Source organism: Paenibacillus aceris (genome assembly GCF_017874035.1).
Lineage (GTDB): Bacteria > Bacillota > Bacilli > Paenibacillales > NBRC-103111 > Paenibacillus_E > Paenibacillus_E aceris.
In genome coordinates this window covers 113,913-229,255 of the sequence record NZ_JAGGKV010000006.1, presented here as the reverse complement: position 1 = coordinate 229,255, position 115,343 = coordinate 113,913, and the positions used below count along the sequence as shown (strand labels likewise).

Annotated in this window: 113 protein-coding genes, 1 tRNA gene, 2 pseudogenes and 1 riboswitch (2 of these 117 cut by a window edge); of the genes and pseudogenes, 63 read left to right on the top strand and 53 right to left on the bottom strand. The window is 46.7% G+C overall.

From position 1 onward, the window contains the following. On the bottom strand, positions 1–785 hold the 5' portion of the coding sequence (locus tag J2Z65_RS13875; protein ID WP_167061017.1) for an HAD family hydrolase. It extends 7 nt beyond the left edge of the window; the window shows 785 of its 792 coding nt (coding positions 1–785); the start codon lies at positions 783–785; its stop codon lies off the left edge, out of view. Positions 786–1,042: 257 nt separating this feature from the next. Here J2Z65_RS13875 and phnX point away from each other — a divergent pair, with 257 nt between their 5' ends. The 8 genes from phnX (at position 1,043) to J2Z65_RS13835 (ending at position 9,812) form a co-directional block, all read left to right on the top strand. After that, the gene (gene phnX / locus J2Z65_RS13870) at positions 1,043–1,840 is read left to right on the top strand and encodes a phosphonoacetaldehyde hydrolase (protein WP_167061015.1); all 798 of its coding nucleotides are present in this window, start codon (positions 1,043–1,045) and stop codon (positions 1,838–1,840) included. A gap of 8 nt (positions 1,841–1,848) precedes the next feature. Next, positions 1,849–2,964 (top strand): 2-aminoethylphosphonate--pyruvate transaminase, encoded by a 1,116-nt coding sequence (gene phnW / locus J2Z65_RS13865; RefSeq protein WP_167062674.1) that lies wholly within the window; start codon positions 1,849–1,851, stop codon positions 2,962–2,964. A 144-nt stretch (positions 2,965–3,108) separates the two neighbouring features. Further along, entirely contained in the window at positions 3,109–4,212 is a 1,104-nt protein-coding gene (locus J2Z65_RS13860; protein WP_167061012.1) for a putative 2-aminoethylphosphonate ABC transporter substrate-binding protein, read from the top strand. A gap of 124 nt (positions 4,213–4,336) precedes the next feature. Further along, a complete protein-coding gene (locus J2Z65_RS13855; RefSeq protein WP_167061009.1) occupies positions 4,337–5,374 on the top strand; it encodes a putative 2-aminoethylphosphonate ABC transporter ATP-binding protein in 1,038 nt (345 codons plus the stop codon). Then, positions 5,374–7,095, top strand: a complete 1,722-nt coding sequence (locus tag J2Z65_RS13850; RefSeq protein WP_167061006.1) for a putative 2-aminoethylphosphonate ABC transporter permease subunit — start codon at positions 5,374–5,376, stop codon at positions 7,093–7,095. Before J2Z65_RS13855 ends, J2Z65_RS13850 begins: the two co-directional genes overlap by 1 nt. Before the next feature lie 46 nt (positions 7,096–7,141). After that, positions 7,142–7,930, top strand: a complete 789-nt coding sequence (locus J2Z65_RS13845; protein ID WP_167061003.1) for a DeoR/GlpR family DNA-binding transcription regulator — start codon at positions 7,142–7,144, stop codon at positions 7,928–7,930. A gap of 50 nt (positions 7,931–7,980) precedes the next feature. After that, the gene (locus J2Z65_RS13840) at positions 7,981–9,000 is read left to right on the top strand and encodes a hypothetical protein (protein ID WP_167061000.1); all 1,020 of its coding nucleotides are present in this window, start codon (positions 7,981–7,983) and stop codon (positions 8,998–9,000) included. Further along, the gene (locus J2Z65_RS13835; protein WP_167060997.1) at positions 8,997–9,812 is read left to right on the top strand and encodes a hypothetical protein; all 816 of its coding nucleotides are present in this window, start codon (positions 8,997–8,999) and stop codon (positions 9,810–9,812) included. The genes J2Z65_RS13840 and J2Z65_RS13835 overlap by 4 nt, the downstream gene beginning before the upstream one ends. 614 nt (positions 9,813–10,426) lie before the next feature. On the opposite strand, the gene J2Z65_RS13830 is transcribed toward J2Z65_RS13835, so the two are convergent. Together J2Z65_RS13830 and J2Z65_RS13825 are read right to left on the bottom strand one after the other, a co-directional pair. Then, positions 10,427–10,978, bottom strand: coding sequence for a hypothetical protein (locus J2Z65_RS13830; protein WP_167060995.1), 552 nt, complete (start codon positions 10,976–10,978; stop codon positions 10,427–10,429). Positions 10,979–11,186: 208 nt separating this feature from the next. Continuing rightward, positions 11,187–12,875, bottom strand: coding sequence for a DUF2339 domain-containing protein (locus tag J2Z65_RS13825; protein WP_167060993.1), 1,689 nt, complete (start codon positions 12,873–12,875; stop codon positions 11,187–11,189). A 159-nt stretch (positions 12,876–13,034) separates the two neighbouring features. On the opposite strand from J2Z65_RS13825, the gene J2Z65_RS13820 reads away from it, so the two are divergent. Together J2Z65_RS13820 and J2Z65_RS13815 are read left to right on the top strand one after the other, a co-directional pair. Further along, entirely contained in the window at positions 13,035–13,313 is a 279-nt protein-coding gene (locus J2Z65_RS13820) for a hypothetical protein (protein ID WP_167060991.1), read from the top strand. A gap of 176 nt (positions 13,314–13,489) precedes the next feature. Further along, positions 13,490–15,247, top strand: coding sequence for a glycoside hydrolase family 2 protein (locus tag J2Z65_RS13815; protein WP_167060989.1), 1,758 nt, complete (start codon positions 13,490–13,492; stop codon positions 15,245–15,247). A gap of 37 nt (positions 15,248–15,284) precedes the next feature. On the opposite strand, the gene J2Z65_RS35880 is transcribed toward J2Z65_RS13815, so the two are convergent. After that, the gene (locus J2Z65_RS35880) at positions 15,285–15,983 is read right to left on the bottom strand and encodes a hypothetical protein (RefSeq protein WP_338111716.1); all 699 of its coding nucleotides are present in this window, start codon (positions 15,981–15,983) and stop codon (positions 15,285–15,287) included. Here J2Z65_RS35880 and J2Z65_RS36120 point away from each other — a divergent pair. After that, positions 15,949–16,029 carry a hypothetical protein gene (locus J2Z65_RS36120; RefSeq protein ID WP_420850843.1) on the top strand — a complete coding sequence of 27 codons (81 nt, stop codon included), beginning with the start codon at positions 15,949–15,951 and terminating at the stop codon, positions 16,027–16,029. The genes J2Z65_RS35880 and J2Z65_RS36120 overlap by 35 nt on opposite strands. Here the strand turns inward: J2Z65_RS36120 and J2Z65_RS13800 are convergent. From J2Z65_RS13800 to J2Z65_RS13775, 6 genes are all read right to left on the bottom strand, one after another. Next, positions 16,016–16,210: a class I SAM-dependent methyltransferase gene (locus tag J2Z65_RS13800; protein ID WP_167060983.1), complete on the bottom strand. Its 195-nt coding sequence runs from the start codon at positions 16,208–16,210 to the stop codon at positions 16,016–16,018. The genes J2Z65_RS36120 and J2Z65_RS13800 overlap by 14 nt on opposite strands. Before the next feature lie 170 nt (positions 16,211–16,380). Then, entirely contained in the window at positions 16,381–17,256 is an 876-nt protein-coding gene (locus tag J2Z65_RS13795) for an ABC transporter permease subunit (RefSeq protein ID WP_167060981.1), read from the bottom strand. Between the two features lie 16 nt (positions 17,257–17,272). Further along, positions 17,273–18,202: an ABC transporter permease gene (locus tag J2Z65_RS13790; protein ID WP_167060979.1), complete on the bottom strand. Its 930-nt coding sequence runs from the start codon at positions 18,200–18,202 to the stop codon at positions 17,273–17,275. A 69-nt stretch (positions 18,203–18,271) separates the two neighbouring features. Next, on the bottom strand, positions 18,272–19,927 hold the full coding sequence (locus tag J2Z65_RS13785; RefSeq protein ID WP_167060968.1) for a type 2 periplasmic-binding domain-containing protein: 1,656 nt from the start codon (positions 19,925–19,927) through the stop codon (positions 18,272–18,274). 238 nt (positions 19,928–20,165) lie between these two features. Next, a complete protein-coding gene (locus tag J2Z65_RS13780) occupies positions 20,166–22,535 on the bottom strand; it encodes an AraC family transcriptional regulator (protein ID WP_167060964.1) in 2,370 nt (789 codons plus the stop codon). Positions 22,536–22,658: 123 nt separating this feature from the next. Continuing rightward, positions 22,659–23,924 carry an MFS transporter gene (locus J2Z65_RS13775; RefSeq protein WP_167060960.1) on the bottom strand — a complete coding sequence of 422 codons (1,266 nt, stop codon included), beginning with the start codon at positions 23,922–23,924 and terminating at the stop codon, positions 22,659–22,661. Between the two features lie 156 nt (positions 23,925–24,080). Between J2Z65_RS13775 and J2Z65_RS13770 the strand changes: the two genes are divergently transcribed. From J2Z65_RS13770 to J2Z65_RS13760, 3 genes are all read left to right on the top strand, one after another. Then, entirely contained in the window at positions 24,081–24,314 is a 234-nt protein-coding gene (locus J2Z65_RS13770) for a cold-inducible protein YdjO-related protein (RefSeq protein WP_167060956.1), read from the top strand. A gap of 119 nt (positions 24,315–24,433) precedes the next feature. After that, positions 24,434–24,877: a DUF2663 family protein gene (locus J2Z65_RS13765; RefSeq protein WP_167060953.1), complete on the top strand. Its 444-nt coding sequence runs from the start codon at positions 24,434–24,436 to the stop codon at positions 24,875–24,877. 26 nt (positions 24,878–24,903) lie between these two features. After that, positions 24,904–25,524, top strand: a complete 621-nt coding sequence (locus J2Z65_RS13760; RefSeq protein ID WP_167060949.1) for a carbohydrate-binding family 9-like protein — start codon at positions 24,904–24,906, stop codon at positions 25,522–25,524. A 469-nt stretch (positions 25,525–25,993) separates the two neighbouring features. Here J2Z65_RS13760 and J2Z65_RS13755 read toward each other — a convergent pair whose 3' ends face one another. Continuing rightward, the gene (locus J2Z65_RS13755; RefSeq protein WP_167060946.1) at positions 25,994–27,193 is read right to left on the bottom strand and encodes an ornithine--oxo-acid transaminase; all 1,200 of its coding nucleotides are present in this window, start codon (positions 27,191–27,193) and stop codon (positions 25,994–25,996) included. 508 nt (positions 27,194–27,701) lie between these two features. Between J2Z65_RS13755 and aspA the strand changes: the two genes are divergently transcribed. Further along, a complete protein-coding gene (gene aspA / locus J2Z65_RS13750) occupies positions 27,702–29,120 on the top strand; it encodes an aspartate ammonia-lyase (RefSeq protein ID WP_193580982.1) in 1,419 nt (472 codons plus the stop codon). 81 nt (positions 29,121–29,201) lie between these two features. Here aspA and J2Z65_RS13745 read toward each other — a convergent pair whose 3' ends face one another. The 4 genes from J2Z65_RS13745 to J2Z65_RS13730 form a co-directional block, all read right to left on the bottom strand. Then, entirely contained in the window at positions 29,202–29,912 is a 711-nt protein-coding gene (locus tag J2Z65_RS13745) for a DUF1361 domain-containing protein (protein ID WP_167060940.1), read from the bottom strand. 136 nt (positions 29,913–30,048) lie between these two features. Continuing rightward, on the bottom strand, positions 30,049–30,966 hold the full coding sequence (gene rocF, locus J2Z65_RS13740; RefSeq protein ID WP_167060937.1) for an arginase: 918 nt from the start codon (positions 30,964–30,966) through the stop codon (positions 30,049–30,051). 202 nt (positions 30,967–31,168) lie between these two features. After that, positions 31,169–32,401, bottom strand: coding sequence for an aminopeptidase (locus J2Z65_RS13735; protein WP_167060934.1), 1,233 nt, complete (start codon positions 32,399–32,401; stop codon positions 31,169–31,171). Between the two features lie 68 nt (positions 32,402–32,469). Continuing rightward, positions 32,470–33,243 carry a helix-turn-helix domain-containing protein gene (locus tag J2Z65_RS13730; protein WP_167060930.1) on the bottom strand — a complete coding sequence of 258 codons (774 nt, stop codon included), beginning with the start codon at positions 33,241–33,243 and terminating at the stop codon, positions 32,470–32,472. 161 nt (positions 33,244–33,404) lie between these two features. Between J2Z65_RS13730 and J2Z65_RS13725 the strand changes: the two genes are divergently transcribed. The 3 genes from J2Z65_RS13725 to uxaC all read left to right on the top strand — a co-directional run bounded on the left by J2Z65_RS13725 (position 33,405) and on the right by uxaC (position 36,844). Further along, positions 33,405–34,214 carry a phytanoyl-CoA dioxygenase family protein gene (locus J2Z65_RS13725; protein WP_167060925.1) on the top strand — a complete coding sequence of 270 codons (810 nt, stop codon included), beginning with the start codon at positions 33,405–33,407 and terminating at the stop codon, positions 34,212–34,214. Positions 34,215–34,384: 170 nt separating this feature from the next. After that, entirely contained in the window at positions 34,385–35,317 is a 933-nt protein-coding gene (locus J2Z65_RS13720) for a VanW family protein (RefSeq protein ID WP_167060922.1), read from the top strand. 126 nt (positions 35,318–35,443) lie between these two features. Then, on the top strand, positions 35,444–36,844 hold the full coding sequence (gene uxaC, locus J2Z65_RS13715) for a glucuronate isomerase (protein WP_167060919.1): 1,401 nt from the start codon (positions 35,444–35,446) through the stop codon (positions 36,842–36,844). A 741-nt stretch (positions 36,845–37,585) separates the two neighbouring features. Here the strand turns inward: uxaC and J2Z65_RS13710 are convergent. Further along, positions 37,586–38,407, bottom strand: coding sequence for a helix-turn-helix domain-containing protein (locus J2Z65_RS13710; RefSeq protein ID WP_167060916.1), 822 nt, complete (start codon positions 38,405–38,407; stop codon positions 37,586–37,588). A 157-nt stretch (positions 38,408–38,564) separates the two neighbouring features. Between J2Z65_RS13710 and J2Z65_RS13705 the strand changes: the two genes are divergently transcribed. The 3 genes from J2Z65_RS13705 (at position 38,565) to J2Z65_RS13695 (ending at position 41,599) form a co-directional block, all read left to right on the top strand. After that, positions 38,565–39,848, top strand: coding sequence for a Gfo/Idh/MocA family protein (locus J2Z65_RS13705; RefSeq protein WP_167060913.1), 1,284 nt, complete (start codon positions 38,565–38,567; stop codon positions 39,846–39,848). Between the two features lie 21 nt (positions 39,849–39,869). After that, positions 39,870–40,910 (top strand): dienelactone hydrolase family protein, encoded by a 1,041-nt coding sequence (locus J2Z65_RS13700; protein ID WP_167060910.1) that lies wholly within the window; start codon positions 39,870–39,872, stop codon positions 40,908–40,910. 77 nt (positions 40,911–40,987) lie between these two features. Next, positions 40,988–41,599, top strand: a complete 612-nt coding sequence (locus tag J2Z65_RS13695) for an SLOG family protein (protein WP_167060907.1) — start codon at positions 40,988–40,990, stop codon at positions 41,597–41,599. A gap of 15 nt (positions 41,600–41,614) precedes the next feature. Here J2Z65_RS13695 and J2Z65_RS13690 read toward each other — a convergent pair whose 3' ends face one another. Further along, positions 41,615–42,478: a LysR family transcriptional regulator gene (locus J2Z65_RS13690; RefSeq protein ID WP_167060903.1), complete on the bottom strand. Its 864-nt coding sequence runs from the start codon at positions 42,476–42,478 to the stop codon at positions 41,615–41,617. Between the two features lie 133 nt (positions 42,479–42,611). Here J2Z65_RS13690 and J2Z65_RS13685 point away from each other — a divergent pair, with 133 nt between their 5' ends. The 8 genes from J2Z65_RS13685 (at position 42,612) to J2Z65_RS13650 (ending at position 52,524) form a co-directional block, all read left to right on the top strand. After that, positions 42,612–43,490, top strand: coding sequence for a DMT family transporter (locus tag J2Z65_RS13685; RefSeq protein ID WP_167060898.1), 879 nt, complete (start codon positions 42,612–42,614; stop codon positions 43,488–43,490). Positions 43,491–43,830: 340 nt separating this feature from the next. Beyond that, positions 43,831–45,900: a bifunctional aldolase/short-chain dehydrogenase gene (locus J2Z65_RS13680; protein WP_167060894.1), complete on the top strand. Its 2,070-nt coding sequence runs from the start codon at positions 43,831–43,833 to the stop codon at positions 45,898–45,900. Between the two features lie 33 nt (positions 45,901–45,933). Further along, positions 45,934–47,154: an L-rhamnose isomerase gene (gene rhaI / locus J2Z65_RS13675; RefSeq protein WP_167060890.1), complete on the top strand. Its 1,221-nt coding sequence runs from the start codon at positions 45,934–45,936 to the stop codon at positions 47,152–47,154. Further along, positions 47,148–48,650 carry a rhamnulokinase gene (gene rhaB, locus J2Z65_RS13670; RefSeq protein WP_167062671.1) on the top strand — a complete coding sequence of 501 codons (1,503 nt, stop codon included), beginning with the start codon at positions 47,148–47,150 and terminating at the stop codon, positions 48,648–48,650. Before rhaI ends, rhaB begins: the two co-directional genes overlap by 7 nt. A 9-nt stretch (positions 48,651–48,659) precedes the next feature. Then, positions 48,660–49,427, top strand: coding sequence for a DeoR/GlpR family DNA-binding transcription regulator (locus tag J2Z65_RS13665; RefSeq protein ID WP_167060885.1), 768 nt, complete (start codon positions 48,660–48,662; stop codon positions 49,425–49,427). 110 nt (positions 49,428–49,537) lie between these two features. After that, on the top strand, positions 49,538–50,281 hold the full coding sequence (locus tag J2Z65_RS13660) for a (Fe-S)-binding protein (RefSeq protein ID WP_167060881.1): 744 nt from the start codon (positions 49,538–49,540) through the stop codon (positions 50,279–50,281). Then, positions 50,268–51,785 carry a LutB/LldF family L-lactate oxidation iron-sulfur protein gene (locus J2Z65_RS13655; protein ID WP_167060878.1) on the top strand — a complete coding sequence of 506 codons (1,518 nt, stop codon included), beginning with the start codon at positions 50,268–50,270 and terminating at the stop codon, positions 51,783–51,785. The genes J2Z65_RS13660 and J2Z65_RS13655 overlap by 14 nt, the downstream gene beginning before the upstream one ends. Beyond that, on the top strand, positions 51,778–52,524 hold the full coding sequence (locus J2Z65_RS13650) for a LutC/YkgG family protein (RefSeq protein WP_167060875.1): 747 nt from the start codon (positions 51,778–51,780) through the stop codon (positions 52,522–52,524). The genes J2Z65_RS13655 and J2Z65_RS13650 overlap by 8 nt, the downstream gene beginning before the upstream one ends. A 210-nt stretch (positions 52,525–52,734) precedes the next feature. Here J2Z65_RS13650 and J2Z65_RS13645 read toward each other — a convergent pair whose 3' ends face one another. After that, positions 52,735–53,598 (bottom strand): aldo/keto reductase, encoded by an 864-nt coding sequence (locus tag J2Z65_RS13645; RefSeq protein ID WP_167060871.1) that lies wholly within the window; start codon positions 53,596–53,598, stop codon positions 52,735–52,737. A 337-nt stretch (positions 53,599–53,935) separates the two neighbouring features. Here J2Z65_RS13645 and motA point away from each other — a divergent pair, with 337 nt between their 5' ends. The 3 genes from motA (at position 53,936) to J2Z65_RS13630 (ending at position 56,563) form a co-directional block, all read left to right on the top strand. Further along, the gene (motA, locus tag J2Z65_RS13640; RefSeq protein WP_167060868.1) at positions 53,936–54,730 is read left to right on the top strand and encodes a flagellar motor stator protein MotA; all 795 of its coding nucleotides are present in this window, start codon (positions 53,936–53,938) and stop codon (positions 54,728–54,730) included. Continuing rightward, entirely contained in the window at positions 54,727–55,533 is an 807-nt protein-coding gene (motB, locus tag J2Z65_RS13635; protein ID WP_167060864.1) for a flagellar motor protein MotB, read from the top strand. The genes motA and motB overlap by 4 nt, the downstream gene beginning before the upstream one ends. Positions 55,534–55,723: 190 nt before the next feature. Further along, a complete protein-coding gene (locus J2Z65_RS13630; RefSeq protein WP_167060859.1) occupies positions 55,724–56,563 on the top strand; it encodes an MBL fold metallo-hydrolase in 840 nt (279 codons plus the stop codon). A 308-nt stretch (positions 56,564–56,871) separates the two neighbouring features. Here the strand turns inward: J2Z65_RS13630 and J2Z65_RS13625 are convergent, their stop codons facing one another. Then, the gene (locus tag J2Z65_RS13625; protein WP_167060855.1) at positions 56,872–58,893 is read right to left on the bottom strand and encodes a methyl-accepting chemotaxis protein; all 2,022 of its coding nucleotides are present in this window, start codon (positions 58,891–58,893) and stop codon (positions 56,872–56,874) included. 289 nt (positions 58,894–59,182) lie between these two features. Here J2Z65_RS13625 and J2Z65_RS13620 point away from each other — a divergent pair, with 289 nt between their 5' ends. From J2Z65_RS13620 to phoU, 5 genes are all read left to right on the top strand, one after another. After that, entirely contained in the window at positions 59,183–60,103 is a 921-nt protein-coding gene (locus tag J2Z65_RS13620; protein WP_167060852.1) for a phosphate ABC transporter substrate-binding protein, read from the top strand. Between the two features lie 179 nt (positions 60,104–60,282). After that, positions 60,283–61,227: a phosphate ABC transporter permease subunit PstC gene (gene pstC / locus J2Z65_RS13615; RefSeq protein ID WP_167060849.1), complete on the top strand. Its 945-nt coding sequence runs from the start codon at positions 60,283–60,285 to the stop codon at positions 61,225–61,227. Continuing rightward, complete coding sequence (gene pstA / locus J2Z65_RS13610; protein WP_167060844.1) at positions 61,224–62,081, top strand: phosphate ABC transporter permease PstA; 858 nt, start codon at positions 61,224–61,226, stop codon at positions 62,079–62,081. Before pstC ends, pstA begins: the two co-directional genes overlap by 4 nt. A gap of 2 nt (positions 62,082–62,083) precedes the next feature. Continuing rightward, positions 62,084–62,851, top strand: coding sequence for a phosphate ABC transporter ATP-binding protein PstB (pstB, locus tag J2Z65_RS13605; RefSeq protein ID WP_167060841.1), 768 nt, complete (start codon positions 62,084–62,086; stop codon positions 62,849–62,851). A 24-nt stretch (positions 62,852–62,875) separates the two neighbouring features. Next, positions 62,876–63,535, top strand: a complete 660-nt coding sequence (gene phoU / locus J2Z65_RS13600) for a phosphate signaling complex protein PhoU (protein WP_167060836.1) — start codon at positions 62,876–62,878, stop codon at positions 63,533–63,535. Positions 63,536–63,589: 54 nt separating this feature from the next. Here phoU and J2Z65_RS13595 read toward each other — a convergent pair whose 3' ends face one another. Together J2Z65_RS13595 and J2Z65_RS13590 are read right to left on the bottom strand one after the other, a co-directional pair. After that, a complete protein-coding gene (locus tag J2Z65_RS13595; protein WP_209855882.1) occupies positions 63,590–64,090 on the bottom strand; it encodes a hypothetical protein in 501 nt (166 codons plus the stop codon). Positions 64,091–64,199: 109 nt separating this feature from the next. Then, positions 64,200–65,786 carry an ATP-binding response regulator gene (locus J2Z65_RS13590; RefSeq protein ID WP_167060832.1) on the bottom strand — a complete coding sequence of 529 codons (1,587 nt, stop codon included), beginning with the start codon at positions 65,784–65,786 and terminating at the stop codon, positions 64,200–64,202. A gap of 193 nt (positions 65,787–65,979) precedes the next feature. Here J2Z65_RS13590 and J2Z65_RS13585 point away from each other — a divergent pair, with 193 nt between their 5' ends. Continuing rightward, positions 65,980–67,722: a GGDEF domain-containing protein gene (locus tag J2Z65_RS13585; RefSeq protein ID WP_167060827.1), complete on the top strand. Its 1,743-nt coding sequence runs from the start codon at positions 65,980–65,982 to the stop codon at positions 67,720–67,722. Between the two features lie 10 nt (positions 67,723–67,732). Here the strand turns inward: J2Z65_RS13585 and J2Z65_RS13580 are convergent, their stop codons facing one another. Further along, entirely contained in the window at positions 67,733–68,482 is a 750-nt protein-coding gene (locus J2Z65_RS13580; protein ID WP_167060823.1) for an HAD family hydrolase, read from the bottom strand. 133 nt (positions 68,483–68,615) lie between these two features. Here J2Z65_RS13580 and polA point away from each other — a divergent pair, with 133 nt between their 5' ends. The 5 genes from polA to J2Z65_RS13555 all read left to right on the top strand — a co-directional run bounded on the left by polA (position 68,616) and on the right by J2Z65_RS13555 (position 74,194). Then, on the top strand, positions 68,616–71,279 hold the full coding sequence (polA, locus tag J2Z65_RS13575; RefSeq protein ID WP_167060818.1) for a DNA polymerase I: 2,664 nt from the start codon (positions 68,616–68,618) through the stop codon (positions 71,277–71,279). A 31-nt stretch (positions 71,280–71,310) separates the two neighbouring features. Then, on the top strand, positions 71,311–72,171 hold the full coding sequence (gene mutM / locus J2Z65_RS13570; RefSeq protein WP_167060814.1) for a DNA-formamidopyrimidine glycosylase: 861 nt from the start codon (positions 71,311–71,313) through the stop codon (positions 72,169–72,171). 101 nt (positions 72,172–72,272) lie between these two features. After that, on the top strand, positions 72,273–72,992 hold the full coding sequence (locus J2Z65_RS13565; protein WP_167060810.1) for an MntP/YtaF family protein: 720 nt from the start codon (positions 72,273–72,275) through the stop codon (positions 72,990–72,992). Between the two features lie 33 nt (positions 72,993–73,025). After that, the gene (coaE, locus tag J2Z65_RS13560; RefSeq protein WP_167060807.1) at positions 73,026–73,622 is read left to right on the top strand and encodes a dephospho-CoA kinase; all 597 of its coding nucleotides are present in this window, start codon (positions 73,026–73,028) and stop codon (positions 73,620–73,622) included. After that, positions 73,619–74,194 (top strand): lytic transglycosylase domain-containing protein, encoded by a 576-nt coding sequence (locus tag J2Z65_RS13555; protein WP_167060803.1) that lies wholly within the window; start codon positions 73,619–73,621, stop codon positions 74,192–74,194. The genes coaE and J2Z65_RS13555 overlap by 4 nt, the downstream gene beginning before the upstream one ends. Positions 74,195–74,291: 97 nt before the next feature. On the opposite strand, the gene J2Z65_RS13550 is transcribed toward J2Z65_RS13555, so the two are convergent. Continuing rightward, positions 74,292–74,507, bottom strand: coding sequence for an alpha/beta-type small acid-soluble spore protein (locus tag J2Z65_RS13550; RefSeq protein WP_127458075.1), 216 nt, complete (start codon positions 74,505–74,507; stop codon positions 74,292–74,294). Between the two features lie 110 nt (positions 74,508–74,617). Here J2Z65_RS13550 and nrdR point away from each other — a divergent pair, with 110 nt between their 5' ends. Next, positions 74,618–75,097 (top strand): transcriptional regulator NrdR, encoded by a 480-nt coding sequence (gene nrdR, locus J2Z65_RS13545; protein WP_127458074.1) that lies wholly within the window; start codon positions 74,618–74,620, stop codon positions 75,095–75,097. Positions 75,098–75,333: 236 nt separating this feature from the next. Here the strand turns inward: nrdR and J2Z65_RS13540 are convergent, their stop codons facing one another. Further along, on the bottom strand, positions 75,334–75,525 hold the full coding sequence (locus J2Z65_RS13540; protein WP_167060798.1) for a hypothetical protein: 192 nt from the start codon (positions 75,523–75,525) through the stop codon (positions 75,334–75,336). Between the two features lie 45 nt (positions 75,526–75,570). Then, positions 75,571–75,668, bottom strand: a riboswitch (cyclic di-GMP riboswitch). An 85-nt stretch (positions 75,669–75,753) separates the two neighbouring features. Here J2Z65_RS13540 and J2Z65_RS13535 point away from each other — a divergent pair. Continuing rightward, positions 75,754–75,936 (top strand): hypothetical protein, encoded by a 183-nt coding sequence (locus tag J2Z65_RS13535; RefSeq protein WP_167060794.1) that lies wholly within the window; start codon positions 75,754–75,756, stop codon positions 75,934–75,936. Between the two features lie 72 nt (positions 75,937–76,008). Here the strand turns inward: J2Z65_RS13535 and htpG are convergent, their stop codons facing one another. The 15 genes and pseudogenes from htpG to J2Z65_RS13465 all read right to left on the bottom strand — a co-directional run bounded on the left by htpG (position 76,009) and on the right by J2Z65_RS13465 (position 90,393). Continuing rightward, positions 76,009–77,886, bottom strand: a complete 1,878-nt coding sequence (gene htpG / locus J2Z65_RS13530; RefSeq protein ID WP_167060791.1) for a molecular chaperone HtpG — start codon at positions 77,884–77,886, stop codon at positions 76,009–76,011. A 191-nt stretch (positions 77,887–78,077) separates the two neighbouring features. Continuing rightward, positions 78,078–79,274, bottom strand: coding sequence for an MFS transporter (locus tag J2Z65_RS13525; protein ID WP_167062668.1), 1,197 nt, complete (start codon positions 79,272–79,274; stop codon positions 78,078–78,080). Beyond that, positions 79,274–79,723, bottom strand: coding sequence for a MarR family winged helix-turn-helix transcriptional regulator (locus J2Z65_RS13520; protein ID WP_167060788.1), 450 nt, complete (start codon positions 79,721–79,723; stop codon positions 79,274–79,276). Before J2Z65_RS13520 ends, J2Z65_RS13525 begins: the two co-directional genes overlap by 1 nt. 687 nt (positions 79,724–80,410) lie before the next feature. After that, the gene (locus J2Z65_RS13515; RefSeq protein WP_167060785.1) at positions 80,411–81,070 is read right to left on the bottom strand and encodes an NAD-dependent epimerase/dehydratase family protein; all 660 of its coding nucleotides are present in this window, start codon (positions 81,068–81,070) and stop codon (positions 80,411–80,413) included. A 26-nt stretch (positions 81,071–81,096) separates the two neighbouring features. Continuing rightward, on the bottom strand, positions 81,097–81,804 hold the full coding sequence (locus tag J2Z65_RS35280) for a vWA domain-containing protein (RefSeq protein ID WP_338111739.1): 708 nt from the start codon (positions 81,802–81,804) through the stop codon (positions 81,097–81,099). Between the two features lie 45 nt (positions 81,805–81,849). Then, positions 81,850–82,365: pseudogene (locus J2Z65_RS35275) on the bottom strand (TerD family protein); the annotation flags it as partial. Between the two features lie 126 nt (positions 82,366–82,491). Further along, entirely contained in the window at positions 82,492–82,905 is a 414-nt protein-coding gene (locus J2Z65_RS13505) for a VOC family protein (protein WP_167060778.1), read from the bottom strand. A gap of 34 nt (positions 82,906–82,939) precedes the next feature. Next, positions 82,940–83,161 carry a hypothetical protein gene (locus J2Z65_RS13500; protein ID WP_167060775.1) on the bottom strand — a complete coding sequence of 74 codons (222 nt, stop codon included), beginning with the start codon at positions 83,159–83,161 and terminating at the stop codon, positions 82,940–82,942. A gap of 108 nt (positions 83,162–83,269) precedes the next feature. After that, positions 83,270–83,824 (bottom strand): TetR/AcrR family transcriptional regulator, encoded by a 555-nt coding sequence (locus J2Z65_RS13495; RefSeq protein WP_167060772.1) that lies wholly within the window; start codon positions 83,822–83,824, stop codon positions 83,270–83,272. Between the two features lie 151 nt (positions 83,825–83,975). Next, on the bottom strand, positions 83,976–84,713 hold the full coding sequence (locus tag J2Z65_RS13490) for an MBL fold metallo-hydrolase (protein ID WP_167060768.1): 738 nt from the start codon (positions 84,711–84,713) through the stop codon (positions 83,976–83,978). Positions 84,714–84,905: 192 nt separating this feature from the next. Further along, positions 84,906–86,129, bottom strand: a complete 1,224-nt coding sequence (locus tag J2Z65_RS13485) for an amidohydrolase (protein WP_167060764.1) — start codon at positions 86,127–86,129, stop codon at positions 84,906–84,908. Positions 86,130–86,171: 42 nt separating this feature from the next. Then, positions 86,172–86,780, bottom strand: a pseudogene (locus J2Z65_RS13480) (ankyrin repeat domain-containing protein); the annotation flags it as partial. Positions 86,781–87,075: 295 nt separating this feature from the next. Beyond that, on the bottom strand, positions 87,076–88,911 hold the full coding sequence (locus J2Z65_RS13475) for a UbiD family decarboxylase (protein ID WP_167060758.1): 1,836 nt from the start codon (positions 88,909–88,911) through the stop codon (positions 87,076–87,078). A gap of 117 nt (positions 88,912–89,028) precedes the next feature. After that, a complete protein-coding gene (locus tag J2Z65_RS13470; RefSeq protein ID WP_167060755.1) occupies positions 89,029–89,550 on the bottom strand; it encodes a cupin domain-containing protein in 522 nt (173 codons plus the stop codon). Between the two features lie 180 nt (positions 89,551–89,730). After that, complete coding sequence (locus J2Z65_RS13465) at positions 89,731–90,393, bottom strand: FusB/FusC family EF-G-binding protein (RefSeq protein WP_167060752.1); 663 nt, start codon at positions 90,391–90,393, stop codon at positions 89,731–89,733. Positions 90,394–90,745: 352 nt separating this feature from the next. Here J2Z65_RS13465 and J2Z65_RS13460 point away from each other — a divergent pair, with 352 nt between their 5' ends. After that, positions 90,746–90,916, top strand: coding sequence for a hypothetical protein (locus J2Z65_RS13460; protein WP_167060749.1), 171 nt, complete (start codon positions 90,746–90,748; stop codon positions 90,914–90,916). A gap of 156 nt (positions 90,917–91,072) precedes the next feature. On the opposite strand, the gene J2Z65_RS35700 is transcribed toward J2Z65_RS13460, so the two are convergent. Then, positions 91,073–91,258: a DUF1796 family putative cysteine peptidase gene (locus J2Z65_RS35700; RefSeq protein ID WP_167060747.1), complete on the bottom strand. Its 186-nt coding sequence runs from the start codon at positions 91,256–91,258 to the stop codon at positions 91,073–91,075. A 53-nt stretch (positions 91,259–91,311) separates the two neighbouring features. On the opposite strand from J2Z65_RS35700, the gene J2Z65_RS13450 reads away from it, so the two are divergent. Further along, entirely contained in the window at positions 91,312–94,023 is a 2,712-nt protein-coding gene (locus tag J2Z65_RS13450) for an S-layer homology domain-containing protein (RefSeq protein ID WP_167060744.1), read from the top strand. 316 nt (positions 94,024–94,339) lie between these two features. Here J2Z65_RS13450 and J2Z65_RS13445 read toward each other — a convergent pair whose 3' ends face one another. The 4 genes from J2Z65_RS13445 to J2Z65_RS13435 form a co-directional block, all read right to left on the bottom strand. Beyond that, the gene (locus J2Z65_RS13445) at positions 94,340–94,549 is read right to left on the bottom strand and encodes a hypothetical protein (RefSeq protein WP_167060741.1); all 210 of its coding nucleotides are present in this window, start codon (positions 94,547–94,549) and stop codon (positions 94,340–94,342) included. A 254-nt stretch (positions 94,550–94,803) separates the two neighbouring features. Then, entirely contained in the window at positions 94,804–95,367 is a 564-nt protein-coding gene (locus J2Z65_RS13440) for a DUF3231 family protein (protein ID WP_240159811.1), read from the bottom strand. An 89-nt stretch (positions 95,368–95,456) separates the two neighbouring features. After that, positions 95,457–95,636, bottom strand: coding sequence for a CBO0543 family protein (locus J2Z65_RS36115; RefSeq protein WP_420850842.1), 180 nt, complete (start codon positions 95,634–95,636; stop codon positions 95,457–95,459). A 295-nt stretch (positions 95,637–95,931) separates the two neighbouring features. Beyond that, positions 95,932–96,004 (bottom strand) — tRNA-Ala (locus J2Z65_RS13435). 201 nt (positions 96,005–96,205) lie between these two features. Between J2Z65_RS13435 and J2Z65_RS13430 the strand changes: the two genes are divergently transcribed. Together J2Z65_RS13430 and J2Z65_RS13425 are read left to right on the top strand one after the other, a co-directional pair. Then, positions 96,206–96,493, top strand: a complete 288-nt coding sequence (locus J2Z65_RS13430; RefSeq protein ID WP_167060738.1) for a hypothetical protein — start codon at positions 96,206–96,208, stop codon at positions 96,491–96,493. 15 nt (positions 96,494–96,508) lie between these two features. Beyond that, positions 96,509–97,024, top strand: a complete 516-nt coding sequence (locus tag J2Z65_RS13425) for a VanZ family protein (RefSeq protein ID WP_167060735.1) — start codon at positions 96,509–96,511, stop codon at positions 97,022–97,024. Here the strand turns inward: J2Z65_RS13425 and J2Z65_RS13420 are convergent. Continuing rightward, a complete protein-coding gene (locus tag J2Z65_RS13420) occupies positions 97,002–97,151 on the bottom strand; it encodes a hypothetical protein (protein WP_167060732.1) in 150 nt (49 codons plus the stop codon). The genes J2Z65_RS13425 and J2Z65_RS13420 overlap by 23 nt on opposite strands. A gap of 114 nt (positions 97,152–97,265) precedes the next feature. On the opposite strand from J2Z65_RS13420, the gene J2Z65_RS13415 reads away from it, so the two are divergent. Both J2Z65_RS13415 and J2Z65_RS13410 read left to right on the top strand, forming a co-directional pair. After that, the gene (locus J2Z65_RS13415) at positions 97,266–99,092 is read left to right on the top strand and encodes an SgrR family transcriptional regulator (RefSeq protein ID WP_167060729.1); all 1,827 of its coding nucleotides are present in this window, start codon (positions 97,266–97,268) and stop codon (positions 99,090–99,092) included. Between the two features lie 63 nt (positions 99,093–99,155). Further along, positions 99,156–99,557 carry a hypothetical protein gene (locus J2Z65_RS13410; RefSeq protein WP_167060727.1) on the top strand — a complete coding sequence of 134 codons (402 nt, stop codon included), beginning with the start codon at positions 99,156–99,158 and terminating at the stop codon, positions 99,555–99,557. A gap of 28 nt (positions 99,558–99,585) precedes the next feature. On the opposite strand, the gene J2Z65_RS13405 is transcribed toward J2Z65_RS13410, so the two are convergent. After that, the gene (locus tag J2Z65_RS13405) at positions 99,586–99,849 is read right to left on the bottom strand and encodes a hypothetical protein (protein ID WP_167060724.1); all 264 of its coding nucleotides are present in this window, start codon (positions 99,847–99,849) and stop codon (positions 99,586–99,588) included. A 174-nt stretch (positions 99,850–100,023) separates the two neighbouring features. Here J2Z65_RS13405 and J2Z65_RS13400 point away from each other — a divergent pair, with 174 nt between their 5' ends. Next, on the top strand, positions 100,024–100,689 hold the full coding sequence (locus J2Z65_RS13400; RefSeq protein WP_240159810.1) for a tetratricopeptide repeat protein: 666 nt from the start codon (positions 100,024–100,026) through the stop codon (positions 100,687–100,689). A 16-nt stretch (positions 100,690–100,705) separates the two neighbouring features. On the opposite strand, the gene J2Z65_RS13395 is transcribed toward J2Z65_RS13400, so the two are convergent. Beyond that, positions 100,706–101,752 (bottom strand): acyltransferase, encoded by a 1,047-nt coding sequence (locus J2Z65_RS13395; protein ID WP_167060718.1) that lies wholly within the window; start codon positions 101,750–101,752, stop codon positions 100,706–100,708. Between the two features lie 393 nt (positions 101,753–102,145). Here J2Z65_RS13395 and J2Z65_RS13390 point away from each other — a divergent pair, with 393 nt between their 5' ends. Then, positions 102,146–102,577: a DUF86 domain-containing protein gene (locus J2Z65_RS13390; protein ID WP_167060715.1), complete on the top strand. Its 432-nt coding sequence runs from the start codon at positions 102,146–102,148 to the stop codon at positions 102,575–102,577. Positions 102,578–102,661: 84 nt separating this feature from the next. Further along, entirely contained in the window at positions 102,662–103,291 is a 630-nt protein-coding gene (locus tag J2Z65_RS13385; RefSeq protein WP_167060712.1) for a helix-turn-helix transcriptional regulator, read from the top strand. Between the two features lie 225 nt (positions 103,292–103,516). Here J2Z65_RS13385 and J2Z65_RS13380 read toward each other — a convergent pair whose 3' ends face one another. Next, a complete protein-coding gene (locus J2Z65_RS13380) occupies positions 103,517–104,149 on the bottom strand; it encodes a bifunctional 4-hydroxy-2-oxoglutarate aldolase/2-dehydro-3-deoxy-phosphogluconate aldolase (RefSeq protein ID WP_167060709.1) in 633 nt (210 codons plus the stop codon). Between the two features lie 178 nt (positions 104,150–104,327). On the opposite strand from J2Z65_RS13380, the gene J2Z65_RS13375 reads away from it, so the two are divergent. Further along, positions 104,328–104,774, top strand: a complete 447-nt coding sequence (locus J2Z65_RS13375; RefSeq protein ID WP_167060706.1) for a DUF948 domain-containing protein — start codon at positions 104,328–104,330, stop codon at positions 104,772–104,774. A gap of 14 nt (positions 104,775–104,788) precedes the next feature. After that, positions 104,789–105,157, top strand: coding sequence for a YtxH domain-containing protein (locus tag J2Z65_RS13370; RefSeq protein ID WP_167060703.1), 369 nt, complete (start codon positions 104,789–104,791; stop codon positions 105,155–105,157). Between the two features lie 50 nt (positions 105,158–105,207). On the opposite strand, the gene J2Z65_RS13365 is transcribed toward J2Z65_RS13370, so the two are convergent. Further along, on the bottom strand, positions 105,208–106,323 hold the full coding sequence (locus J2Z65_RS13365) for a phosphodiester glycosidase family protein (RefSeq protein WP_167060700.1): 1,116 nt from the start codon (positions 106,321–106,323) through the stop codon (positions 105,208–105,210). Positions 106,324–106,444: 121 nt separating this feature from the next. Then, positions 106,445–107,116 carry a helix-turn-helix domain-containing protein gene (locus J2Z65_RS13360; protein ID WP_167060697.1) on the bottom strand — a complete coding sequence of 224 codons (672 nt, stop codon included), beginning with the start codon at positions 107,114–107,116 and terminating at the stop codon, positions 106,445–106,447. A 171-nt stretch (positions 107,117–107,287) separates the two neighbouring features. Here J2Z65_RS13360 and J2Z65_RS13355 point away from each other — a divergent pair, with 171 nt between their 5' ends. The 7 genes from J2Z65_RS13355 to J2Z65_RS13325 all read left to right on the top strand — a co-directional run bounded on the left by J2Z65_RS13355 (position 107,288) and on the right by J2Z65_RS13325 (position 114,396). Continuing rightward, positions 107,288–109,324: a glycoside hydrolase family 15 protein gene (locus J2Z65_RS13355; RefSeq protein WP_167060695.1), complete on the top strand. Its 2,037-nt coding sequence runs from the start codon at positions 107,288–107,290 to the stop codon at positions 109,322–109,324. 18 nt (positions 109,325–109,342) lie between these two features. Continuing rightward, on the top strand, positions 109,343–110,497 hold the full coding sequence (locus tag J2Z65_RS13350) for a glucose 1-dehydrogenase (protein WP_167060693.1): 1,155 nt from the start codon (positions 109,343–109,345) through the stop codon (positions 110,495–110,497). A gap of 138 nt (positions 110,498–110,635) precedes the next feature. Continuing rightward, positions 110,636–111,055 carry a disulfide oxidoreductase gene (locus J2Z65_RS13345; protein WP_167060690.1) on the top strand — a complete coding sequence of 140 codons (420 nt, stop codon included), beginning with the start codon at positions 110,636–110,638 and terminating at the stop codon, positions 111,053–111,055. Positions 111,056–111,140: 85 nt separating this feature from the next. After that, positions 111,141–112,157, top strand: coding sequence for a polysaccharide deacetylase family protein (locus tag J2Z65_RS13340; protein ID WP_167060687.1), 1,017 nt, complete (start codon positions 111,141–111,143; stop codon positions 112,155–112,157). A 111-nt stretch (positions 112,158–112,268) separates the two neighbouring features. After that, the gene (racE, locus tag J2Z65_RS13335) at positions 112,269–113,078 is read left to right on the top strand and encodes a glutamate racemase (RefSeq protein WP_167060684.1); all 810 of its coding nucleotides are present in this window, start codon (positions 112,269–112,271) and stop codon (positions 113,076–113,078) included. A gap of 124 nt (positions 113,079–113,202) precedes the next feature. Continuing rightward, positions 113,203–114,093, top strand: a complete 891-nt coding sequence (locus tag J2Z65_RS13330; protein ID WP_167060681.1) for a M14 family metallopeptidase — start codon at positions 113,203–113,205, stop codon at positions 114,091–114,093. 90 nt (positions 114,094–114,183) lie between these two features. Then, the gene (locus J2Z65_RS13325; protein WP_167060390.1) at positions 114,184–114,396 is read left to right on the top strand and encodes a hypothetical protein; all 213 of its coding nucleotides are present in this window, start codon (positions 114,184–114,186) and stop codon (positions 114,394–114,396) included. Positions 114,397–114,446: 50 nt separating this feature from the next. On the opposite strand, the gene J2Z65_RS13320 is transcribed toward J2Z65_RS13325, so the two are convergent. From J2Z65_RS13320 to J2Z65_RS13310, 3 genes are all read right to left on the bottom strand, one after another. After that, the gene (locus J2Z65_RS13320; RefSeq protein WP_167060678.1) at positions 114,447–114,626 is read right to left on the bottom strand and encodes a DUF2524 domain-containing protein; all 180 of its coding nucleotides are present in this window, start codon (positions 114,624–114,626) and stop codon (positions 114,447–114,449) included. Positions 114,627–114,892: 266 nt separating this feature from the next. Next, complete coding sequence (locus tag J2Z65_RS13315) at positions 114,893–115,072, bottom strand: hypothetical protein (protein WP_167060675.1); 180 nt, start codon at positions 115,070–115,072, stop codon at positions 114,893–114,895. A 197-nt stretch (positions 115,073–115,269) separates the two neighbouring features. After that, positions 115,270–115,343: the 3' portion of an FAD-dependent oxidoreductase gene (locus J2Z65_RS13310; protein WP_167060672.1), read on the bottom strand. Its footprint extends 2,173 nt past the window's final position; the window shows 74 of its 2,247 coding nt (coding positions 2,174–2,247); the start codon falls outside the window, past its right edge — the gene reads right to left on this strand; its stop codon occupies positions 115,270–115,272.

The window sequence follows — 115,343 nt, the reverse complement described above, 5'->3', positions numbered from 1 at the left end:
TGCAAAATCGCAATCAATTCGTTCAGCGCTGCGATTTCATGACTAGGTAAGTTGTTGAGCGGCGCAGTCTGTTGATGATGATTGATCCAAACATTCCGCATGCCAACCGCTAACGCTCCTTTAATATCGGTATCCAAATTATCTCCAACCATGACAGCTTCTTCCGCCGTAATACCGAGCAGCTCCAGAGCATGCTCAAAAATAGCAGGATCGGGCTTCCCGCGCCCGAAGGAGCCGGAGATTAGAATATGATCAAAGTACTCGGCAAGCCCCGGGATACTATCTACTTTTTCCTGCTGCAGGTCTGGGGCGCCGTTCGTTAACAAAAGCAGTTGATATTTGGGACGCAAAGCCTTTAATACCTCGAAAGTTGTCTCATAAACCAGGGGGCGTTCCCGCCTTTCCTTTGCAAACCGCAGCGCAAGCGTTTCACCTAATCCTGGATCATCGATGCCTAGTTTGTGCAGGCCCTGCGTCCATGCGCTTTTTTGATAAATCGGCGCAAGCTGACCCAGCTCCAGAAAGGTTGGATGTTCCTTCGCATCAAACCGACCCCATAGTGCCTCCAAATGGGTGATTTCAATCATTTTCGCATAATCATAACAGGCCATTTCCTTAAATAAACGCTCAGATGACTCACGTACTTCCCGTTCAAGAGCGGATGGATCTACGTCTACCGTTTCTGCTGCTCCTTGACAGGCTGCCTTAAATGCTTCGCTAATACTCCGTTCATCCCACAATAACGTATTGTCCAAGTCGAAAATAATTGCTTTGATTGGCTTCATCTCCAATAATCCCTCCCTGTGTTTAATACCTAATTTCCAACATAATGCCAAGGAAGTCAACTGAAATATCGTGAGGATTAATTTGTATCATGTAAATTGAACAACCAAAACAAATTAAAACAAATTAAATACACAAATTTTACATGGATTTAACGCTGCGATTACAATTCTGGTTTAAGATACATCTATAGACGCAACCAAATCCAACTAGAGGTGCTATGAATAACAATCAAATCAGTCAAATAGGAGGCTTTTCAATGATACAAGCAGTTGTTTTTGATTGGGCAGGGACGATGGTAGATTACGGGTGCTTTGCTCCCCTGAACGTTTTCATGGAGGTTTTCCGTAAAAGAGAGATTGCCATCACGTTGTCCGAAGCCAGGGCACCGATGGGACTTCTCAAACGCGATCATATTAGCGAAATTTTAAAAATGGAGCGGGTTGCTGCTTTATGGCATGAGCGCTACGGCCAGCTGCCGCAGGAATCGGACGTCGATGCGCTTTATGCGGATTTTGAACCCATGATGCTAGCTGTCGTTCATCAATACGCAGAGCCGGTGCCTGGGGCCCTTGCACTCGTAGAACGTTTGCGTCAGAACGGCATCCGCATCGGTTCCACTACGGGCTACACAGCAGAGATGATGGCGATTGTCACGGTTGAAGCGAAGAAACGCGGATATGCTCCTGACCATTTGGTAACGCCAAATGATGTGCCTGCCGGGCGTCCTTATCCTTGGATGATCTACGAGAACGCGGCGGCACTGAATGTCTATCCCATGTACAACGTGATGAAGGTGGGAGACACAGTGAGCGATATCAGGGAAGGCGTCAACGCGGGTACTTGGACAATAGGCGTTATCCAGGGCAGCAGCGAGCTGGGCATGAGTGAAGCGGAAGTCGAAGCTTGTGATCCAGAGGTCCTGCAAACGCGTATGAATGCAGTCGCATCGATATTTCGTGAAGAGGGCGCTCATTACGTGATACAAACAATCGGTGAACTCGACGAACTCATTCCTGTCATCAATCAAAAACTTCAAAGAGGTGAACGTCCATGACAACAACAATGAATCAACTACCGGATAACCCGTATTTATTGCTAACACCAGGCCCATTATCGACAAGTAAAAAAGTGAAGGCAGCCATGCTGCGAGACTGGTGTACATGGGATCAGGATTACAATCAACTTGTGCAGTCCATTCGCAGCCGGCTTGTCACGATGGCATCCAGTAAACCGGATGATTATACCACAGTGCTCATGCAAGGAAGCGGAACCTTTTGTGTGGAGTCGGTTATTGGATCCGTCATTCCCAAAGAAGGCAAGCTGCTCGTTCTAACTAACGGTGCTTATGGGAAAAGAATTGCTCAAATGGCGGAAGTTCTCGGTATTTATTCGATCGTTCTGGATGCTGGCGAAACAAAGCCTGTTAATGTCAAGCAGCTTGAGGAAGTACTGAAGGTAGATGCGTCGATCACGCACGTTGCGGTTGTTCATGTTGAAACTACTACGGGCATGATCAATCCTGTCGCGGAAGTAGCCCGTGTAGCCAAACAGTACGGCAAAACGTTGATTGTGGATGCCATGAGTTCTTTTGGCGGCATTCCGATTGATGTAGCGGCGCTTAACATCGATTATTTAATCAGCAGTGCGAATAAATGCATACAAGGTGTACCTGGTTTTGGATTTATCATTGCGCATAGAGAGTCTTTGCTCAAGTGCAAAGGCTTAGGTCGCTCCTTATCCTTAGATCTCTACGACCAATGGGAGACCATGGAACAAGGCAATGGCAAATGGCGCTATACATCGCCAACGCATACGGTACGAGCTTTTGATCAAGCTCTTCAGGAGTTGGAGGAAGAAGGCGGCGTTGCGCGCAGATTTGAAAGGTTCACTCGTAACCAACAAACGTTGGTTGCCGGTATGCAGCGGATGGGCCTGCAAACTTTACTTGCGACTGAGCTGCAATCGCCGATTATTACATCATTCCTTTACCCGGAGTCACCTGTGTTTTCCTTTGATGAGTTCTATTCACGTATTAAGCAGGAAGGCTTTGTTATCTACCCAGGCAAAATAACAGCCGCGGCAACGTTCCGAATCGGAAATATCGGCGATATTCATCTCCCTGATATTGAACGATTGCTTGCAGGCATCGAAAGACAGTTATTTTGGAAAACCGTCTAAAACAAACTTAAAAACAACTAATAAAATATAAAAACAAACATTTTACGTGTATTTAATACTGAATTTACAAATCTATTTTATACTTTATTTATCAGGTTAAAGAAAACAAAGCCGATAAATTCGAATGAAGGTGGGAGTAGGAAGATGAAAAGATCAGTAGGAAGCGCAGTAGCATTGTTGACAGTTGCCATTATGTTAGGGGCTTGCGGCGGTAAAGCGGTAAGTACAGACGGAGCGAAAACAGGGACACCCGCACCGGCAGCAAGCGCGGATGTGAGTGTGGATACGAAAAGCAAGGATCTAACTGTGTACACGGCGTTGGAAGATGATCAAATCAAAACGTACTTAACAACTTTTAAAGCTAAATATCCGGATGTCAAAGTAAATATCGTTCGCGATTCTACAGGAATCGTAACAGCCAAATTGCTTGCTGAGAAAGATAACACGCAAGCGGACGTAGTATGGGGCTTAGCTGCAACAAGCTTGCTGGTGCTTGATCAGAACAGCATGCTAGAGCCATATGCACCAAAAGGCGTAGAACGTATTCTGCCCGATTTTAAAGATAAAAATCCAGTAACGCACTGGGTTGGTATCGATGCATGGGAAACAGCGTTCATCGTCAACAAAGTGGAAATGGAGAAGCGTAAGCTTGCCATTCCGCAATCTTATGAGGATCTGGTGAAGCCGGAATACAAAGGGCTGATTACAATGCCGAATCCTTCGTCTTCAGGTACTGGTTTCTTGACGGTTTCCGGATTGGTTCAATTGAAAGGCAACGATGCTGCATGGGATTATATGAACAAATTGCATGATAACATTGCGATGTATGTTCATTCCGGTTCCAAACCGGCCAAATTAGCTGGTACTGGCGAATATCCGATTGGTATTTCCTTCGGTTACCGCGGTATTCAAGAGAAGAAAAGCGGTTCTCCGGTTGAAGTTGTATTCCCGAAAGAAGGCTCCGGCTGGGATGTTGAAGCAAATGCTCTCATGAAAAAGAAAGTTGTTAAGCAAGTGGCTAAAGACTTCCTCGATTGGGCAATTACGGACGACGTAATGAAAGAATACAATAAGAACTACGCGATTCTAGCTATTAAGACCGATGCTGCAAAAATCCCTGACGGCTATACGGTTGATCCGGTCAAACAATTGATTAAGAACGATTTGAACGATGCAGCCAAAAAACGCGACAGTGTTCTGGCTGAGTGGGACAAGCGTTTCAACGCTAAAAGCGAACCGAAAAAATAAAATGAAAACCAAGAAAAGGCTGACTGCGAACCATGCTTTGCAGCAGTCTTTTTTCTATCATTAACAAACCGATAACAAATCGAGATTATACTAGAGCTAACAAGGCTTAGGAGGCTGCTTGATCATGACACAAGCTTACTTGTCCATTCAAGGGGTAAACAAAACATTTGGATCTTTCAGCGCTTTGAAAAATATTCATATTGATATTCAGAAAAATGAATTCATTTGCTTGCTAGGCCCCAGCGGGTGCGGCAAAACGACGCTGTTGCGCATTATTGCCGGATTGGAGAAGCCGACCCAAGGCCGCATTCTTGTTGGCGGTAAAGATATCACTGCACTGCCGCCGGCCAAAAGAAACTTTGGCATGGTGTTCCAGTCCTATGCGCTTTTTCCGAATCTGACGGCTTATCAGAACGTGGCTTATGGCCTGCAGGGCAAGAAATTTTCGAAGAAAGAGATCGATGAGAAAGTGCGTGAAGTCCTAACATTGGTTGATCTGCTGCATCTCCATGACCGTTACCCCGCACAAATGTCCGGCGGGCAGCAGCAACGTGTCGCATTGGCTCGCGCAATCGTGCTGTCACCCGATTTCCTGCTTCTGGATGAACCGCTTTCTGCACTGGATGCCAAGGTTCGCATAAAGCTTCGTGAACAGATTTGCGAACTGCAGGACAAGCTCGGCATTACAACTGTGATGGTCACACATGATCAAGAGGAAGCGCTCACGATGGCAGATCGCATTGTCGTGATGAAAAACTCCGAGGTCGTCCAATTGGGAACTCCGGAAGAAGTATATGAGCAGCCGAATTCGGCCTTTGTTGCCGATTTTATCGGGTCGATTAATTTCTTGGAGAACGAGCACCGGGATGGGGGGGCGCCGAGACGAAGTCTAGCAATTCGACCTGAGCATATTCGCCTTTTTGCACCGGGATCGAGCAAAGGTATGAAAGCGGTAGTGAAGCATGTCGAGTTCCGTGGTGCCTTCTACAGAGTGCTGCTTCAACCGGCAGCAAGCAGCGGCTACCAGAATGTGCTTCTGACGGTGGATGTTTCTGCACAAGCGTCGCACCAGCTCGGGCTTGCCAAACATGCCGAGGTATCCGTTGAATTTCCGCAGGAGAAGATGATTACCTTTCCGGCAGATAGCATGGTAGGTGCCTAATGAACAAGGGAATAGTCAGCATGAATCCGCCGATCCGACGTCACTTGGGAACCTTCTTTTCATTGCAAAATGTGTTGATTGTTCTGCTAGTACTTACATTAACAACAAGCACGTTAATTCCGTTAATTCTCTTATTCAGCAAAGCATTGTTAAATAAAAATGAGGAATTCATTGGACTTTCCAATTTTATTCAGTATTTCTCAACGCCTTCCTTACTGCAATCGCTAACGAATACGATTTGGATTTCAGTGCTTTCAACAGCACTTGCCGTTGTTCTTGCATTCGCCTATGCCTACGGCATAAGCCGCACCGCTATCCGGGGGAAAAGCTATTTCCGTTATGTTGCTTTGCTGCCGCTCTTTCAGCCGACGATGATGCATGGAATAGCACTTACCTACTTGTTTGGGAATCAAGGCATGATCACGAACGGTTTTTTCGGACTCACGCCTGGTCTCCGCATTCCCATATACGGCCCAATTGGGATCGTTATCTCTGAAGTGATTTATTTATTTCCTCAGGCATTTCTGATCTTTATTACAGCTTTGTCAATGACCGACCAGCGGCTCTATGAAGCAGCGGAATCGCTGGGCGCGAATAAATTCAAAACCTTTTTCAGCGTAACGTTACCGTCCGTCAAATACGGCCTCATAAGTGCCATTTTCGTTTGTTTTACAGCTAGTTTTACGGATTTCGGGGCGCCTCAAGCCATTGGAGGAAAGTTTAACGTACTAGCAACGGATATTTACAAGCAAGTGATCGGGCAGCAGAACTTATCTATGGGGGCAACGGTCGGTATCCTGCTCACGATTCCTGCCATTATTGCTTTTGCTGTAGACCGTTTCGTAGAACGCAAACAGCGCTCGATGCTTTCATCGAAATCAACGCCGTATCGTGTGCCGGATGGACATGCCCGGGACAGGTTTTACCGCGTATTTTGCCTCTTAATCTCAATTGCGATCTTGGTTCCATTGATCACGATATTATTCGCTTCGTTCGTGAAAGTGTGGCCGTACAATTTGAGCTTTAGCTTCAAACACTATGACTTCTCGAGTGTGGCGGGGTCAGGTTTGGAGCCGTTCTGGAATTCGCTTAAAGTCTCTCTCCTAACAGCGGTCGCGGGCACGATGATAACCTTTATTTTCGCGTATTTAATTGAAAAGACCAGATCCATGAAGGGAATGCGGCAGGTAGGTTATTTCTTGTCTATTTTACCGCTTGCGCTTCCGGGGATGGTCATTGGTCTGGCATATATTTTCTTCTTTAATGATCCGAGCAATCCATTGAATTGGATTTATGGCACTATGGCGATCATTGTGCTTGCGAACATTACGCATTTCTATGCGGTGCCCTTCATTACGGCTACGACAGCGCTGAAGAAGCTGGACAAGGAGTTCGAGCTCGTCTCGGAGTCAATGCGTGTACCTTTTTACAAAACCTTTCTCAGAGTAACAGTCCCTATGTCATTGCCGGCTATTATCGAAATCGCCATGTACTTTTTTGTTAACTCCATGGTTACAGTATCTGCCGTTGTGTTTCTCCGATCTGCGGATATGAATCTGGCGGCTGTCGCCTTGGTCAATATGGAAGATGCTGGTGATGTAGCAGCCGCTGCCGCGATGTCTACGCTTATTGTCGGGACGAATATCACTGTCCGTTTGGTGTACGAGTTTATTTTAAAAAAGGTAAAAAAGAGAACGGCTGCTTGGCAAATGCCAAAGTAAGACCGTCCTACCGTACAAAAGATGCATAAATTGGAGGATTCAACCTATGTCTTTGATTGGTGAAGAACGTAAGAACTATATTCTCAATCAGTTGAATTTGGAAGGCAAAGTCAAGACGAATGATATGGTCGAACGTTTGGAAGTTTCTTCAGAGACGATACGCCGGTATTTGGAGGAGCTGGAGGAAGAAAATAAATTGAAACGGGTATACGGCGGCGCGGTCAAAATTAATTTGTCCCGGGATGAGCCTTCACACCTGAAAAGGGAAGTGCTGTACGCGGACGAGAAGCGGAGAATTGGCAGAGCGGCAGCGACGATTGTTGAGGATAATGACGTCATCTTCATTGATGACGGAACGACAACTCTGCACATCATCGATTATTTACTCAACAAGAAAAACCTGACGGTTCTAACGATATCCATTCCTGCCCTGTACTTGCTAATTGACTATAAAAATAAAGGACTGTTCTCAGGGGACATCTTTATGATTGGCGGCAAGGTTAACGCTATGCATTCCAGGGTAACAGGGCTATTGGCTGAGAAGATGGTGGAAAACTTCAATGCAGATAAGGCGTTCTTATCCGTGGACGGCATGATGCTGGACAAAGGGATCACGGGTTTTGAAGAAAGCAAAGGTCAATTGACGCAGCAAATGATGAAATTTGCCAAACAAAACATCGTACTCTGCGATCACTCGAAGTTCGGGCTTGTGCAATTTTACAAAATTGCGGATTTAAAAGAGATCGACATCATTGTAAGCGATGTTCCTGCTCCCAAGGAGTGGCTGAATGAACTGCAGAAAAAAGGTGTCATATGGATCTCATCGATCGACTAGCTATGTTATGATAGTACCGTAATCATGACAAATGTTGGGGGATGATCGATTTGTCAGTACAACTGAATGAGGCGCGATCCGTGGGAAACATCAGCATTGCAAAGCATGCCGTTACGATGCTGATGGGAAAGTGGTTGATTGTAGGATTATTTATCGATGGCTTCGCTCATAACCACGGTGCGGTCGAAACTTTTTTTACGCCATGGCATGCCATTTTGTACTCGGGGTACTTGGCTTGTGCGATCTGGATTTATTTGATTACTTATCAGAATAAAGCAAGAACCCGCCAAGCCACATGGGCTGCGGCGGTTCCGACAGGCTATGGACTAGGCGCAGCGGGAGTTATCATCTTCTTCATCGGCGGGCTTGGCGATATGCTGTGGCATACAATTTTTGGTATCGAAAAAAATATTGAGGCACTCCTAAGTCCAACGCATCTAATTCTATTGACCGGAGCGCTGATGATTCTGACCAGCCCGTATCGTGCGATGAGTTACACGGAGAAGGAGGCGTCGCCAAGCTTTCGCCGGTTGCTGCCAGCTTTGACTTCGGTGGCGTTAACCTTTGCCGTGATGGCTTTTTTTCTCATGTATGCCTGGTCGTTTCGCCAAAATTTATGGATGGCTAGGGAGCAAGACGCAGTGGCTAAAGCTGTTGTGGATTTTCTGGTAACAACGATGGTACTCGTTTTACCCGTCATGCTTGTTTTAAGGCGATGGAAGCTGCCATTTGGCACGGTGACTTATTTCTTTGTTTTTGAGGCTGTATTGATGGCTGTTCTTGATGGCTTTACGCATTACGGCTCTATTGTGATTCTGCTCATTAGCGGGATTGTCGGGGATGTGCTATTTTCATGGATGAAAGAGAGAGATCCAGGCTCGTGGCAATTTCGAGGGGTGTTCTTTTTGCTTCCTGTTCTCATATGGGGCTTATATTTTGCGGATTTACGCATGTTCCACACGTTAGATTGGACCCCTGAGCTGTGGGGAGGCACGATGTTTATTTGCGGCCTGTCCTCAATGGGATTAAGTATACTGACGACTCCGCTGCGAACTGGGAAAAATCAATGAAACAGCTTGTATGGATTCTCATGAGCGTGGCTGTTCTATTAGCCGCTTGCGGGAAGCAAACGGTCACACCTGACATGACAGGAATGGAGATGCCCGGAGCTGCGCAGGCGCATGTTCACAGCAGTGAAGCGATTGCGCATTTTTCAGTTGCCGCGGATCGTTATATGCCGAATGAAGAAGCAACGATCACCATTCTCATTCAAGATAAATGGAATAGACCGATTGATGCTTTTGACCTTATGCATGAGAAACTGATGCACCTGATCGTGGTGAGCAAGGACCTTTCCTATTTTGACCATCTGCATCCCGAATACGTTGGAAAAGGACAGTTCGAGGTCAAGACGAAGTTCCCGGCAGCAGGCTATTATCAGCTTATTGCCGATTTCACACCGCAGGGGATGGGCGAGACGGTGCAAACGCACTGGGTTACGATTAACGGTAAGGAACCGAAGCAAACCGTGCTTCAGCCGGATACGACTCTCTCCAAAAAAATAGGAGACAAAGAAGTGACACTGTCGTTCGACCATCTGATGGCGGGCATGAGTCTAGATATGATCTTCACAATTAAGAATGCGGTAACGAAACAGCCTATTACGGATCTGCAGCCTTTTCTCGGCAGTTTGGGGCATGTGGTTGCGATCAGCGCCGATGCGAAGGAGTATGTCCACGTCCATCCCAATGACCAGAAGGGCTCGGGTCCTGAGGCACGCTTCGCCATCCTCTTCCCCAAGAGCGGTATCTACAAAATATGGGGTCAATTTCAGCATCAGAATGAAGTATTCATCGTGCCTTTTATCGTCAAGGTGCCATAATACCGTTTTATTACAATGTCTACAGTAATTTGTAATCAAAAAGAAATGTGTTTTTCATCTGCTTTTAATGAAACAGGCTTATACTAGAACTCGACCCCCTTTAAAATATATATACCTTAAGACCCGCAGCCCGTTGCTGTGGGTCTCTTTTTTGATAGGGGAACTGACAGGCCGCTATTTTGCCAAAAAGATCCCTTTGCGTGAAGGAAAGGGAACTAGGGTCCGCTACTTCGCCATTTTGACACATAGTTGGAGGATGGAGGTTGAATAAGAGCCTGTAGTTCCCCCAAACCCGCGAAATTCGGCTATTTGCACATAAATAAGGGAACGGAGTTCCCCTATTTATGGCGGGGCATCCATGTTTGGGATAAGCGTATGTAGCATGACGATGTATCCAGCCTTATGCAGAGGTAGCAAAAAGCAGAACAAAAAGGGAATGGATATGGGGTGGCAAAGCGAAAGCGTCCGGTTGGATCCCAATAACCACTTCCCTCCCCATGCTCGAACAAGACAAGGACCTAGCCGCAGGCTAGGTTTTTCGTGCGTCTTCCCGGACATGCAAAAGAAAAAAGAACAGGTCGAATATCGCATTCGCCTGTTCATTTAGGTTGAACTTATTTTTTCGCTGCGTCAGTGACAACGAATTTGTCGTTTACTTTTTTGGTCGTGTAGGTCGCGCCGTCTTTGGTCGTGAATTTGACTTGATCCGCTGTATTCGCCGCATCGAACGTGATATCCGCTTTGGATGTATTCAACAGGTTAGTCGGGAAGAACTCGGCTGGGCTCGTTACAATGGCTCCGTCTGCCTTCTGCTCAGTCAAGTAGTGAGCTGCTAATTTATCGGCCATCGCCGCATCGAAATAGCTGGAAAGGAATTTGACAGCTTTCTCTTTGCTATCAGCTGCGATAGGGTTAAGAATAAGCTTACCATCTTTGGATTTCGCTTCTCCGAAGAGGAAGCCCACTTTCTCTTGTGCAATTCTGGCACTGATATAGCCTTTCATATTGACAGCGTCCTGAGTTTCGGCGGTTGCTTGCGGTGAAGCAGCAGCGCTAGTCGTTGGAGCAGGGCTTGTTGTTGTATTTTTCGGTGCTGAGGAGCAGGCTGCTCCGGTAACCATCATCGTAAGCAGGATCACGCCTGCAGCTGTTTTTTTCAAAATCATGACTGATACACCTCTTCATCATATGAATGTATGTATTTGTAAAAAAATACATAATATATTTAAAATTTTATATGCAAGACTAGAATATACGCTATTTTTAGGGGTAATGCAATGATTTCAAGGAAAGTTCACATTCTATTATGTCCCCCCAAAAATGAAAAAAACCTTCACATCCACGAGGTAGTGGAGTGAAGGTTTGTAGGTTAAGTCAACAATCTTTAGTTTCCTTACGTTTATAAAACAACCTGGAAATCCCAACTCCTATAGCCCCAAGTCCGATAAAAAGGATGGCACGGATGGCGGTCGATACGTCAGGTAAATCAATGAAAATGATTTTGAGCAAAGTAACGAATAAGAAAAGGATGCCGATCAGACGCGCCTTCGCCCGCCGCACAAACAGTCCTGCAATAATGAGAAGCACGGCGTATACCGCCCAGACCCCTGAGAGGATAAGATGTTGGTAGCCGACTCCCAGCCCGTTAGTTAGGACATTCGTTAACTGGGAGACGTAGATAAGCAGCAGAATGAATGCCATCCATAGCAATAACAGAGGGAATTGCACCGATACAATGCCTTTCCGGGCAGAAGAACGAAAGACGGCATAGAGGCCGCAAATGGTGGCCACGAGCACCAGCCAACCGAATGACTCATTGGATCCTATGTGATGGATGGGATGGGCGAATACAAACAGCATCCCGATGAAATAGGTGAGAGCACCGCTGATTTGCTGCATTCTGCTGTGGAAACGGATGCCCAGATAGAGAGCTATCCCGCCTTCGACTAGCAGCGCTGATCCGGCTTGGTCGGCATGAAGGATGTAAATAAGCCATAGGAAAATACTGAAGGTTGCGATCGAAAGTTGTACATAGAAAGCACGTTTTTGCCGGTAAAGCAAGAAGGATGTGCCGAGATACAAAATCGACCATAGGGCGAGCATCCACTCATAGAGGTGCCTATCTCCGGATGAAGTACCGTACAATCCGTATGTCCACGCCGCAAGCAGACCAAAGCTTAAGAACAAAGTGATACGCTGTCCGATTCGGCTGTCCTCCGATCGCAGAAGCCCAATTCCGAAAAGGAGCAGATGCTGCAAGACGACAATGGTGAGCAGAGCGGGACGGTCATTCGCATCATGAGTGAATAGGGTCGAAATGAGCAGCGGCAGATGGAGTACGCCAAAGGCGGTATAATAAGCACCGCGGAAGGAATACCGCAAGGAGAGCAGCATCATGGCCATGGAAAAAAGACCCTCATAACCAGCAAATATCCATATATTTGGATGTGCGGAGTCGACCATGAACGGAACAAGATAACCGGCGAGCAGGGTGATGATCATGAGTGCCTGAGATCGGTGGCGAATAGCTGTAAACACGCTCACTGCAATAGAAAGTATGTATAGAACAAACGCAAGTAAAGAGGGGAGGAGCTCAAAGAGCATATGCGCCGCGAAAAGCGACAGCATCAGAACCCCGCTCGCTCCGCCGAGCAGCACTTGCCCCAGCGCTGTACGCGTGCGGCGCATTTGCGCTTCCCCTTGCCAATACATAAGACCTGCGGCTGCGATTCCCAGAATACAACGCACCGGTTCAGTGATAATCCCGGCACTCACGGCAGCTGTAAAGCCCCAGAGAACGCCTAGCAGGAAGACGATGATAAATATGCGCGGCAGCCAGATGCGGGCGATTAAATGCTCCCAATCTCTCGGGGGAGCGGGAGTGGGCAGCTTGGGCTTGGTATCTCGATGCGGAGGAGACGGCTGTGATCGTTCCGCTTCAGGAGGCGGCCAATCTGACAACTGAGATTCCGAGGCCTTTTTTCGATCCAGCGCATGGTCTAGGAGTTGCTCAAGTTCTTTAACCTTTTTTTCCAAAGCGGCTACGCGTAGTTCTAGATCCATATTAGCCCCCTTATTGTTTGTGTTTTAGGTATGTTTTTCCATCTCTTTCTATGTTAACATGAGGCGGGCAACACGTGTATGCGGTGCGACAAATAAAAAGTGGGACAACTATGTTACAATAGTTATAAACACGAATAGGACAATAGGAGATGACCCATCATGAGCAAGGAATTAAATGAACAAGAGCTTATCCGTTTTATCGCTGAAAAATCAAAGGCAGATACGAAGCAAATAGAGCTCGTGCTAAAGTACGAGAAAGCGTACATACTCAAAGCCGAAGAAAATGCTAAAGGGGAAGTAGACATCGACAGCGACGAGTTGATCGATCATATTCTGAGCAGGCCGGATGTGAAATTAACGGAGCTGGCGGTGGACACCATTTTGGAAGCGGAAATGGCGTACTTGATGCAGCATGGATTCGCCGGATACATGGATTAAGGAAAGGGACGATGCAGGAATTACTCCTGTTTCGTTCTTTTTTTGTTTTGTGTAACCCAAGAGTTAATTGAATAACATGTATTGACAGTTATTCGGCTTCGGATGATAATAGTCTTAGTTGTATTCGACTTATTTAATTAACTTATTAATTAACATTATGGAGGTAGCTGTTACCCATGACTAATCAACCCCGAGCAGAATACCCAAGACCTCAATTTGTACGAGACAGTTGGATGAACCTGAATGGCGATTGGGAGTTTGAATTTGATGATGAACGCATTGGCAGCAAAGAGAAGTGGCATTTAGGGAATAAAGCACTATCCAAAACGATTCAAGTCCCATTCGCTTTTCAAAGTAAGCTAAGCGGTATCGGCAGCAATGAATTTCATGATGTTGTGTGGTACCGCAGAGAGTTGGTCATTCCGGATGCATTTGCAAATAAGCGGATTTTGCTCCACTTTGGGGCGGTTGATTACGATGCTTCCGTTTGGGTAAACGGCAACTTGGTAGCTGTGCATGAAGGCGGACATACACCGTTTCATGCGGATATTACCGATGCCCTGGAGGATGGGAAGAATACATTGGTTGTCAAAGCCGTCGATTACAGCCGGGATGTGACGCTTCCCAGAGGGAAGCAGTACTGGCTTTCGGATTCGGCAAGCATTTTCTATACACGCACGACAGGCATTTGGCAAACGGTATGGATGGAAGCGGTATCTGCCGACGCCTATTTGGATAAAGTGAAAATCACCCCGGATATCGATGAAAAGCAGGTGGAATTCCAATTTTTCATTGAAGTCTCTAAACCGCAGGTTAAGCAGCAGGTGAAGGTTGAAATTACCTATAAAGGCGAGCTGGTTTCGGAGGACACTTATTTGCTGAAAGACAGCACAGGCGCTAGAAAGGTTCGTTTGAACGATTTTAACGATCATGGACTTGGCGGTTGGTGGACGCCGGAACATCCGAATTTATATGATGTTACATTCACCCTGTTGATCGATGAACAAGCGGTTGATGTCGTGACCAGCTATTTCGGGATGCGCAAGGTTTCAATCGAGAATGGCAAGCTTTGTCTCAACAATCGTCCTTACTTTCTGAAAATGGTGCTGGATCAAGGCTATTTCCCGGACGGAAATTTGACGCCGCCTAGTGATGAGGCGATTAAGCAGGATGTTGAGCTGACGAAAGCGATGGGCTTTAACGGCGCCCGCAAGCATCAGAAACTGGAAGATCCCAGATATTTGTACTGGTGCGATCAGCTCGGTCTTGTCGTTTGGAGCGAGGCGGCGAATGCTTATGAATATACGGAAAAGTATGTAGGACGGTTTACAAAAGAGTGGCAAGCGTCTGTCGAACGCGATTATAACCATCCTTCGATCATTGCTTGGGTCCCTCTGAATGAAAGTTGGGGAGTTCCCAATATTCAAATCGATAAAAGACAGCAGCAGCACGCGCTGACCATGTATCATTTGACCAAATCTCTCGATCCCATGCGTCCCGTCATCTCCAATGACGGTTGGGAGCTGGTGAAAACGGACTTGTTCGCCATCCATGATTATGAGTGGCGGGAAGAGGTGCTGCAAGAGCGTTACAGCTCAAAGGAGAAAGCTGTTCATGCAATGCCGGCTAACCGCCGCCTCTTTGTGGAGGGCTTCCCATACGAAGATCAACCGATCCTTGTTACCGAGTTTGGCGGCATAGCCTACAAAAAGAGCGACTGGGAAGGCTGGGGGTACTCGGGCGCGGATAACGATGAAGACTATGAGCAAAAGCTGCGAGCCGTCATACGTCCGTTGCTGAATTCTGGTGTTGTACAAGGTTATTGTTATACGCAATTAACAGATGTGGAGCAGGAAATAAACGGCTTGCTCACTTATGACCGGAAGCCGAAAATTCCGGTTGAATGGGTTAAAGCGATCAATGATCGTAAATAAGAGAAAGCCGGGGTGGCTGGATGCCCCCGGCTTTTTTTCATTCTTCGGCTTCCTCAATGCGAATGACAGCTTCATTGGAAAGCGCAGTGCCTGTGTGAACGGGACCATTGACCTGGTACACATAATTGGCAGACGCTCTAAGCGGAATGCGCTTTGTATTCGGTCGAAGAAGGATCACAGATGTATATGTGATTTCCGTTGTGGTTTGAGGAGGAATTACACCGAGTGACAAAGGTTGAGACGAACTTAGCGATTGGTTCATCTGAGCATCGTTGATTCGCAGAGTATCTGGGATCAGCGTCGTCAGTGGGGAAATCCAATCGTGAAGGAACATGATGCTTGCCGCAAGGTTGCCTGTGTTGGAAACACGAATCCGGTAATAGACGGCTTCTCCAGGCTCGGCAATAGCGGGACTTGCAAGAATCACGATGGCTACCATCGGCCGTAATAACTCGACGCTTACAGTATTGGACAGCACAGTATCGGAGACAACGCGGTCATCCGGCAGCCGGAACTGATATAACACCTCAGCATGGCTCGTAAGCAACGACTGTTCTGCAGAGATGGCAACGGCGTTTACGGTTACTAGGAACGTTACAATCATTTGGCTTTTTACTGGCATAATCCCGACATACAGAGAGCTCGCTACCGGTGAATTGTCATCCTCGCCGGATGTTAGAGTCGTGAAGAGCACCGATGTTATCGACGCGATCATTGGCGATACGATTACGTACACGGTTGTTGTCACCAATAGCGGCATTGAAGCGGTCAACAGTACATGACGGCAAGGAGATCGTTGACATAAGGCAGACTACGGCTTGCCATAACAAATTCAACGGAATTCTCAGGCAGTGGAATGCCGTCATTGATATTGCAAACCATGTCCACTTCCGGGCCGTCAATACGATCTATTCCAAAAAAATGCCTATGCTTATGCTTGCCGCATCCTAGATCAACTTTCATGATGGCCCCTCCTCTCAAATGAGTAACACTGTGGTCCTATAGTGTATGGCCAAGTTTGTTACGAGAAACTGCTATTGCCTAAAACTTCCAAAAGTAAGCGGGGAATGAAAAAACGCCGCCTCCTCAAGGAAGAGGCGGGCGGCGAATTCGTTTTCAGCGATATTACGATATTACCCTTTGACAGCGCCGATCATGACGCCTTTGACGAAATACTTTTGCACGAAAGGGTACAAAATGAGAATCGGTACGGAAGCTACCATGATTGTCGCATATTTAATCGTTTCCCCGATTTGGAATTGATCGGCCGCATTGGCACCGGTCGACATGGAGTCGGTGTTATTCGAGATCAGAATTTCCCTTAAGGTGAGCTGAAGCGGGTAGAGTTCACGATCTTTCAGGAAGATGGAAGCGTAGAACCAACCATTCCACTTTTCGACAGCATAATAGAGAATCATCACGGCAATAACAGGCATGGAGAGCGGGATGATGATGCGGAACAGGATGACAAAATGATTGGCCCCGTCCATTTTTGCAGATTCCTCAAGGCTTTCAGGCACGGCCATAAAGGCAGTACGCATTATTATCAAATTAAAGGTGTTTACGGCAAAAGGCAGAATCGTAGCCCACAGCGAGTCGATTAAGCCTACGCCTTTGACCACAAGATAGAGCGGTATGAGTCCGCCGCTGAAAAACATCGTGATGACGACGATGAAGATAAACACATTGTTCCACATCACATTTTTCCGTGAAAGGACATAAGCGCCTAATGAGGTGACGATAAGGTTGGTTGTGACACCGAATACCAGGATGAACAGCGTATTCCGGTAACCTTTGAGAATAGCAGGGTTGTTAAAAACGCTCTTGTAAGCTTCAATGCTGAAGCCCAATGGCTTAAACAGAAAGCCTTTATGGGTAATCAATTGCCCCGCGTCGCTGATGGAAGCGAGGGTGACGTAGAGAAGCGGATACAACGTAACGATAACAAGCGCGAGCAATACAATATGGATGATGGTAGTGAACGCTTTGTCCGAGTAGCTGGTTTTCACTTCAGTCCCTCCTTTCTCACCATAAGCTGCTTTGGCTAACTTTTTTACTGATTTTATTCGCGGCAATAAGCAATGCCAGATTGATGACGGAATTGAACAAGCCAACGGCGGAGCTGTAGCTCCAACCGAATTCAATCAATCCTTTTCGATAAACGAAGGAAGAAATAACGTCAGCCGTATCGTACGTGCTCGGATTGTAAAGCAAAATAATTTTCTCGAAGCCAACATTCAATAAATTCCCCATACGCAGAATGAACATGATGGCGATCGTCGGAAGAATACCCGGCAGGGTAATATGCCAGACCTGCTTTAGTCTGCTGGCTCCGTCTATTTTCGCCGCTTCATACTGCTCTTGATCGATCCCCATGAGAGCCGCTAAATAAATGATGGACTCCCACCCAATTTTCTGCCAAATTTCCGATAAAATATAGATGGTCCGGAACATCTCAGGCTTCTGCAGCATCGCCGTATCGCTGGCGCCAAAATGAGTCAGTAAGTTATTGATTAGTCCGCCATTATTCGTAAAATCTTTGATCATCCCGGCAATAACGATCAATGAAATAAAATACGGCATGTAGGTGACCGTTTGCACGAAACGCTGAAATCTTTTATTCGTCAACTCATTGATCAGAATCGCCAAAATAATAGGAGCAGGGAACTCAAAGCATAGGGAGTATAGCGAGATGATCACGGTGTTTTTGAGAATCCGCCAGAAATAATAGGAACTGAAGAAATCATTAAAGTGCTGGAAGCCGACCCATGCGCTGCCCAAAATACCTTTATTCGGGGTATACTCCTTGAATGCAATCAGAGCTCCATACATCGGCGCATAGTGGAAGATAATATAGTAGACCAGTACGGGCACCATCATCAGGTATAGATATTTATTGAGCACAAAATCGCGCTTGAAGCGAACTTGGAACGTAGCTTGCCCATCTTTACGCATGAGATCTCTCCTTTCGCCGCGGTTTTCTAGAAAAGAAGGGAGAGCGGATGCCCTCCCCTGGCGTGTTATCTATCTTTTGTTGTAACGGTCTAAGGAAGCTTTTTTGATTTCAAGCGCACGGCTCAGCTTAACGGACTTGAATTTTTCTTGATATTTATCGAAGGAGTCGACAGGCTCTGTGCCCAAAATAATTTTGAGCGTCATTTCATCGACCAACGTGTTGAGGTCTGTCATAATTTTGGCCAGCTCTGTACTTTCTTCCGGCGTAGCCGTGATTGGCGGCAGTTTATGTTTGTCTACGTCTGTTTTTTGCCAAGTTGTAACGGCATCACGTTGGGTTTGCAAAGCCAAATATTGCTCGATGTAACGCTTATCTTGAACGAATGGACCGTTGTAGTTACCACGGACGTATAGGGAAAGTGCTTGTGCCGGAGCCAATTTATCCGGATTTTTCATGACAAGGTCTGTGTATTTCGGATATCCGTTTTCCATTTTGTAGGAAACGCCTTCACTACCGAAGTTGAAGTAATTATGACCTTCTTCGGAGTAGCCGTAGTCAAGAAGCTTCGCTGCAGTCTCAATGTTCTTGGAAGAAGCTGTGATCGCAACCATACCGCCAGGTGAGAAGGATGGGTCTTTCTGGCCGTACATGGCAATGTCGCCTTTTTTGAGCACCGGATATGGCGCAGCAACGAGCACGCCTTTTGGATCTTTCGCAGTAATGAGCGGCTGCCATTTGCCGATACCGCCGCCTGCATTATTGACGGTAACACCTGTTGCGCCGGAGGCCATGTTGGCATCCAAAGCTTTGCCGTCTGCTGTTGCGAAGTTTTTATCAATCAGACCTTCTTCATACCATTTGTGAAGGGTTGCAAGGAAGTCTTTGTAGCCTTTTTCAGCCGGACCAAATTTAATGGTGCCATTGTCAATATAGAAATCACGCGTCACGCCATAAGCACCTGCGAAAGCGCCGTTTCCTAATTCGTTGAAAGGTCTTGGAACGCTAACGACCGAGAAAGCAGCGGTAGCGCCTTTTTTCTCTTTAAAGGCTTTGAGTGTCGTGTACCAATCGTCAATCGTTTCAGGAATCGGCAGACCTAGTTCATCCAGCCAGTCTTTCCGGATAATTGGACCTTGATATACACGCAAGTAATCATCGCCGCGAATGAATGGGAAGGAATAGTAGCTGCCGTTATCGGTTTTCACTTGTTTGTCGATTTCAGGATGTTCTTTGAGATATTTCTTCAAGTTAGGTGCAAATTTATCAATCGTATCATTGAGTTTCAAAATATAGCCGTCTTTGATCGCTTTTTCTGGACCGCCGGGAAATGCCCCTTGCCAGTCAAATTCGATCATATCCGGGAGATCGCCCGATGCTAACAAAACGTTCAATGCTTGCTGCCCTTGATTCGTAGGAGGCGCTAGGAATTTCAAAGGAACGCCGGTCTTTTTCTGCCAATCCTGGAAGAAAGGAATGTCTGCGTGAGCAGCTTTAACCCCCGTTACGTTGCCAGGCAGTTCGCCCCAGTACGTTAGGGTCTTGTCTGTTTTCAGCGGATACGAAGCAGGGGCAGCCGCCGGAGCTGTCGTTCCCGCGGCAGTCGCTTTCGGATTGGCGCTAGTTTCGGCTGTCGGCGTGTTGGATGATGAACAAGCGACAGTCAAGCTTCCCATTAACGTTGTTGCGACAAGCACAGTAAACATCTTTTTTCTGTTTTTTTGCATAGGTTGACCTCCTGAGAGTTTTTTTTACGCCTAACAAGTGCATATGAATCTGCTGGATGAGGTGCCGTATGTCACAATTCAAATATATGATAACGCTTACAATTGAGCTATCTGCAAAATGTCCAATTGCTTCTCGAATTATTGAATTATGCTCTACAAAATATCCAATTCGGTCTTCAAAATAGCCAAAATGGACCCCGAAAAATGAAAAGGACAGCCAATCGGCTGCCCAAAGCAGTTACTTTTCAATTAATTCCTTGTATTTCCCAGGTGTAATTCCCTCGACTTTTTTGAAGACGCGAATGAAGGCATTAATATCGTTGAACCCAACCCCGTTTGCGGCGTCTCCGACGGATTGTTCCTGCTTTCTCAGCAGCTGCTTGGACTTGTCGATCCTGACTTTATTAATGCGATCCAGCAGGCCTTCTCCTGCATAATCCTTGAACAGCTTCGACAAATAGGTGGCTTTGCGGTCAAAATGGCTGCCAATCATGGTTACATTCAGATTCGCATCCGTATAATTGTCCTCAATAAAATCAGATATTTCATCCACAAGCTGCTGATGCGCTTTTTGCCGCGTTTGGGAGATGGCAACCTGCCGTTTGGCTGCCGTGTAAGTACATACTTGCAATAGCATTTCGTTCAAATACTGATTCATTTCTTCAACGTTTTTACTGCTTAATAACCGGTCGATAAGTTTGGGGTTGCGGATGAAGAAGCTTTCCTGAATATCTCCGGTTTCACTAATGCTTTTCATCATCGTTGTGATCAAACATAGCATCAGGCATTTGGTTAAGGAAACGGAGATCCCCCGGATTTCAAAATTTCTGTTCATAATCTCAGCAAGGATTCCCTGGGCTTGCTCCAGTTCACCGGATTTAACGGCATACATGAACTGTTGTTCAACCTGCATCGGATAATAATAGCCTGAAGCTGGCTCGCACGCCTGATTAGCTTGCAAGTCGTCGTATGCGAGAATCTCCCGCCCTCCCATAACAAGCTTAAAGGCCATGGAATCTAACGCTTCTAAGAAAGCTTGAGGCACATTAGAAATTTGCTGATGTATACTGCTGATCGAGATCGTAAGTTGAATGTCATAAGTAGCGGAGAGGAATGCTTGTGTCTCTTGGGCGATGCGCAGCAGTTCTTCTTTGCCGTTTTCGCCCTCGTCCAGCGTTAAGTTGACTAAGCAGGCAAGAGAGTCGTCAATCTCCGTCGCGTAGCCGCGATGCCGCTTTGACAGAAGCTCTTCTACGACATTCATGATAATGAATTGAAGCAGCTTCCATTTATCCTCGTCCGACGTATGGGTAATCCGTTCAAAGAACGGCGCGCTTTTATCGACGACCAGCAGCATAACGGCAAAATCTTTCTTATCCAGCTTCATATCAAAGCTTGTTAAGGCTTCAGCAATGGGGATATGCCGGTCGTGCTTCCCTTTTAAGAGTTTTTCAATGAAATGAGCGCGGACCATATGCCGCTGCTGCTCCATTTTGCTCTTGAAATCAGCCATTTCAAGCAAAGTGCTGTCCACGGCTTCTTGAATGAAATGGAACTCATTGTAGCGCTGGCCCGAGGCAAAGGTTTGCTTTTTGGAAAAAGCATGTACCAAACGCCGAACAGGGTTATAGTTCCTTCTTAAAAAGACGAAAGTTAGAATACCGCCGCCAAGCAGCGAAATGCCCATGCTCATATACGTTAGGTTACGGATGTGAGCGGCCTTTTGCCAATAAATCGTACTCGGCATGATGGACACGTATTTTAATTTGGAACGGGGGGACTGAATGTTAAAAACTTCGTATTTCTCGCCGTTGTTGCCGGAAAAATAGAAGTTCGGCGTATTTGCTAATTTATCGTAAGGGAAATCGCCCGGAAGCGCATCGGCGGAATTGGAAGCCAGAATTTGATTCTCATTATTTAAAATTAAAACGTGGCCCTTATTGAAAATTTCCATATTTTGAATGGCTCCAAGAATGCGTGATTGATCCACCATAATCACATTCGTGGCGAGCGGTTGGTTATGCTCGACAGGGTACGTGCTAATATAGGCAACTGTTTTGCGAAGCTTATTATCATCGCCGATCCGTGTCATCGGGATAAAACCTTTGAAATTGGGACGAGTCATGATGTCCTGCCAGGCTGAGAAAGAGAAGTCATCGCTCATATGCAAGGTTTGATAGGCAAAAGCGCTTGGTCTGACAGTGGTAGGAAGAATAACAGACTGATCTTTATACAAATAGATATAGAAAGAATCTATCAGCGGATAGGAGGTTTTGTACATGGAAAGCATACGTGCGATTTGGGAAATATCATAGCGATACTCCTTGGGGAAAGCTTCGTATTTATTTGAATAGAGCAGCTCCTGCATATTCACATTCCAGGTAATTTCGAAGTTCAGCTGCTCCATCGCTTTGAATTGGTTATCCATGACCTCGCGAACTTGTTTCAATAAAGAATCGTTGGCTTGCTGGATCTCCTCTTTCAGCGTTTTGTTGGATTCCATGTACAGTAATAAGCCGATAACGACAGGTAAAAGGAGAATAACGATATAGGAGATCATCCAGGTCAAGACAATACTTTGTCCATTAAAGATGACTTTATTCTTCATATTTGCAGTCCCCTCACAATCAAAAATCGACTTAATGAGCTCATAGCAGATGCTATGAATGCGCTCTCATTTTATTGTATTTCCTTTCCATCGCTTAAGTCAACGATAGAAAAGAATCATTTTTTATTGAGAATCTTCAACTGGTTTGAATCGGTTTTTTCCGAAAAAGAAATAGAATAAATAAGAGATTACGGTATAGACTACAGCTGTGATGCAGAAGGCATACGCATATCCGTAATAGGGGCCGTGACGAAATACCAGGCCTGTACTAACGGGAGCTGCCAAAAACCATCCGAGGTTAAAGACGGCTTCTCCTGAAGAGGAGGCTAGTCCGCGCAGCGAGCGGTGAACATAGCTCATTTTGACCGAGTTGTAAAATGGATTCGCCGCGTTCATCAGTGCCTGCCGGAACAAATACCCGCCCGAGGACAAATAGAAATTAGCAGAGAAAGCAGTCAAGAGGAGGAACGGGATGGAACACAATTGTAAATATACAACGGATTTGACTTCCCCAAATCTCTTCACAATCATAGGTCCGATAAGGAAGGCAATTGCGGTAGCGCCTTGGCCTAGGGCGACAACAATGCCGATCGCGGACTTCGATGCTTCAAATCGATCCTCGAAATACACATTTAAATAAGGGACAATCATGCCACCGCCGATGGCTGAGAGCAATCCCAACAGACAGAAAATAGCGATGACTTGAAGGGATGTTTTATGTACGCGCCATGAATGCACGATACCAAGGGATTCCTTCGGCTGTTGTATCTCAACTTCGGTCTTTTCAAATAAAGCTATAGGAATGATGCCAAGTGCGGCGATGGCTACCCCAATTAATAAAGTAAATCGCAAACTCAAGATTTCCTCAAGCCCAATGATGAATTGAAAAAAGTCGCACAGAACGCCACCAAGTGCAATGCCAACGACATTTGCAATCATGACGAGCGCCATATTAAAGCTGAATAAGTGCACACGCTGCTGCGGGGCAGAATTATTCGCCATAAAAGGCAGAATAGTTGCCGAAACAACCGCAAGCGCCATACCTCCGAAGAAAGAGGAAATCAGCATGCCTCCTTCGGCTTCAAATAAAGAGCGCACAGTCAAAGCGACAATGGTAAAAACGAGACCAAATGTAATGACGCGTTTGGGTCCCAACCGATCGTTCATCATACCTGCCGGAATAAGAATAATGGCTGCAGCCAGTGACGTCATGCCAACGATGCTGCCGACAGTCGTTTGCTCATAGCCAAGGCTTTTCACATACAGATTATAAACGAGTCCGAACATGCCCAATCCTAAGTTCCAAACAAAGTTAAACCAAAAGAAAAGCAAAATATTTCGACTGTATCCTTGAAACTGTGACTTCCATTCTCGAAGTAAATTAGTCATGCAAGATTCCTACCTTTGTATTGTGTGTCTAATTTGTAGCCGCTTTACCCATTCTACCATTGGTAAATAATTTTGAACACGGGAAAGACTTGATATTAAATGGGATCTGTATAATAATAAGTAGTCTAATCTACGAAACAGGGAGAACATGCTGAAATGTCTACATCAACGAGTACCGTTACGGAAGAACAGAAACCAGAAGTCGAACAGATTGAAATTTGGAAGTGTAAAGAGGCAGATTGTAAAGCATGGGTTCGCAAAGAATTCGTTACGGAAGCTTTACCAACTTGCCCACTCTGCAAAAACCCGATGATCCGCAGTTATAAGCATGTGCCTGTGACCGCGAAAAAAGGAAACAAAAAGTTTCTTGTAGGGAAAAAGCGTTTCTAAGATGAATATTTAAAGACCAAAGCATCTTCGACCACGCGTTATGAGTGGTGCTTTCGGTCTTTTTTTCTGTCAAGATTAGCTGTGAACAAGCATACGATGGTTAGTGAGGGGGAGTGCCGATGAAATGGCCTGAACTGAATCTAAGCGACGATGCGATTAGGTTATTAGAAAAGTTAAGAGATAGGAAGCAGGAGTGGGACAAGCTTAAGAAAACTCAATGGTTTTTTGCGATCCTGACCGGGGTGCTGGTTCTATATGTTACCTTCTCTTTCTATCATAAAGTGCTGCTAGTTTCAGGCGGCAATGCGCTAGTCATACTTGACCTGCTTACTTCGAATAAGCTATTGTCGGGCTCGCTTCTGGCCTGTATATCCCTTTTCATATTTACACGAAACCGGGTGGCCCGAATTGAGAAAGCAAAATCCAAGTATGAAAATATTAGAATGGAAACGATCGACAAGCTGGATGCATCCTGGTTAAAAGACGTCAAGTCCGAGGTACGCGATCAAATTTCTAGCTTTCTGGACAAAGAGTATGATATTAATATTGTGTATAAAAGTTAATAGCAAAGCGAGGAACAGGAGCTAGAATGAGATACGAATGCCGATACATAACAGCTGTAAATGGACTCATTCCTTGGGATGAAATTGCTGCGGGCACGCTGGTTGAAGTTGTAACGGGTGGCAAGCCCCGTTTGGAAACTCGCTTCCGTGCGTGCTGGACCGCTGACGCCTTGCACGTACGGTTCGATTGCGAGGACGATCATGTTGTGGCGACGATGGAGCAGCGTGACGATCCTATCTATGAAGAGGATGTCGTGGAAGTGTTTCTCGATATCATTGGCACAGGTAAAGTCTATTATGAATTCGAGCTCAGCCCGCGGGGCGTAGAATTCGATGCTTTGATCCACAACAGACTCAATGGACACAAAGAGGTGGATGTGGCCTGGGATGCGAAGGGCTTGCATACGGCCGTATCCGACGGGGTGGACGGATGGAAGCATTACGAGCTGCGCATTCCTTTTGCGGATTTGCTGGTCGGGCGCGAGGAGGAACGAGTTCCTAGACATGGCGTCAGGTGGGGGTGGAATCTTTACCGGATTGATGACGATATCGAAGGTAATCGGCATTACTGGGCGTGGTCACCCACCGGTAAAGTGAATTTCCATATTCCGCAGCGTTTTGGGACACTTGTGTTTGTGAGTGAATAGAACCAAGCGGCTGTCTTGGTCAAGAAAGACATAATAACCAGCCTCCTTATTATGTTAAGGGAACACTAAGCCGCTATTTGGCTAAAAAGCAGCTATTAGGCATTCGAGAGGGAACTGTGGTCCGCTATTTCACTATTATCTATTGGGCGGATTTAGGGAATTTTTGAAAAATAAGGCCCTGTAGTTCCCACTTTTATCCGGAATTTGCGGATTTTGCACAAATAGCGCCCTGTAGTTCTGCTGTACAAAAATAGGGTCAACAAAGAAAAGGTGCTAACCTCAAGTAGAATAATCTACTTGGAGGTTAGCACCTTTTTGACGGCTAGCGTTTAGCAGCGAACCGTAAGCCGTAACCGGCAAACCACCACCAACAAAATTGGCTCTGAAACGTCGGAATATCACCTTAAAGTATCCAAAACTTCCTCAGCTCCAGAAACCGAAGCACAGGATTTATCAGCGCTTCCGCGCGCTAAGCCCCGCTCAGCACATCATGCACGTGCTGCCATGCCCAATCCAGCTCCTCCTTCGTAATCGTCAACGGAGGAGCGAAGCGAATAATGTGCTCGTGTGTCTCCTTGCACAACAAGCCCTTCTCCTTCAGCTGTTCGCAGAACGGGCGAGCCGAAACCGTAAGGTCAATACCAATGAACAGTCCGCGTCCGCGAATTTCCGCTATCAGCGGGGACTGAATTTCCTGAAGCCGCTTCAGGAAATACGCCCCAAGCTCATCCGAGCGCTCTGCGAGCCGCTCGTTCTCGATAACCTCTAGCGCCGCGATTGCGACAGCGCAGCCAAGCGGGTTCCCGCCGAAGGTGGAGCCGTGGGAACCAGGCTCGAAAACCTCAAGCACCTCCCGATCTCCGGCCACAGCCGAGATCGGAAAAACACCGCCGCCGAGCGCTTTGCCCATAATGTACAGGTTCGGCGTGACGCCTTCCCAGTCCGTGGCGAAGCGGCGGCCCGTACGGCCGAATCCCGTCTGGATTTCGTCCGCGACGAAAAGCACCCGATTCGCTTGGCATAGCTCATAGCATTCCCGCAGGTAACCGTCCTGCGGAATGACAATGCCGGCTTCGCCCTGAATCGGCTCGAACAAGAACCCGGCTGTATGCGGTCCGATAGCCGCGCGAAGCGCCTCCACATCCCCGTAAGGGATGATGCGGAAGCCCGGCGTGAAAGGCCCGAAGCCGCGCTTATACTCCGGCGACGAAGAGAACGAAGTGACCGTCACCGTACGTCCGTGGAAATTGCCCTCGCAAACGATAATTTCCGCTTGATCGGCTGGAATTCCTTTCACGTCGTAGCCCCATCGGCGAATTGCTTTTACCGCTGTTTCGACCGCTTCCGCCCCGGTATTCATCGGCAAAATCATCGGCTTATTTGTGTATATCGCTAATTTTTCATAAAACGCCCCAAGTTTTTCGCTATGAAAGGCTCTTGAAGTCAAGGTGACCTTCTCGGCTTGTTCATGGAGCGCTTTCAAAATATGGGGGTGACGATGCCCTTGATTCAAAGCCGAGTAAGCGCTAAGCATATCCATATAGCGATTGCCAGCCGGATCCTCGACCCAAACGCCTTCCGCTTTTGAAATGACGATAGGCAGCGGGTGGTAATTATGTGCTCCGTATTTTTCCGTTTTATGAATGATCGAAGAGCTTTTTGTGTCCATGAGTATTCCTCCTTGGAGTGCAACCTGGCCAAACCTGCCTTGATACATGTATTGTCGCATATCGCGAGCTACTAATCCATTGTATTCTTCTACCGCAAACGGTGCGATTCCGCTCAAATTCCATCCATTGGTTTCATAAAAGGGCCGCGCATGTACGCGAAATGGCCTTGCTTTTGACGTCCTGCGAGCATATATAAGTAAAGAGTGTTGGACGTTGATACAAGTTTTCTCATAATGTACAAAATTCAATCATGGTAATGACTATTATGGGAAATATTATTTGGAGAATCCTAAAACACTTTGTTTTATGAAAATGCTTTCATTTTCACATAAATTTATTACAGGGCGTGTCAGATATTGCAGGATTCTTGGTAGGAAGGCGCGAATAGTTCTGATAGACGCCGAACATTACGGTGGTCAATAATTATTTATCCATAAAGGATGCTACCAGAACACCTACTTCGCAACATCGAGCAGTTACTTTAATCAAAAAGGAACGGTGTGTACGATGAGTATTCGCATTGAAAAAGATTTTCTAGGTGAAAAGCAAGTTCCAGCCCATGCCTATTACGGCATTCAAACGATGCGTGCGCTTGAGAATTTTCCGATTACAGGCGTTAAAATCCACGCAGAGCTTATAACAGCTTTAGCTGAAGTAAAGAGAGCTGCAGCGCTGGCTAATATGGAAACCCATATGCTGCCAAAGAAAATCGCTGAGCATTTGGTAAAAGCAGCCGAAGAAGTAAGAGAAGGCAAGCTGCTTGAAGAATTCATCGTAGATTCCATCCAAGGCGGAGCAGGAACCTCGATTAATATGAACATGAACGAAGTGCTGGCCAATCGTGCGCTGGAGTTGATGGGCGAGGAGAAGGGCAGTTACTTCCATTGTAATCCAAACAATCATGTCAATATGTCCCAATCGACGAATGACGTTATTCCAACGGCGATCAAAATTGCCGCTTATCGATTATCCCAGCAATTAATTGAGACGATGATCTCATTGCAGAGCGCTTTTGCCCGGAAGGAAAAGGAATTCGATGATGTGATCAAAATGGGAAGAACGCATCTTCAAGATGCAGTTCCGATTCGTCTTGGGCAAGAATTCGGTGCCTATGCACGTGTTTTGCAGCGCGACATCAATCGGATTCGCCAAGCTTCTGTGGGTCTTTTGACTGTAAACATGGGGGCAACTGCCGTAGGTACAGGATTGAATGCGAAGCCTGAGTATGTAGATCGCGTGATGTTCCATTTGAAAGATCAGTGCGGAATCCCGGTTGTGAATGCCGAGCATTTGGTTGATGGCACTCAGAACATGGATGCTTACACAGAGCTTTCTGCATCTTTGAAAGTTTGTGCCGTGAATCTTTCGAAAATATGCAACGACATCCGCCTTATGGCTTCCGGCCCCCGGGCAGGTTTAGGGGAGTTGAAGCTGCCGCCGAGGCAGCCGGGTTCGTCCATCATGCCGGGAAAAGTGAACCCTGTAATGCCGGAGGTTGTGAACCAAGTTGCGTTCCAAGTAATAGGCAACGATCATACGATATGCTTGGCGTGTGAAGCAGGCCAGTTCGAGCTTAACGTTATGGGTCCCGTGCTTGCGTTCAACCTGCTGCAATCGCTGAAAATTTTGCGTAACGCGGCGGACGTATTCGAGCGCTTTGCGATTGAGGGCTTGGAAGCGGACCGCGAGCGGTGCCGTAACTTCGTCGACCAAAGCTTCGGCATCGTTACAGCTTTGAACCCGCATCTAGGCTACGAGGTAGCCGCGCAGTTGGTGAAGGAGGCCGTGCGCACTGGCATGACGCTGAAGGAGCTAATTCTGGAGCGCGGACTGCTGACCACGGAGGAGATAGAAGAAATCCTCAACCCGATTCAAATGACGACGCCGGGAATCGCCGGCGAAAGATTGCTGCAGCCTGCCGACTAAGCCAGAGCTGATATACGAACGCCCCTGACTCATCGTGAAGATGGGCTGGGGGCGTTTATTTTTATGGCCTCATGAAATCATTTACCTCGAACTTGGCTCCATTCTTGCTTCATCCGTTGCAAGCTTCGAGCTGCCTGCTCCGTTAATCAGGAGATAGAAAGTTGCGTAAACCGTAAGAATCACAAAGCCCACTAATAGACAGAAAATAAAAGCATCTTTGTGCAAGCTTTGTTGCAGGATCCTTACGATTTTCAAGTTCACCAGCGCATCCCAGCTGTTCAAACGGTATTCTCTTCCCAAAAGAATGCCATACCCGCTCAGCAGCGAAGTGGCGATGATGAGCAGCCACGAGATGAACCGGCCCCACCTTTTCATCACGATACCGTGGATCATATACATGGAGCTGCATCCTAGCAATAACCCGTTCCATGCGAATAGAAAAATAGTGAATAAATCATTCCAATAAGCTAAAGTCCACGTTCTGTTTCGTATATATGAATCCTTCAAAAGCGTTAAATGAATGAAATCGGTGGTGATATACGGAGCATTCGGAAGAAACAGCAGCCAAGCTAGCCCAAAAACGAGCATGAGAACGTTACCTGAAGCAGACGGTTTTCGTGCATGTAACAAATAAGCTGCTAAAGCAAAGACATTGGGAATCCAAGCAAGGAACAAATTCCAAAGCAGAAATTCATAATACGTTTGGTTTTTGAGCAGCAAATAAATTGCGATCGAGAAAAAGGATAACATGGCGAGAAAAATTTGCAGATACCATTGGTTTAAAGTTTTCATTCTTAGCTCCAGTCACATCTGTCTCGTATATTAGCTATATTTTACCAATTATGACCACATGTAACAAGCAGAAAAACCCGCATCCATTAGGAGGAATACGGGTCTCGGAAAGGGCTGTAAGCCGCCCACTATGATGTTATAAAATTTGCTTGCCGAGCAACGAGCTAATCAGGCCGACAGCTAATTGCGAGGTTTTGTTGTTATCGTCGAGCAGAGGGTTGACCTCAACGAATTCGGCGGATGTGATGAATCCGGCTTCATGCAGCATTTCTACAGCGAGATGCGCTTCGCGGAATTGAAGCCCGCCTTTTACCGCCGTACCGGTGCCCGGAGCTTCAAGCGGATCTAAGGAATCGACATCAAAGCTAAGATGAACACCGTCTGTTTTACCGCTTAAATAAGCTATGGCATCCTGCATGACTGCAGCCATTCCTTTGCGATCGATATCATGCATCGTGTAGCATTTAATGCCCAGTGAACGAATTAGCTTTTTCTCGCCTTCATCCAACGACCGTGCGCCGATTAAAACGATATTTTCCGGTTTCACCTTGGCTTGGTCTCCCTTAATGCCAGTTAACAAAGGATGCCCCATCCCAAGGCTAATCGCGAGCGACATGCCGTGAATATTGCCGGAAGGACTGGTGTCCGCTGTATTTAAATCAGAATGCGCATCAATCCAAATCACGCCTAAGTTGTTATAATGCCCGGATAAACCAGCCAATGTTCCAATGGCAATGCTGTGATCGCCGCCAATGACGAGTGGGAATTGCCCTTGCTCCGCAGCTTTGGAAACTTGCTCGGCTAGGCGCGTATTCACTTCGATGACTTCAGCTAAATATTTTAAATTGGTTTTATCCACTTCGGGTGCCAAAGGAGCTGCTTTATCGTCAGCAAGGCGAATCTCCGCGACATGCTGAATGGTGATACCCATCTGCTGCAAGCCTCGCAGTAAGCCTGCTTGCATAATGGCTTTAGGTCCTTTACTAGCCCCGCGCCGCCCTGCTCCAAGGTCAAATGGCACGCTAATCGCAGCAATCGTCGGTTTGGTACTCATACGATCAACTCCTCTTGTTTGGATAAGGTTGCAAGAATTTCCGTTTGCCTTCTGACTAACATTCCCAATTTCGCTAGAACCAATGCCAAGTATCCTGCAAAAAAGTCCGAGCATGCATGAAATAGGTTGTTTCTTTACTATATGAAAAAAGAACCTTCCGTTCCACTCTTATTGTGGGTTTAGAAGGTTTCTTTTGTTTCTGTTAAAATGCCCAGTTACCCTTGCGGAAAATAGGTTCGATGCGGCCGTCCGCATGCTCTCCGTCAATGTCCATGTCGGCAGAACCGACCATAAAGTCAACATGAATCAGGCTGTCGTTAAGGCCGGCTTGCAGCTGCTCATCCTTGGACATTGCAGGTCCGCCTTCCACACACGTTGGAAAAGCTCTTCCCAGAGCCAAATGATTGGAAGCATTTTCATCAAAAAGTGTATTGAAAAAGATCAGATTCGAGTTTGAAATCGGTGAATCATGCGGTACTAGGGCAATTTCCCCCAAATAATGAGCGCCTTCATCCATTTCAATCATCGCTTTCAAAGCCTCAAAGCCTGTCTCGGCCTTGTAGTCGACGACACGTCCATTATCGAAGGTGATCGTAAAGTTGTCGATCAAATTACCTTGATAACTTAACGGCTTTGTACTGCGAACTGTTCCCTGTGTCCCTTTACGATTCGGCGAGATGAACACCTCTTCCGTCGGAATATTCGGGTTGAATTCAAAACCGCCTGTTCCGTTGGTAGCAGATCCTCCACGCCAAATATGGTTTTGTGGAAGCTCAGCAGTTAGCTCCGTGCCTGGGGCGCGGTAATGGATCTTATGAAATTGTTTTTCGTTAAGCTGCTCTCTTTTGCTGCGCAGGGTCGCATTGTGCTCGTGCCAAGTCTGCACAGGATTGTCTTGATCCGCACGGGTAGCTTTGAAGATCGCATCCCATAAGGCATCCATGGCAGCTTGTTCATCCATTTGCGGGAACACTTTGCGGGCCCAGGCCGGAGTTGGCGCAGCAGCAATCGACCAGGTCATGAAATAGGAGGACATGCTTTCTCTCCATTTTACCAATTTAGGACCTGCGGCTTTGGAGTTTGCAGAGATACGTGCAGGATCGACGTCTTTCAAAAGTTCAGGATCAACCGCATCAATTAACAGATAAGCCCCGTTATTGTCCGCTAATTCGTTAAGCGCATCAGCTCGCCAGGAGGGGTACTCGTGAAAAGCTTCTTCTGGCGCATTCAAATATTTGATTTGTGTACTGATTTCATCTTGCCATTCGATATGTACGTGTTTGGCGCCTGCTTCATATGCTTTACGGGATATGAGTCGCACGAGAGCAGGTTGGAGTATGGGGGCGTTTATCCAAAGCGTTTGCCCAGACTGGATATTCACACCGACGCGGACGATAAGCTCCGCATATTTTTCGAGATTGCGTTCAAAGGTCATAGAAATCCTCCTTTTTTCTATAGCTTGCTTGCAGTTTATCGCGCGGGGTGCGAACTGTCAAATAAATTTTACCGTCGTTCTTTCATGAAGGTGCTGGGGTTTGTACCGTGCCATTTGCGGAATTGATTCGTGAAGTGATTATAGTTTTGAAAGCCTACGTCATAGCAAACTTCTGAAGCGCTGCGCTGCGTATGCTCTAGAAGGAGAGCAGCCTGCCTAATCCGCATCCGGTTGAGAGAATCGATTATGGAATACCCGGTGCTGGCTTTGAAAAGGTGAGCAAGTCTTGAAGGAGAGAGCCCGACATGCTCAGCCAGCTCCTCGATGCGGACAGGCTCGCGCATCTGTTGTGACAGCAGGTAGAGGACTTCCTCAATGCGAGGGTCCATTTTACGGCTTGTTTTCTGAGCCATGATGAGCAAAATTTCCCGCAAGGAGGAGAGAATCAGCTCAAACCAATATTCTCCGCGTTCCCTGGAATCCTGCAGGATGCGGGAGAAGGCTTGATAGATGCGTTCCCGAAGCGATTCGCTCTCAATGGTAACGAATAGCTGCTCTTCCTTAGGCAGCAAATTCGTTTCTGTGAGAATAGACGGAAAATGTGCCCAAACAAAATGCCAACGGTGGTTTTTCCGCGTACCGTAATGCTGCGGTGTCCCTGGAGCAAGAAGTGTGAGATCCCCGGCTCCGCAGCGTCTCTCGGAACCAGCGTGTTTGAAATAGCCTTCCCCTTCCAAGGTGAAGCAAAGAAGCCAATCGTTTCGTCCCTGAGGACGAACGGTGACATACGAATCTGTTTCTTGAAAATGCCCTGCCAAGAATGTGTTTTCTTCGATATTCATTAGGAACGCTTCCTTCCCAGCCGCGTTTGTCGATAAGTTGAGTATAACAGAAATAGCAGAATTGTAGGAGTAATTAGCAGCATTCTTACTTCTACGGCAGAGCAAAATTCGATATGCTGAGAACATGAAAGTACACGAGTGAAACTTGGAGGAAAGAGAAGATGACAAAAACATTGCTAAAACTGACTGAGGAGCAAAAGGAGCATTTTGAAAGAGAAGGTTATTTGATCGTAAAAGGCTTATTTTCCGCAGAAGATTTGAAAGAAATCGATGTGACTTTTGAGGAAATCTCCAAGCAGGTGGTACCGCGATATTTTGAACCTGATCTGAATGCTGACGGCACCGATCCGCTAAAGCGCTATCCGCGAGTTATGCATCCCCACCGTTTTAATGAGACCGCGAAGAAGTATATGCTGCATCAGCCCGTTATGGAGGTGTTAGCTGATTTGTATGATGAGGAGGCACTGGCTGCGCAGAGCATGTTTTATTACAAACCGCCAGGTTCCCGCGGCCAAGCGCTTCACCAGGATAACTTCTATCTGCAGGTCGAGCCCGGCAACTGTATTGCCGCGTGGACGGCTATTGACGCTGCAGATGAGGAAAACGGCGGTCTGCTTGTCGTGCCCAAGACGAATACGCTTGATCTGTCTTGTCCGGATCTTGCAGACGCCAAGGAGTCATTTACGACGCATTACGTGAAGCCGCCTAAGGACGAGAAGGCGATGCCTGTCGTTATGGACAGAGGGGACGTGCTGTTTTTTAACGGCAATCTTATTCATGGCTCATATCGCAACAAAACGAAGGACCGCTTCCGTAGGGCGTTCATCTGTCATTATGCCAATGAGTCGGCTACGCACATTAGCGAATTCTATCGTCCCCTGTACCGCCAAAACGGCGACCCCGTCGATTTAGAAATTAACCCGGATGGTGGACCATGCGGCGAAGAGTTCCAAACCGTTTATCCGCACTAAAGGACATAGCAATGAGCTACTAAATGAGAGACTGTTCCTCAGCCAAACAAAGGGTTGGGGAACGGTTTTTTTGCGTAGATAAGAAAGTATAAGTGGTTGTCTTCATGAAATCATTTATTTGGTATGGAAAATTCTCAATTGTTTACAATAGGGGAGGGGTGATTGATTTGATGATAAATGGATGGATTGCGGGTCTGATGCTTTTATTACAGCAGACTGAAGCACCTGACAACGCAACCAAGGACGGCACTTCTCCGCTTCAAGCGAATGTGCAGCGTGAAGCCTACATGCTTGATTATGTGGATTTGCCGTTGGTAAACAATGAACTTCTAGATCGACTTATGGCCGAGATGGAGAAGAAATCGTACCGGAAGCCGGTGAACGCCACGATCAGCGATGCGGGTGGAATTGTGAAGGAGATCCCGGGCGCTAGACTGAATAAGAAAGCATTTGTGGAGCAGTTTTATCAGCATTTTTACAGTGAGGGACCGCTGAAATTCGATGTTCCTCTGATGCCCATATATCCCAAAGTAGACAGTGAACTGCTTGCAAGCATTCGGGTACATCCTATCGGATATTATGTGACATATTTTAATTCAAATAATAAGCATCGTTTTACGAATATTAAATTGGCTACTCAGGCGATTAACAATTACGTAGTTCTCCCGAACGAAACGTTTTCTTTTAACCGTGTGGTTGGCGTTCGTACGCGTGGCAGGGGCTATATGCCAGCCAAAGTCATTGTCAGGGGCGAGTTCTCTGAAGGGATTGGCGGAGGCATTTGCCAGATCTCCTCGACGCTTTTTAATGCAGTGGACCGGGCGGGTCTTACGATTGTGGAAAGGTACTCACACAGCAGATCCGTTCCTTATGTTCCCTCTGGAAGGGATGCGACGGTGAATTGGGGAGGTCCTGATTTTAGTTTCAAAAATAACTATAATCAGCCTGTTCTTATCAGGGCTCAGGCTTTGCCCGGTCGGGTGTATGTCAGTATATACTCTTCAGAGTTGATTAATCATAAGCCGCGGCATGTTCCGGGCGCTTCCAAAGCTTTGCCGGAAGAAATAACGGCAGGCGCAGATGTAGAGAATTCGGCTCCATAGACATGGACGAGGTCAATATATGCATATTTCACAAAATTAAAGCAAAAAATCACAAGACTTCACCGCCACCTTCCGCTACAATAAAGGGCAGATCATTGAGGTCAGAGAAGGGTGGAAATTCACTTTATGAAAACGTTTTTAGATGAAAATTTCTTGCTTACCAATGAAACTGCCGTTCATTTGTTCCATGAATATGCCAAAGATCTGCCGATTATTGACTACCACTGTCATCTAAGCCCTAAAGAGATTTATGAAAATAAACAGTTCAATAATATTACCGAAGCATGGCTGTACGGTGACCACTACAAGTGGAGAATGATGCGTGCTAACGGCGTTGAGGAGAACAAAGTTACTGGCGAAGCTAGCGATTATGATCGTTTCGTTGCTTGGGCTGGAACGCTTCCAATGGCGATTGGCAATCCGCTGTATCACTGGTCCCACATGGAGCTTCAAACATACTTCGGCGTACATGACCTGATCAATGAGCAAAATGCGCCTGCGATTTGGGAAAAAGTGAATGCGAAGCTGGCTGAAGGCGGTTCACGCGCCAGAGACCTGATTACGAATTCCAAAGTAACGGTTATCTGCACAACGGACGATCCGGTTGACTCTCTGGAATATCACATCAAAATCAAAGAAATCAAAGATTTCAATACGCAAGTGCTGCCATCTTACCGTCCTGACAAAGCACTAGAAATTAACCGCGCGACATTCCTTCCGTGGATTGCCCAGCTGGAAAAAGCGGCAGGCACCACGATTTCGTCCTACGACGATTTGCTTGGAGCGCTAGAAAGCAGAGCTGAATTCTTTAATTCCGTAGGCTGTAAAGTGTCTGACCATGCTTTGGATTATGTACCTTTTGCGGTGGCAACTAAAGAAGAAGTAGAACAAATTTTCAAATCGGCGCTGGCTGGTAACTCGGTTAGTCTGGAAGATGAGAAAAAATATAAAGCATTCACTTTGTTGTTCCTAGGCGGCGTGTACAAAAAGCTGGATTGGGCGATGCAGTACCATATCAACGCATCCCGCAACAATAACGGACAAGCTTTTGCGAAACTGGGTCCAGACACTGGATTTGACTCCATTAACGATAGCCTTGTAGCGAGCGCGCTTACTGGTCTGCTTTCCTCATTGGCTGTTGCTGATTCACTGCCTAGAACTATTCTTTATTCCTTGAATGCGCGCGACAATGAAATTCTCGCCTCTTTGATGGGTAGCTTCCAAGGCGACGGTATCCCAGGCAAAATTCAACTTGGCGCCGCTTGGTGGTTTAACGATACGAAAGACGGCATGGTTTCGCAGATGAAATCGCTCGGCAATTTCGGATTGCTTGGCCGTTTCGTTGGAATGCTTACCGACTCCAGAAGCTTCTTGTCGTACACAAGACATGAGTATTTCCGCAGAATTTTGTGCAACATGTTCGGTGAGTGGGTCGAAGCTGGCGAGTTCCCGAACGACGAGCAGCTGCTCAAGCAATTGGTTCAAGGCATTTCCTACAATAACGCGAAACAATATTTTGGATTTTAAATAGCAAAGAGGCTCCCCAAAGTAGAGTGATCTACTTTGGGGAGCCTTTGTTATGAGAGTGAGCTACCGTTCTCGTGACAGTAGTGTAGGTGCACGGAAAGTACACCAGTAATTCACCAGTAACTCACCGGTAGCTCACCAACAGCTCATTAGCAGCTCATCAGTAGCACTATCAGTGCCCTCCAGTAGCCCCGAAGTGACTCAATTGTAACCCACCGGTGTTCGGAGGGAACTACAGGGCGTTATTTCGGCGAAAATAGCCATTTTGGTAGCTTTAAGGGAACTATAGGATCTTATTCCTCCACATTGAGCATAAATTGGTTAATATCGCCAAAATAGCGGATCGTGGTTCCCTTTCATCTGTCAAATGGTGGAATATGACTGAAATAGAGGACCATAGTTCCTCTAACCTCACCAGCTCTCCTCACCGCTCGAGTCCACGCGCATTCTGCCCCTGCTCCCTCACAGTTCCCAGCCCGGATTACCGCTCGAACCCTCGTACTTTCTGCGCGGCTACCCCTCACACACTTCCGCATTTTCCCCAAACTTCCTCCGAGGCAGTAAAATAGGCAATACCAGGAATTCCTCCTGCTATTTCAGCTGCTAAACCTCACATTGCTCGAATTCTAAGCAATTAGAATTTCCATCTATCCGCCTCTAGCATGGCTCCTATGAAGAAATTAATATGACTTTTTCCATTTAAATGTAAATGGATAGGAAAGTCCAGGCCACGCTCACTCACTACTGGCTCAGCCGCATTAGCTTCCGGCATTCCAGCGGGGTTTGCGAGGTTACCTGCTTAAATACGCGGCCGAAATGCGCGACACTGTCGAAGCCGGATTGCTCAGCGATATGAATCACTTTCAGCTTCGTTTCCCTGAGAAGCCGCTGCGCTTCCCTGATCCGCACATTGTTCAAGTATTCAACGAACGAAAAGCCAGTCGTCTCTTTAAAAGAACGGCAAAAATAGCTGGGACTGATATAGAACGTCTCCGAAATGGAGGCAAGTGTCAGCCGAGTTCGATAATGCTCGTTGATGTGAGCAACAATCTCGAATATTTTGGGATTATGAGCTTGCGGGTGCTCTTGAACCGAACTGAGTTTATCCGTCAGCCGCGAACAGAAAATAAGCAGCTGCGTAAACAGCGCCCGGCTGTTTAATTGCCATCCGCCTAGCCCCTGCTGCTGTTCCCGAAGCAGTTGGAACAACAGGTTCTCCACTAGGGTTCGATTCGTACCGTTCAGAGAAAATACATGCTGCTTTTGCACAAAAGGGACAAGTAAATGCGCAGCCGCATCTTCACCGATGGAGCGAATCCACCTGTCATCGAAACTGAGCAAAATGCGTTCATGCGCCTCCGCATCGACATTACGCGTTTTGTGAAGCTGATTTTTATCGATAAAGACGAGGTCGCCTTCTTGAATGTAGTATGAGCGGTCTTGTATAAAGTAGTAGCGTTTACCACTCAGCAAATAGTAGATTTCATAATGATCATGGAAATGATTCACCTGCATGGAGAAAGGACGATCTCTGCGCAGTCTTTCAATTTCAAATTGGCTCACGAGGGACACCTCTTAATCAAATCAAATTTAAATGTATTGTTATTATAGCAAAATATGCAAGGATTGAAAGAGAATAGATAAGATTCGAATAGAAACGCAGCAAATATTGTATTAATCTTGAGATAAGAAAACTTATTTTCGAGAGGGGTATTATCGTATGAAAAAACGTTATGCAATCGTCGGCACCGGAGGACGGGCTGAATTTTTTTATGGCGCTATCGTAAGGGATTTCAAAGATACATCAGAGCTGGTCGCGATTTGCGATATTAATCAAACGAGAATGGACTTCACAAACGGTTTGCTGCAAAAAAAATACGAATATGAGGCGGTACCAACTTATAAAGCAGATCAATTCGAAGAGATGATCCGCACGGAAAAGCCTGATTATGTAATTGTAACCACAGTCGACCGTACACATCATACGTATATCATTAAAGCGATGGAGCTAGGTTGCGATGTCATTTCGGAGAAACCGATGACGGTGGATGAAGAGAAATGCCAAGAAATTCTCGACGCAATCAAACGGACAGGACGTCAGCTTCGCGTGACCTTCAATTACCGCTATGCACCGCACAATACGAAAATTCGCGAGTTAATTATGGATGGAACGATTGGCGACGTACATTCCGTGCATTTTGAATGGCTATTGAATACCGAGCATGGCGCAGACTATTTCCGCAGATGGCACCGCGATAAGCGCAATGGCGGCGGGCTGTTGGTGCACAAATCGACGCATCATTTTGACCTTGTGAATTTCTGGTTAGGGACGCGTCCTGATACGGTTTTTGCAATGGGCGGCTTGATGTTCTACGGGCGGGAAAACGCAGAAAAACGCGGAGAAACGAAGTTCTATCAACGCGCAACAGGGAATGAAAACGCGAAGGACGACCCTTTTGCCCTCCACTTGGATCGAAATGAGCACCTCAAGGGTTTATATTTAAATGCGGAGCATGAAGATGGGTACCAGCGTGATCAAAGCGTTTTCGGCGACGGCATTAATATTGAAGATACGATGGGCGTTATGGTCCGTTATAAAAATAAAGCCATTATGACGTATTCCCTGAATGCTTATATGCCATGGGAAGGCTTCAGCGTACAAATTAACGGCAGCAAGGGCCGTATTGAAATGAAAGTTGTTGAGAAATCGTACGTCAATTCCGGCGGCAAAAAAGAAGACGAAGGCGCTTTAAAAGAGAAAACGATTAAAGTGTTCCCAATGTTCGCTCCTCCGTACCAAGTTCAAATCGAGGAAGGCGTTGGCGGACATGGCGGCGGCGATCCTGTGCTGCTCCGCGATATTTTTGAAAAAGCGTCTGACGACCGCTTCCAAAGAGCGGCATCCCATGTTGACGGTGCAATGTCGATTCTTACGGGTATCGCGGGCAATATTTCACTCCGTACGGGACAACCGGTTGCTGTTGACAAACTAGTCACTTTTTAGCAGATGAGGGTGGAGGATCGTATGTGGAATCCAGATGCTATCATGGAGAATCTTTATCATTCCTATGAGCAAAAACGTCAGGCGCAGCAGGGGCAAGAGACTGCCGATCAGACCAGAGAGAGGCTTAAGCAAGGCCTAGCGGGCTCTTTGCAAATCGGGATGTTGGAGGAAGATGAGCTCCGTCCCGTTCTTCTCGAGCGGGTTGAGTGGGAAGATCATATTAGAGAGCGCATCGAGTTCGGTACGGTGCTGGGATTCCGCGTTCCAGCTTATGTCCTCATACCTAAAGGGAAAAAGGGACCGTCTGCCGCAGTGCTTGCTCTGCACGGGCATGGTTATGGCAGCAGGCAAATCTCAGGACTGCTGCCAGATGGCTCGGAAAACACTGGGGAACCGGATTCCCACGGCAATTATGCGCTGGAATTAGTGAGGCGCGGCTTCGTCGTCATGGTGCCGGAGGTTATCGGTTTCGGCGATCGCAGGTTGGTTGAGGATGTGAAGGATGGAAAAGTTGGCAACTCATCTTGCCAAGCGCTCGCTTCACATTTGCTGCTGTATGGCATATCGCTCGCGGGGCTTCGCGTCCAGGAAGCGCAGCGGGCCATTGACTATATGTTGTCCCGCGAGGATGTCGCCGCCCACAGTGTAGGCTGCTTTGGCTTCTCGGGAGGAGCACTGATCGCCTCTTATGCCGCAGCACTTGATGAACGTGTCAAAGCTACCGTGCTCTGCGCGTTCCCCAATACGTTCAAGGGCAGCATTATGCATGTTCGTCATTGCATTGATAACTACTTGCCAGGTGCTTTGGCGTATGCGGAATTGCCCGAATTAATGGGGCTAATTGCGCCTCGCCCGCTGTTTATTGCTTCAGGCAAGCAGGATCGCATATTCCCGGTTGCTACGGTGGAAGTTGCGATTCAGTATTTGCAGGATCAATACGCAGAAGCGGGTGCGGCTGAGAATCTGGGATTTCATTTGTACGAAGGCAAGCACGAAGTCAATGGGACCCAGGCATATCCTTGGCTTGTTGAAGTTATGGAAAAAGAGCTGTCCGGTCGTTAACCGGCGGCTCTTTTTGCTTTCTATCGGTTTCTATCTATGCTACCCTGTAGAAAGAGTTTACAAGGTGGTGGCATTCTTTGAAACGAATCTTAATTACTGGATATAAAGCATCTGAGCTGGGCATTTTTTCATTAAAACATCCGGGTATCCCGATTATCAAAAAAGCAGTTCAAAAAAGACTCGCCCCGCTGATTGAAGAAGGTCTAGAATGGGTCGTTGTCAGCGGCGGATGGGGCGTCGAGCTGTGGGCTGCCGAGGCGGTGCTTGATCTTCGAGCGAGCTCCTATCCAGATCTGAAGTTGGCTGTTATTACGCCTTTTTTGGAGCAGGAAGAGAAGTGGAGCGACGAGAAAAAAAATTGCTACACGAGCGTCATTACTCGGGCAAATTACGTAAATAGCATCACGAAAACGAAATATGAGGGACCCTGGCAGTTTAAGGAACGGGACAAGTTTCTGCTGCGCAATTCGGATGGCATTCTTCTCGTGTATGATGAGGATACGGAAGGGTCTCCTAAGTTCATGAAGCAGCAAGCTGTGCAGGTGGCGGTCCACCACGACTACCCGATCATCACGATCAATGCCAACGATCTGCAGAATGTCGCAGAAGATGAACAGGATAATCAGCACGGTGATCAGTGGGGGGATGCGGAACAGCCCGGTGATCGCACGGATTTTGAGGAGATATAGGAAGGGCTCTTTACATCATACCTCAGCCGTTCCCGGCAGCATACCGAGAAAAGCGCTTAATGAACTGCTAACGAATGCATCCTTGCGCGTAATGAATTCGGTTTTGATATAACGATAAGGCTGTGGAATCTCAAAAGTGCGAATTAAACCTTCCGCTTCATGCTTTTTCGTGACAGCTTTGGGCATGAGCGAAATCCCAAGCCCTGCGGACACACCGCCGATAATGGCTTCAAGCATGCCGAACTCCATCATCATCGGTTGTGTTTTGCCGATTGACTGCAGCCATTGTTCCAAAATCTCCCGATAGGAGCAACCCGTGCTAAAGACAAGTATGGGTTTCATTAAGGCCTCTGTGAGACTTGCTACGTTAGGGCCGGCAGCTACGACTAATTCTTCTTCAAAAGCCGTAATGGACTGCAAGTCAGGATGTGTGCAGGAACAGCCGATAAAAGCGCCATCCAGCTCGTAGTGAAGCACTTTCTCAATTAAATATTGGGAATGTCCTGTCCTCAAAGAGAGCTGGACATTGGAATGCTTTTCGTAGTAGAAGGCAAGCAGTTTGGGAAGCCTCACCGCAGCTGCCGTCTGTGTCGAGCCAATCATAAGCGGTCCGCTGGGTTCTGCGGAGGTAGATAGTGCAAGGACAGCTTCATCCAGCAAACCCACGATTTTATCAGCATACGTTAGCAACGTTTTTCCATTGGATGTTAATGACATGCCTCGATTATGCCGGAAAAAGAGGACCGTCTGCAGCTCTGACTCCAACTGCTGAATGCGAGCAGTAATATTGGACTGCACATAACCAAGGCGCCCAGCAGCTTTGGTAACGGAGCCTTCACGGGCAACCATTTGAAACACTCGTAGATCTGCGCTTTCCATCGTTATGAACCTCCTCTGTGTTGTGCATTTTGGTATCATTATTTGTGATATCAAATATCTATAGTAATCATTATACATAATTTCAAACCTCCTTTACAATGAGATCATCTTGTTGTAAAGGAGGTTTTTTTGGATGAACAAATATAAGTATATCGCACTAATTCTGGTCACAACCTTTGTCATGGGAGTTGCTTTTCCCGTTGGGAAGGTAGGGATGGCGTATGCGACGCCTTTCTTTTTGATGGGAATCCGCTTTGTTTTGGCAGGGGGAATATTGGCTGTTATCGTTTGGAAAAAGTCTCGTCCAGTTGGCTGGATGTGGGGCAAAGCGGCGTTAATCGGGCTGTTTCAATCTGCCGGCGTGATGGGCTGTGCCTATTACAGTATGAACTGGATCACCTCGGGTGAATCCTCAATTATTACATGCACGAACCCGCTGCTCGTTATCGTACTGGGTACTTTCTTGACGGGAGCAAAGTACCGCGGGCGCCAATGGATCGGCGTAGCCCTCGGTTTTATCGGTGTGCTCATTACCTTTGGACTTCAGATGAATTTCCAGGCGGGTATGCTGATTGGCTTTGCAGGTGCAATCTTTTTCGCTGCATCTACGCTGCTCATTAAGCGATGGGGAGTTGAGTTTGATATGACAGTGCTGGCAGCTTATCAAATGCTTGCAGGTGGGATTGCGCTTCTCCTTCTGAGTGCAGTGACTGAGCATCCGTATTTTACATTTACGTCTACGTCCGTAGCTGTGGTGCTTTGGCTTGTTATCTTGGGATCGATCGTTCAATTCTCCCTTTGGTTTTATTTGCTTCGCAGCGGAGACCCGGCCAAAACTAGCGCCTTCTTGTTTCTAGTTCCGGTGTTCGGGCTTCTCTCCAGTTGGCTGCTGCTTGGTGAAAAGGTCGCGTGGTATGTCGGTCTGGGCGGTGCTTTTATCTGTGTGGGTATCTTTTTGGTGAATTGGGAGGGGAAGGCACGCTCTGAGGGGCGTTTGGCGAGAGTACGATGATGGTGCTAAAACAAAAGCGGAACCGCACCTCGCATGGCCGGTTGGAGCCACATTACTTGGAATCCCCCCCACCCGGCACCGATAAGCATGTTCTACAGCGCGTTAAAGAGTGAAATTTGAGCCAATCCCGCAATAATCGCCGGAATTCCCACACCTCCATTACCCCGATGGAGGTGTTTTTGTCTTCCTTTTACCGCAGAAAAACAAAAATAAAAATAATTATTCAAAAACAAACAAAGATGTGATAAGATAAACCCATCAAAAACAAACACATACTCATGGGATGTAACAAGGAGACTTTGGGCCGCTGCTCGAAGATCCCTATAATTAGGAGGTACTTATGGTTGCGAATTTGTGGGAAGCAGAAAAGGCAAGTAACGTATCAAAAGGCGTAGAGGAATTGGTATACCGTTCCAACTTACTAGGGACAGATCGCGCAGTTGCTAACTGGGGCGGAGGCAATACTTCTTACAAAACAATCGAGAAGGATTTCCGCGGCCGTGACGTTGAAGTGATGTGGGTCAAAGGAAGCGGTTCCGACCTTGCGACGATGAAAGCAAAGAATTTCACAGGTCTTCGCATGGAAGATATTCGTCCTTTGTACGAAAGAGACGAAATGTCCGATGAAGAAATGGTCGCTTACCTTGTAAACTGCATGATCGACAGCAAGCACCCGCGTGCTTCGATTGAGACGCTTTTACATGCGTTCTTGCCTTTCAAACATGTGGATCACACGCATCCGGATGCGATTATCTCGCTATGCTGCGCTCATAACGGCCGTGAACTGGCGAAAGAAATTTATGGCGACCGTTTTGTATGGGTACCTTATGTACGTCCTGGTTTCACACTTTCCAAAATGATCGCTGAAGGCGTAAGAAACAACCCGAAAGCCGAGCTAGTGCTGATGGAGAAGCATGGTTTGGTTACATGGGGCGAAACATCCGAAGAGAGCTACCTCAAAACGCTTGCGATCATCAATGAAGCTGAAAGCTTTATCGAAGCGCGTGTCAATGAAGGTAACCTGTATGGCGGCTCCAAATACGAGTCTCTTTCCGATTCCGAGCGCAACGATATTTTGGCGCAAGTGCTGCCTATCGTTCGCGGTGCTGTAAGCCAAGAGAAGAAAATGATCCTTACAGTCGACAGCGCTGACGATGTATTGAAGTTCGTAAACAGCAAAGATGCAGCTGTACTATCCCAAGTAGGCGCAGCATGCCCGGATCACTTGGTTCATACAAAAATGAAGCCGCTGTACATCGACTGGAATCCGAACACCCGTGATGCGGTTTCCTTGACAGAGGCACTGCAAGCAGGCATCGCAGCATACAAAGAAGAGTACAAAGCCTACTTTGAGCGTAACAAAAATGAAGGCGACGTGATTTTCGAAACGGCTCCTCGCGTTATTTTGATTCCGGGAATCGGGATGATTAACACTGGCAAAAGCTGGGCAATGGCGCAAGTAAGCGGCGCGCTTTATCACCGTGCAATCTCCGTAATGAGAGGCGCAACAGCTCTTGGAACGTTCGTTTCCTTAAGCGAAAACGAGTCTTACAACGTGGAATACTGGCCACTTGAACTATATAAATTGACGCTTGCTCCTGCAGAAGCGGAATTCTCCCGCAAAATCGCTTTCATCACAGGCGGCGCAGGCGGAATCGGAAGCGTAACAGCTCGTCAATTCCTCAAAGACGGCGCGCACGTCGTGCTGGCAGACCTGAATCTTGAAGGTGCACAGAAATTAGCGGCTGAGCTGAACGAGCAATATGGCGAGAACAGAGCTATTGCCGTGAAAATGGACGTAACGAAGGAAGAAGAAGTGGAAGCCGCATATCGCGATTCGATTCTCAGCTACGGCGGTATTGACATTATCGTGAATAACGCGGGCCTTGCGACGTCGAGTCCTTTTGATGAAACTTCCCTCAAAGAGTGGAACTTGAACATGAACGTGCTCAGCACAGGATATTTCTTGGTAGCTAGAGAAGCGTTTAAAATTATGAAAAAACAAAACGTTGGCGGAAGCATGGTATTCGTTGGCTCCAAAAACTCCGTATTCGCAGGTAAAAATGCTTCTGCTTACTCAACAGCAAAAGCGGCTGAAATTCACTTGGCACGTTGTATCGCAGCCGAGGGCGGCGAGTACGGTATTCGCGTGAACTCCGTATTGCCGGATGCAATTCTGCAAGGTTCCGCGATCTGGAATTCCAACTGGCGCAATGAGCGCGCTGCTGCTTATGGCATTGAACCGGATCAACTGGAAGAGCACTACCGTAAGAGAACGACACTGCTTGTTAATATTTTCCCGAAAGACGTTGCGGAAGCTATCGTGTACTTCGCTTCTTCCAAAGCAGAGAAAACGACTGGCTGCATGCTCACAGTTGACGGCGGCGTTCCGGCTGCATTCACCCGCTAATCCGTTCCATATCCAAAAGGAGGCTATTATCCGATGAGCGATAAAGCATATGCGCTGTTTGAAGAACAGCAAGCAAATAGAGGTATTGATCTGGCTGCCGTAAAAGCCAAGCTGAAAGCCCTCAAAGTAGAAACTCCATCCTGGGGCTACGGGGATTCCGGGACTCGCTTCAAAGTGTTCAAGCAAAACGGCGTGCCGCGCAATCCTTTCGAGAAGTTCGAGGATGCAGCACAGGTTCATAAGCTGACGGGTGTATGCCCGTCGGTTGCGATCCATATTCCTTGGGATAAAGTGGACGATTATGCGAAGCTGAAGCAGCATGCGGCTGATCTAGGCGTTTCCATCGGAGCAGTGAACCCTAACCTTTTTCAAGAGGATGACTATATCTTCGGCAGCGTGACGAATTCGAACGCAGCGATTCGCCGCAAAGCGACGGATCACTTGCTGGAGTGTGTGGACATCGCCAAAACAGTGGGTTCTGACATTTTGAGCCTATGGTTCGCTGACGGTTCCAACTACCCGGGGCAAGTGGATATTCGTGCACGCAAAACTTGGATGTATGAAGCGCTCAAAGAAATGTACGACGCTATGACTCCAAGCATGCGCATGTTGATTGAATACAAGTTCTATGAGCCTGCCTTCTACCACACGGATTTGGCTGACTGGGGCATGGCGTTCAATATGGCCAACAAATTAGGTCCTCAAGCGGAAGTGCTTGTAGACACTGGCCACCACCCGCAAGGTACAAACATTGAGCATATCGTGACTTACTTATTAGATGAAAATAAACTCGGCGGCTTCCACTTCAACTCTCGCAAATATGGGGATGATGACTTAATTGTAGGATCCGTAAATCCTTACGAATTGTTCTTGATTTTCTACCAAATCCTTGATGCATCAAACGATAAAAACCCGCAAATTCGTCAAGCAGCAAACAATATTGCGTACATGATCGACCAAAGCCACAATATTGAGCGTAAAATTCCTGCGATGCTGCGTTCTGTGCTAAACGTTCAAACTCAGTACGCAAAAGCGCTGTTGATCAACCTGGACGAAGTAAAAGACGCTCAAGAGCGTCAAGACGTTCTTGGTGCGGAAGACGCGGTTCGTAAAGCTTTTGAATTCGACGTGACACCGCTGCTGCATGCGGTTCGTGAAGAAATCGGCGTACCTGTGGACCCGATGAAAGCTTACTTAGAAAGCGGCTACGACGAAAGCATTAATGTTCGCGGCAAAGGCGGTGCGAGCTGGTGAGTAAACCCTCAAGCGTTCTGGCCTTTGATTTGGGAGCAAGCAGCGGCAGAGCGATCGTCGGACGCCTTGATTCTGAAGCGGGCCAAGTGACGATCGAGGTAATTCACCGCTTTTCGAATGATCCGGTGAGGGTGGCGGGCCGCCTTCACTGGGACATTTTGAGATTGTTTCATGAATTGAAGCAAGGTATTTTACAGACAAAGCATTTGGGCTATACGGATATCGAAAGTTTGGCCATCGATTCCTGGGCGGTAGATTTCGGTCTTCTCTCCAAGAATGGCGAGTTGCTTGGGAATCCATACCATTATCGCGATCACCAGACCGACCATGTCATGGAGAAAGTGTTCGCAACCGTAGGTCGCGAAAAGCTTTATGCCAAAACGGGACTACAATTTCTGCAATTCAACTCCATTTTTCAATTGGCTGCGATCAAAGAGCGAAATCCGGAACTGCTTGAGCGTGCTGAAACGCTTTTGATGATTCCTGATTTGCTCCGCTACTTCTTAACTGGCGAGAAACATAGCGAGTACACGAACTCTACGACGACACAGCTCTTGAATGCGACAACAAAGACGTGGGATGCAGACCTTCTGGAACAGCTGGATCTTCCAGGCGATTTGTTACTGGAGCCGGTTCCTTCGGGCACACGTCTAGGCTCATTAACCCAAGACATCTGCGAGGAGCTTGATGTTGCTTCCATCCCTGTCATAGCCGTTGGCGAGCATGATACGGCTTCTGCCGTTGTTGCGGTTCCTGCGCTAGACGATGACTTTGCTTTTTTAAGCTGCGGCACTTGGTCTTTATTGGGCACTGAAACGATGGAGCCAGTCCTAACCGAAAAGGCTTTAGCGTGGAACTTCACGAACGAAGGCGGCGTGTATGGCACGAACCGTTTACTGAAGAACATTATGGGCTTGTGGTTGATCCAAGAGTGCAAACGGACGTGGGATAAGGAAGGCAAAAACCTCAGTTTTGCCGCTCTTGTCAAGCTTGCTGAACAGGCGAAGCCGTTCCAATCGTTCATCGATCCGGATGACGATATGTTCCTGAATCCTCAGCATATGCCGAAGCAAATTCAGCAGTATTGCCGGGAAACGCAGCAGACGGAGCCGCAGTCTGAAGGTGAGATCGTACGTTGTATTTTGGAAAGCTTAGCTCTCAAATACCGGTTTGTCCTGGAGCGGACCGAACAGCTCACGGGGAAAACGTACCCTGGACTTCATATCGTTGGCGGCGGCATTCAAAATGAGCTGCTCTGTCAATTTACTGCGAGTGCTACAGGGCGCGAGGTTTGGGCAGGTCCTGTCGAGGGTAGTGCCTTAGGAAACCTTGTAGTACAATGGATAGCATTAGGGTATATCGCGAATTTACGCGAAGCCAGGAAGCTGATTCGGAATTCGTTCCCGGTCAAAACGTACATCCCCGAGGATGGCGCGGGTTGGCAGGAGGCGTATGCAACATTTTGTCAGGTGGCGTCCCGATCGAGGATGAAATGAGGGAAGACGATGCTGGTAGCGGAAAGATGGCAGAGAATCGTTCAGTTAGTTAATGAAAGAGGAAGCATTCGCGTGACGGAGCTCAGCGAGCTGTGTCAAGTAACGGAAGAAACGATTCGAAGAGATTTGGATCGGTTGGAAAGCGAAGGCAAGCTGATGCGCAGCCATGGCGGAGCCGTTAGCGTGAAGGAAGCGCAGTCGGAAGTCCCTTTCCTGGAAAGGGAAACGGCGCATGCCGATTTCAAAAACAGTATTGCGAAGGAAGCGGTATCGCATATTCGTGAGGGTGACAGAATCATTTTGGACGCGAGTACAACGGCTTGGTATATGGCCAGATTGATTCCGGATATGCCTCTGACCATCCTGACGAATTCGATGAAAGTTGCCCTTGAGGTTAGCGGCAAAGAGAAGATCCAAGTGATCTCAACCGGAGGACTTCTCTCGCCTAAATCGTTGTCCTATGTAGGACCACTGGCGGAGAGATCGCTGGACATGTACCACGTTCATAAGCTTTTCCTCTCCTGCAAAGGGGTTCATATTCAGCGCGGCATCAGCGAGTCGAACGAGCTTCAAGCGCTTATTAAGCGCAAAATGATCTCGATTGCCGACGAAACGTACCTGCTGGCCGATCATAGCAAATTCGGTATGCAATCTTTAACGCAAGTGGCGGCTTGGCCCGAAATTAAGCATGTCATTACAGACGGACAAACGAATAAGGAAGACGTGGACCGGATTCGTGAAAAAGGTGTGCACGTCATTCAATTAGATAAAGAGTAATCGACATTGTTCCTTCCATCACCAGTATGTTCTCTCGTACTGAGGATGGTTTTTTATATAGCCAAATGCCTCTGTGGAGGGAACGATTCAGGAAGGGAGTTAGCTGCAACATGAAAGTATCGATGTTCATTACGTGCCTCAGCGATCTGGTATATCCCAAGGTTGGCGAGTCTATCGTTCATTTACTTGCAAAATACGGAGTCAAGCTGGACTTCCCGGCGAAACAAACGTGCTGCGGCCAGCCCGCCTTTAATAGCGGTTATTGGGATGAGGCACGGGGCTCCGCTTTGACTCTGCTGGAAGCTTTTGAAGACAGCGATTTTGTCATTTCGCCTTCGGGTTCCTGTACAAGTATGATTCATCATTATTATCCGAAGCTCTTTGAAAATGATCCTACTAATTTAGCTCGAGCCAATCGTCTCGTAGAGAAGACCTATGAATTCACACAGTTCCTCGTACAAGTGTTAGGGGTCACAGATGTGGGAGCTGTATTCCCGCACAAAGTGACTTACCATCCTTCCTGCCACGGCAGCAGGCTTTTGGGCGTTAAAGCTGAACCGATGCAGCTGATGCAAAATGTTCGGGGCATGGAACTGCTGCCGCTTCCTCATGCAGAGGATTGCTGCGGGTTTGGCGGTACTTTTGCGGTGAAAATGTGCGATATTTCCGGTGCGATGGTTTCGGAGAAATCCGACCACGTGCTCGAGACGGAAGCCGAAGTGCTCGTTGGACTTGACATGGGCTGTTTAATGAATATTGCCGGTAATTTGTCCTACCGTGGGAAACCTGTGAAGGTGATGCATCTGGCGGAATTATTGGCTGAGGGAGTGAAACTTGCCCATGAGCGAGCATAAACCAAGCGGTACGGTGAAGGATCGATCCAAGATCGCGCTGAACAACGACTTCCTGCGCAATGCGGTGAAATTCACAACGGAGCGCCTGAAGAACGGGAAGCTGGCTGCGACCGCCGAGCATGGCAATTGGGAAGAGTGGCGTGAACGCGGACGAGAAATTCGGCTGCATACGATTGCGCACCTCGACTATTATCTTGGCAAATTTGTTGAAAATGCAAGGGCGCAAGGGGTGCACGTTCATTTCGCAGCTGATGCGGCTGATGCTGTCCGCTTGACGATGCAGATTGCCGAGCACAAAAAAGCGAAGAGCGTCGTGAAGTCCAAGTCGATGGTGTCCGAGGAACTGCATATTAACCATGCGCTGGAGCAAATCGGAGTCGAGGCAATTGAGACGGATCTCGGTGAATATATCATTCAACTTGCCGGCGAAACGCCTTCGCATATCATTATTCCGGCGATTCACAAAAACCGGTATCAGATCGCAGATCTTCTCTCCGAGGACGCAGGGGAAAAATTAGAGCCGGATACCGGGATTTTGGCCGGGTATGTGCGCAGGAAGCTGCGCGAGAAATTCCTTGAAGCCGACATTGGGATGACGGGCTGTAATTTTGCCATAGCTGAAACAGGCTCAATGGTGCTTTTTGAAAATGAAGGAAATGCGCGGATGGTAAGCACCATCCCTAAGACACAGATTACGTATATGGGGATGGAACGTATTATTCCTACATTGGATGATCTCGAAGTCATGGCGACATTGCTGCCTCGTTCCGCTACCGGACAGAAGCTGACCGTGTACATGTCCGTCATTTCCGGTCCGCAGCGCAAACAGGACGGCGACGGCCCTGAGGAGATGCACATCATCATCCTCGATAACGGGCGCTCCCTGCAGCTCGGCGATCCAGAGTTCCAGGAATTGCTGAATTGCATTCGCTGCGGTGCTTGCTTGAACGCCTGTCCGGTGTACCGCCATATTGGCGGTCATGCCTACGGAGGCGTGTATAGCGGACCGATTGGCGCCGTGTTGACGCCGGCTTTGAACAAAAATGTCGACCAGTGGGACGACATCGCGAACGCCTCCAGCCTCTGCGGGGCTTGCTATGAGGCGTGCCCGGTGAAAATTCCGCTGCATGATATGCTTGTATACCTTCGCCAACGCAAAGTAGAGCGCGGATCGACGGATTTTGCCGAGAAAATGGGCATGAAGGGCTTTAATTTCCTTATGTCGGATGCGAAGCGTGTGAAGGCGCTTATTAAGCTTGGTCGCGTCGGGCAGAAGCTGCTCGTTCGAGACGGTCATATTAAAGCGCGGATCGGGCCTCTCAAAGGCTGGAATTCGTATCGTTACGCGCCGAGCATGGCGAAGAAGACGTTCCGTGAATCGTGGAAAGACATCGAACAGGAGCTAGAGGGTACCTTCCCTGAGCTTGACGCTGTTATGAAAGCGCGCATGGAGAAGCTCGTGGCGGATCGCAATAACGGCGGGGGAGGACATCATCATGGCTAAATCAGATGCCGCATTTCTTAAGCAACTGCATGAGGAAGCCCTGAAGAAGCAAGAGGCTTTCTTCGCAAATATTTCGACACGCCTAGGCAGAGCGAAGCCACTGCAGACTGCCCCAGCGCACCCGATGAAGGGTGCTCCTGAATTTTGGGAGGGAGTTGACCTCCCGCTAGAGGAGCGTATTCAGCTGTTCATGACGAACTGGCAGAAAGCGGGCGGACACACCAAGCGCCTGTCAGGCATGGCGGAAGCGGAAGCTTTTATTGCTGATTTTATCGTAAAAACGCAGGCAAAACACCTGATCATGCAGGATCAGGCGGAGCTGGAGACGCTGCGTTCGAGCTTGGCTGCTCAGACAGACACAAACATCACGGTGTGGAACGCGGAGGGGGCATCCCCTAAGGCCAAGGACGAGCTAGTCGCGAAAGCGGCCGGCGCAGATATTGGCATCGTGGCTGTCGAGCATGCCGTGGCTTACACCGGCTCGCTGGTGGTCACTTCAGATGCAACGAGAGGGCGGAGCGTCAGCTTGCTGCCGACGACGTTCATCGCGATTATCCCCGTGGAGCGTCTCCGGACGAAGCTGGGCGAGGTTCTGCGGCCTTTCGACGAGCTTGCCTTAGGTGAGCGGCCGGCAGGCATCCATTTCATCTCCGGTCCGAGCCGGTCGGCGGATATCGAGAACGATTTGACCATTGGCGTGCATGGTCCCGGTATCGTTTATGCATTGATTATTGAATAACTTACGAATAATGGACATGTTCGCTTATGAAAGGGAATTATGATCCTCTATTTTCCTGAAATCAGCCTAGTTGGCATAAATAGCGGCCTGTAGTTCCCATCGCACCCAAGTAAGTCTGGAGATCGGGGGCTTTCGTAGCTATTGACGCCAAAAGCCAAGGAGCTAAGCGCATTCAAGCCGCTTAGCTCCTTTTTCATGTTTTTTTATTTGTTAACGAACGTACCATTCTCCCGACACCCAGTCGGTCGACTTCCATCGCAGAACATCTGGATTAGCCAGATGCATAATCTCCTTTAGGAAAGCCAGCTGTTCCAGCTCAGTCATGGGTTTAAAGCTCTTGGCGATGGATAAATTCTTTTCGAGCTGCTCCATCGATTCCATGCCCACAATCGATGTAGAGATCGGCAGGGAGAACGTGTATTGAAGCGCCTTCTCGTACCAGGGGGCAAGTTTGCCAAGCGCCATCACTTTCATGCCGATAACGGCGATGCCTTTCTCATTAGCCTTGGGCAGAAACTCATGCGCGAAGCTGTACACGAGGTGGTCAGCAGCCGAGAGCGCAACGAGCGCGCTGTCAAACGGGTACCGGTCGATGGCTTCCAATTGAACACGAGGATTCGTGTGTCCGCTAATGGAGATATGCTTGATCATGCCTTGTTCTTTGGCTTCAATCAGCGCTTCTAGAGCACCGCCTTTGGCAAAGCATTTATCCAGCTCTTCCATCGTCATAATGTTGTGCAGGCGCCATTCTTCCACATGATCCGTTTGCAGCCGTTTCAGGCTCTCTTCCAGAAGCTTCAATGAACCGTCTCTCGTACGGTCATTCGTTTTAGTCGCAATCCAGACATCCTTCCTGCGGCCGTGCAGCGTTAACGCTTTGCCGAGCCTTTCTTCCGACTGGCCTTTTGAATAGCTCGGCGCCGTATCAAAATATGTAATCCCTTCGTCAATCGCGCGATTTACGATCGCAATTGCTTCTTCTTCCGTGCAGTTGTGCTCGTCTACGATTCGCTGTGCGCCAAAGCTAAGCAGAGGAAATTGCTGCCCGGTCCGGCCAAACATACGTTTCTCCATGTTCATCGCTCCTTATGTATGAAGACTGCTTACTTCATTTCTAGCGTTTCCTAAAAGGCTGCCAGATCATACCATCGTCACTCTAAAATACTGATATCGATTTTAGCAGGAATTGTTTCTCCTTAAGTATAAATTAGGAAAGAGGGGGACGCCATATTTCGTCATCATTTCTTATCATTCACAAAAAATACATGACTATAGACCTATTTTTCCGGTGAAAAAGATTGTAATTTATAACATAAAAACCTATCATTATGTACATAGAAGGTTTTTTTTGTCGAATTATGGTGAGTGTCATACTTGGCTTCATTTATTAGAGAAAAGGGGTGCCTTGATTATGGAGAAATCATCACTAATTGGAATTGTTTTAGCGCTTATATCGATTGGTGTGGGTATGGTATTGAAAGGGGCAAGTTTGGTAGCGCTATTAAATCCTGCAGCTGCGCTCATTATTTTCGGTGGAACCGCATCAGCCCTATTTATTGCTTTTTCATTAGAAGAAATAAAGAAGATTCCGACCTTATTAAAAATTATTTTTACCGAACAGAAATTAATGCCTAAAAAGGAACTGATCAATACGTTTATCGAATGGGTATCTATCACACGGCGCGAAGGCTTGCTTTCTCTTGAAAAACAAGCCGAAGAGTTATCGGACCCTTTTATGAAAAGCGGAATGCGTCTCATTATTGACGGAAATGATCCTGATTTCGTGCGCGACGTCCTGCTTGAAGATATTGCCGAAATGGAAGCGAGACATAAGAAATATGCGGGTATTTTCACGCAAGCCGGTACATATGCACCGACACTCGGTGTGCTTGGCGCCGTTGTAGGTTTGATTGCCGCCCTAGGTAATTTGAGTGAAGTAGAGAAATTGGGGCATCTGATTTCGGCTGCCTTCGTTGCTACAATGTTCGGAATTTTTCTGGGTTATGTTATTTTTCACCCCTTTGCTAACAAGCTGAAGCAGAAGTCCAAGAAGGAAGTTGAGATTAAACTCATGGTGGTTGAAGGCTTGTTGTCTATTCAATCCGGCGTCTCTGCAAACTCTGTGAAGCAAAAAATGATGATCTTCGTGGCCAACAGCGATCGCGCGGCCTATGACGAAGAAGAGAAAGGGGCCGCTCCTCAGTGAGTAAAAAGAAGAGGCATGAGGACCATGAAGAACACGTTGATGAATCCTGGCTCATTCCCTATGCGGATTTGCTTACTTTGCTGCTAGCTCTTTTTATCATTCTGTTTGCGTCCAGTCAGTTGGATTCGAAAAAATACGATTCGATTATGCGCTCCTTGAACAATGCGTTCACGGGCGGGGAAGCACCCTTCGCGGTGTCCAATTTGATCCCCATTGAAGATGCGGCGAACTCCACCAAGAACAATAACAAGAACCAGAATCCAGAAGCAAAAGACCAGAGTAAAACGGATAGCCAACTAGCCGCCAAGCTGCAAAAGGAAGAAAAGGATCTGGAAGAATTGAAGAAAAGCATGGATGCTTTCATCAAAGAAAATCAATTGAATGAGCAATTAACAACCAAGCTGGATAACGAGAAATTAACGATTACGATCAGTGATCGCGCGCTGTTTGATTCCGGCTCGGCGACGATTAAGCAAGACTCACAAAAGCTGGCTGTTTCTATGGCCGGCATGCTGTCGAACTACCCGGGGTACCAGGTTGAGGTGGGAGGACATACGGATAATATCCCGATACACCGGACTGATTTTGAGACTAACTGGGATTTAAGCGCCAAGCGAGCCGTCAATTTCATGAAAATCCTGCTGAATAACGGTAAAATCGACCCGTCCTCTTACTCGTCAGTCGGATACGGGGAGTACCGGCCGATTGCATCGAATGATACGACAGACGGCAGGGCCAAAAACCGCCGGGTTGAAGTAAGCATCTTACGCAACATTAAAGCGACCGATGAGATTGCAAAATAAGTTCATACGGGAGAAAAGGTCAAGGCCCGAGGGTTCTTGGCCTTTATTATTGGTGTATGGACCATGGACTATCATAATGCTGTAGAGCAGGCTTATCTGTGAGGCTAACGTGCGCGTATCCAACACAGCCAATAATCCGAAGGGGTAGAGGGGAAGATAAAAGCAATCAACCTGAAAAGGAGCATAGCGCTTGGATTCTACCTATGAGCATACATTTATCCCGTTAACGACCGTTTCGAGCGGCGAAGGCAAAGAAGTGAACATTGACATTTATTGCTATTGCATTCAATTCGTCAATATATGTTTGATTGGCAATCCAACTAGTAAGACGAAGACTTGGTTTCTCGTTGACGCCGGTATGCCGCATTCCGCGGACAATATTATTCGGCTGGCGGAAGATCATTTTGGCGCACAGACGAAGCCGGAGGGGATTATTTTGACCCATGGGCATTTTGATCACGTTGGTGCGATTGAGGAACTGTTGGAGCATTGGCAAGTGCCTGTGTATGCACATGAATTGGAAATCCCGTATCTTACGGGAAAAGCCAATTATCCCGAAGGGGATGCAACGGTAAACGGCGGCCTTATTAGTGAACTTTCTCCGCTATTTCCGAATCATGGCATCAACATTGCGAATCATGTGAAGATGCTGCCTGCTGACGGATCCGTCCCAGGACTGCCTGAATGGAAGTGGCTTCACACGCCGGGACATACACCAGGGCATATTTCCCTTTTTCGTGAAAAAGACCGCTCACTGATTGTCGGTGATGCTTTTGTTACAGTGAAGCAGGAATCACTCTACCGCGTGATCCTTCAAACGCAGGAAATCAGCGGACCTCCGAAGTATTCTACGACGGAATGGGAAGCGGCAGCGGAATCTGTAAAAAAGCTGAACGATCTTCGTCCCAGCTTAGCTGTTACCGGTCATGGAACTCCGATGCGCGGGGAAGAATTGACGAGTCAATTGGCGTATTTGGTTGATAATTTCGAAAAGGTTGCGCAGCCGGAGGAGGGCCGATTTGTGCATTAAAGATGCTGGTCTGCGTGGGGCGACACAGTAGTGATTCAGCAACGGTACGCCAATGAGCTGGGGACGAGCAGTGATCCGGCAGCGGCAGAGGCACAGCAAGCGAACTAGCAGTCGCAATGAGCAACAGAGGGAGGGAACTACAGGGCGCTATTCCCGCGAAATCAACATAGAAATGCCAAATAGAGGACCAGGGTTCCCACTCGAAACAGAAATCAGTCAATTTTGCCAAAATAGAGCCTTTTAGTTCCGCCATCGGGGTACAGAGCACGAAAAAGGACCTAAGGGAAATCCATTAGGTCCTTTTTCGATTACCCTATAATGACAGGCTCTTTTTTCTCCTTCGTTTCTTGAGGAGTAGTTTTTGTATTGGAGTCAGCTGCTTCATCCTGCATATTCTCAGCAAGTTCTTCCTCTGTATGCTCATTCCAGATTCGTCCGCCACTTACAGCTGCATCAGCACCAGCACCTCCGGCAGCACGGACAGCCCCGACAGCCCTATCAACACCGCCGCGAGAAATATCATGATTATCGCTGCTATCACCAACAGCACTTTCTGCAATTGAATCAGCAGCAATAGCAGCAGATTCACGAGAATTTACGCTTGTATCACCGATCTGAAATTTGCTGATCTCCGCAAATAACTGCTCAGCTAAGGCAAGAATGTCATCCGATTCTTCGGCAATGCGGCGGATGGAGGCATCCTGCTCAGTGGATGTTGAGTTGACCTCTTCAACGCCGGCGGCTGTTTCCTGGGCAATCGCCGCTACGAACTGAACAGAATTAACAAGTGTATCGTTCTTGGAGCGCGCTTGTTCGATTTTTAGATGAATGTGCTCGATCTGTTCCTTGATGCCATTCATAGAGTGTTCGATGCTCTCGAAGGAGCTGAGCGTGTCCGTTACACGATGATTCTGTGTATTCGCAGAATCCCTTGCCTCCAACAGCGAGCTTTGCAGCTCTTGGATTTGCTTTTGCAGCGCCTGCGTAATGCCGCTGATCGTCTTGGACGAGTCGTTCGTTTGCTGCGACAGCTGACGAACCTCATCCGCGATCACGGAGAAGCCGCGGCCGTGCACGCCGGCCCTTGCCGCTTCAATCGCGGCATTCAAGGCCAGTACGTTCGTTTGCGTCGATATCTCCGTGATCGAACGTGTGATGGCGCCAATCTGATTCGAGCTGGCGGCTAGAGTCTGCATAGCTGCATCCACTTTGTGCAGCACAGCCTGAGACTGTTCGGACGAGGCTTTTAACGCCCTGACAAAACCTGTCCCTTGCAGTGTGCCTGCTGCGGCCTCATCACTTGCGCGAATCATTTCGTGCGTGTAGGCGGTAATGTCGCGAATTTCTGCTTCAAGCTCTGCGATGATGAGGGAGCTGGACTCGGTTTTCATGGCTTGCTCATCTGCGCCATTCGAAATTTCATTGATCGCTTTCAGGATATCCGTGTTGGCGGTCGCCGTGAGCTGAGAGAATCGATGAAATTCATGCGAGTGTTCACTTAAGGAAGAAGCGATCTGCTTCGTAGTATGAAGCATAAGCCGAACCTGCAGGATCATATGATCGAAGCTTTGACTGAGCTGACCGAGCTCATCCTTAGAGGTTGCATTAATGGTTTGGGTTAAATCCCCGGCGGCGATTAGAGAAACAGCCTTTTGCAGTCTCTGAATCGGACGGACGAAAGAGCGGATAAGGAAGAAAGCGATCAAGACGGTAATGACAAGCACGAGAACGGATGCGTACATCATAACCAGACTAGTACTGTCCAGGGCTTTCGTGGAGGAAAGGATCGCCTGATCCGCAGACTCGGTGTAGGTTACATAAAACTTATCGACGAGATCGAAGATGGTCGTTTTCAGATCTTGCGATTCATTATATAAATACATCAGATTTATTTCTAAATCTTTTGTGCTCGTTCCGTTATTGACCTGAATCATTTTTGCAGCAGAATCAAAATTATTTATGTAGTCTACGGAGGCTTGTATCAATTGGCTGCGCCACTTTTGCTGATCGGGTGTAGCGGCGGTATCGCCTATTTTTTTAACATAATCGTTAAAAGGTTGACGCTTTGCATTGTATTTAAATATGTATTCGGGTTTCTTCGAGATCTCGAGCCCTGACGCAATGATGTTCATGTCTTGAACCATTTCCTTAAATTCAAGTGCCATTACTTTGAGCGCGACCTTGTCATTTTGATCGTTTAGATGTTGTTTGATTTGACTGACCTGGTGGAGATTGAAAAAGGCAACAGCTAGAAAAATTAGCAGCACTCCACTGAAGCTAACGATTAATTTGGAACGCATGGTCATATTGAAAACGAATAACCTACTCACACTCATCCCTCCATAAATAGACAAGATCTGATTTTTTTCTTGTTTCTACTTATTAATATAGGATGCTTCTATTAACTAAAGCGTCGAATTGTGTAAATAACATGTAAAATTAACCATACACATCTACCAAAAGGCCTATAAAAAAAGTTTTACATTACGTTTACGTTTCTTGGGTTTGGAATTTACATTCGATTGTTACGATGTATTTGTAAGTTAGTTGCGAGGGACAAACAAGGAAATCGAAACTAACCAGATCAGCAACATAAAATAAAAGGAGGACATGCTGACTATGTTCAAGTTCATGTCGAAAAAAGGGATTACATTTACACTTTCCGCGGTATTAATGATGGGGTCATTGGTTGGATGCGGAGCTAAAACAGAAACAAATAGCGCTTCTCCAACACCTGCTGCAAGCACAGCTGCAACTGCGTCGGCAAAGCCTTCCGATACGCCTAAGACAGAACTTACTGGTACAATCACAGCTTCCGGTTCAAGCGCACTTCTTCCATTAGTTAAGCAAGCAGCAACAGAGTTTATGGAAAAGAACCCGAAAGTAACGATCAACGTTACAGCAGGCGGTTCAGGCACAGGAATTAAAAACGTAGCTGATGGCACTTCCGATATCGGTAACTCCGACGTTGAGCCAGCCGCTGAATTTAAAGATAAAGGTCTTGTTGACCACCAAGTTGCAATTGCTCCATTCGCATTTATCGTAAATAAAGATGTAAAAGTTGATAATGTAACGAAACAACAAGCAGCTGATATTTACATGGGTAAAATCACAAACTGGAAAGAAGTTGGCGGTAACGATGCAAAAATCGTGCTTGTACACCGTCCAGACAGCTCCGGTTCCCGTACACTTGTGAAAAACATCATTCTTGATGGCAAAGATTTCACAAAAGACGGAATCACGCAAGAAAACAGTGGTGCTATGAAAACGGCTGTAGTTGGTCAATCCAGCTCCATTGGTTATGTAGATACTCCTTACATCGATGATACAGTAAAAGCTTTGAAAATTGACGGTGTGGCGTTCTCCGAAGAAAACATCAAAAACGGTTCTTACAAATTGTACGGTGTTGAGCACATGTACACAAAAGGTGAAGCGAAAGATCCAGCTAAAGCTTTCATCGAGTATATCTCCAGCAAAGAATTCCAAGGTAAACAAGTTCGTGACCTGAAATTCTTGCCTGCTGATCTGCTTAAAAAATAATGGGTTCATCCATCGAGAGCGTCCGCAACATGCGGGCGCTCTTTGTGCTGATTTGAGTCACATTCCGATAAACTTTTACATTCCCTTTACAATTCATTAACGATCCAATGACATTCATGTCCTATCATAAATGTATGCATGTTAGGGCATGTGGTATTAAATAAAGGGGGATTAACCCAGTGAATTCCGTAGCAGACAAACTATCAAGTGCGAGCTCAGACACAGACAACAAAAGTCGTCCAATTGTTTCTAAATGGACCCAAGGACAACATAGACAAGACAGCATCATGAGATGGGTGTTTGTCGGTAGTGCTGCTCTTGTTTCAGCAATTATTTTCTCCATCATTGTATTCGTCGGTATGCAAGGGTTAAAAACTTTTCAGGGAGTAAGTCCTTTGGAGTTTTTCTTCTCAACGGACTGGACGCCAGGCTCAAATAAATTCGGAGCGTTTCCTTTTCTATACAGCACTCTGCTTATGACGCTCGTTTCGGTAGTTTTCTCTGTACCGCTAGCATTGTCCGGGGCGTTGTTCATGGCCAAAATTGCACCCAAATGGATGCGCGAAATCATGCGTCCTGCCACTGACTTGTTCGTAGGGATTCCTTCGGTCGTTTACGGTCTGATCGGGATGACGGTCATTGTTCCAGCCTTAGGTAAATTAACCGGCGATGTCGCTTACGGCATTCTGCCTGCCTCTATCATACTAGCGATTATGATTCTACCGACTATTCTCTCCATTTCGGAGGATGCTATCCGCGCTCTTCCGAGCCGGCTGGAAGAAGCCTCTCTGGCACTCGGAGCTACACGCTGGCAAACGATGTGGCGGGTATTGCTGCCGGCAGCTAGGCCGGGTATTTTAACGGCGATTATTCTAGGTATGGGCCGCGCGATTGGTGAAACCATGGCTGTGTTTATGGTTATCGGGAACTCGCCGCAAATGCCGAAATCCTTGCTGGATTCCACAACGGTATTAACAACGGCTATCGTGAAGGACATGGGAAATACAAGCTACGGATCAACTTGGAACAATGCCTTGTATTTGATGGCGCTGCTTTTACTTGTGATCTCCTTATCCTTAATCATCATTATTCGTATCGTTGCAAAAAGGAGTGAAGTGAAATGACAAGTAAAACGACGGATCGTCTTGCTACGGTTTATTTCTGGGCATCGGGTATTGTGATTATCGGTATCTTGGCTTGGTTTCTCATCCGTATTTTGGGGGATGGGATTCCACATTTGTCCTGGCATTTCATCTTCGGTAAACCGGAGGAGATCAAAGCTGGCGGTGGTGTAGGACCACAGTTATTCAACTCTTTCTATGTCTTGATCTTGTCTTTATTGATCTCCATTCCAATTGGTTTATTTTCAGGCATATACTTAGCTATTTACGCGCAAAAGAATTGGTTTACGGACCTTGTCCGTATTTCTGTTGAGGCTTTGTCATCTGTACCTTCCATCGTTTTTGGTTTATTTGGATTCTTGCTTTTTGCCAATTTGCTTGGGTTGAAGTTCTCCATTCTCGGCGGCGCGGCGACGGTAGCCCTGCTGAATTTGCCGGTAATGGTGAGGGTAACGGAAGAATCGATTCGTACGGTTCCGGATTCTTATTGGGAAGCAAGCTTAGCGCTTGGTTCAACGAAGTGGCAGGCGATCCGCAAAGTTCTGATTCCTGCGGCGCTGCCTAGCTTGATTACGGGGATCACGCTGATTGCAGGACGTGCATTGGGTGAATCCGCTATTCTTATTTACACAGCAGGCTTATCGGTTTCCCGATTCTTCCCGGATTTCAACCCAATGAACATGGGAGAGACATTATCCGTTCATCTCTGGTATGTAGGTGCTGAAGCGCTCGTTCCGGATGCCAAGGATATTGCCAAGGGAAGTGCCGCGCTGCTCTTGATCGTCGTACTTATCTTTAACCTTCTAGTCAGCATACCAAGCCGAATCTTACAAAAAAGACTTTCCGGGGGGAAATAACGATGGCGATCGCGACCATGACAAAGATCAAAGCAGATAAATTGAACTTATTTTACGGAGAAAATCACGCACTTCACGATATCGACTTGACGATTGAAAAAGGAAGCATCGCAGCGTTGATTGGACCTTCAGGCTGCGGAAAATCAACGTTCTTGCGTACTTTGAACCGCATGAATGATTTAATAGACGGCGTTCGAATTACGGGAAATGTAGCTGTAGACGGCCATAATATTTACGGTTCTGATTCTGATGTTGTTTCTTTGCGTAAAAGAGTGGGCATGGTGTTTCAACGCCCAAATCCATTTCCAATGAGCATCTATGACAATATTGCTTACGGCCCGCGTATTCACGGTATCAAGAAGAAAGCCTTGCTCGATGAAATCGTGGAACGCAGCCTTGTACAAGCCGCGCTGTGGGATGAAGTGAAGGATCGCTTGAACAAATCCGCGCTAGGTTTGTCGGGCGGACAGCAGCAGCGGTTATGTATCGCCCGTTTACTTGCGGTTGAACCGGATGTATTGCTGATGGATGAACCTACTTCTGCATTAGACCCGATTTCAACACTGAAGGTTGAAGAATTGACTCAGACTCTTAAAGATAAATACACGATTATTATCGTAACTCACAACATGCAGCAGGCAGCCAGGATTTCCGATATGACATCCTTTTTCTTAAACGGGTACTTAGTCGAAACCGACAAAACAGATAAAATCTTTACGAATCCGAACGATCAGCGTACTGAAGATTACATTACGGGAAGATTCGGCTAACTACTACTGGAAGGGGCAACGTACATGGACGCAAGACCCGGGTTTCACCAATCATTAACTTTATTGCAAACAGAATTACTGGAGATGGGGGAAAACGTCAAGGAATTGATTCTTAAGTCCGTTGATTCCCTGGCAACGCTCAATGAGAAGGCTGCACAGCAAGTAATTAAAAATGACGATCAGATCGATGATTATTTAACCAGAATCGATGAGCTGTCGCTGCGTCTCATTGCGCTGCAGCAGCCTATGGCAAGCGATTTGCGAATTATCGGCACAGCACTCAAAATCGCCACGGATTTGGAGCGCATCGCCGACCATGCGGTGGACATCGCCAAAATCACGATCCGCTTCGCGGGAGAAGAGCTTGTGAAGCCGCTTGAAACGATTCCACAGATGGCGGATATCGCCATCGAGATGCTGCAGGAAAGCCTCGTTTCCTACATGGAGCGCGATGTACACCGGGCCGCGGCGCTGGCTGAGAAGGATGATCGTGTAGATAAGATGTACAGCACCGTGATGACAGAGCTAATGGGTATGATGAATTCCGATTATCACCGTAATCGTCAGCTGACGCATTTGCTGCTCGTTGCCCACTTCCTGGAGCGTGTAGCGGATCACACGACAAATATCGGTGAAGGCGTCATTTATATGGTGACTGGGAAACGTAAGGATTTGAACGTGTAAAATGGTTATGAATTAGATATTGAGATTGAAGAAAGGGTGTCCAAAGTAGAATTCCTACTTTGGACACCCTTTTTTAATATTAGCCGCTGTTCCCGCGGGAATCCCCGCGAACAGCGATGAAAAACATCGTTGCAGCAGCGCAACGATGCCCGCCCCTCTCCACGACGATGAAAAACATCGTTGTGCCCAGAAGTAACCGCTGTTCCCGCGGGAATCCCCGCGAACAGCGATGAAAAACATCGTTGCAGCAGTGCAACGATGCCCGCCCCTCTCCACAACGATGAAAAACATCGTTGCAGCAGCGCAACGATGCCCGCCCCTCCCCACAACGATGAAAAACATCGTTGTGGCAAGAAGTAACCGCTGTTCTCGCGGGAATCCCCGCGAACAGCGATGAAAAACATCGTTGCAGCAGCGCAACGATGTCCGCCCCTCTCCACAACGATGAAAAACATCGTTGTGGCATGAAGTAACCGCTGTTCCCACGGGAATCCCCGCGAACAGCGATGAAAAACATCGTTGCAGCAGCGCAACGATGCCCGCCCCTCTCCACAACGATGAAAAACATCGTTGTGGCAAGAAGTAACCGCTGTTCTCGCGGGAGCTGCATTGCGCGGGATATAAATAGCCGCTTGCCTGCAACGCAACGAAAAAAAAGCCGATCCTATTTAGAATCGGCGGCATCCTTAGGAACGGGGAAGCGAATATAAAAAGTTGTCCCCTTCGGACTGGATTGGACTTCAATGGAGGCATGATGTCTGGCTGCAATGCTGTAGCAAATGGCTAAACCGAGGCCTGTACCTTCATCCTTCGTGGTGAAGAAAGGGCGTCCGAGCTTCTCCAAATGCTTCTCGTCGATGCCTGTCCCTTCGTCCGAGATAAGCAAGACAACGTGTTCGTTCTCACAGTACGTTTGAATGTTCAGCGTGCCGCCGATCGTCATAGCTTCTAGCCCATTCATGCACATATTTAAAATAAGCTGACGCATCTCTTTATCGTCAAGGTGGATGACTGGGCAATCCTCGAATTGGAATTGAACGTGCTTGCCTGACATGACAGCTTCCGCCTGGATGAGCGGGATCAGCATTTCAATGATCCGGTTGATCTGATCCGGCTGCTGATGGGATTGTTTATTTTTGGCCAGAGATAAATATTCGGTAATAATTTCGTTGGCCCGATCCAGTTCTTCGAGCATGATCGGAATATACTCTTTTTGCATATTGCGATCGTTTTCACGAAACAATTGTAAAAATCCGCGTATCGTCGTCATCGGGTTGCGAATCTCATGGGCGATGCCGGCGGCCATTTCCCCCACCAGATTAAGTTGGGCAAGACGGGCCATCTCTGTTTCAAAACGCAAGCTTTCCGTAATATCAACAGCCACCTGAAGCAAGCAGCTTTCATTTTCGATATCGATGATTTCCGTGGAGAGCAGTGCAGTCCTAACTTCTTTGGATTTGGTTTCATATTTCACCTTGCAGTTATGAACAACCTCTCCGCAGCTGACGGATTCCCCGGATTCCGGACGTAGAAGATCCATGCTTGTCCCGATGATTTCGTCACCATATCCTGTGTATTGCTTCCAACTCTCATTGATCTCAATATAGCAAAGATCAGGCAGACGGCGGATAGCCATCAAAGAAGGGGAGAGCATGAACATTTTCTTGAAATGGTCCTGTGATTTCAGCAGTTTCTCATGAGCGTCCACCAGCTCAGAAGTCCGCTCTTCGACCCATTGTTCTAAAAGTGTGTTTTGCTGCTTTAATTTTTCCTCCGCTTCCGCCAGCTTGCGGTTGGTCTCCTCGAGATCCAGCGTGCGCTTATGGAGGAGTTCGCTTTGATATTTGATTTTCTGGTGTCCCAGGTGCATATTGACGAAAGCATCCACTTTCATGCGCAGCATTTCGGGATGAACGGGCTTGAACAAATAGTCAATGGAGCCTACATGATAGCCCTTTAACACATGCTCAATCGATGTACTAAGGGCCGTAAGGAAGATGATCGGAATATCCTGACAAGCTTTGCGCTGCTTGATCAGTTCGACGGTTTCAAAACCGCTAAGTCCTGGCATTTGAACATCCATTAGAATAACAGCAATATGGTCGGCGGGTTCCTTTAATAAATATCGAAGAACCTCCTCACCGGATTGCAGTGAAATAACATCATAGTGGGAAGAGGCCAGTATGCTATTCAGAGCCAGCAAGTTCTCATAGCGGTCATCTACCGCCAAGATTTTGACTTGTTGTTCCATTTCAAATCCTTTCCGTGCTTGTACATGCAATTGTACGCACCTAGCAATCGTCCTTCTATTTTTTCGTGGCGAACATCGAATTCCCTCTTTTTTATTTTAAGTCTTTACATACATTTTACATATGGATAATAAAGGTTGTCATTTCGTTTGATAGACTGAAGACATACTTATATTGATACAAGGGATGATGGACATGAGCAGTCAGTCAGAAGAGCTAAGTCAATTTTACGATATCATAGAAAAAGGTTCTATTCACTCAGTCTATCAACCTATTGTTTCCTTGCAAGACGGTCAGGTGATGGGGTATGAAGCGTTAATTCGCGGACCTAAAGAAAGCAGGTTCCATTCTCCTCTGATTATGTTTCAATTCGCAGAGAATCATGGTGAGTTGTACAAGCTTGAGCAGCTGGCGCGTGAGAAAGCGATTCAGGCTTCCATTTTGGAAGATCCGCAGCAGCTGCTTTTTATAAATATTTCTTCTCATGTGTTGTATGATCCTGGATTCATTCCTGGTAAAACATTGGAAATATTGCAAAAATACGGGCTTCGTCCAAGCAACGTCGTATTTGAAATAACGGAGAGAACCTCTATCGAGGATTTCTCTTTAGCCCAAAAAATACTAGCGCATTACCGGAAACAAGGTTACCGGATTGCGATCGACGACGCTGGTGCAGGGTATTCCTCTATGCAGGCTATCGCCGAGCTGCAACCGGATTTTATTAAAATCGACCGCTCCCTTATCCAGGATATTCATAAAAACAAAGTGAAAGAGTACATATTGGAAACCTTTGTAACGTTTGCGCAAAAAATGCACATTTCCCTTATTGCCGAAGGCATTGAACAGGAAGATGAACTGACCAAATTAGCCCGGCTCGGCGTGCATTATGCGCAGGGGTTTTTGCTTGGAAAGCCACAGACAACTCATGCTAAGATTCAGGACAGCTTGAAGAGGTTAATCTGGCAGCAGCGTAAAGCACAAGGAGGCTATATGACCTGGAGTATTGGCGATCTAAAAACACCGGTGAAAGTGTTCGACAGAAAGGTGCCGATTTCGGAAGTAGCGGATTATTTCAAAAAAAATCAGGAAGCTGTGGGCGTCGTCATCGTTAGTAGAGAAGAGCCTGTCGGCCTTATGATGAGAGAGCGCTTGTTTCAGCAACTGGCTGGACAGTACGCGTACTCTTTGTTCTGGAACCGGACGATTGATAGTGTCATGGATGATTCACCGCTAATCGTGGACGAGTTTTTGTTAGTTGAACAAGTGTCGCAGATGGCGACATCGCGCTCAATTCATCATTTATATGATCTTGTCATCATAACAAGCGTCGGGAAAATGGCAGGGATTGCTTCAATTCGGTCAATTTTGGAGAGCATAACCAATGTACGGATGGAGTCGGCTCGAGTGGCGAATCCACTGACAGGCTTGCCGGGGAACTTGCAAATTAATAGGGAATTGAATAAACGAATCAATGAAAGTAAACCTTTTCATGTTGTCTACGCAGATCTGGACTATTTTAAATGGTTCAATGACCGGTTCGGTTTTCAGAAAGGGGATCAATTGATTCAATACACCGCGGACATTATGCAGCAGGCTATTTCGGTTTGCGGGACACCGCTTGATTTTGTGGGGCATGTAGGAGGCGATGATTTTATCGCAATATCGTCTACGGCAGCTCCCGAGCTGCTGTGTCAGGAAATGATACGCAGATTCGAGCAGGGCGTGCAGATGTTTTACGAAGATGAGGAATGGGAGTATGTGTGGGACAGGAGCGGCAACAAGGTTAAAAGCGAGGGAGTCACATTGTCGCTATCACTAGTCGTTTGCAGCTGTGAATCTCCCATTTCACTTGAACATATTTCACATACCGCGGCTGTCCTCAAAAAGAAGGCAAAAGCATATCCAGGCAGCATTTATTATTTTCAAAATATAGGGTAGCATTTGCCGTTTAGAAGGTGTAGATCAATTGTTTAAACGAACGGATGATAATGACCTTCTGTTTGCCGATACGGCGTTCGGAAATTTTCTTCATATTCCCTGGATGTATCCAGATGGCGTCTAAACCGCTGGATGCGGCTCCTACCACATCATTGCGCCACGAATTCCCCACCATCACACTTTGGCTTGAAGCCGTGTTCATGGCCTTCAGAGCCCTCTCAAAAATAGCTGGGTGCGGTTTACGCGGACCGTCCTTCTCCGAGCTAAATAAGCGATCCTGGGTAATCCACTGGGTCAGCTTCATTTTGTCCAAATTATGTTGAAGTCTTCTCCGGTTTCCATTGCTAATAATAGCAAGCTTATAATTCTGAGATAAAGCCTCAAGCGTGTCCTCCACCCCGGGGAAAAGCGCAACAAAATGGTCTTCCTGTTCTTCGACCTGTTCAAAGAAAGCCCGGGTAAACGCCGTGCTGACATTCACAGGCAGCGGGGAAAGCGCCTTGCGTAAACAAATATGCCTAAGCTCATCAGGCGATATGGGGCTCCGAATCGGCGCTTTGCGGTGCCGGCTCCATTCCATTTTGTAACTCTGGAGAACGTCTTGGGTAGTGAAGAGCGTTTCGTCCGGCTCCCACCTCGCCGTATAGTCATTCATGACTTCCAGAAATGCCGAGTCAAAGCATTGTCTGCGATCCAGAATCGTATTATTCATATCGAAAAAAATAACCTTTTTGCGTGTTGGTGAGAAAAAAGGGCTCATTCGGAGATCCTCCTTCTGAAGACCGGAACATCGATTCATGCATTCCTTATATGTTTATGTGCGCTACCGTTTTTTTATTTTAATTTCGTATGCTATGATGAAGGAAGTATGTCTAAAATCGGGGTGCGAACTTATGGATAAGCTTATTATTATTGATGGTAACTCTATAGCGAACAGAGCTTTCTATGCTTTACCGCTTCTCAGTAATTCTAGTGGATTACACACGAATGCCGTTTATGGTTTTACAACGATGCTGCTCAAGTTAATAGAAGAAGAAAAGCCTACGCATTTTCTTGTTGCTTTTGATGCTGGGAAAATTACTTTCCGACATAAAGAATATACCGAATATAAGGGCGGACGGGCCAAAACGCCGTCTGAGCTCTCGGAACAATTTCCGCTCATCAAAGAACTGCTGAAAGCGTTCAAAATTCCGCAGTTCGAGCTGTCAGGCTACGAAGCTGACGATATTATCGGGACACTGACCAAGGCGGCGGACGCCAAAGGTGAAAAGGTGCTGCTCGTCTCCGGAGATAAGGATATGCTGCAGCTGGCTTCCGATCATGTCACAGTTGCGATAACACGCAAAGGGATTACGGAAGTTGAGCTATATAATCCGGCCGAAATCAAAGAGAAATACGGTCTTACGCCTGCGCAAATTATTGATCTCAAAGGACTTATGGGCGATACGTCGGATAACATTCCGGGTATTCCCGGTGTTGGAGAGAAGACTGCCCTCAAAATGCTGCATGAATTCGGTACCGTTGAAGAAGTGCTCGCGAATACGGCCAGCCTGAAGGGCAAAATGAAAGAAAAGGTCGAAGAGCATGCGAAAGACGCGATCATGAGTAAAGAACTCGCGACCATCTTCCGTGAAGTGCCGATGGAAACCGAGTGGGATACGTTCCGCTATGACGGGTTTGATGGACAAGCTTTGGCGGGCATGTTCCGCAAGCTGGAATTTAAATCTTTGCTGGAGAAAATGGATTTCGGCACCGTGGATTTGGAAGCTGCGGGTCAAGTTGTTGAAAGCATGGATGCCGTTGTTGTCACCGAAGCGAACATAGGAGAGCTGATTAACAAATTAAGCGACAGCGCAGCGATTCATGTAGAAGCGGTCGGCGAGAATCCGCATCAAGCCGTCAATGTCGGCGTTATCTGGTTTACTCACGAGGGGGACATCAATACATCCTATTACGTGCCTTTCGAGTTGTTAAAAGGGGAAGCGGGCGAGCCGCTGCGCGCTTGGCTGGCAGATGACACGAAGAAGAAGCAGCTTTTTGACCTGCACCGCTCCATTCTGGCTCTGGCTTGGCAAGGCATCGCACTCAAAGGTGTGGATTTCGACGTGTTGCTGGCTGCCTACCTGCTTGACCCGACAGAGTCAAACCTTAGCTTGAGCGGCCTGTCTGCGAAGTACAGCCTGCCGGGCCTCAAGGCGGACGAGGATGTGTTCGGCAAGGGCGCGAAATTCCGCCTGCCGGAGCTTGCTGCGCTTAGCGACCACTTGGGCCGCAAAGCAATGGCCACTGCACGCCTCGTGCCGGCGCTGGCGGAAGAACTGGAGAAGGGCGAGATGCACAGCCTCTTCTATGAGCTGGAGCAGCCGCTGGCCAGCGTGCTGGCGGAGATGGAGCTTCGCGGCATCGCGGTGGATGCCGAAGGTCTTAAGGCGCTCGGCGTTGATCTGGTGAAGCAGCTGGATGCGATCATGACCAGCATCTACACGCTCGCCGGCGTAGAGTTCAACATCAACTCGCCGAAGCAGCTTGGCGAGATTTTATTCGAGAAGCTGGGGCTGCCAGCTTGGAAGAAGACCAAAACCGGCTACTCGACGGATGCCGAGGTGCTGGAACGATTGGCGCCCTACAACGAAGTCGTCGGGCAGATCTTGCACTACCGTCAGCTTGCGAAGCTGCAATCGACGTATGTAGAGGGGCTGCTGAAAGAGGTGCGGCCGGAGACTGGTAAGGTGCATACTTATTACCGGCAGACGATTGCCGCCACAGGACGGCTCAGCAGCCAGTTCCCGAACCTCCAGAACATTCCGATTCGTCTGGAGGAGGGTCGTAAGATCCGCAAGGTATTCGTGCCATCCGAGCCTGGATGGTACATTCTTGCAGCGGATTACTCGCAAATCGAGCTGCGCGTGCTTGCGCACATCTCGCAGGATGAGAAGCTGAAGGAAGCCTTCCTTCAGAATATGGACATCCACACGAAGACGGCGATGGACGTCTTCGGCGTAGAGGAGAGCGCCGTCGACTCGAATATGCGGCGCCAGGCGAAAGCCGTTAACTTCGGTATTGTTTACGGTATCAGCGGTTATGGTTTGTCTCAGAATCTGGATATTACACGCGGTGAGGCTGAGAGGTTCATTGAACAGTACTTTGCAGTCTTTCAAGGCGTACGCAAATATATGGACGTTATTGTGGAGGATGCTCGTGAGAAAGGCTACGTCACGACTTTGCTGCAGCGCCGCCGGTATTTGCCGGAGATTACGCATTCGAACTTCAATCTCCGCTCCTTTGCCGAGCGGACTGCGATGAACACGCCGATTCAGGGAACGGCGGCTGATATTATTAAGCTAGCCATGGTACAAATGGCAGCTCGCTTGAAGCAAGAAGGCTTGAAGAGCCGCATGCTGCTTCAAGTACACGATGAGCTGGTCTTCGAGGTCCCGGAAGAGGAGCTCGAGACCATGCGCCGTCTGGTGCCGGAGGTCATGGCCGGCGCCTTGAAGCTGGACGTCCCGCTGAGCGCCGACGTGGACTTTGGCCTTACTTGGTATGATGCCAAGTAAGGCGAACCAATTACAAAAGAGGTGAACAACAGTGCCTGAGCTACCCGAAGTCGAGACGGTCAAACGCACACTAAACAACCTGATTACCGGTAAAACCATCGAGCAGGTTCAGGTCAGACTCCCGCGCATTATTCAGAAGCCGGACGATATTCAAATGTTCGAGGTTCTACTGCAAGGGCAGCAGGTTGAAACCATTGAGCGTAGAGGCAAGTTTCTGCGTTTTGTTTTGACGGACTATGTGATGGTCTCTCATCTCCGGATGGAGGGCAGGTATGGTCTGTACAGCAGTGAAGATCCGTTGGAATCTCACACGCATGTGCTGTTTCGGTTTACCGATGGCAGCGAGCTGCGGTACAAAGATGTGAGACAATTCGGAACGATGCATCTGTTCCCAAGAGGGGAAGAGCTTACGCAGGCGCCGCTGCATAAGCTGGGCTTAGAGCCGTTGGACGAAGGCTTCACTTTTGAAGCATTTCGGGATCGGATCGCCCATAAGAAAACGAAGATTAAACCGCTTCTGCTGAATCAAGAATATATTGTGGGTATCGGTAATATTTATGTAGACGAGTCTCTTTTTTTAGCCGGTATCCACCCGGAACGAGAGGCGTCCTCGCTTAGTAAGAAGGAGCTTATGCTGCTGCATGAGGCGATCATCCGGACACTCAGCGATTCCGTTGAGGTTGGAGGATCTTCGATCAAATCGTATGTCAACGGTCAAGGCGAAATCGGCTTGTTCCAGCATCAGTTGAACATTTACGGCCGGCAATCCCAACCCTGCAAAACATGCGGAAGCGAAATATACAAAACGGTCGTTGGCGGGCGTGGAACCCACATTTGTCCTACCTGTCAGCCGCTAAAGCGAAAGAGAATCCGAAAGAAGTCTGAGAAATAGGCACGTGAAGCCTGCCCTTCCCATATGATATGGAGTACTTAGCCCAGATAACCAGCTGATCATAAGCTTGTTATTCAGGTAAAACTCTTAGGAGGGGTAATATGCTTCCGGTGGTTTCTTTGCTCATTCTGGCTTTCGCAGTGTCATTAGATGGTTTCGGCGTTGGCGTCATGTATGGGTTACGCAAAATACGCATCCCATTTGTCTCCATTGGTATTATATCCCTTTGGTCTGGTATCATTATTTATAGTTCTATGCAAATTGGCGTTTTGATGTCTTCTTTCATGAGTCCATTGGTGGCTCAGCGCATTGGGGCTCTTATCTTAATCGGTATCGGAATCTGGGCGTTGGCGCAGCAAAGACAACAGAAGTCACAGGACTCTCAAGAGGCAGCGAAATCCGCTGAAGATCAAGTCTCTCTCAGCAGCGTTCCTCCTTCCGGCAATGAACCCGTCACGCTGGATACGCTGCAAAGGACGAAGGAAATTCTGAATATTGAACTTAAGCGTTTTGGTCTGGTTATTCAAATTCTGCGAACGCCATCCATTGCCGATGTGGATAAATCGGGTAATATTTCAGCTTCTGAGGCTACTTTGCTAGGCTTAGCGCTCTCTTTGGATGCATTTGGCGCAGGTATTGGAGCCGCCTTAATCGGTTTTGTTCCTTTGTTAACAGCCTCTGTCATTTCCCTTTCAAGCGGTTCATTTATTGCGCTAGGCTTGCGCATCGGTTTTCGTTATGCGGAAATGAGCTGGATGAAGAAGCTGTCCATCCTTCCGGGATGTGTACTTATTCTTATGGGTTTGTTGAAAATGTTATAGTGAAAAAGGAATACGCTTAGGAGAGATTTGCCTATGAATATCGGGTTAACAGGAGGAATCGCTTGCGGCAAAAGCACGGTTAGCGCAATGCTGGTCAGCCGCGGCGCTCTATTAGTAGATGCGGATCAAATTGCCCGCGATGTTGTCCAGCCCGGCAGCCCTGTTCTCGAACAGGTTGCTGCGCATTTTGGACAAGCTGTTCTTCAAGATGACGGCTCCCTGCATCGTAAAAAGCTTGGCGAGATTGTTTTTGACAACTCGGAGGCGCGCAAACAACTCGAAAGCATTTTGCACCCGCCTATTCGCAAGATGATTAGAGAGCAGATGGAAGCCTATGAAAGGCAATTTCCGGACAAGTTGGTTGTCGTTGATATTCCTTTATTGTTTGAATCTGACTTATCCTTTATGTTTGAAGAAGTTATGGTCGTGTATGTGCCGCGTCACATCCAGCTGGAACGCTTAATGCAGAGAGACGGCTTAACAGAAGTTGCGGCGAATAATCGAATAGATGCACAGATGTCGATAGAAGAAAAACGCGAATTAGCGGATATCGTGATCGACAACAGCGGTGCTTGGGAAGATACCTATGCTGAGGTCGAACGGTTTTGGCTAGGGAAGGGGCTTTCATGAAGTTTTTACGCAAAAAACGAGTCTTTGCCCTTTTGCTCGTTTGCTTCATTCTTGTACTCTTTATGAATAGCACTTTTATAGGAAGAAAGCTGTATCCGATCTATTTTGAGCAGGAAATTAGGCAAAGTGCGGCGAAGCACAATATAGATCCTTTTCTCATTGCAGCCATCATTCGGGTGGAGACGAATTATAAGCACCATTTGGAGTCAAAGAAAGGTGCCTTGGGACTTATGCAGTTGATGCCGGACACGGCGGAGTGGATTGTGGAATCTACGAATCCAGGGCCTCACACACAAGAAGATTTATTAAAAGCGGATGTAAACATTAACCTCGGATCTTGGTATTTGAGCTGGCTCAAAAAGCATTACAATGGAAATTTAATTTATGCGATTGCGGCTTATAATGCAGGACAAGGCAATGTGAATAAATGGAAGCAAGCGGACATCTGGGATGGGTCGGTTGAGCGGATTGACCAAATCCCATTCGGAGAAACGCGTCATTATGTTCAGCGAGTCATCTATTACTATGAGAAATACACAAATCTATATTCGGATCAATGGGAGCACACATAAGCCTCTACAAAACAAAGAAGCATTGGACTAGCTCCTTTTGGGGGCTAGAGTCCAATACTTCCTGTTTTGCAGATTCAGCGGCATACTCTATCCAAGATTACTTGAATTGACCAGCCAAAGATTGTTCTGCGATTTGCACCAGGCGACGAGTAATGTGACCACCGATGGCACCAGTGTCACGAGTAGCCATATTACCGTAGTATCCATCTTGTGGGATAGAGATACCAAGTTCTTGAGCTACTTCGTATTTCAACTGATCCAACGCTGCGTTAGCTTGAGGAACAACTAGCGTGTTGCTGTTTCCTGCGCTCATGTCTGTTCACCTCCTTGTCGGTTGGTACTAGTATTGTGTGCACTTCTTTAATCTTCATGACATGTAACATATGGTAATCAATCAGAAAGAAAAGAAAGGAGAGATAGCGAATGAAGTGTCCGTTCTGTGATTATTCCGGTACGAAAGTGCTTGACTCACGTTCAGCTAATGAAAACAAATCGATCCGCCGCCGCCGGGAATGCGAGAAATGCGCGCGAAGATTTACTACCTTTGAGATGGTGGAAGAAACACCGCTTATCGTGATTAAGAAGGATGGAAGCAGGGAAGAATTTAGTCGTGAGAAAATATTAAGGGGCTTAATTCGTGCCTGTGAGAAGCGCCCGGTTTCCATGGAGAGGCTGGAGATGCTCGTATCTGAAGTTGAAATGCAGCTTCGAACAACGGCTCATGCGGAAGTTGACAGTTTAGGCATTGGCGAAATCGTCATGGAACAACTGTATCCGGTCGATGAAGTGGCGTACATTCGCTTCGCCTCCGTTTACCGGCAATTTAAAGATATCAACATGTTCCTGAAAGAGCTGACGCAAATATTGGGAAAGCATGATCCCGGTCTGCTCCGGGACAAATAACGAAAGCCGGTTCTGATTCGTTCTTCCGAACGAGCTCAGATCGGCTTTTATTTGTTACAACTAAACTTTAAACCTTAAATCTGACAAAATATAAGAAAAAGACAGCGGGAATTCCGCTGTCTTTTTGCTGTTATATCCTTAAAAAGGCTTGGTGATGCGATTCTTACGAATTTAAAAAAAATAATTCTATAGACATCAACCGACTGCATTTTTGTATCCATTCATGCATAATTCTGTTATTGAGCACGTTTGTCCAGTTCATTCTTCAGAAAATGAATAAACCGAATCGATTCATCGGGGGTTAACAGGTTGTTATTAAATTTAAAGGAGAACATGTTCAAAATATCACTCTCTGGCAGATGAAGATTAGCAATTAAATGTTCTACATCCAAACTCATGCTACCATCTAACACAATTTTTCCCATCATTTCAGCTCCTCCTAAGTCATTCTTCATTAATCGGACGGAGGCTGTTTTGGCAGCTGGCTGACATTTTGGACATGAAATAGGATGCCAAATTAGCCCCTGTAGCTTTGCGTCACCACTTTTCAATGGTTTTGCCTTTGTCGTACCGATTAATGTTTGTAAGAAAACTATATCACATTTTAACGGGAAAGTTTCCATTTATTACATCTATTCGAAGGATGGTTGAAGCATATGTCCGTCAAATCTAATCCAAAACAAAATTATTTTTATGAATTAGATATTATGAAGATAGCAAGCTCATTAGGTATTGATCAAGATCGTTTGCTAGCTTATGTGTACTCGAACATGGAGGTCAGTAAACGGAAAGAGGATAGAACGGCACAGTCGGCGATTAGCGTAGAGGACCATACCTGAAGAGGATGATGAAACAAAGAGCACTGCAGCCATTAAGCGGCGGCAGTGCTCTATTACGAAGAGGGGAATGGATTACACCATTATTTTGCAAATGTCATTCGTGAATTCAACCGGATCTTGAAGCGGCAAGCCTTCAATTAAAAGTGCTTGGTTGTACAGAAGGGCTGTGTACAGATTCAGTTTTTCTTTATCTTTCACAAAAGCGTCCTTCAGCGAGCCGAAAACTTCATGATTCAAGTTGATTTCCAGAACTTTTTCCGCTTTGACATTCGGATTATTCGGCATAGCATTTAAGATCTTTTCCATTTCGATGGTCACTTCACCGTCAGTGGACAAGCATACCGGATGCTTTTTGAGACGCTTGGATGCTTTGACGTTAGTGACTTTTCCAGACAATAAGCTAGTCATATAGTCAAAAAGCTCTTTGTTGTCGTTCTTGTCCGCTTCGCTCTCCGATTTGTCGTCCGCTTCGATACCGAGATCGCCGCTGGAAACGGATTTGAACTCTTTTTCCTTGTAGGTCATGATCATTTTGATTGCGAATTCATCGATATCGTCTGTGAAGTACAGGATTTCATAGCCTTTATCGGTAACTAGCTCTGTTTGTGGAAGCTTATCGATGCGTTCCATCGATTCCCCGGAAGCATAATAGATGTACTTCTGGTCTTCCGGCATTCTAGCAATGTACTCATCGAGCGTGACCAGCTTTTTCTCTTTGGAAGAGTGGAACATCAACAGGTCCTGCAGGACCTCCTTATGAGTGCCATAATCGCTGTAGACGCCGAATTTCAGCTGACGGCCGAACGATTTGTAGAAGAGCTCATATTTCTCTCTTTCATCCTTCAGCATAGCTTGCAGTTGGCTTTTGATTTTGCTTTGAATGTTTTTGGCGATCAGTTTTAATTGACGGTCATGTTGCAGCATCTCTCTGGAAATGTTCAGAGACAGGCTTTCGGAATCGACCATCCCTTTCACGAAGCTGAAGTAGTCCGGAAGCAGGTCCGCGCATTTGTTCATGATCAATACGCCATTGGCATACAGTTCTAAGCCTTTTTCGTATTCCTTGGAATAATAGTCGAAAGGCATATTTTCAGGAATAAAGAGAATCGCTTGGTAGACGACAGCTCCGTCCGCGCTAACATGAATATGTTTAAGCGGCTTATCGAAGCCGTAATGCTTCTCATGATAGAACTTCTCGTAATCCTCAGGCGTTAATTCGCTTTTGTTTTTTCTCCAGATCGGCACCATGCTGTTCAGCTGCTGCTCTTCTTGATAATCCTCGAACTCATTTTCACTGCCTTCTTTGAGTCTTTTGCCGGCAATGTCCATTTTAATCGGGTAACGGATGAAATCCGAGTATTTTTTGATGATGGCTTTTAAACGATACTCGTCCAAATATTCATCGTAGTTGTCATCCTCGGTGTTCGCTTTGATTTGCAGGACAATTTCTGTACCTACGGAATCTTTGGCGGTTGGTTCGATCGTATAGCCGTCAGCGCCAGTGGACTCCCATTTGTATGCCGTGTCGCTGCCAAGCGCTTTACTTGTAACTGTAACAACATCCGCTACCATGAATGCGGAGTAGAAGCCTACGCCGAACTGGCCGATGATATTGTGGCCGTCTTTGGCTTCGTTTTCTTTTTTGAATGCAAGCGATCCGCTCTTCGCAATGATCCCCAGATTGTTCTCTAGATCTTCCTTCGTCATTCCAATCCCTGTATCGCGGATGGTCAGCGTTCTGTTTGCTTTGTCAGCAATGACTTTAATGAAGTAGCTATCTTTGTCAAATACCAACGAGTCATCTGTCAAAGCTTTGTAGTAAATTTTGTCGATGGCATCGCTGGAATTGGAGATGAGCTCTCTCAAGAAGATTTCTCTTTGCGTATAAATGGAGTTAATCATCATTTCTAATAGTCGTTTGGACTCAGCCTGAAACTGTTTCTTTTCCACGGATTAGATCTCCTCTCAATATGTAACACTGATTCAATATTAGCACTCTAAGTCTTTGAGTGCTACACATTATTTTTATAACATCCCGGTAATTTAATGTCAATCGCTATTCGTATTTGCGGGTAAAGCAAATGAAAGAAAAATGCCGTTGCTCCCTTGCACCCAGAAGTGCTTAAGAGAAACGGCATTTATTATTTCATAGCGCCAGCTGGGCTGGATTTCAAAGCCACTGTTGATTTCCGGTGATGAAGTACGTAATACAATAGTGCCGAGCAGGCGACAACGACTCCAGCCACGAAATACATCGTGTGATAGTTTGTTTTCGACGCTACTAGGCCAAGCACATACGAGCCGATGCCATACCCGGTGTCGAAAAGGAGGAAGTAAGTGCCCGTAGCAAGCCCTCTGCGGTGAGCAGGCGCCGCTTGGATGGCGATGGTTTGGAAGCTCGGAAGCATGGCGCCGAAGCCAAGTCCAAGCAGTCCGCCGGCAACCAGAAATGGCACAGGTGATGATATCAGGCTAAGTACAATCATTCCCACTGTGAACAAAACAACGCCGGGGTAGACTAAGCCGTTAGGTCCTGAACGATCGAACCATTTGCCGGTAAAAGGTCTGGAAATGACAATCATCAAAGCGAACACCATGAAGAAGTAGCTCGCATAGCTTTCCAACCCGTTTGCTTTGGCATACACGGAGAGAAACGTTGTGATGGCTCCGTAGGAGAAGGCGAGCACGCTGCCTGTTAAAGAAATCGGGATTGAGCGCGGCTCCACGAATTTTCTCCAGCCTTTTTCGGGTTTCGCTGACGGCTGTACGACGCGCCGCGGAATACGAAGTGACAATCCGAACAAAAGGGAGAGCACAGAGAAAACAATACATACGCCAAACAGAAGCGCATTGTTGTGAGATTGCATAATCGTTAAGCCAAGAAACGGTCCGACAACCATCGCTAAGCTCATGAAAAGGCTGAAATAGCCGATTCCTTCCCCCTTGCGACGGTCTGGTACCAGATCAATAGCTACCGCTCCGGCAGCTGTTGTCGCCATCCCGAAGCCGATGCCGTGAAGAAAACGTATGGCAAGGAGTACGCCATAGTGATGAATGAACGGATACATCGCAGTACAAATCATAAAGAGTGCAAGCGCGAAAGAAATAATCTTCTTCCGGTTCCATTCATCCATCCATTTACCGGTTAAAGGCCGTAAGATGACGGTAGAAATAATAAAGATGGTCATGACGAGTCCAATTTGCTGTTGTCCGCCATGCAAGGTATCTGTGACAAAGATAGGCAGTGTTACGGCTAGAATATAAAAGGTCATGAATAAAAAAAAGCTGCTGAGACATACAGCAACAAAATCGCGGTTCCACAATTTCTGATCGGTAATCACGGTGACTCCTCCACTTCCTTGATACGTGCATTGGCTTCTTGGGTGATTTGAATGAGCAGCTGCCTCAGCTGAGAAACTTGTTCCTCCGTGAAGCCGCTCAGGAGGGAGGCGATAACCTTCTGCTCAATCGGGGTCAGGATGTCATTCATAGCTCTGCCCTGATCCGTAATGAACGTTAGAAAGGAACGGCGATCCTGCTCATTTGCCCGGCGCTCAACCATGCCTTTGCGTTCCAATTGGTCGAGGATACGAGTAATATTCGTTTGATCCTTTTCTGCGCGAATAGCCAGCAGCTTCTGCGTAATGCCGTCCTCGCACGCTAAACGATGCAGCACGACCCATTGTTCGGTGGTCATGTCATAGGGCTGAAATTGATGGCTTAAGAGCTGTGTCATCCGACGCCCGGCATGATTCAAAATAAACCCCAAAGAAAGAGCTAACTGCATGTCAAACACCCCCTTCGAAAATTAGTTGCTATAGCAATTATATTCTTGGCAACTACATTCGTCAATCATTTTGATCTACTGGGTGTTCGGAATTCAAGAGAATGAACCGTGATTTTAGTATGCCACCAGGAGTCTTTTCATAAAATGAAATTTATTTTGAAGCGAATTGAATAACATGTTCAAGATCGGACATACTAAATTTCGACGGTGATTCAGAGAGGTGTTGTGTCGCATACAATGTAGACGAAATACCAGGGAAGTTGTTTTTGAATCTACCGTAAAGCGAGGAGATGTGCCGCAGGCCATTAATGTAGTCATAAACTGCAGGAATGTGATGAGGTAGTTACCGAGCAATAGTAGCGTTCAAGGCAAAAGTACCATCAATTTGTCACCGTCGAAAAGGACTCCGCGAGGAGTTCTTTTTCATTTTGTGTGGGTGTATGATCTGGTTAAGGGTGGAAGGGGAATTCTTGCAAATAGAGGGAGGGAACCTACAGTCCGCTATTTGCCTGAAAATGGCCAACTTTCCACAAAAGGGGGAGCTGTGGTCCGCTATTATGCTGCTTTTGGCTGAGAACCATGCCCAAGGGGCAATTAAGACCCTGTAGTTCGTTAAGGCAGCATCTGTGGCGCATTTTGCAAATATAGAGGACTCCAGTTCCCCTATTCATGGATACGATCGACCGTTCAAAAGTGATTGAGATCGCTGGTCTCTAATATCGGTTTTGAATAGCCGTTCAGAGCAACTTGGATCATCGCGCGGCCGATTTTTTCCGAGGTCGTGATCGAGTTCGGAAACCATTTTTCCAGCATCGGGTAAAAGGGCTTCATCACGGTATAGACCGCCTGATACAGCTTCGTCTTGGATCTGACGCCATGCAGGGGCAGAATGCCTCCCGGCCGGAACATGTATGCCGCTTTAAAAGGCAATTTAAGCAAATCATTCTCTGTTTTGCCCTTCACACGTGCCCACATGCTGCGACCTTTCTCAGAGCTATCCGTACCCGCCCCAGATACATAGGTGAATGTCATGTTAGGGTTCAACTTCACCAAGGTCTCTGCCACGCTCAGAGTCATATCATAAGTAATCGCCTTATATTTCTCTTCGTTCATGCCGGCAGAAGAAACGCCAAGACAGAAGAAACAAGCATCATACCCCGAGAGTTCACCCGCAATGGCTGATAAATCCAGAAAATTCGCATGTACGAGCTCGCGTAATTTGGGATGGTGCTGACCGGTTGCGTTCCGACCAATCGTTAATATGCTCTTCACCTGGGGATCAAGAAGGCATTCACGCAGCACACTTTGTCCCACCATGCCGGTTGCACCGAGTAGAATAACGTTCACAATCGTCACACCTTTCTATAAGTTCATTATTTCCGGATTATCCTTTTATTCGCAGCTTCCTTCAGCCAGACAGGGAATTCGTTCAACAATAGATGATAAAGTTGCTCATCCGAAATAGAGGCAATATCCTCGATATGAATAAAATTCGCGTTGTCGACAATGCGGCCTTCCATAGCATCCAGCTTTTTCAGCACTTCAAAGTCAGAATGACCGATCCCGACGAACTGCCAAAAAATCGGTTGAACTGCAGAATCTGTAATGACTTTCTTAATTGGCTTTACAACACCGCCGTCGTTGATAAAGACCAAAAAAACGGGGAGCGGGGAATCTTCTTCCACGGTATATTTGCGAATAACGTCCATCATAACCGGCGGCTCGTTATTTCGGCCAAATTTGTGGATATTTTTATTATTTATCACATGCTTCTGTACATACTGGTCAATATCATTTTCCGAAGCGGAAGGCAAGCGGCTAAACTCGTTATCATAGATCCAAACATCCAGTGTCCCGTTATCATCAAACTTGCAAGCTACGGCGAGGATTCGTTCAACGACCTCCTGAACGGTTCCGTTTTTATACAAGTTCTGCATAGAACCGGAGATGTCTAGCACTAAGCCGACTCTTGCCATGACGCCGGTCAATTTTTTCTTTTCCAACGTGATTTGGACGATTTTTTTACGTAAATCAATGGGAGAAAGAGATGAGACGTTTTCACTTGCTGCAGCGGCTGCCACTTCGGGCTCGGCATCTTCTTCAACCTCAAGACCGAAGTTCGTGCACAGAGCGGCTAAACCGCCATGAAAACCGCTGCCGATAGCATTAAACTTCCATTCGCCTTGATGCTTGTACAACTCACCGGCTACAACGGCTGTTTCGTTCATGAAGTCCGAGCCATAGTCAAAGCGGAATAGTTCTTGGCCGTTATCCCCATTTAGCATCCGCACATATAGCTCGCTTGCATCCTTCATCCTATGTCCTAATCTCTCAGCATCATGAATTGTCACGGTAAACGCGATTTTGGCAGTTCGCTCCGACAGTTTGGGCAATAGAATTTGGATGGCTTCTTTATCGGCCCCCTGGTTGGGAAGATGCTTCACAGCCCCGCCTTCACTCGATGGGTTACCGTAAAATATAAAATCCTCATCCTTCTCGCAGAGGCCTTTGTTTGATAACAGAAAACAAGCGGCGTCGATGCTCAGACCAGACTTCGTAAAAGTCCAACCGAACTGCAAATGGAGGTTGGACAGGTTGCTTCCTTTAGTAAGATCTATTTTCTGGCCTTTTAAAAGATTCATATCTCGCAGCTCCTTATGATCGGGCAAATTTGGGATGAATTATTTCTATCATACAACGGATGCTTCGAAAGATGCCAAAAAGTCCCTCGAGGCATAACCTCAAGGGACTCGTCAGTCGAAGCATCCTTATGCTTGCGGCATCTTGTTCTGATCCATGTACAGCACGTTCCAGCGATGGCCGTCCAAATCAATGAAACCGCCGCCGTACATCCAGCCTTGGTCTGTAGGCTTCCCATAAATGGTGCCGCCTGCCTTGACTGCTTTGTCCAGCACTTCATCAACTTCTTCTTTACTCTCCGCATCAAAAGAAATCAGCATTTCGTTGCCTCGCGCCGTATCGGCAATTTCATTGCTTATAAAACCTTGGAAAGCAGACTCCGGAAACAGCATGATGATGACCGGGCTATTGCCGACGAACATGCCGGCCAATTCTTCGCTATGCTCGTGCCGTGGATGAAAAGTGAAACCAAGTTGGGCGAAAAACGCTTTTGATTTCTGAAGGTCCTTGACTGGTAAATTCAGCCAAAATTCTTTCGTCATGTTCACTTCTCCTTTTGGTAAACGCATACAAAGCTCAGATAATCTTAGTTTGCACGATATTCTTAAGAACGTCACAGGAAAAATCGGATTTAAAATCTTGAATGTATAGTAAAGCCTGCTGCTCTTCAATCCCTAGCACGCTTGTGAAGTAATAAAGCATATGATCATAGATTGAGCCATACTTCTTAAGTTCATTGGAGTTATCAGACAAATAATGTTGATGCTGCTTTATGAGCTTCTCGGTGACTGGTTTCAAGATGATATACCTCCAACGGATGATACAATCAATCTACCATATTTGTAGAAGGTAGAACAGGAATTATTTTATGTTTTTAATATTTTTTTTTCGTAAAATGTATCCAGATTAGTCACGAGGAGAAACCCCGTCTTCCAGCAGGCGCATCACCTGCTGGAGCCAGTCACCGGAAGCAACTGTTTCCGGCTTAAAAAGCAGGCAGTAGAGGTAGGCTCCGCTAATTAAATCGACAAGTGTCTCTACATCGAGATCCTCGCGGATATCACCCCGCCGTTTGCCTCTTTTTACAATTTCTGAATATGCGTTACGGCGAGGAGCGATAAAGTTTTCTTTATATTGAGCCAGAAACTGGGGAGCATCTAACATGCCGGCAAACATTTTATGCAGCGAAGGAGAAGGCGCCCCTAGTCGAGTTCCTAAGGATTGCAGCATGCTTTCTAGCAGCATGTGGATATCCGCAAGCGTGTTGCCTGTGTCGGGAATATCTGTTTGTTCAGCGGCAAAGCCTAATACGTCCGAGAGCAGGTCATCTTTCGTTGGCCATCTGCGATAAATGGTAGGCTTGCTAACGCCTGCCCGAAGCGCCAAAGTGTCCATGCTGAAGCTTTGCACGCCGTACTCCATGACGAGTTCACGGGCGGTCTGGATGATGGCTTTATCCATTTTTTCGTTTCGTGGCCGTCCTGGTTTGCGCTGTGGAAGTTCTGAAGGAATGGGAAACACCTCGCAAGGATAATCGTTATTCAGTATAAAGGTTTTTATTCGAGCAAGACAGTCAGGCTGTATCCCTCAAGGCCGCATGAGCGTGCTTCCTCTATAAGGTTAATGATTCATTTGTTTGCAGTATGGCTAAGCGAACTTTGCCCTCTGCGCTAGCTTTCAGCCGTTCCAATACATTTGGAGTTTCACGATAAATAGGAGGATGATGAATGGCGCGGAAATGGATAGGCATGAGGACACCGGCGTTAAGCACAACAGCTGCCGCGACTGCCTGTTCAGGTGTCAAAACAATCGGTTGACCGCTTGGTTTTAAGCCAGGTAACTCAACTACCGCGCCATTAACGGGCAAGCATGCGGCATCGAACGGGCCATGAGCTTTGCTAATTTTCCACCAGTAACCATGCCATAACGTATCACCACTGTGAATCAGCTTCTTCCCATCTCCTTCCACAACCCAAGACACTTGAGGATCGCCGACCCCATCAACAGAGTAGGCAGCTGTTGCAATGATGGAACCTATTTGGACCGTGTCGCCTAAGGAAACACCCCGGATACCGTTCAGTTTACTGCCATCGATAAATGGTAAGGATTCCTGAGGGAAGTACACAGGAACAGAAGGGCCATAAAAAGCAGCGATAGCTTCCGGATCAAAATGATCCCCGTGTTGATGGGTAATGAGTACAGCATCAACAGGACCGAAATCGCTTAGAGGGTACATAGGTTCATGAGAATGACCAAACTTGCTTGGAAAATGAAATAAGGGATCGATGGCGACAGCAGTTTCACCGCATGTTACACGAATACCTGCCCAGGGCAGTTTTTGAATGATCATGGGTATCCATCCTTTTCACTTATATTTATTTACTATACGGTATCGTAATTATAATAAAGTGGATTGGATATTATTGTCAATATCGAAAAGAAAAATCCGCAACCTTGTAGCGGTTACGGATTTAAGGATTGCAACAGAATAATCCAACTGCTGATCCTAATGAGGCGGAAATACTGCGCCAGCATTGGGTGGTTACAGTGAGCCGCTTACAAGGCGTCCCTTATACCAAACGGCTTGCCGCTCCGATCTTCGCGCGACGGCTTCTGCCGAGCAGCTTGCATGAAGCAGCACAAAGCTTGCATCGTCTCCGGCTTTTGGCCAGACTTGCTCGCCTTGATGGTCAAGCGGCGTTATTCCGCCTGTAATGAATCCGAGGGACTGAGACAGCGACTTTTCGTCACTATACCCGTATAATTCTGCGAATCGCCCGGCCTTCTCCAATTGATCGCCATTTCCGAAAGGAGACCAATGATCCGTCAGGCTGTCTGTTGCTAATTTCACTTTAACGCCTTTGTTAGACAACATCGGAAGCGGCATCATTGTTCGGCCGATAGGCACCGTCGAAGCAATAGCCATACCAAGTGCTGACATCCGGGCGGCTACTTCTTCCGACTCCTGCTGCGGAGCGCCTGCGAACCAGAACGCATGGCTAACCGTTACCTTGCCTTGCAATCCTGCTTCTTCCGTCAAATCAGCAAGCCGCAGCAAAGTTTGCTTTCCGGCTTCGTTGCCATCGTGCAAATGAAGATCGATACCGGCATTATTCCTGACGGCAAGCTCTACCATAGTCTGCAGTGATTTTTCAATATCTCCATCCACCGAGTATGGATCTACACCGCCAACCAGGCTTGCGCCTTCTGCCAAGGATTGATTGACCAATTGAACAGAATCCGATCGAAGCAGTCCATGCTGTGGAAAAGCTACAATTTCAGATGATATTTTGCCGGAGAAAGCGTCCAGGGCTTGCAGAGTTGCCTCTAAACGATGCAGTCCGCTGACCGGCTCGATATTACAATGGCTGCGCACATGGGTGGCGCCAAACCCTTGAATAAGCGTCAAAATGCTCTCCGCTTGTTGTCTCGCCAATGGCAGCAGTTTAGGCAAGAGCCTTTGTTCTTCCTCAATCCGCTCGAAAATGCTGGAAACTTTTTTTACCGCTTTCCAAGGTCCATCATAATACGTTTTATCCAAATGAATATGCGCCTCCTCAAAAGAGGGGAGCATCAGAAGCTCTTTGCAGTCGTATTTGGGAAGAGTACTTTGTGGCTCGGATTCCGCCGGTATGACTTCAGCAATAGCTCCGCCTTCAATTCGAACGTGACAATTCTTCGTATGCGTACCAACCACTTGTCCGTCTTCCTTGGCATAACCCTGCTCTAATCTTACATTCGTTAACCAATATGAAGCATTCAACATAATATCCCGTCCTGTTCTTAATGAAATCATAAGAAGTTAAAGTTAAGCGCCAGCGTCCACTAATAACCGCTCGATAGCTGTAAAACGATGCGCTCTTGCATGCTCTAGCGGTGTAACCCCTTGCTTATCCGGAATCGTCACGTCAGCCCCGTGCTCAATAAGCAGTTGGATGATTTGCTGATGTTTATGCCCGCCATTACTTAATACAATCGCTTCCATAAGCGCCGTCCAACCTAGATTGTTCACGTGATTAACATGAACTTTTGAACGCGTAAGCAGCTCTTTTACTACTTCAACATGCCCGCGTTCCGATGCTGGAATGAGCGCCGTTCCTCCATACCGATTCGTGATTGCTGGATCCGCACCAGCGTCGTTCATTAGCTTGATGATTTCGAGCAATCCTTCCGCGCCGGCGTATAGGAGGGGAGTATCTAACCTGTGATCTTGCAAGTTGATGTCTGCTCCGGCCTCAATCAACGCTTTAACCGTATCTTTGTGATTGCCATGTGTAGCGGCTAGAATGGGAGTGCGTCCTCGTTCATCTCTTGCATTGATATCCGCGCCATCTCTAATACACTGCAATACGAAATCAGTCTTCCCATACTCTGCTGCTTGAATGAGTGATAGATTCAATGACGACACATCCTTTTCCTCCAAATATACTAGTTATGGTAACATAGCCGTAAGCATACGAAAAATATTAAAAAAGTTTAGTTTCCATACGTTTATCATTTGTAAAGGAGGTGCAAGTCTGCGATACGCAGCTCCGTCAATTGCCCTCGGACACTGCCGTGCTTGTAGCAGATGCGGGTCTTCACGTATCGTGATAACCAGATGCATCTGCGGCGGCAGGTGTTCGCAACTCGCAAGTCAGGCTCCAAAAAGAAAACAGCACCACAACCTCTGAGGTTGTGATGCTATGTATGCTTCGGCCGTTATAAAAAGGCTATTTGATAATGTCATGCAAACTGGCACCTTTGTCAAATAGACGCATAATATTTTTTTCAACCGTTGGATCCGGTATTAAAGGTGGTGCTTGGTGAGGTTTGATTCGCGCGTCAATCACAAGATTATCGCAAGCCCAATGCTTATTCTCGTAATAACTGTTTACGCCATAAATATCATGCGAAGGATTGCTGCGAGTGAATGTGGCCCAAACAAAATTATCAATGGAGGCGCTCATAAACGGGCTGTCATCACATACGATGATCATTGGACAAGTAGGAAGCGGGCCCTTTGCGCCTAAAGCTTCGCATAAATCCTGCATTTCCAATTGCGTCTCGCCGTAACTTTTAAATGCAGACATCTGAATCGCGACGATTCCCGGCATGACCAAATGTGCATGTTCAACACCCGGTATCTCATTGAATAAGGCAGGGACCTCTTGGCATAAATCTCTTTTTTTATCCCCAACAGCTGCGAATACAACTTTACTGCCGCTATTTAATCCAGTTCCTGAGTAATCGAGAGTGTCGATGGTCGTATTTGTATAAAAATGAACGTCCCGATGAAGATCCAAACGGGCTAAGATGTAAGTTAAAAAATGTTCCACATCATGGGAGTCCAGTGGCTGGCTCTCTTCTGCTGTGATAAATAAATACTTAGCTAAGCTAACTTGTCCTGTCCCCAAAATTCGATTGGCTATTGTGAGCAGCTCAGCCGGTTGTTTTACTTGTTGATATGGCGTATAACGTTCGCTGCCAATTGCAAAGAGCAAGGGGTGAACGCCCGCAGCATCTACGGCATGGACTTCTTTGACGCCAGGAATTTCTTGCTGGATTGCATCGCCTGTCAGCTCATGAATCAGTGCTCCGAAAGCCGTATCCTCTTGAGGCGGTCTGCCAACAACGGTGAATGGAAATATGGCATTTTTCTTGGCATATACTTTATGCACTCTCATTAGAGGAAAGGGGTGCGTAAGGCTGTAGTAGCCCAAATGGTCGCCGAAAGGACCTTCCGGTTTGGTCTCGCCAGGATAAATTTCTCCTGTGATAACAAAATCGGCATCATGACTAATACAATAGCCATCGATGTAGCTGTAACGGAAGCGGCGTCCTGAGAGCAAGCCTGCAAAAGTAATCTCACTCATGCCTTCCGGCAAGGGCATAACGGCAGACAATGTGTGAGCCGGCGGTCCACCGATAAAACAGCTTACTTTTAAAGGAAGCCCCTGTTTGGTCGCCTTCGCCTGATGCACTCCGATGCCGCGATGAATCTGATAATGCAAGCCGATTTCTTTATTTAATTCATACTCGTTCCCGTTCAGTTGAATCCGATACATGCCCAGATTGGAATTCATAATTCCCGGCTTCTCCGGATCTTCCGAGTACACTTGCGGCAGGGTAACGAATGCGCCGCCATCTTCCGGCCAGTGGCGAATAAGAGGGAGGTCGGCTATGCTGATTTCCTCAAAAGAAGCCGGAAGCCCCCCGGATATTTTCTGCGGCAGAGCTTTCCAGGCAGCGAGACCCGTTCCGAAATGTTTTATCGGACTCTTCATTGCCTTCATGGGATCGCTTCGCAAAGAGATGACATTTTGTACGCCTTCCCAAGTTTGTCGAAATATATATTTACTGCGCTCTACAGTGCCGAAAAGGTTGGATACCGCCCGAAACTTCGAACCTTTTACATTTTCAAATAATAACGCAGGGCCACCGGCTTCATGAACTTTCATATGAATGGCTGCCATTTCAAGCTCAGGATCAACTTCTTCCTGTATGCGAACCAAATGCCCGTTCTTCTCTAAATCAATTAAGCATTCTTCTAAATTTTGATAGTTCATTCTTTTGCTCCAATCGGATAGCTATTCCCCAAAAGATCTATGTAATAATGTCATTCTACACCATATATCGCCAAAAATAAAAACACGTCACATTGACGTGTTATCGCATTCACTCCCTTACACAGGAAGCAGTTCATAGGCTAACTTCATAATTACTTCTCTATGCTGCGGATACTGCCCGAGCAATTCTTCTTGCGTAAACATTTCAAAATCCTGAAAATCAAAGCCCGGTGCTACCATGCATCCAACAAGTGAAAAAGTATTCTTTACCATAACCGACGAGCCGAAAATCGAATTTTTTGGAACCAAATATTGTGGAGTTTCGCCATTTTCCAAATTAATGCCTAGTTTAACTTCTTCGTAGGTTCCATCTTCCAAAATAACATGAATGGTCAAAGGGCTTCCTGCATGATAATACCATAATTCATCCGATTTCAACCGATGGAAATGGGATACATCATGGGACTGCAGGAGAAAATAAATGCTGGTATAAAGCAAGCGTGATCCGTTAAATTGTACGGATAATTCTTGATCCGTGATCGTTTCTTCTGCTTGAAATGTTCGTTTATAGTAACCGCCCTCGGGATGAGCGACGAGTTCAAGTTTAGAAATCCAGTATTCGGGACTATTTGTTTTCATGCCATCATTTCCTTTTAATTAAAGTAACATACAAGCCTGTATTATAATCTAGCAAGTCTATGATTTCAATTACAACTCTATGAAATCCCTGTAGTTCCCACGCAAAAGGCCACCCCTGAGTAGAACAATCTACTCCAGGGATGGCCCCAACTTATTTAAGCTTTGTGTATCTGAACCTATTTACGATATATGGTATCCCGTTACCTTTTGAACGAACGTTTCCAAAGCCGATACATCCGTAATGTTTTTGTTGCAAACAGCGCTGTCAACACACATATAGTTGCCAATTGCTTTATAGTAATCGGGAGAAGCGTTAGCCGGCTTCTTTTTGGTGACCGCTGTAAATAAAGCAACCTCCTCATGCCGATTGCACAAAAAGCAAACGCCTTTATTCGATGGGGTGTATCTTCCTTCGATGCCGACCCATTGCCCGTTCAGAGGGTAAACGAGGAACATTTTATTTGATGCGATATCGACCCAGCCAAGATATGTGACATAATGGAAATCGATAACTGTGAAATCAGGAGCCTTCAGTTTTTTGATTTTGGGGAAAAGCTTGTTAAGCTGATTTCCAGTCACTTGTGATAATTGTGTCAAATATGGCTTTAATGCATGCAGATATTGCTGAAACTCGTCCGTCGTACGTAGTGTTGATATCTGCTCTAACGTTTGTTTTTGAACATCGGTGATTTCAGGAAAAGCTTCGATCAATTTGGATTGAGCGCTGTATCGTACGGATTCCACTACTTTTGGATCAGAGACGGAATTGGCGGCTTTCTGCAGCAGATCGACCTGCTTTTTAATTAAGTTATATTGATGGTTTCTAATGAATGGTTTGACCATTGGTTTCAGCCCCTTATTATTAATGAAAATAAAAATAAGTGCAAAACCCATTATTAGAAACGATAAAGCTTTTCCGGGCGACGATGTTAAAGGTAACTGTCACGCCCATGCGAAGTATCGCCCTAATCGTAGGCTTTGCATGAGCTGCTTCTTGTTCCGGCAAATTGATTTGCCATTTCTACCTACCACCTTTCAGCACCCATTATAAATGAAATTTTCCCATTGATTCAATGTTAAAAATAGTTATAAACCATGTTTCACCCTTCATTTATGTGAGTAGCAGCTTCATTCAATTGGGATAAAATGCATGCCACCTTCTCATACTAACAATGAGACGATGGAGGTGAATGTTATGCCTAAAAATGACGCTGATCCCAAACATGACCGCGAGGATAACCGAGCAGATAGTAAAAACAATCAGCAGAACGATGCCAGTCTTCTTGAAGAAGCGCAAACGTTATCGAGCAGCAAGGCCGCTGATTACGTCCCAAGTTTAAATAATATCAACAAAAACCAAGTTTGAGTAAAAGGCTGCTCTCTCATCGTTATACGATGGGGGAGCAGCCTTTTAAGTTCGTACAGCAAATACACCGCCGAACAAGATTTATTTTTGAGTAGGAATCATTGAATAAACAAAATAACGGCGTAAATGAAATATAATTAAGGTAATAAGTTGATGTCATTTAAGATATAATTCCATAAATCCAGTGAACTTATGAGCCAATAATCTATTAACATCCGTTAGAGATGGAGACATAACCCAATCCAAAGGCATAGAAAATTTTCTTAAATGATGTCCTCTCAGATAAGCAGCCGGGTCGCAATTTTGCTGAATCAGTTCAAGTGTGGATATGGTTGAGGTCAAAGTTAATCGTCAGCTCAAAGCTGTCCGCTTATGCAAATGAGGTTGTTTTTCTAATGAAAAGGGGAGGTGTTATCATTTTTAGAAGAAGCTATAAATCATTGATCTGGATGTCCATTTTCCTGATGCTGTTCAGCATGCTCCCTCCGTATCTTGCTGCTGCTGCTGAAAGCGATAGCAATGGAGGGCCGCAACCAGCTACATTCAGCGATATTCAATCTCATTGGGCGTACAACGAAATTATGGAACTATCCGCAGCGAATATTGTAGCTGGTTTCGAAGATGGGTCGTTTCAGCCTGCTGGAAACGTAACACGGGAGCAGTTTCTGAAGATGCTCGTAGAACTAAGGAAATTACCGAAAAACTCCAGCTATGTTCCGTTCAAAGACGTTGAACAGGGGCGTTGGTCTGTGCCCTATATTGCCGCAGGATTAACGAACGGCATTTTGTTTCTCACCGATTTTCCAGACGGTTTTAAGCCGAGCCTGCCCATTACGCGTTATGAAATGGCGGTTTGGATTGTAAGAGCGCTGCAGCTCCCACTGCAAAAGGAAGAGAAATTACTTGGAGCTGTGAATGATCAAGCGGATATTAAGAGGAATCGTGACTTGATCGAAGCAGCATTAGGAACGGGAATTATTCAAGGCTATCCAGATCATACGTTCAAAGGCGGAAATAATTCTACTCGTGCCGAAGCAGCTGTTATGTTAGTGCGCGCCCTTCATTATTCACCGGGGCAATTGTCGACACCGCCGCCAGAAGCTTCTCGCAAAATTGTTGAATACAAACCTGAAGTGAAGCAAAGCAAAAGCACGAGTTATTCGAAACGGGATGATGTTACATGGGTCATTAACGACCCGGATTTGAAATTAGATGTCGGCGATGTGTTTGTCATGCCTCCGAATGACCAATATTTTGGCGGCATTGCGAAAAAAGTGGAATCCGTTAGCAAGGAGAATGGCGCGCTTGTTGTGAAAACATCAGTTCCCAAACTGAAGGAGGTTTTTTCTAAGCTTGATGTGCATACCACAGAGCCCATAAATCCAAAGATGCTCGTCCCAGCTGATCCGTCGATCCAAATTAAGACGAACGATGTCACCATACAGGATACGTCTGTGACTTTGCCATGTATCCCTATTGTTTTGAATCATGCAAATTACGAAGGAATTGTTCTCGATGCTCATATGAATTTCTGTAACTTAGGGGTAACGGCAGACATTGGTCTTGATATTGATGTTGATTGGTTTGATGTGGATTTGGATTTCTATTCCAAATTAGTACTGACTGGAGATATAACAACTAACGTGACTGTGAAAGCCGATACCGGAAAGGGAGCATTAACCCAGCCTAAACTCATTCCGTTGACGGCTCCATTTTATGTGCCTGTCTTTACAGGCGTATTCGTAAAAGCGATGCTGTATTTGAAAATCGACCCTAATTTTAGAGCTTCATTAGAAATTAAATTTGAGGACCGGTTTCATTTGGAAGAAGGTTTCAGCTATTCGCTTAGTCATGGTTTCCGACCTATTAATAACACAACGAACACAGCAACGTTAGATGTGAACTCCAATGTTGATGCCAGTCTTGCTGCAGGTCCAGATTTTCAATTGACGCTGACCTTATTAGATATTGCCTATGCTGGAATTGAACTTTATCCTGGAATCCGAGCAGGCTATAACAGATACTACGAACAGGGCCGATGTGATGCTATCCGTGTTGACGCTTTTCTCAAACTGGATGTGATCGCAGGTTATGATGTGTGGGTGGCCGATGATGAAGTTTCGTTGAATTTGCTTGACTTGAATTCCCCGCTATATCAGATGGATATCCATTGTCCGCCACCGCCGATGCCTACTAACTTGAAAGCCCAATTAATAAGTGTGAGGGATCAATTGGGTAAGTATGATGAGGTCATATTGGATCGAACCGATGTTCAGCTGAGCTGGGACACGGTTAACGATGCAACGAGTTATAATGTGAAGCGCTCGGATGTTCCTGGCGGTCCGTTTAAGGCCAAACGCTCCAATCTTACAGCTACTACGTTTACGGATACAACAGCTCGCAAAGGCACTACATATTATTATCAAGTTACAGCAATGAATGAACATGGTGAGAGCGCGCCATCCCGTGTTTTAACGGTTACGATAGTAGAACTGCCACCCCCACCGCCTCAGAATTTAACCGCAGAACGGAGTGGCTCAACTGTCGTTCTCAACTGGAACAAAGTTGGCGGCTTTACAACGTATAACGTGAAGCGAGCTGAAGGTTCCAGCAATGCCTATGAGACGATAAGCTCTAATATTAACGGTACTACGTTCACGGATCCAGCGGCTTCATTCCTTAAAGGATTCAGTTATATCGTCACAGCAGTGGATAGTAGTGGAGAAAGCCAAAGTAGCAATATAGCATATGTTCAAAAGGGAGACCTAGGAAATATAACACCAGTTACACCGCAAGTGCCCGTAGACCGATTGATCATACTGCCTGCTCCTGACAATTTTGATGCACATACAGATGCCGGCAGCGGGAAAGTTATCCTCACTTGGAATGCGGTTAAAGGCGCAGCAGGTTATAACGTAATGCGCTCGAACGCTGCGAATGGTACGTACCAGATCACAGGCTCCAAAGTTAGCGGTACGACTTTCACAGATACAACGGCAGCAATTGGTACAACGTTCTACTACAAGGTCACAGCAGTGAATAATAATGGTGCTGAAAGCGAGGCTGCTCCAATCAAATCGGCTACGCCGAGTTCTGGTATAAGGTAATTAACGTTAATAAAAACCGCTAGCTAAAAGCTTAGCGGTTTATTTGTACTATATGGAGTCTAGATGCTTCCAGATGAAAGATTTCCAATTTATTTTCTAGCTAATAAAAACAAGCACAATCATCCAAATTGACAATGCCAGTAATAAAGACCAAGTAATTGAAACAAAGAAATACTCTTCTTCTTGAGACATTTAAATCACCCCTCAATACAAACAGTATATGAAAGAGAAGGAGATGTCCGTCGAAGTACGGTGTCGTTTCATGAATTTACGATTGGTAACAACATGAATATCAAGTGTTTTCCGCTATTTTTAATCATCGATTCCGAAAAAATACACCGACATTTCCTTGCTCAACAATCGTAAATCCATGTTGGAGCAAACATAATACAGCATCTTTGACTGGGGCACCTACTTTAATAAATCTTTGGCAAGGTTTTGCACTTCCGATAATCCGGATTCTGCCGATATTTGCAAAATTCTTTTTAGATCGAACAATAATTACGACATCTGGAAAGCTGGCCATGATATCAACTCCTACGAAGAGATATCATATGGTATTCATCTTCGCATTATTACTCTTGGGCGTCAGTGACGACCGTCTGGCTTCGGCTGTTGCCGCGAATTGGAGAACATGTCGGTACAAAAGTCTATGGCTCCATGCACCGATTCAAAGTAACTGACATTTGGCATTTTGCTGGGGACAAAGCTAAATATTGAATTTAATAATAAAAAGCCCATGGCAAAGTTTCCACGGGTACGTTCGAGCTTTGAATTGTTTCATGCTTCATTACGACCAGATCCTGGTGCTCCTGGTGGATAGTAATACGGAGGTATTTTAATCCAACCACGCTCTCGCATCATAGATTTAACATTTGCACCAAATACCATTTTTTCTGCTTGAAATTGTGTGAATAAAAGGGCAACATCATTTCTAACCGATTGTGCCGAACCCGTTGCTGCATTAACAATAAGCGTAACTATCTTTATTGATAACAAGTTAGCCAATTCATCATCTGTAAATTTAACTCCAAGCGGTATAGCATTAGGGTCAGACTTTGGTTTTGATTCTGGAGAAGGTGGCAAAGTAACCCCCTCGTTTATCATAAATGATTGAAGGCGTTGTATTTGGGAATGTCCAATCTGCTGGTCTTCTTCTAGCACTTTTCTTAATTGCATATCTACAGTTGTGTTAATAGCAGACTCTACAAAAGCTTTAGCTTCTAAAAGCCCACCTAAGTAAATCCAACAAGCCATTACTTCTCCAACATGAAGTGGATCTTTTGGTTCATCATCGAACAGTGATTTTATTGTATTAATTGCTGATGTCATCACATTTTCCATTATTAATCACCTCAGTATCGGATTATATTCTGGAAATATTGTTTACATTTGGTATTGTATTTATTCTTCAAATAGAATCGCTAGTGATCCTACGCGTTCATTTTCTTGATTTTTTTAAAAAACCACAAGTAGTACCAGTAGGAAAGTAGAAGAGTGATTGTTATAGTAATAAAGCTCATATACCATGTCCAATTTATGTATTTAATCAATTCAGTGCGCTTTTCTAGAAAAACTTCAATTATTGTCATTATTGTTGGAAAGCTAAGGATTTAAATCGTTTTAATAAACCATGGTTTCTCATGAGGGAAATGAACGTTGAAAATGGCACTTACAGAAGGGAAAACGAAAAACTGGGGGATGTCCGAATCTTTGATTGAACTGTCTGACGAAGCATACTCGACGAAGACTTTTAGCGGTTGATTCAGACGCCGTGCTCCTGCACTTGAAGTATCTCTATGAAGTGTACTCATTCGTTCCGTCCGCGCGGGCGAACCGACTGGGGTTCTTACCCCCATGATCCATACAAAAAACCTCGATCCCAAAGGATCGAGGTTTTTACTTGTATGGAGCCTAGGGGGATCGAACCCCTGACCTCATCGCTGCCAGCGATGCGCTCTCCCAGCTGAGCTAAGGCCCCGAAATGTCGTAAAAGCAACGTCGACTTTTCGTATTATACATGAATTTTTTGAAGCAGGCAAGCCCTTTTGTACAGAAAATTCTTATTGCCTTTAATGCCTGCGACGTTTCTGTTGCAGACAGTGCCAAACGTTGTTTTCATTCATATATTCATGCTAACCTAGTAACAGAAACTAGTTGATCGTGTAGGAGTGACGAAAGAGTGTCAAACGGGGTATTGTATTGGGTTTTCTTAGGGATAGCTTTTGCATTGCCGTTTGTAATCGGCGTGTGGTTAATGCGGAAAACGAATCGGCTGGGATTTTCTTTCTGGATAACGACAGCCTTAAATATTGTACTGACTTTGGCTGCAGTATTCTGGTGGAAATCTGTGACGGAGGATCCGTTCCGCATGATGTTTGGAATGGCATTTTATGGCGTGTCGGCGGTGAATTTGATGGTTATCGAGTTTTTCGCGCTATTTAGTATTCGTAAGAAATTGAATTCGTAGAGGGGATGGTTCTACATGACGAAATCTTCTTCCAAGCTTTATTTTTATGTGTTCACCATTGCTGCCGTCCTATGGATGGCCTTTATTTTTTTTAAGTCCGGGCAGACCTATCAGCAGCAGAGCCTGCGGCCGCTTCTGGAAACGAAGCTTGCTGGAACTTCTTTCTTAAATCACTTCCCGCGTTTGGCATTCACATATGACGGTCAACAGATCACGTGGCAAGACCCTATCGGAGTCATCGAGTTCTTCATAAGAAAAGCAGGGCACGTTAGCGAGTTCGCTATCCTTGCCCTGCTTTGGATCTTGGCCTTGCTTTCGAAGCCGGTACGTGTAATCATGGCACTGCTCACCTCCTCAATCATTTCGGTGCTCTATGCGGCTACCGATGAATGGCATCAAACGTTTGTTGATGGTCGTACGGGTCATGCCATTGATGTGGTCGTTGATACCAGCGGGGTCCTATTGGCAGTTCTTTTGGTCCTTGCGGTTCTCGGGATTCGCGCTGCCATTAGACGAAGAAGAATAAGCTAGTTATCATCATGTAAACTTTTCTTTTTTTGATGGATTTGAATTTCCAAAGCTCGCGAGCTTCGACTTCCAAATCGTGCTGCTGCCACTGCATTAATTTCTCAGACACATATAAGTTGGATGGTTGCATATTGGATCACCTTCCTTTCTTTTCCTGTTAGGTCTAGTTTACATCTAGAATAAGGGGAACAAAAAGTGTATAATTCACTTTAACAATTTCCCCTTTTGAGAAAGGAACGGATTCATGCAGCTGTTATCTCACTTTTTGGAGCTACGTGCCAGCTTTGCCCATGACATAGAGCATGAACCGCAGCCTATTACGTTAGAAGAATTATCTGAAAGAATGTACTGCACGACACGGAATGTAAAGATTTTGTTGAAGAAAATGATGGAGCAGGATTGGATTTCCTGGAAGCCCGGCAGAGGACGAGGCAACGTTTCGGAGTTAACATTTCTTGTTTCCGCTGAGGATATGGTTTCCAAACAAGCGATGGAACTGGCTGCTAAAGGAGATTACAAAGGAACGATTGAACTCATTCACCAATTGGGCAGAGGAGAGACTTTGCAGGACTCTTTCGTCGATTGGTTATTTAGCTATTTCGGCTATCGAACGGTTGTCCAGGAGGAATGTTATAAGGATACACTGCGCTTTCCGGTCTACAAATGGCTCGTTTCGCTCGATCCGGCTTACAGTTTTTTTGCGTTTGACACCCATCTGATCAATCAAATATTCGATACGCTTGTTCAATACAATCCTAGTACGAGGATTGCGGAGCCGCACTTAGCCCACTACTGGGAGAAGAGCGAAGACGGTCTGCACTATACGTTTTATTTGCGAAAAGGTGTCCTCTTCCACCATGGTAGGGAGATGACGGCAAACGATGTTTATTACTCACTTTCAAGACTGAAAGAGCTGGGGCTCTCGGCGTGCCAAGGCTGGATGACTGAAAGTATAGAGAGCATTAGGGTGCTTAACCGGAGTGCAGTTGCCATCGAGCTGAAACAGCCGAATGAGCTATTCCTACAGCAGCTGGCACATCCTTCTCTAGCGATTTTGCCGGAAGAGATTTGCCGGGATAACGAAGGGATTTTTGGGCGGATGCCGATTGGAACAGGTCCTTTCAGGCTGGAGCGAAATGATGACTATATCTGCAAGCTTCGGGCATTTGACAGTTATTTTGGGGTCAGGCCGCATTTGGATCAATTGGAAATATGGCTTTTGCCGCAGGAGTTGTCCGAGGTTGGCCCTAGCTGGGATATGGTTCAGGTCGTGTGTGATCATACCAATTCCCGTAAACCGGTCGGAGCGGTGGGGAAAGATTCGGAATGGCATCAAATCGAGCAGTCGATTCTGGGATGCTCCTTGCTCACGTTCAATCAAGAGAAAAAAGGGCCTCAACAGCACCCCAATTTTCGTAAAGCCATTGATTTGATCATCGATCGGGAACGAATGATTGAACAGCTTGGTGGCTTCAGAGAAGCACCGGCAAGCTCCTTTTTGCCAGCGATGAATGATAAAGGGGCTGCCGCTGAGCACCGCACTGATTTGGAGGAAGCTAGGCGCTTGCTTGAAGACATGGGGTACGATGGAGAGCTGCTTCGCATGTACATTTATAGCAATAACAACGAGGATGCACTCTGGATCTGTGAACAGTGCGTCAAAGTCGGAATTCGTATTGAACTCACGACCCGAAGCATGTCGGACATGATGCGGTTGGATACGATTCAGGAAGCCGATCTTATTTTTTATCATATCTGTTTGGAAAGCGAGTATGACCTCCATATCATCCAGACACTTAAGCAGAGCAACAGTTATGTCCGTGCGCATTTGAATTTGGAGCAACAGGCATGGATAGATGAAGAAGTCGAGCATATTCTCGGAATCCCACACATTGAAGATCGCATTGCCAAACTTCACGAAATTATTGAAGTGCTTCAGGAGGGGAAATCTTTTCTCTTCGTTCTGCATCGATCCCAGCAAACCACTTATCATGATTCGATCAGAGGGGTATGCATTAACGATTTGGGGTGGGTTGACTTCCGGAAAATCTGGTTTACACCCAGCGCTTGATAAATCCTGGATATGCTGGAAATACTCTTGGTAGCAATGATGAAACGCCAGGAGGGTATGGTTATGAGCAAAATTAAAGAGGCTAATCTTGTGCGATTTACAGAACGCGATGGTGTTTGGTGCGCGGATGTCGAAGTGAAAACCGAGGGCATCTCGGGGACATTGATCGCCGAATTCTCAGCGACAAAGGGAAGCGAGTTCGAGATGAGTCATGTGTATCGCAAAGATGCATCCCGGGAAATTGACTGGTATGAGAATAACTTGCACGAAGCTTATAAAGATATTTCAGAAGAGTTATTCGGGAAGAAGTCCCGTGAATCGAAGCGGGGAGAGCGCGAAGAGTTTAAAGAGGGAATTCTTGCCTTCGGCTCCATTCGCGAGGAGCTTAAAGAACATTTTCAACTTAGCCGTACGGCGTCTTTGTTTCATACCGAAGATGTGGAAGACCAAACTTACTTGCATTAAGCGTACTTATCAATTAAAAAAACGACCGTTAAGGTCGTTGGCTTCTGGGCTCGTAACGGTTTTCCATTGCCATCCAGCGCGCATTCGCAACGAAAAAACCAATGAAAAAGAACAGCACTAAACGAATAGGCACCCAAACTAAGCTAATCTCATGCGTGTTTAGTAATTCAATGATGCTAAATAAGACCGTAAGCCCAACACCCCAGGGGAGAAGGCCGAAATTCACTAAATATTTGTTTCTGCCGAGCTGTTTTCTTTTAAGCCATATGGCTTTGCGTGGATCTTCGTTCATGTGGAAACTCCCTTTTTCTTTTTATTATAGCATTGCTTGAAATAAATCTCGAATTAGTATTCATAAGAGGCCTCCATTCATATGCTAGTCATAGGACGGTGGTTTTTTTTATGGAAAAGATGACCAATGTCCTCATATTATGGTAGTATAAGGAAGTTGAAAGGAGGATTTATTTTGCTTCTCAAAATTTTAGCTTTTGGTCTGTTATGGCGTCTTGTCGGCAATCCTTTTCTTGCACTTCTTATTCTATTAATCATTTTATATGTGCTAGATAGAAGATTTATCGGGTTAACGCCGAATATTTTTAAGCCGTTTCAACTAAGGCGAAGAGCATCCAGACTGCGAATTGATTTGCACGCTAACCCGCATAATACATCAGCGAAGCTGGAACTGGCAAGGAACTTGCTGCAGCGCAATAAATTCCAAGAGGCTCTTCCCTATTTGGAGGAAGCGCTGCCGGTCATGGAAGATTCCGCCGATGTCCACTATGAGATCGGACTTTGCCACCTGAAGCTGGGGGATTTGAGCAAAGGAGAAAGCTTCATGCTCAAAGCGATTGAGTTGAACCCGCGAGTTAAATATGGCGAAGCCTATTTACGCTTAGGAGAAGCTTTGGCGCGTATCGCACCCGAACGAGCTGTGCAGCTCATCGAGCAGTTTCGTGATTTGCACTCTTCGTCGGTAGAAGCTTACTACCGCCTAGGCTTGCTGTATCAGCAGCTCGGACGCGGTGAAGACGCGAAGCGCACGTTCCGCGAAGCGCTTCATATTTACCGCGGCTTGCCGCGATACAGCCGCAGACAGCAGCGGCGGTGGGCGCTGCTCGCGCGCTTTAAATAAAGAAGGTTCCGCTAAATTAAGCGGAACCTTTTTTATTGGCTGCATACAGTTGTACGAGCAGCCAAGACCCGAGCAGGCCGATGAGAATCGAAGCGGCTGTGTGCAGATCGTAGATCCAGAGCTGTCCTTGGGTCGGAGTCAGTCGATCCCAAAGCGTGAGCAGCGCGGGGTGTATGAGGTAGATGCCGAAGGAGGCCGCGCCGAGAGCAGAAAGGACGGAGCGGCGCTTCGACTCGTTGGCCAGCCGAGCTAGCGACCAGCGGATGCAGCATAGCGGCATCGCCATGGCGTACACAAGGAGGGCAAGCTCAAACCAGACATTTCCGATGGCTGCCAGACCGTATTGATGGAGGAGCAGCATGCCCACGAACGTGGCGCCTGCAAGGCACATGATGCTCCAAATGAAGTGCTTATATCGCTCGGACCAGGCGACAATTGCCGCATAATGAATGCCCATGAAAGCTCCGAAAGCAAAAAGTGCGGAATAGCTTACAAAAAGCGAGGCATATTCCGGAAGGGGATGCACCATATGATGAAAGGCATATGCGCCTGCTTGAATGCCTATGCCGAGAGGAATCAGCGACTTGCGAAGCCAAGTTGACCGTCTGACGGTCGTAATCAGAACCGGGAACAAGAGATAGAATTGAACGATAATGACCATATAATAGAGATGATAGCTGGCATTTCCGGAAATAAGCAGTTTAATAAAGTAAATGATGTCAAATTGGATGTTTCCATGAAACATGAATTGATTATACAAATAATAGAAAAGTGACCATAGCACATAAGGAACCAGGATTCTTCGCAATCGTTTTGTCCAAAAAACGCGCGACATACCGGGCTCCCACCGATCGTAATACGTATAGAAAAGAACGGTGCCGCTGATCCAAATAAATAAAGGGACGGTAAATAAACTAGCTTTGTTAAGTATGAAAAAAAATGCTTGAGAACCGCTGCCGAGCGGAAGCTGAGTAGCGCCCGATGTGCCATGAATAAGCACAACGGCGATAATGGCAATCGCACGGACGAGGTCGATTTCTGGTAGTTTGGGCCTTGATGACATGACGGTGATCTTCTCCTTTTTCACTTTTTTCACTTTAACATGAATGAAAAAGGAGGACAATACTCGCCAAATCAATCTCGATAAGCGATAAAACAGCCCGTATCAAGCAGCTCCCATTGGGATGGAGGGGGTCCATCATTTGGCCTATCACATTGTGGAAAGCCTGTTACAGGACCAAGTCCATTTAAACCTTTCAACAGAAAGGCGCTTGCTTGACGCTCTCCAGCTAGCGCGATAAACTGTGAGAAGAGATTAAAGCGAAAGTCAAGAGGGTGAATGTAGTGAGCTACGAATATCTCATGCAAGCGGTATTGTTAATTTTCTTGGTTGTCATTACTTTTTTTGCAATGTTGATTTGGACGAAATGGCGGAAAAGAGGACGGAGATAGCACCATGTATTTTATTAACCATGAACAGATTGATCAAAGAATTCAATTTCTCTCGGCTTTAGCCGATGCAAGTAAACAGTTAGAGCAGCAGTGGGAACAAGGTACTAATGATCTCGTTTGGCAGCTCGCGCAAGAACGTGTTCTGCACTTAGCCATTGAAACCGTAACGGACGTAGGAAGCCTTCTGATCGATGCCTTTATTTTAAGAGATGCAAGCAGTTACGAGGATATTGTGGAAATCGTGCATGGCGAAGGTGCCTATTCGGAGGCCTTGACTGAGACGCTGCTTCAGCTCGTTAAGCTGAGAAAGCCTCTTGTGCAGGACTTTGTAGCCTGGAACCGTCAAGAGCTGCATCCATTGGTGTCTAAACTTCCGGCGGCTTTTGAGGAGTTCGCTGCGAGTGTGCGGGCATTTATCAAGAGTGAATTGGAATAACATACATAGATGTTTCTTAATTTACATCTTGGAAGTGATGCTGTATTATGAGACATAATGACTGTTCCGAGGGTAGGTGAGCTAATGAATCAAACACTTGAGACATCTACGCGTAAAGTGATTCTTTCCATGCTCAAAACTAGTGGACCTCTAAGCGTTCAAGAGATGTCCAAACAGCTCGGAATTACGGAGATGGCTGTCAGGCGTCATATTCATTCCATGGAAAAGGATGATCTGCTCGAAACGAAGCTTGTCCGGCAGGCGATGGGGAGGCCTACTAATGTGTACACGTTAGCTCCCAAGGCAGACGAACTATTTCCCAAGAAATATATGCAGTTGACGCTCGATTTACTGGATGAGTTACTTGAAGATCAAGGGCATGAGAAGATAGAGCGGCTCTTTGAAGGCCGACAGGATAAGCTTGAGTCTCGTTATCAGCCACGCATGCTGGATAAGAATTTGGAAGATCGTGTAGCCGAGTTAGCGCATATCCAGAACGAAAACGGGTATATGGTCGATTGGTCGCAGACAGGTGCCAACGCTTATATATTTAGCGAGCATAATTGCCCGATCTCCCAGGTGGCTAATACTTTTGGGCAGGCCTGCCAGTGCGAGCTAGCCTTGTTTCGAAATTTGCTGGACGCGAATGTTGAGCGAACAGAATGTTTAGCCAAAGGTGCAAACAAGTGCGTCTATATCATTAGCAAAAAATAAATAAGGCTGTCCCAAAAAGTAGAATATTCTACTCTTGGGACAGCCTTTTCTTACGATTTAAGATTTACAACGATGGGCCGCTAATTCTTAGCTAGTGCCCAAACCTCTGTTTTTTGACTAATTAGCGCCCTGTAGTTCCGCTATGCGGGATTGCCCAAGTAGGAGGACGCTCGTTTTAAAAGGAAGATGGAGTCGTTATTCTTGTTTGTTTGAGACAGCTCGATTTTAACGCGAAGCTGCAAGCAGTCGGGCTGCTTTGTCCGTCACCCATTCGAAGCGGCCGGCTTCGATTTCTTTTAAATTAATAAGCGATCCGCCGATACCAAGTCCGTAGCAGCCCAAGTCCAGAAATTGTTTAATGTTCTCTTCGGTAACGCCGCCAACAGCCATCATCGGAATATGGTCAAGCGGTCCCATTAATTCCTTGATATAGGAGAGACCAAGGCTCGCGCTCGGGAATATTTTAATCGCTGTAGCGCCAGCTTTCCACGCTTTGACGACCTCGGTCGGTGTCATCGCTCCCGGGAAAATCGGAATCCCCTCACGGTTTGCATAACGAATGACGTCCTCGTCCAAATTCGGCGTTACCAGGAAAGAGGCGCCTGCTTGTACGGCTTTCTGCGCATCCTCCACATCGAGCACCGTTCCTGCGCCAATGTACATCTGCTGGCCCCATTTGGCCTGCAGCTCGCTGATCATCGTCAGCGCTCCTGGCGTGTTGAGCGTAACCTCCATCACGGTAACACCGCCTTTCAGCAGCGCTTCTGCCAACGAGAGAATATGGATTTCCTTCACGCCTCGGACAATGGCAATAATGCGGGTACGTTCGATTTCCTTCAATCCTTGCTCGCGGTTCATCTTAAGCCTCCAAATGTTAAAAGTTCGATTTGTTTTTCATTATGACAGGTCCCTGAAATTTTTCCAGCTTTTTTGTGTCAAAATAAGATGCTCCTGCCTATACTGTAGTAATTCATAGGCATTCGTCTAGAAGCCGCCATTCGATCCAACAGCTTTTTAGACCCAGGAGGTGCCCGACATGACTTGGATGGAGATTAGTGCCGTCAGTATCGCCCTAGCGTTTATCGTACTCGTCGTCTTTACTGTTCGAGTGTTGATAGCAGCTAAACGCGCGCTGCATCAGCTTAGCGATACGGTTGCTCGAACGGAGCAGCACGTAGCGAAGACAGCCGGAGAAGCCGAGCAGTTATTGAAGCAAGCGGGACAGCTGACTGAAGAGGTGCACATACAAGTGCTGGCATTAGAGCCAACTATTCAATCCATCGAGAAGACTGGAGCAGCTATAGGGGATATCGCTTCGGTCCTTCGTAAAGGTGCACGAATGATGAACGAATCGCTTCATGGTGCGGAAAGGGTTGTACATACCCATCACAAGCGTATACAGGACGTCATGGAATGGGCAACGACCGGGTATGAGCTGTGGCAAAGATGGCAGGCGAATCGGAAAGCCAAATCAGACCATTAAGGAGTGGATTTCACATGGCAGGCGAAAAAAAAGGAAAAGATCTTCTCATCGGTGCGGTAGTAGGAGGGTTACTTGGCGCAGCGACAGCTTTGTTGTTCGCACCGAAATCCGGACGTGAGCTAAGAAACGATATCGCGGAGAATGCTAAAGCAGTTAGCGACAAAACAGTGCAAATCGCCAGCACAGTCTCCCAAAAAACGCAAGACGTTGCCAAAACGGTCAGCACGACGACTTCTGATCTCGTAGGCAAAGCAAAAGACACAGCGGCAAATGTGGTTGACTCGGTTCGCTCCTGGAAAGAGTCCAAGAATGACGATGCTGAATTGCTGGATGATGTGGAAACATCAGAGGCAGCGGAAGATTTGGTCATCGTAGGCCGCTAAACGAGTAAAAAAGCAGAAAGCTCATCTCAGAGCTTTCTGCTTTTTTGCATTTACCATTTGGACGGGTCAATCTTACGGATGTCCAGACCTTCCCAGACGTTCTTGATGGGAGCTGTTTCCGGATGTTCGAAGAGCAGCCACGCGGTAGGAAGATAGCGTTCCCCGTATTCACTGGAAGGTTTGTTGATGATGGTATTGTTATGAACAAGAACGGTAGAGGCTCCGCCGTCCAAATTAGCAGCCGTGACAGCGCCATGCGCCAGGAAAATTTCCTGAATATCGTACAGCGTCGCCCCAATGCTGTGCTTTTGCCTGCCATCGATGATGGCGAATAGGATGGAGCCGTCTTTGGTTTGCGCCATGCTCGTTCGCGGAGCAATGCCCCAGCCGTCGGCTTGGCTTTTGATTTGTCCGACACCGTTGACGATAAACCGCGGGGAAAAGGAAACAGCTTCCTGAACTCCCATTTCCACCAGTTCGGAAACTTTATACTTGCCGGCGATCATGCGTCCTTCTTTATCAATGCCGACGACTTGCACCGTGCCGTTCATGCCTTTGTCATTGTAAAAGATTTTACCGCCAGAGATGACAATCCCTTCCGGCTGAAACCCGTTCCCCTCCCAGTTGGGGTCGATGAATCCTCCGCCGTTAACGCCGAGGATCGCTCCCGTTCTTTTAACCATGGAAGACACTTTCTCGCCTTTGCCTACTTTCTCAGGTACGGCAATCCGAAGCTTTTTTGGATCAGAAATGGTGACAAGTTGGCCTTTGAAATTCGTACCCGAAATGGGTTCAATCGTAACGAGCTCCTTCTTGACAGCTACTGGTGCTGTGGAGCTGACAGGCTCAAGCTGAACAATCCCTTTATCTTTCTCATCGCCCATTTCATCAAATTGTTTCCAATAAGCTTCAACGCGCTTCTGTAATTCTTCGGAGCCTATTAGATATTTGGCCCAATCTCTGTGCTGCGTTGTAATCAATGTATCAGCCATCATTAGTCGAACACTCGTGCCGGATGCCGTTAGGAAAAACCAGCACAAGGACAGTACGGAAAGAATGGAAAAACTCAATATCGTATACAGGATAAAACGCATGCCCACAGAACGCTTTCTGTTGTTCACTCTCGTAGCCCGAGACTGCGGGGAGGTGGTCTGTTGTACAGCCATGAATTCAATACCAATCCTCTCTACCAGGAAATCAATTCAATCAGTCCTTATAGATAGACGAAAAGAAAGGGGTAAAGTTTCATACTTGCTGAAACTTTACCCCTTATTTTGTAAATTCATGTTAAGTTGGACGCTTTACTGAGGTTAACAGGGAGTCTGTTGACGCAAGACGATCGTAGTGAAATTCTAGCCCCATGCCTGTATTCCGGGCAACACTGCGCACAATGAGATCGTGATACTTCTTCTGGCGAATCGCGGCAATGACAACAAATTTGGAGATGCCGAGCGCGTCAAAATAAAGCTTCCCTTCTCTTTCATTGTATTTTTGTACATGATTCATATTGACGAAAAGGTTTGTATCCATTTTCTTAAAGCCCATCTCTTCAAGCTTATCCAAGAAAAGGCTGAAATCAAGTAATGAAGTTACGCCTTGGCTGATGCGTTCAAAACGAGTATGGTAAATCATTTCTTTCGAACTGACTTCAATAAACAGGGTATCCGACATAGGAACAGGTTCCTCCATGGCTGCTTGGCTGTTGTTCGTCTGTTCATTCTCGTTCTCGAGGTAGCCGGCTTTCTCCATTAAATCGGTGTATGGAATGTTGTAGGCATCCGACAGCTTTTTGAGCGTAACGGGCGATGGATTGATTTTCTCATTGGTCGAGCGATTCCGCTCAAGTTCAAGATCTCTGATGTAGGCATGTGAAAGTCCGCTTTTGTTAGCTGCCTCGCGCAGGGACATTTTGCCTCGCAAGCTTTCCAAAAACTTACCGAATCCTTCTAATTGCTTCATAGTGATGAATCCCTCCATATTGTTTAATTGTAAATGAGTTTGACGGAAATGAAAATGTGTAGGTGTGAATTGGCGACATTTTCCTTAAATCCCTGTTAAGTGGTGCTGCGTGCATATTTATGCTTTGCGATTGGAAAATTAGTAGCATCATCATGGAAAGAGGCTGATCGCATGGCAAGAGATTTACCCATAGGAAATGGGAATGTACTCATTAACTTTGACGCTGCTTATAATATTCGTGACATGTATTACCCTTTAGTAGGTCAAGAGAATCAATCTAGCGATCATCTTTCACATTTTGGTATTTGGTGTGCGCAGGATTTCTTCTGGATCGACCATCCGGAGGTACAAAAAAAGCTGAATTACCTAGAAGATTCGCTGATTACTAATGTTGAATGCAAGCATGAGAGGCTGGGGTTAAGCTTCGTTATCCGAGACGGCGTTGATGTGCAGCAAAATGTTTTTTTACGCAAAATCAGGATAGATAACCATTTTGATGCGGAAAGAGAGATCAAGCTTTACTTTCATTTAGATCTGCAAATCTATGGAAATGGGGTCGGAGACACAATCTATTATGACCCTGAGCTGCATTCGCTGCTTTTCTATAAGGGGCATCGTTACATGTCATTATCTGGTTTATCTCCGGATGCCGATATGCAATTTCCGAGCGCTTACGCAACGGGGCAAAAAGGGATTCACGGTCTTGAAGGGACGTGGCGCGATGCGGAAGACGGCCATTTAGGAGGAAATCCGATCGCGCAGGGCTCCGTTGACGGGACGCTTGAATTGACGCTGCTGCTGCCTCCTAACAGTTCCAAAGAAGCATGGTTCTGGATTTGTTTTGGCCATACGAAGCAGGAGGTCGAACGAACAGAAAGTTTGCTTCGTACAGAGACACCCCAAGCTTTACTGCAGCGCACGCATGACCATTGGGTGAAGTGGGTTAACCAGGATGCTCATCAGCTTTCCTTGCTGAAGCCGGAATTGGCCTCTTTTTATAAAAGATGCTTGCTGATCACAAGAACGAACGTAGACAATCGCGGCGCGATTATTGCAGCAAATGACTCGGATATTTTGAAGTTTGCCAAAGATACCTACTCCTATATGTGGCCGCGGGATGGCGCACTTGTTTCTCACGCTTTAGACCGGGCTGGTTATTATGAGCTGTCCAGGAAATTTTTTGATTTTTGTATGAAAGTGTTGACTCCTGAAGGGTATCTCATGCACAAGTATAATCCAGATAGTTCGGTAGGCTCTAGCTGGCATCCCTGGGTGGACGGTCAGGGCAAAAAACAGCTTGCCATTCAAGAGGATGAAACGGCACTTGTGCTGTATACGTTGTGGCACCATCATAAGCTGGCAGGTACGCTTGAAAGTTCGCGGCAGGATTATGAGAATTTTGTCAAACCGGCTGCCGACTTCCTTGTTCATTACCGGGATGCTTCAGGTCTTCCGCTGCCCTCTTATGATCTGTGGGAAGAGCGCTACGGTGTTCTAGCTTTTACGGTCGCATCTGTGTATGCAGGTCTTATTGCCGCAGCTCGCTTCGCTGATTATCACCAGGATAAAGCGCGTGCCGTTTATTACACCGACATCGCGAATCAGGTGAAAAAGGCCGCTGAACAGCAATTATTCGCAGCTGACCAAAACCGCTTTTTGCGGGCCTTATATTGGAGCTATGAAGAAAATAAATATGTGCCGGACTACACGTTGGATATGAGCATGTATGGGTTGTTCGACTTCGGATTGTTCGAGCTGGATGATCCGAGAATTGTGAATACGATGCGGATTCTGAAAGAGAAATTGTGGGTACATACAGATATCGGCGGCATAGCAAGGTATGAAAATGACTACTACCATCAGGTAACGAATGATGTTGCCAAAGTACCCGGGAATCCGTGGTTCATTTGTACACTTTGGTATGCGGAGTGGCTGGTGGCTACGGCCCGAGCAGCTGAGGATCTGCAGGAAGCGGAAAATTTGATGCATTGGGCAATTCGTCACGCGCTGCCGTCAGGCACGATGGCTGAGCAGGTGCATCCTTTCACAGGCGCGCCGTTGTCGGTTTCACCGCTGACGTGGTCGCACGCTTCCTTCATTAAAGTGACGCAGGAGTATTTGTCAAAATTAAAAAAATTCACCTTGGTGGGAACGAAGCAAGCGACGGATGCCAGCGAAGACAAGGTGCTGGAGCCGGTTGTTGGGTAGCTGGGAGGAGATGAAGAGATGAAAGCGATTCGCGTCAAACAACTGCGACAGGGAACCCCTTCGATTGCGTTAGAAACCGTGGACGATCCAGTGATTTCTCATCCCCAAGAAGTCATTGTCAAGGTTCTGGCAGTGGGGCTGGACGGTACGGATAAGGAGATTTTGCAGGAAAAATACGGCATTCCGCCACAGGGGGAAGACGATTTGACCACAGGGCACGAATCCCTTGGTGTCGTAGCCGAGGCAGGCAGGGAGAGCGGCTTTCAGCCCGGTGATCTCGTAACCGCAATTGTGCGGCGGCCTTGCCGAAATCAAAGCTGCGTCAATTGCCGCAACGGTCATTCTGACTACTGTCAAACCGGTGAATTCGTAGAGCGTGGCATCAAAGGCGCCCACGGCTTCCTCTCCGAGTTTTATAAGGAAGATGGACGTTACTTGGTGCAGGTACCCTCTGAGTTGCTTGAGCATGGCGTTTTAGTCGAGCCGCAGAGTATCGTCGAGAAAGTCTGGGATCAGGTGCTGCGCGTGCAGCAGCGGCTGATTTGGGAGCCGAAAGCAGCGCTCATTCTCGGCTCTGGGCCGCTGGGGCTGCTGGCTGCGATAACCTGCAGGGTACTGGGACTGGACGTATACGTCTGGTCCAGATCCCCGCAGGATAGCTTGCAAGCGCAGCTTGTGAAGGACTGCGGGGGTGTGTACCAGCCGGCCGAGGACGGCGGCATTAGTTTGACGGCTTATGCCGAAGGGCTCGGCAAGCCGTTGGATCTGATCCTCGAATGCACGGGCTTCAGCCCGCTAGCCTTCGAGGCTATGTCTGTGCTAGCGCCGAACGGCGTGCTGGCGCTGCTCGGGGTCACGCCAGCTGACCGTAAGCTGGAGATTTCCTCCGACATGCTCAACCAGAGCATGGTGCTCGAGAACAAATGCGTGATCGGCTCGGTGAACGCGGCGCGCAAAGATTTCGAGACCGCCATTTATCGGCTGCAGCAGATGGAGAAGATGTATCCCGGTTGGTTGTACCGGTTAGTCACCAACCGGATGAAGCTGGACGCCGTGCCGCAGCTGGATTTTGCGAGCATTCCGATCAAAGCGGTCGTCGACATCGTTCCGGTGGAGCAGTGGCGGGAGCTGGTTAAACAGACGAACGAAGTCGAATACAGCTTCTCGGTTTAAAGCGGTTAAGCAGGCTGGTTATGGCCTGCTTGGCCGCTTTTTGTTTGCTGGGCGGCTAGAGTTACAAAGTGCCCCTAAAAGGTTAGACTTCCCTGCTATATTTTTCTATAATAATGAGAAAGGGGAGGACGAGCACAAATGTCAAAAAAATTTTTAAGAGAAAATGGCATGCACCTATCATGGCTGTTAGCTTTAATCGCCACACTAGGGAGCTTGTATTTCTCGGAAATTATGCACTTTATACCGTGCAAATTATGCTGGTACCAACGTATTCTAATGTATCCACTAGCAGTTATATTAGGAATCGCAGCTGTGCGTAGAGATTATAAGCTGACGATTTATGTATTGCCTTTGACGATATGGGGAGCCTGCATCTCCGTCTATCATGTATTGCTTCAATCCGGGGTTTTCCATGAGTCCGCAACGAGCTGTGGGCCTATTCCATGTGACGTGGATTACTTGAACTGGCTTGGTTTTATTACGATTCCAATGCTTGCCGGAACGGCTTTTATTCTGATCACGATTCTTCAATATTTGACTTACCGAGCTACGAAATAAGACCCCGTTCCAAAAATAGGCAGGTAATTTGTCTAGTGCTGTCGAAATGAATACCGAACGTATTCATTCCAAACGAGGTGCTACAATGACACCAATTACCAAAAGTGCTGCACTGCTGATCCTGCTAAGCGCAACATTGGTCGGTTGTGCAGACAAAAGCCTGATTTCCCCTGCCACAGAAGCTGTAACGTCAAGTCCGCAAGCGCCAACGAATGCGCCAACTAAAGCTCCCACAAAAGTAGAAGCGGCTAAGCCTGCGCCAACACCAACATCTAAATCAACAGCAACCCCCATACCTTCTCCAACGCACACAGCAGCTGCAAGTGCAACTCCGCACCCAACGACTGCACCTAGCCCTGTCGCAACTACAAAGCCGGCAGCCGACACATCGAAAGTAAAGTCAACCGCTGGGGACAAGGTACCTTATTCATGGTACTACATGAAGAAAAAAACGGGACAGGTTCCCGATTTTCCGAAAGAAACGAAATCCTTCACCGCTGATCAGAAAGCCGTATGGGTGGGGACCGGGAAAAAGGTTTACTTAACCATTGACGCCGGCGGCCCGCTGATTGAAGTGGATTTGATGCTGAAATCTTTGAAAGAAAACGGCGTGAAAGCGAACTTTTTCATTTCGGGAAATAATATTAAGAAAAATCCGGACTATTTAAAAAGAGTTGTGGCTGACGGCCATTTTGTGGCCAACCATACGATGACGCACAATGATTTTAATGAACTGAGCGATGATCAGATTCGCAAGGAAATTACGGATTTTGAAGCGCTGTACAAAAAGCTGACGGGCAAAGAAGTCGAGAAATATTTCCGCTTCCCTTACGGTCACTACAATATGCATAACTTGAGTCTAGTATCCAGTATGGGATATACGTCTGTCTTTTGGTCAACGGCCATGCGGGATTGGGAGCCGAGAGCGAATGGAGCCGAGGATCCATACAATGATATTATGAATAACTTGCATGATGGCAATATTATTTTGATGCATCAGGGCTCTTTGGAAAACATGCAGGCGCTCTCGCGCATTTGCAAAGAGATTAAGAAGAAAGGTTATGAGTTCGCGCTTGTGAATGATTTGCAGCCCAAAAAATAAGTGATCGACCAGTAATCAATGTCGGATACCCAGGTACCTTTCAGCTTGTACGCTCATATTCTATCCATGTGGCCTGTGAAATTCATTAACCGGCAAAGGAAGCGGATAGGTGTGCAGCAAGCGATAGCCGTACTGGACTCCGGAGTCGGAGGATTAACTGTAGTAAAAGAACTCATGAGACAGCTGCCGCAAGAGAAAGTGATTTATTTCGGTGACACTGCTCGAAGTCCTTATGGCCCGCGGTCAGCAGCTGAAGTACGAACATTTACCCGGCAAATCGTGGACTACTTAATTCAATTTAATCCTAAAATGATTGTGATCGCTTGTAATACGGCAACAGCTGTTGCTATAGAAGATATTCGTGAACGGGTCTCTATTCCGGTCCTAGGGGTTATCTCCCCAGGGGCGAGAGCTGCGATTAAGCATACGCGAAGCGGAGTTGTCGGGGTCATTGGCACAGATGGAACGATCCGCAGCAAAGCGTATGAACATGCGCTAAGGTTAATTTGCCCGAACATTCAGGTGTACAGTGAGCCTTGCCCGCTCTTGGCGCCATTCGTAGAAAAAGGGCTTTTTGGCAGGGAACAAGAGCATGAAATTGTAGAACAATCGCTTCGTCCGCTGATTGGCAAGCCTATCGATTGTTTAATACTGGGATGCACGCATTACCCATTTCTGATGGAGCCGATCTCCCGCGTGATGGGGCCGGATGTCACGTTGATTTCATCGGCAGATGAGACGGCAAGAGAAATCAGCACGATTCTGTCTCACCGCGATATGATGGAAACCTCCGGACTGCTGCCTATTCATCAATTCTTTTGCAGTGGAGAACCCGCGCTTTTTAAACGCATTACGGAAAGCTGGCTGAAAGAGCAAATTGCCATTACACCGGTTGTCTGGCAGGTGCCTAACATTTTTTGAATAGACCCTTAGGGGTCTATTTTTGTTGCTCTAGCGGTAACCAGCCGCATTACGTCGCATGATTCCAGAGCTGCAGGCATATTCATAACCTACGTAGAAGATCAAAGAGCTGTGAGGTGGTCGTATGTTAGGATATGGGTATGGGACGCTTTGTGATGAATTGAATCGGCTCAGCAGGATTTATCCTTTCCTGCATGTCGAAGTTATAGGGGAAAGCGTGATGGGGAAAGGCATACCTGCACTGCGCATCGGTCAAGGCGCAAGAGAGCTTCATGTCAACGCAGCGTTCCACGCGAATGAGTGGATTACGACGCCCTTGATCATGCAATTTGTGGAGGATCTTGCCTGCTCGTATGCCAGAGGGACAGCGTGGCAGGGCAAAAATACAAGGCGTCTCCTATCGGAGTATTCACTTTGGGTCGTTCCCATGGTGAATCCCGACGGCGTTGAACTCGTGCTGAATGGCGTTAGCCCTGAGCACCCTTATCAAGCTAAACTACTGGAATGGAATGAAGGAGAACCGGATTTTAGCAATTGGAAAGCAAATATACGGGGCGTTGACCTCAATGACCAATTTCCTGCGCATTGGGAGGAGGAGGCAGAACGCAGAGGACAGCTAGGGCCGGGGCCGCGTGATTATGGCGGGGAGAAGCCGTTATCGGAGCCGGAAGCTGTGGCGGTTGCTCGTTTTACAGAATGCCATCCCTTCGAGTTCGTTGTTGCCCTTCATACGCAAGGCAGAGAAATCTACTGGAACTACCGCGGGTATGAGCCCCAGGAATCCGAAGTGTTAGCCGAGCAATTAGCTATCGTCAGCGGATACAAATCCGTGAAATTGACCGATAGTGACGCAGGGTACAAAGACTGGTTTATTCAGCAATTTCGCAGGCCGGGATTTACTGTGGAGTTAGGGGAGGGTGTCAATCCGTTGCCTGCAGAATCCTTTGCCGAATTGTATGCCGAGATTGTTCCGATTCTGCTGACAGCGCTTGATTTACAAATGGTTAACCGTTAGACAAGTAACCTGAACTTGACCTTGCTTCCCAAGAACCGTTATGTCCAGACTTCATATACTGGAATAAGGAAATGGCTGGGAGGCGAGGTTATGGCACCATCAAAAGGGAAGGGCAAGGTAGCCAAGAAGAAAGTTTTATCATCCAGAGAGCAATATACGATGAGGATTGTGGAGTCGTCGACCTGTGCGGTTTGTAAAACGCAATGCACAAGAGGACTTCGATACTTGGCGCTAATGGCTCAGCCGGGGGCCGTTGGTAGAGGGGTTCCATGTATTTTAACAAGAAGGAAAATCAATGGGTAAAAAGTGAAAAAGTCCGCGCCCGAAAAAAGAGGCATGGACTTTTCTTTATTTTATCTATAATGGAGATGTTCATGCGGGATGGAGCACTTATTCTGAATAAAATGGATCTGGTTCTCAAGCCGATTGCGCTGCTCTTCGGACCCTTGGAATTGCTCCAGCTCTTGGATGAGATTGTGCAAATCGGAGCTCGCATTCGCGCAGTCGTAGCTACTTTCCAATTTGTCTAGCATGGGGGATCCTCCTCACATTTCATTTTCCTTATTTGTGTCCTTTATTGCTTTTTTGATCCTGAGTTCGCGTAGTTGTATTTTTTCTGGATTGCCCTTGCTGTTTATGGTCTGCGGACATGGTCATTCACTCCTTACTATCGTTGTTGGACATTGCGAGATTATTATAAACAGTTAGCTGATTTTGATACGGTTGGATGGGGAAAAATAAAAACCCAACGAGCGATGGTTATCGTTCGTTGGGCTATATACGGTGACGTAGAGTACGATTAATGGTTGGGATGGAGGAGTTTATCCTCAAGGCGTTGTTTCAGCTTTTTGATAGCATCTGTTTCTAATTTGTGGTTCATGTTGAACTTCGCGCCAGTCAATGCAAGCGCTTCCTTAACGGTCATTTCAACATAAATAATCTCTTCGCCTTGTGAAATTTGAACGGAATTTTGATTCATTTTCATCACTCCTATGTCAACTTTTTGAAGAGGAAACCTTGATTTGTCGCACTTTTAATATAACATATCATGTAAGGTTAAACAAGGGTTATTAAGACCTATTTATTAGAAAAGATTGTCGGAAGCCAGCCCGAACGGCAAAGAAAAAAACACACCAAACGGCAGCGTATGCTGGGCCATTTAGCGTGCTTTTTAGATTAACTATAGCAGCGAATCTCTACAACTTCAGCTCTTGCCGATCCGTTCGTTGACTCCACTAATACACGCAAAC

What these genes read in the sequence shown, in the direction of transcription:
- J2Z65_RS13325 (WP_167060390.1), top strand. Translation starts at nt 114,184, where the DNA reads ATGGCACCATCAAAAGGGAAGGGCAAGGTAGCCAAGAAGAAAGTTTTA.
- J2Z65_RS13665 (WP_167060885.1), top strand. Translation starts at nt 48,660, where the DNA reads ATGCTGGTAGCGGAAAGATGGCAGAGAATCGTTCAGTTAGTTAATGAA.
- J2Z65_RS13340 (WP_167060687.1), top strand. Translation starts at nt 111,141, where the DNA reads ATGACACCAATTACCAAAAGTGCTGCACTGCTGATCCTGCTAAGCGCA.
- J2Z65_RS13830 (WP_167060995.1), bottom strand. Translation starts at nt 10,978, where the DNA reads ATGATTTTGAAAAAAACAGCTGCAGGCGTGATCCTGCTTACGATGATG.
- J2Z65_RS13330 (WP_167060681.1), top strand. Translation starts at nt 113,203, where the DNA reads ATGTTAGGATATGGGTATGGGACGCTTTGTGATGAATTGAATCGGCTC.
- J2Z65_RS13385 (WP_167060712.1), top strand. Translation starts at nt 102,662, where the DNA reads ATGAATCAAACACTTGAGACATCTACGCGTAAAGTGATTCTTTCCATG.
- J2Z65_RS13410 (WP_167060727.1), top strand. Translation starts at nt 99,156, where the DNA reads ATGAGCAAAATTAAAGAGGCTAATCTTGTGCGATTTACAGAACGCGAT.
- J2Z65_RS13680 (WP_167060894.1), top strand. Translation starts at nt 43,831, where the DNA reads ATGGTTGCGAATTTGTGGGAAGCAGAAAAGGCAAGTAACGTATCAAAA.
- J2Z65_RS13785 (WP_167060968.1), bottom strand. Translation starts at nt 19,927, where the DNA reads ATGCAAAAAAACAGAAAAAAGATGTTTACTGTGCTTGTCGCAACAACG.
- J2Z65_RS13725 (WP_167060925.1), top strand. Translation starts at nt 33,405, where the DNA reads ATGACAAAAACATTGCTAAAACTGACTGAGGAGCAAAAGGAGCATTTT.
- uxaC (WP_167060919.1), top strand. Translation starts at nt 35,444, where the DNA reads ATGAAAACGTTTTTAGATGAAAATTTCTTGCTTACCAATGAAACTGCC.
- J2Z65_RS13590 (WP_167060832.1), bottom strand. Translation starts at nt 65,786, where the DNA reads ATGGAACAACAAGTCAAAATCTTGGCGGTAGATGACCGCTATGAGAAC.
- J2Z65_RS13655 (WP_167060878.1), top strand. Translation starts at nt 50,268, where the DNA reads ATGAGCGAGCATAAACCAAGCGGTACGGTGAAGGATCGATCCAAGATC.
- J2Z65_RS13315 (WP_167060675.1), bottom strand. Translation starts at nt 115,072, where the DNA reads ATGAATCAAAATTCCGTTCAAATTTCACAAGGCGAAGAGATTATTTAT.
- J2Z65_RS13820 (WP_167060991.1), top strand. Translation starts at nt 13,035, where the DNA reads ATGAGCAAGGAATTAAATGAACAAGAGCTTATCCGTTTTATCGCTGAA.
- J2Z65_RS13520 (WP_167060788.1), bottom strand. Translation starts at nt 79,723, where the DNA reads ATGCAGTTAGCTCTTTCTTTGGGGTTTATTTTGAATCATGCCGGGCGT.
- J2Z65_RS13585 (WP_167060827.1), top strand. Translation starts at nt 65,980, where the DNA reads ATGAGCAGTCAGTCAGAAGAGCTAAGTCAATTTTACGATATCATAGAA.
- motA (WP_167060868.1), top strand. Translation starts at nt 53,936, where the DNA reads ATGGAGAAATCATCACTAATTGGAATTGTTTTAGCGCTTATATCGATT.
- J2Z65_RS13415 (WP_167060729.1), top strand. Translation starts at nt 97,266, where the DNA reads ATGCAGCTGTTATCTCACTTTTTGGAGCTACGTGCCAGCTTTGCCCAT.
- J2Z65_RS13780 (WP_167060964.1), bottom strand. Translation starts at nt 22,535, where the DNA reads ATGAAGAATAAAGTCATCTTTAATGGACAAAGTATTGTCTTGACCTGG.
- J2Z65_RS13685 (WP_167060898.1), top strand. Translation starts at nt 42,612, where the DNA reads ATGAACAAATATAAGTATATCGCACTAATTCTGGTCACAACCTTTGTC.
- J2Z65_RS13465 (WP_167060752.1), bottom strand. Translation starts at nt 90,393, where the DNA reads ATGGTCAAACCATTCATTAGAAACCATCAATATAACTTAATTAAAAAG.
- J2Z65_RS13705 (WP_167060913.1), top strand. Translation starts at nt 38,565, where the DNA reads ATGAAAAAACGTTATGCAATCGTCGGCACCGGAGGACGGGCTGAATTT.
- J2Z65_RS13460 (WP_167060749.1), top strand. Translation starts at nt 90,746, where the DNA reads ATGCCTAAAAATGACGCTGATCCCAAACATGACCGCGAGGATAACCGA.
- J2Z65_RS13350 (WP_167060693.1), top strand. Translation starts at nt 109,343, where the DNA reads ATGAAAGCGATTCGCGTCAAACAACTGCGACAGGGAACCCCTTCGATT.
- pstA (WP_167060844.1), top strand. Translation starts at nt 61,224, where the DNA reads ATGACAAGTAAAACGACGGATCGTCTTGCTACGGTTTATTTCTGGGCA.
- J2Z65_RS13850 (WP_167061006.1), top strand. Translation starts at nt 5,374, where the DNA reads ATGAACAAGGGAATAGTCAGCATGAATCCGCCGATCCGACGTCACTTG.
- phnW (WP_167062674.1), top strand. Translation starts at nt 1,849, where the DNA reads ATGAATCAACTACCGGATAACCCGTATTTATTGCTAACACCAGGCCCA.
- aspA (WP_193580982.1), top strand. Translation starts at nt 27,702, where the DNA reads ATGAGTATTCGCATTGAAAAAGATTTTCTAGGTGAAAAGCAAGTTCCA.
- J2Z65_RS13490 (WP_167060768.1), bottom strand. Translation starts at nt 84,713, where the DNA reads ATGATCATTCAAAAACTGCCCTGGGCAGGTATTCGTGTAACATGCGGT.
- J2Z65_RS13550 (WP_127458075.1), bottom strand. Translation starts at nt 74,507, where the DNA reads ATGAGCGCAGGAAACAGCAACACGCTAGTTGTTCCTCAAGCTAACGCA.
- J2Z65_RS13745 (WP_167060940.1), bottom strand. Translation starts at nt 29,912, where the DNA reads ATGAAAACTTTAAACCAATGGTATCTGCAAATTTTTCTCGCCATGTTA.
- J2Z65_RS13390 (WP_167060715.1), top strand. Translation starts at nt 102,146, where the DNA reads ATGTATTTTATTAACCATGAACAGATTGATCAAAGAATTCAATTTCTC.
- J2Z65_RS13860 (WP_167061012.1), top strand. Translation starts at nt 3,109, where the DNA reads ATGAAAAGATCAGTAGGAAGCGCAGTAGCATTGTTGACAGTTGCCATT.
- J2Z65_RS13760 (WP_167060949.1), top strand. Translation starts at nt 24,904, where the DNA reads ATGAGATACGAATGCCGATACATAACAGCTGTAAATGGACTCATTCCT.
- J2Z65_RS13535 (WP_167060794.1), top strand. Translation starts at nt 75,754, where the DNA reads ATGTCCGTCAAATCTAATCCAAAACAAAATTATTTTTATGAATTAGAT.
- phnX (WP_167061015.1), top strand. Translation starts at nt 1,043, where the DNA reads ATGATACAAGCAGTTGTTTTTGATTGGGCAGGGACGATGGTAGATTAC.
- J2Z65_RS13440 (WP_240159811.1), bottom strand. Translation starts at nt 95,367, where the DNA reads ATGGAAAATGTGATGACATCAGCAATTAATACAATAAAATCACTGTTC.
- J2Z65_RS13470 (WP_167060755.1), bottom strand. Translation starts at nt 89,550, where the DNA reads ATGAAAACAAATAGTCCCGAATACTGGATTTCTAAACTTGAACTCGTC.
- J2Z65_RS13730 (WP_167060930.1), bottom strand. Translation starts at nt 33,243, where the DNA reads ATGAATATCGAAGAAAACACATTCTTGGCAGGGCATTTTCAAGAAACA.
- J2Z65_RS13495 (WP_167060772.1), bottom strand. Translation starts at nt 83,824, where the DNA reads ATGGATAAAGCCATCATCCAGACCGCCCGTGAACTCGTCATGGAGTAC.
- J2Z65_RS13505 (WP_167060778.1), bottom strand. Translation starts at nt 82,905, where the DNA reads ATGACGAAAGAATTTTGGCTGAATTTACCAGTCAAGGACCTTCAGAAA.
- J2Z65_RS13405 (WP_167060724.1), bottom strand. Translation starts at nt 99,849, where the DNA reads ATGAACGAAGATCCACGCAAAGCCATATGGCTTAAAAGAAAACAGCTC.
- J2Z65_RS13365 (WP_167060700.1), bottom strand. Translation starts at nt 106,323, where the DNA reads ATGGCTGTACAACAGACCACCTCCCCGCAGTCTCGGGCTACGAGAGTG.
- J2Z65_RS13555 (WP_167060803.1), top strand. Translation starts at nt 73,619, where the DNA reads ATGAAGTTTTTACGCAAAAAACGAGTCTTTGCCCTTTTGCTCGTTTGC.
- J2Z65_RS13580 (WP_167060823.1), bottom strand. Translation starts at nt 68,482, where the DNA reads ATGAGCCCTTTTTTCTCACCAACACGCAAAAAGGTTATTTTTTTCGAT.
- J2Z65_RS13380 (WP_167060709.1), bottom strand. Translation starts at nt 104,149, where the DNA reads ATGAACCGCGAGCAAGGATTGAAGGAAATCGAACGTACCCGCATTATT.
- J2Z65_RS13855 (WP_167061009.1), top strand. Translation starts at nt 4,337, where the DNA reads ATGACACAAGCTTACTTGTCCATTCAAGGGGTAAACAAAACATTTGGA.
- pstB (WP_167060841.1), top strand. Translation starts at nt 62,084, where the DNA reads ATGGCGATCGCGACCATGACAAAGATCAAAGCAGATAAATTGAACTTA.
- J2Z65_RS13770 (WP_167060956.1), top strand. Translation starts at nt 24,081, where the DNA reads ATGTCTACATCAACGAGTACCGTTACGGAAGAACAGAAACCAGAAGTC.
- J2Z65_RS13700 (WP_167060910.1), top strand. Translation starts at nt 39,870, where the DNA reads ATGTGGAATCCAGATGCTATCATGGAGAATCTTTATCATTCCTATGAG.
- J2Z65_RS13360 (WP_167060697.1), bottom strand. Translation starts at nt 107,116, where the DNA reads ATGAAGCAATTAGAAGGATTCGGTAAGTTTTTGGAAAGCTTGCGAGGC.
- J2Z65_RS13345 (WP_167060690.1), top strand. Translation starts at nt 110,636, where the DNA reads ATGTCAAAAAAATTTTTAAGAGAAAATGGCATGCACCTATCATGGCTG.
- J2Z65_RS13565 (WP_167060810.1), top strand. Translation starts at nt 72,273, where the DNA reads ATGCTTCCGGTGGTTTCTTTGCTCATTCTGGCTTTCGCAGTGTCATTA.
- J2Z65_RS13800 (WP_167060983.1), bottom strand. Translation starts at nt 16,210, where the DNA reads ATGAAAGTTGATCTAGGATGCGGCAAGCATAAGCATAGGCATTTTTTT.
- J2Z65_RS13815 (WP_167060989.1), top strand. Translation starts at nt 13,490, where the DNA reads ATGACTAATCAACCCCGAGCAGAATACCCAAGACCTCAATTTGTACGA.
- J2Z65_RS13645 (WP_167060871.1), bottom strand. Translation starts at nt 53,598, where the DNA reads ATGGAGAAACGTATGTTTGGCCGGACCGGGCAGCAATTTCCTCTGCTT.
- coaE (WP_167060807.1), top strand. Translation starts at nt 73,026, where the DNA reads ATGAATATCGGGTTAACAGGAGGAATCGCTTGCGGCAAAAGCACGGTT.
- J2Z65_RS13375 (WP_167060706.1), top strand. Translation starts at nt 104,328, where the DNA reads ATGACTTGGATGGAGATTAGTGCCGTCAGTATCGCCCTAGCGTTTATC.
- J2Z65_RS13475 (WP_167060758.1), bottom strand. Translation starts at nt 88,911, where the DNA reads ATGAACTATCAAAATTTAGAAGAATGCTTAATTGATTTAGAGAAGAAC.
- J2Z65_RS13355 (WP_167060695.1), top strand. Translation starts at nt 107,288, where the DNA reads ATGGCAAGAGATTTACCCATAGGAAATGGGAATGTACTCATTAACTTT.
- J2Z65_RS13620 (WP_167060852.1), top strand. Translation starts at nt 59,183, where the DNA reads ATGTTCAAGTTCATGTCGAAAAAAGGGATTACATTTACACTTTCCGCG.
- rhaI (WP_167060890.1), top strand. Translation starts at nt 45,934, where the DNA reads ATGAGCGATAAAGCATATGCGCTGTTTGAAGAACAGCAAGCAAATAGA.
- J2Z65_RS13825 (WP_167060993.1), bottom strand. Translation starts at nt 12,875, where the DNA reads ATGGATCTAGAACTACGCGTAGCCGCTTTGGAAAAAAAGGTTAAAGAA.
- J2Z65_RS13650 (WP_167060875.1), top strand. Translation starts at nt 51,778, where the DNA reads ATGGCTAAATCAGATGCCGCATTTCTTAAGCAACTGCATGAGGAAGCC.
- J2Z65_RS13445 (WP_167060741.1), bottom strand. Translation starts at nt 94,549, where the DNA reads ATGGCCAGCTTTCCAGATGTCGTAATTATTGTTCGATCTAAAAAGAAT.
- J2Z65_RS13845 (WP_167061003.1), top strand. Translation starts at nt 7,142, where the DNA reads ATGTCTTTGATTGGTGAAGAACGTAAGAACTATATTCTCAATCAGTTG.
- J2Z65_RS13720 (WP_167060922.1), top strand. Translation starts at nt 34,385, where the DNA reads ATGATAAATGGATGGATTGCGGGTCTGATGCTTTTATTACAGCAGACT.
- J2Z65_RS13790 (WP_167060979.1), bottom strand. Translation starts at nt 18,202, where the DNA reads ATGCGTAAAGATGGGCAAGCTACGTTCCAAGTTCGCTTCAAGCGCGAT.
- J2Z65_RS13485 (WP_167060764.1), bottom strand. Translation starts at nt 86,129, where the DNA reads ATGTTGAATGCTTCATATTGGTTAACGAATGTAAGATTAGAGCAGGGT.
- J2Z65_RS13540 (WP_167060798.1), bottom strand. Translation starts at nt 75,525, where the DNA reads ATGATGGGAAAAATTGTGTTAGATGGTAGCATGAGTTTGGATGTAGAA.
- phoU (WP_167060836.1), top strand. Translation starts at nt 62,876, where the DNA reads ATGGACGCAAGACCCGGGTTTCACCAATCATTAACTTTATTGCAAACA.
- J2Z65_RS13370 (WP_167060703.1), top strand. Translation starts at nt 104,789, where the DNA reads ATGGCAGGCGAAAAAAAAGGAAAAGATCTTCTCATCGGTGCGGTAGTA.
- J2Z65_RS13775 (WP_167060960.1), bottom strand. Translation starts at nt 23,924, where the DNA reads ATGACTAATTTACTTCGAGAATGGAAGTCACAGTTTCAAGGATACAGT.
- J2Z65_RS13425 (WP_167060735.1), top strand. Translation starts at nt 96,509, where the DNA reads ATGACGAAATCTTCTTCCAAGCTTTATTTTTATGTGTTCACCATTGCT.
- J2Z65_RS13735 (WP_167060934.1), bottom strand. Translation starts at nt 32,401, where the DNA reads ATGACCTTTGAACGCAATCTCGAAAAATATGCGGAGCTTATCGTCCGC.
- J2Z65_RS13450 (WP_167060744.1), top strand. Translation starts at nt 91,312, where the DNA reads ATGAAAAGGGGAGGTGTTATCATTTTTAGAAGAAGCTATAAATCATTG.
- J2Z65_RS13835 (WP_167060997.1), top strand. Translation starts at nt 8,997, where the DNA reads ATGAAACAGCTTGTATGGATTCTCATGAGCGTGGCTGTTCTATTAGCC.
- J2Z65_RS13690 (WP_167060903.1), bottom strand. Translation starts at nt 42,478, where the DNA reads ATGGAAAGCGCAGATCTACGAGTGTTTCAAATGGTTGCCCGTGAAGGC.
- J2Z65_RS13420 (WP_167060732.1), bottom strand. Translation starts at nt 97,151, where the DNA reads ATGCAACCATCCAACTTATATGTGTCTGAGAAATTAATGCAGTGGCAG.
- nrdR (WP_127458074.1), top strand. Translation starts at nt 74,618, where the DNA reads ATGAAGTGTCCGTTCTGTGATTATTCCGGTACGAAAGTGCTTGACTCA.
- polA (WP_167060818.1), top strand. Translation starts at nt 68,616, where the DNA reads ATGGATAAGCTTATTATTATTGATGGTAACTCTATAGCGAACAGAGCT.
- J2Z65_RS13320 (WP_167060678.1), bottom strand. Translation starts at nt 114,626, where the DNA reads ATGCTAGACAAATTGGAAAGTAGCTACGACTGCGCGAATGCGAGCTCC.
- J2Z65_RS13660 (WP_167060881.1), top strand. Translation starts at nt 49,538, where the DNA reads ATGAAAGTATCGATGTTCATTACGTGCCTCAGCGATCTGGTATATCCC.
- J2Z65_RS13755 (WP_167060946.1), bottom strand. Translation starts at nt 27,193, where the DNA reads ATGGACACAAAAAGCTCTTCGATCATTCATAAAACGGAAAAATACGGA.
- J2Z65_RS13395 (WP_167060718.1), bottom strand. Translation starts at nt 101,752, where the DNA reads ATGTCATCAAGGCCCAAACTACCAGAAATCGACCTCGTCCGTGCGATT.
- rocF (WP_167060937.1), bottom strand. Translation starts at nt 30,966, where the DNA reads ATGAGTACCAAACCGACGATTGCTGCGATTAGCGTGCCATTTGACCTT.
- J2Z65_RS13765 (WP_167060953.1), top strand. Translation starts at nt 24,434, where the DNA reads ATGAAATGGCCTGAACTGAATCTAAGCGACGATGCGATTAGGTTATTA.